Origin of the sequence: Chitinophaga niabensis (genome assembly GCF_900129465.1) — a bacterium.
In the GTDB taxonomy this organism is placed as follows: Bacteria; Bacteroidota; Bacteroidia; order Chitinophagales; family Chitinophagaceae; genus Chitinophaga; species Chitinophaga niabensis.
Genome location: NZ_FSRA01000001.1, coordinates 1,787,815 through 1,903,157 on the forward strand (window position 1 = coordinate 1,787,815; position 115,343 = coordinate 1,903,157).

At 46.2% G+C, this 115,343-nt stretch carries 112 protein-coding genes (2 of these 112 only partly in view); 59 read left to right on the plus strand and 53 right to left on the minus strand.

Annotated elements, in window-relative coordinates; genetic code table 11:
• Nucleotides 1-225 carry the end of a LytR/AlgR family response regulator transcription factor gene (locus BUR42_RS06810; protein WP_200798227.1) on the plus strand. 489 nt of this gene lie to the left of the window's left edge, so the window shows 225 of its 714 coding nt (coding positions 490-714); its start codon lies beyond the left edge, outside the window; the stop codon is at nt 223-225.
• 23 nt (nt 226-248) lie between these two features.
• Entirely contained in the window at nt 249-1,436 is a 1,188-nt protein-coding gene (locus BUR42_RS06815; RefSeq protein WP_084185441.1) for an erythromycin esterase family protein, read from the plus strand.
• Here the strand turns inward: BUR42_RS06815 and BUR42_RS06820 are convergent.
• The 6 genes from BUR42_RS06820 to BUR42_RS06845 all read right to left on the minus strand — a co-directional run bounded on the left by BUR42_RS06820 (nt 1,433) and on the right by BUR42_RS06845 (nt 6,919).
• A complete protein-coding gene (locus tag BUR42_RS06820) occupies nt 1,433-2,221 on the minus strand; it encodes a transglutaminase-like domain-containing protein (RefSeq protein WP_074238509.1) in 789 nt (262 codons plus the stop codon). The genes BUR42_RS06815 and BUR42_RS06820 overlap by 4 nt on opposite strands.
• A 41-nt stretch (nt 2,222-2,262) precedes the next feature.
• Nucleotides 2,263-2,889, minus strand: a complete 627-nt coding sequence (locus BUR42_RS06825) for a hypothetical protein (RefSeq protein WP_074238510.1) — start codon at nt 2,887-2,889, stop codon at nt 2,263-2,265.
• A gap of 19 nt (nt 2,890-2,908) precedes the next feature.
• Nucleotides 2,909-3,208 (minus strand): thioredoxin, encoded by a 300-nt coding sequence (gene trxA / locus BUR42_RS06830; protein WP_074240481.1) that lies wholly within the window; start codon nt 3,206-3,208, stop codon nt 2,909-2,911.
• A gap of 127 nt (nt 3,209-3,335) precedes the next feature.
• Nucleotides 3,336-4,265: a DUF6607 family protein gene (locus tag BUR42_RS06835; protein WP_074238511.1), complete on the minus strand. Its 930-nt coding sequence runs from the start codon at nt 4,263-4,265 to the stop codon at nt 3,336-3,338.
• Between the two features lie 8 nt (nt 4,266-4,273).
• Entirely contained in the window at nt 4,274-4,852 is a 579-nt protein-coding gene (locus tag BUR42_RS06840; RefSeq protein WP_074238512.1) for an HmuY family protein, read from the minus strand.
• A gap of 9 nt (nt 4,853-4,861) precedes the next feature.
• Nucleotides 4,862-6,919, minus strand: a complete 2,058-nt coding sequence (locus tag BUR42_RS06845) for a TonB-dependent receptor plug domain-containing protein (RefSeq protein WP_074238513.1) — start codon at nt 6,917-6,919, stop codon at nt 4,862-4,864.
• A 162-nt stretch (nt 6,920-7,081) separates the two neighbouring features.
• Between BUR42_RS06845 and BUR42_RS06850 the strand changes: the two genes are divergently transcribed.
• Nucleotides 7,082-8,689, plus strand: a complete 1,608-nt coding sequence (locus tag BUR42_RS06850; RefSeq protein ID WP_074238514.1) for a hypothetical protein — start codon at nt 7,082-7,084, stop codon at nt 8,687-8,689.
• A gap of 119 nt (nt 8,690-8,808) precedes the next feature.
• Here BUR42_RS06850 and pgi read toward each other — a convergent pair whose 3' ends face one another.
• The gene (pgi, locus tag BUR42_RS06855; protein ID WP_074238515.1) at nt 8,809-10,437 is read right to left on the minus strand and encodes a glucose-6-phosphate isomerase; all 1,629 of its coding nucleotides are present in this window, start codon (nt 10,435-10,437) and stop codon (nt 8,809-8,811) included.
• A gap of 33 nt (nt 10,438-10,470) precedes the next feature.
• On the minus strand, nt 10,471-11,271 hold the full coding sequence (locus BUR42_RS06860; RefSeq protein WP_084185442.1) for a tryptophan-rich sensory protein: 801 nt from the start codon (nt 11,269-11,271) through the stop codon (nt 10,471-10,473).
• A 96-nt stretch (nt 11,272-11,367) separates the two neighbouring features.
• On the opposite strand from BUR42_RS06860, the gene prfB reads away from it, so the two are divergent.
• Nucleotides 11,368-12,463, plus strand: a protein-coding gene (gene prfB / locus BUR42_RS06865) for a peptide chain release factor 2 (protein ID WP_143197363.1) whose coding sequence is annotated in 2 segments (ribosomal slippage) — nt 11,368-11,427 and nt 11,429-12,463 — 1,095 coding nt in all. Because the reading frame shifts where the segments join, the coding sequence is not laid out codon by codon here.
• 45 nt (nt 12,464-12,508) lie between these two features.
• Nucleotides 12,509-14,140, plus strand: coding sequence for an L-glutamate gamma-semialdehyde dehydrogenase (gene pruA, locus BUR42_RS06870; protein ID WP_074238516.1), 1,632 nt, complete (start codon nt 12,509-12,511; stop codon nt 14,138-14,140).
• Between the two features lie 56 nt (nt 14,141-14,196).
• Here pruA and BUR42_RS06875 read toward each other — a convergent pair whose 3' ends face one another.
• From BUR42_RS06875 to BUR42_RS06885, 3 genes are all read right to left on the minus strand, one after another.
• Nucleotides 14,197-15,801, minus strand: coding sequence for an arylsulfatase (locus tag BUR42_RS06875; RefSeq protein ID WP_074238517.1), 1,605 nt, complete (start codon nt 15,799-15,801; stop codon nt 14,197-14,199).
• Nucleotides 15,802-15,915: 114 nt separating this feature from the next.
• On the minus strand, nt 15,916-16,428 hold the full coding sequence (locus tag BUR42_RS06880) for a peroxiredoxin (RefSeq protein ID WP_234979619.1): 513 nt from the start codon (nt 16,426-16,428) through the stop codon (nt 15,916-15,918).
• A gap of 52 nt (nt 16,429-16,480) precedes the next feature.
• Nucleotides 16,481-17,158, minus strand: coding sequence for an outer membrane beta-barrel protein (locus tag BUR42_RS06885; RefSeq protein ID WP_074238518.1), 678 nt, complete (start codon nt 17,156-17,158; stop codon nt 16,481-16,483).
• A 146-nt stretch (nt 17,159-17,304) separates the two neighbouring features.
• Between BUR42_RS06885 and pyrR the strand changes: the two genes are divergently transcribed.
• Nucleotides 17,305-17,835 (plus strand): bifunctional pyr operon transcriptional regulator/uracil phosphoribosyltransferase PyrR, encoded by a 531-nt coding sequence (gene pyrR, locus BUR42_RS06890; RefSeq protein WP_074238519.1) that lies wholly within the window; start codon nt 17,305-17,307, stop codon nt 17,833-17,835.
• A 23-nt stretch (nt 17,836-17,858) separates the two neighbouring features.
• Nucleotides 17,859-18,794 (plus strand): aspartate carbamoyltransferase catalytic subunit, encoded by a 936-nt coding sequence (locus tag BUR42_RS06895; RefSeq protein ID WP_074238520.1) that lies wholly within the window; start codon nt 17,859-17,861, stop codon nt 18,792-18,794.
• Here the strand turns inward: BUR42_RS06895 and BUR42_RS06900 are convergent.
• On the minus strand, nt 18,791-21,112 hold the full coding sequence (locus BUR42_RS06900) for an ABC transporter permease (RefSeq protein ID WP_074238521.1): 2,322 nt from the start codon (nt 21,110-21,112) through the stop codon (nt 18,791-18,793). The genes BUR42_RS06895 and BUR42_RS06900 overlap by 4 nt on opposite strands.
• 141 nt (nt 21,113-21,253) lie before the next feature.
• On the opposite strand from BUR42_RS06900, the gene BUR42_RS06905 reads away from it, so the two are divergent.
• The 4 genes from BUR42_RS06905 to BUR42_RS06920 all read left to right on the plus strand — a co-directional run bounded on the left by BUR42_RS06905 (nt 21,254) and on the right by BUR42_RS06920 (nt 27,243).
• Nucleotides 21,254-21,583 (plus strand): DMT family protein, encoded by a 330-nt coding sequence (locus tag BUR42_RS06905; protein WP_074238522.1) that lies wholly within the window; start codon nt 21,254-21,256, stop codon nt 21,581-21,583.
• Nucleotides 21,584-21,587: 4 nt separating this feature from the next.
• The gene (locus BUR42_RS06910; protein ID WP_074238523.1) at nt 21,588-22,667 is read left to right on the plus strand and encodes a serine hydrolase domain-containing protein; all 1,080 of its coding nucleotides are present in this window, start codon (nt 21,588-21,590) and stop codon (nt 22,665-22,667) included.
• Nucleotides 22,668-22,773: 106 nt separating this feature from the next.
• Nucleotides 22,774-25,245 (plus strand): PIG-L family deacetylase, encoded by a 2,472-nt coding sequence (locus BUR42_RS06915; RefSeq protein ID WP_074238524.1) that lies wholly within the window; start codon nt 22,774-22,776, stop codon nt 25,243-25,245.
• A 285-nt stretch (nt 25,246-25,530) separates the two neighbouring features.
• The gene (locus BUR42_RS06920; RefSeq protein WP_074238525.1) at nt 25,531-27,243 is read left to right on the plus strand and encodes a sodium:solute symporter family protein; all 1,713 of its coding nucleotides are present in this window, start codon (nt 25,531-25,533) and stop codon (nt 27,241-27,243) included.
• Nucleotides 27,244-27,320: 77 nt separating this feature from the next.
• Here the strand turns inward: BUR42_RS06920 and BUR42_RS06925 are convergent, their stop codons facing one another.
• From BUR42_RS06925 to BUR42_RS06945, 5 genes are all read right to left on the minus strand, one after another.
• Nucleotides 27,321-28,157, minus strand: coding sequence for a DUF2911 domain-containing protein (locus BUR42_RS06925; protein ID WP_074238526.1), 837 nt, complete (start codon nt 28,155-28,157; stop codon nt 27,321-27,323).
• 61 nt (nt 28,158-28,218) lie between these two features.
• Entirely contained in the window at nt 28,219-28,878 is a 660-nt protein-coding gene (locus BUR42_RS06930; RefSeq protein WP_074238527.1) for a response regulator transcription factor, read from the minus strand.
• A 13-nt stretch (nt 28,879-28,891) separates the two neighbouring features.
• Complete coding sequence (locus tag BUR42_RS06935; RefSeq protein WP_074238528.1) at nt 28,892-29,692, minus strand: sensor histidine kinase; 801 nt, start codon at nt 29,690-29,692, stop codon at nt 28,892-28,894.
• On the minus strand, nt 29,689-30,336 hold the full coding sequence (locus tag BUR42_RS06940) for a hypothetical protein (RefSeq protein ID WP_074238529.1): 648 nt from the start codon (nt 30,334-30,336) through the stop codon (nt 29,689-29,691). Before BUR42_RS06940 ends, BUR42_RS06935 begins: the two co-directional genes overlap by 4 nt.
• A gap of 38 nt (nt 30,337-30,374) precedes the next feature.
• The gene (locus BUR42_RS06945) at nt 30,375-30,776 is read right to left on the minus strand and encodes a hypothetical protein (RefSeq protein ID WP_074238530.1); all 402 of its coding nucleotides are present in this window, start codon (nt 30,774-30,776) and stop codon (nt 30,375-30,377) included.
• A 449-nt stretch (nt 30,777-31,225) separates the two neighbouring features.
• Between BUR42_RS06945 and BUR42_RS06950 the strand changes: the two genes are divergently transcribed.
• Nucleotides 31,226-32,116: an SAM domain-containing protein gene (locus BUR42_RS06950; RefSeq protein WP_074238531.1), complete on the plus strand. Its 891-nt coding sequence runs from the start codon at nt 31,226-31,228 to the stop codon at nt 32,114-32,116.
• Nucleotides 32,117-32,219: 103 nt separating this feature from the next.
• Here BUR42_RS06950 and xerD read toward each other — a convergent pair whose 3' ends face one another.
• Nucleotides 32,220-33,116, minus strand: coding sequence for a site-specific tyrosine recombinase XerD (gene xerD / locus BUR42_RS06955; RefSeq protein ID WP_074238532.1), 897 nt, complete (start codon nt 33,114-33,116; stop codon nt 32,220-32,222).
• A gap of 208 nt (nt 33,117-33,324) precedes the next feature.
• Between xerD and BUR42_RS06960 the strand changes: the two genes are divergently transcribed.
• Nucleotides 33,325-36,780 carry a pyruvate carboxylase gene (locus BUR42_RS06960; RefSeq protein WP_074238533.1) on the plus strand — a complete coding sequence of 1,152 codons (3,456 nt, stop codon included), beginning with the start codon at nt 33,325-33,327 and terminating at the stop codon, nt 36,778-36,780.
• 124 nt (nt 36,781-36,904) lie between these two features.
• Here BUR42_RS06960 and BUR42_RS06965 read toward each other — a convergent pair whose 3' ends face one another.
• Nucleotides 36,905-37,321: a nucleoside-diphosphate kinase gene (locus BUR42_RS06965; RefSeq protein ID WP_074238534.1), complete on the minus strand. Its 417-nt coding sequence runs from the start codon at nt 37,319-37,321 to the stop codon at nt 36,905-36,907.
• Nucleotides 37,322-37,509: 188 nt separating this feature from the next.
• Here BUR42_RS06965 and BUR42_RS06970 point away from each other — a divergent pair, with 188 nt between their 5' ends.
• The 3 genes from BUR42_RS06970 to BUR42_RS06980 all read left to right on the plus strand — a co-directional run bounded on the left by BUR42_RS06970 (nt 37,510) and on the right by BUR42_RS06980 (nt 40,101).
• A complete protein-coding gene (locus tag BUR42_RS06970; protein WP_074238535.1) occupies nt 37,510-38,514 on the plus strand; it encodes a DHH family phosphoesterase in 1,005 nt (334 codons plus the stop codon).
• A 19-nt stretch (nt 38,515-38,533) separates the two neighbouring features.
• The gene (locus tag BUR42_RS06975) at nt 38,534-39,421 is read left to right on the plus strand and encodes an FKBP-type peptidyl-prolyl cis-trans isomerase (protein WP_074238536.1); all 888 of its coding nucleotides are present in this window, start codon (nt 38,534-38,536) and stop codon (nt 39,419-39,421) included.
• 68 nt (nt 39,422-39,489) lie between these two features.
• Entirely contained in the window at nt 39,490-40,101 is a 612-nt protein-coding gene (locus BUR42_RS06980) for a hypothetical protein (RefSeq protein ID WP_074238537.1), read from the plus strand.
• Between the two features lie 6 nt (nt 40,102-40,107).
• Here BUR42_RS06980 and BUR42_RS06985 read toward each other — a convergent pair whose 3' ends face one another.
• Entirely contained in the window at nt 40,108-40,803 is a 696-nt protein-coding gene (locus BUR42_RS06985; RefSeq protein ID WP_074238538.1) for a hypothetical protein, read from the minus strand.
• Between the two features lie 275 nt (nt 40,804-41,078).
• On the opposite strand from BUR42_RS06985, the gene BUR42_RS06990 reads away from it, so the two are divergent.
• From BUR42_RS06990 to BUR42_RS07000, 3 genes are all read left to right on the plus strand, one after another.
• Nucleotides 41,079-41,564 carry a hypothetical protein gene (locus BUR42_RS06990; RefSeq protein ID WP_074238539.1) on the plus strand — a complete coding sequence of 162 codons (486 nt, stop codon included), beginning with the start codon at nt 41,079-41,081 and terminating at the stop codon, nt 41,562-41,564.
• A 331-nt stretch (nt 41,565-41,895) separates the two neighbouring features.
• Complete coding sequence (locus BUR42_RS06995) at nt 41,896-42,741, plus strand: hypothetical protein (protein ID WP_074238540.1); 846 nt, start codon at nt 41,896-41,898, stop codon at nt 42,739-42,741.
• Nucleotides 42,729-44,555: a hypothetical protein gene (locus tag BUR42_RS07000; protein ID WP_074238541.1), complete on the plus strand. Its 1,827-nt coding sequence runs from the start codon at nt 42,729-42,731 to the stop codon at nt 44,553-44,555. The genes BUR42_RS06995 and BUR42_RS07000 overlap by 13 nt, the downstream gene beginning before the upstream one ends.
• A gap of 42 nt (nt 44,556-44,597) precedes the next feature.
• Here BUR42_RS07000 and BUR42_RS07005 read toward each other — a convergent pair whose 3' ends face one another.
• Together BUR42_RS07005 and purB are read right to left on the minus strand one after the other, a co-directional pair.
• Nucleotides 44,598-44,987, minus strand: a complete 390-nt coding sequence (locus tag BUR42_RS07005) for a thiol-disulfide oxidoreductase DCC family protein (RefSeq protein WP_074238542.1) — start codon at nt 44,985-44,987, stop codon at nt 44,598-44,600.
• The gene (gene purB / locus BUR42_RS07010) at nt 44,984-46,324 is read right to left on the minus strand and encodes an adenylosuccinate lyase (protein WP_234979621.1); all 1,341 of its coding nucleotides are present in this window, start codon (nt 46,322-46,324) and stop codon (nt 44,984-44,986) included. Before purB ends, BUR42_RS07005 begins: the two co-directional genes overlap by 4 nt.
• Nucleotides 46,325-46,405: 81 nt before the next feature.
• On the opposite strand from purB, the gene BUR42_RS07015 reads away from it, so the two are divergent.
• The gene (locus tag BUR42_RS07015; protein ID WP_074238543.1) at nt 46,406-47,143 is read left to right on the plus strand and encodes a menaquinone biosynthetic enzyme MqnA/MqnD family protein; all 738 of its coding nucleotides are present in this window, start codon (nt 46,406-46,408) and stop codon (nt 47,141-47,143) included.
• 32 nt (nt 47,144-47,175) lie between these two features.
• On the plus strand, nt 47,176-47,832 hold the full coding sequence (locus BUR42_RS07020; RefSeq protein ID WP_074238544.1) for an NADPH-dependent F420 reductase: 657 nt from the start codon (nt 47,176-47,178) through the stop codon (nt 47,830-47,832).
• Here the strand turns inward: BUR42_RS07020 and BUR42_RS07025 are convergent.
• The gene (locus BUR42_RS07025; RefSeq protein ID WP_074238545.1) at nt 47,818-49,092 is read right to left on the minus strand and encodes a TCR/Tet family MFS transporter; all 1,275 of its coding nucleotides are present in this window, start codon (nt 49,090-49,092) and stop codon (nt 47,818-47,820) included. The genes BUR42_RS07020 and BUR42_RS07025 overlap by 15 nt on opposite strands.
• A gap of 125 nt (nt 49,093-49,217) precedes the next feature.
• Between BUR42_RS07025 and BUR42_RS07030 the strand changes: the two genes are divergently transcribed.
• On the plus strand, nt 49,218-49,379 hold the full coding sequence (locus BUR42_RS07030) for a DUF1328 domain-containing protein (RefSeq protein WP_074238546.1): 162 nt from the start codon (nt 49,218-49,220) through the stop codon (nt 49,377-49,379).
• Here BUR42_RS07030 and recF read toward each other — a convergent pair.
• On the minus strand, nt 49,368-50,453 hold the full coding sequence (recF, locus tag BUR42_RS07035) for a DNA replication/repair protein RecF (RefSeq protein WP_074238547.1): 1,086 nt from the start codon (nt 50,451-50,453) through the stop codon (nt 49,368-49,370). The two genes, BUR42_RS07030 and recF, sit on opposite strands and share 12 nt — an antisense overlap.
• A 170-nt stretch (nt 50,454-50,623) precedes the next feature.
• On the opposite strand from recF, the gene pdhA reads away from it, so the two are divergent.
• The 6 genes from pdhA to BUR42_RS07065 are packed head-to-tail and all read left to right on the plus strand — an operon-like array spanning nt 50,624 to nt 54,758.
• On the plus strand, nt 50,624-51,616 hold the full coding sequence (pdhA, locus tag BUR42_RS07040) for a pyruvate dehydrogenase (acetyl-transferring) E1 component subunit alpha (protein WP_074240485.1): 993 nt from the start codon (nt 50,624-50,626) through the stop codon (nt 51,614-51,616).
• Between the two features lie 42 nt (nt 51,617-51,658).
• Entirely contained in the window at nt 51,659-52,360 is a 702-nt protein-coding gene (locus BUR42_RS07045; RefSeq protein WP_074238548.1) for a tetratricopeptide repeat protein, read from the plus strand.
• A gap of 9 nt (nt 52,361-52,369) precedes the next feature.
• Nucleotides 52,370-52,867, plus strand: coding sequence for a 6,7-dimethyl-8-ribityllumazine synthase (gene ribH / locus BUR42_RS07050; protein ID WP_074238549.1), 498 nt, complete (start codon nt 52,370-52,372; stop codon nt 52,865-52,867).
• Nucleotides 52,868-52,914: 47 nt separating this feature from the next.
• Nucleotides 52,915-53,634 carry a (Fe-S)-binding protein gene (locus BUR42_RS07055; protein WP_074238550.1) on the plus strand — a complete coding sequence of 240 codons (720 nt, stop codon included), beginning with the start codon at nt 52,915-52,917 and terminating at the stop codon, nt 53,632-53,634.
• Between the two features lie 30 nt (nt 53,635-53,664).
• On the plus strand, nt 53,665-54,072 hold the full coding sequence (locus BUR42_RS07060) for an EVE domain-containing protein (RefSeq protein WP_074238551.1): 408 nt from the start codon (nt 53,665-53,667) through the stop codon (nt 54,070-54,072).
• Nucleotides 54,069-54,758 (plus strand): SIR2 family NAD-dependent protein deacylase, encoded by a 690-nt coding sequence (locus BUR42_RS07065; protein WP_074238552.1) that lies wholly within the window; start codon nt 54,069-54,071, stop codon nt 54,756-54,758. The genes BUR42_RS07060 and BUR42_RS07065 overlap by 4 nt, the downstream gene beginning before the upstream one ends.
• A 102-nt stretch (nt 54,759-54,860) precedes the next feature.
• Here the strand turns inward: BUR42_RS07065 and BUR42_RS07070 are convergent, their stop codons facing one another.
• Entirely contained in the window at nt 54,861-56,186 is a 1,326-nt protein-coding gene (locus BUR42_RS07070; protein WP_074238553.1) for a saccharopine dehydrogenase C-terminal domain-containing protein, read from the minus strand.
• A gap of 384 nt (nt 56,187-56,570) precedes the next feature.
• Here BUR42_RS07070 and gyrA point away from each other — a divergent pair, with 384 nt between their 5' ends.
• The 4 genes from gyrA to BUR42_RS07090 all read left to right on the plus strand — a co-directional run bounded on the left by gyrA (nt 56,571) and on the right by BUR42_RS07090 (nt 62,108).
• A complete protein-coding gene (gene gyrA / locus BUR42_RS07075) occupies nt 56,571-59,168 on the plus strand; it encodes a DNA gyrase subunit A (RefSeq protein WP_074238554.1) in 2,598 nt (865 codons plus the stop codon).
• A gap of 46 nt (nt 59,169-59,214) precedes the next feature.
• Entirely contained in the window at nt 59,215-60,465 is a 1,251-nt protein-coding gene (locus BUR42_RS07080) for a tetratricopeptide repeat protein (protein WP_143197365.1), read from the plus strand.
• Nucleotides 60,466-60,750: 285 nt separating this feature from the next.
• Nucleotides 60,751-61,050 (plus strand): KGG domain-containing protein, encoded by a 300-nt coding sequence (locus tag BUR42_RS29865; RefSeq protein WP_074238556.1) that lies wholly within the window; start codon nt 60,751-60,753, stop codon nt 61,048-61,050.
• Between the two features lie 107 nt (nt 61,051-61,157).
• A complete protein-coding gene (locus tag BUR42_RS07090; RefSeq protein ID WP_074238557.1) occupies nt 61,158-62,108 on the plus strand; it encodes an NADP-dependent oxidoreductase in 951 nt (316 codons plus the stop codon).
• Here BUR42_RS07090 and BUR42_RS07095 read toward each other — a convergent pair.
• Nucleotides 62,105-62,461 carry an MmcQ/YjbR family DNA-binding protein gene (locus BUR42_RS07095; RefSeq protein ID WP_074238558.1) on the minus strand — a complete coding sequence of 119 codons (357 nt, stop codon included), beginning with the start codon at nt 62,459-62,461 and terminating at the stop codon, nt 62,105-62,107. The two genes, BUR42_RS07090 and BUR42_RS07095, sit on opposite strands and share 4 nt — an antisense overlap.
• Before the next feature lie 8 nt (nt 62,462-62,469).
• The gene (locus BUR42_RS07100) at nt 62,470-62,979 is read right to left on the minus strand and encodes a cupin domain-containing protein (RefSeq protein ID WP_200798228.1); all 510 of its coding nucleotides are present in this window, start codon (nt 62,977-62,979) and stop codon (nt 62,470-62,472) included.
• A gap of 123 nt (nt 62,980-63,102) precedes the next feature.
• Here BUR42_RS07100 and BUR42_RS07105 point away from each other — a divergent pair, with 123 nt between their 5' ends.
• The 6 genes from BUR42_RS07105 (at nt 63,103) to BUR42_RS07130 (ending at nt 66,754) form a co-directional block, all read left to right on the plus strand.
• On the plus strand, nt 63,103-63,366 hold the full coding sequence (locus BUR42_RS07105) for a hypothetical protein (RefSeq protein WP_074238560.1): 264 nt from the start codon (nt 63,103-63,105) through the stop codon (nt 63,364-63,366).
• Nucleotides 63,367-63,446: 80 nt separating this feature from the next.
• Nucleotides 63,447-64,388, plus strand: coding sequence for an SPFH domain-containing protein (locus BUR42_RS07110; protein ID WP_074238561.1), 942 nt, complete (start codon nt 63,447-63,449; stop codon nt 64,386-64,388).
• 11 nt (nt 64,389-64,399) lie between these two features.
• Nucleotides 64,400-64,654 carry a hypothetical protein gene (locus BUR42_RS07115; protein WP_074238562.1) on the plus strand — a complete coding sequence of 85 codons (255 nt, stop codon included), beginning with the start codon at nt 64,400-64,402 and terminating at the stop codon, nt 64,652-64,654.
• The gene (locus BUR42_RS07120) at nt 64,644-65,390 is read left to right on the plus strand and encodes a hypothetical protein (RefSeq protein WP_074238563.1); all 747 of its coding nucleotides are present in this window, start codon (nt 64,644-64,646) and stop codon (nt 65,388-65,390) included. The genes BUR42_RS07115 and BUR42_RS07120 overlap by 11 nt, the downstream gene beginning before the upstream one ends.
• Before the next feature lie 32 nt (nt 65,391-65,422).
• A complete protein-coding gene (locus BUR42_RS29950; RefSeq protein WP_074238564.1) occupies nt 65,423-66,370 on the plus strand; it encodes a DUF6620 family protein in 948 nt (315 codons plus the stop codon).
• Nucleotides 66,371-66,547: 177 nt separating this feature from the next.
• On the plus strand, nt 66,548-66,754 hold the full coding sequence (locus BUR42_RS07130) for a helix-turn-helix transcriptional regulator (protein ID WP_074238565.1): 207 nt from the start codon (nt 66,548-66,550) through the stop codon (nt 66,752-66,754).
• 366 nt (nt 66,755-67,120) lie between these two features.
• On the opposite strand, the gene BUR42_RS07135 is transcribed toward BUR42_RS07130, so the two are convergent.
• Nucleotides 67,121-67,888, minus strand: coding sequence for an acyl-CoA desaturase (locus tag BUR42_RS07135; RefSeq protein WP_074238566.1), 768 nt, complete (start codon nt 67,886-67,888; stop codon nt 67,121-67,123).
• Between the two features lie 253 nt (nt 67,889-68,141).
• Between BUR42_RS07135 and BUR42_RS07140 the strand changes: the two genes are divergently transcribed.
• Nucleotides 68,142-71,327 carry a TonB-dependent receptor gene (locus tag BUR42_RS07140; protein WP_074238567.1) on the plus strand — a complete coding sequence of 1,062 codons (3,186 nt, stop codon included), beginning with the start codon at nt 68,142-68,144 and terminating at the stop codon, nt 71,325-71,327.
• A gap of 61 nt (nt 71,328-71,388) precedes the next feature.
• On the opposite strand, the gene BUR42_RS07145 is transcribed toward BUR42_RS07140, so the two are convergent.
• Nucleotides 71,389-72,990, minus strand: coding sequence for an ABC transporter substrate-binding protein (locus BUR42_RS07145; RefSeq protein WP_074238568.1), 1,602 nt, complete (start codon nt 72,988-72,990; stop codon nt 71,389-71,391).
• Between the two features lie 119 nt (nt 72,991-73,109).
• Between BUR42_RS07145 and BUR42_RS07150 the strand changes: the two genes are divergently transcribed.
• Genes BUR42_RS07150 through BUR42_RS07160 form a run of 3 tightly spaced genes read left to right on the plus strand, consistent with a single transcriptional unit; the run spans nt 73,110 to nt 75,951 of the window.
• A complete protein-coding gene (locus tag BUR42_RS07150) occupies nt 73,110-74,750 on the plus strand; it encodes a M1 family metallopeptidase (RefSeq protein ID WP_074238569.1) in 1,641 nt (546 codons plus the stop codon).
• A gap of 43 nt (nt 74,751-74,793) precedes the next feature.
• Nucleotides 74,794-75,648: a bifunctional transcriptional activator/DNA repair enzyme AdaA gene (locus tag BUR42_RS07155; RefSeq protein WP_234979622.1), complete on the plus strand. Its 855-nt coding sequence runs from the start codon at nt 74,794-74,796 to the stop codon at nt 75,646-75,648.
• A gap of 15 nt (nt 75,649-75,663) precedes the next feature.
• Nucleotides 75,664-75,951, plus strand: coding sequence for a DciA family protein (locus tag BUR42_RS07160; RefSeq protein ID WP_074238571.1), 288 nt, complete (start codon nt 75,664-75,666; stop codon nt 75,949-75,951).
• A 9-nt stretch (nt 75,952-75,960) separates the two neighbouring features.
• Here BUR42_RS07160 and BUR42_RS07165 read toward each other — a convergent pair whose 3' ends face one another.
• From BUR42_RS07165 to BUR42_RS07195, 7 genes are all read right to left on the minus strand, one after another.
• Nucleotides 75,961-76,482: a DUF4252 domain-containing protein gene (locus BUR42_RS07165; RefSeq protein WP_074238572.1), complete on the minus strand. Its 522-nt coding sequence runs from the start codon at nt 76,480-76,482 to the stop codon at nt 75,961-75,963.
• 68 nt (nt 76,483-76,550) lie between these two features.
• Nucleotides 76,551-77,075 (minus strand): DUF4252 domain-containing protein, encoded by a 525-nt coding sequence (locus tag BUR42_RS07170; protein WP_074238573.1) that lies wholly within the window; start codon nt 77,073-77,075, stop codon nt 76,551-76,553.
• A gap of 52 nt (nt 77,076-77,127) precedes the next feature.
• The gene (locus tag BUR42_RS07175; protein WP_074238574.1) at nt 77,128-77,625 is read right to left on the minus strand and encodes a hypothetical protein; all 498 of its coding nucleotides are present in this window, start codon (nt 77,623-77,625) and stop codon (nt 77,128-77,130) included.
• Entirely contained in the window at nt 77,612-78,130 is a 519-nt protein-coding gene (locus BUR42_RS07180) for an RNA polymerase sigma factor (RefSeq protein WP_074238575.1), read from the minus strand. The genes BUR42_RS07175 and BUR42_RS07180 overlap by 14 nt, the downstream gene beginning before the upstream one ends.
• Nucleotides 78,131-78,248: 118 nt before the next feature.
• On the minus strand, nt 78,249-79,307 hold the full coding sequence (locus BUR42_RS07185; RefSeq protein WP_074238576.1) for an ABC transporter permease: 1,059 nt from the start codon (nt 79,305-79,307) through the stop codon (nt 78,249-78,251).
• A gap of 6 nt (nt 79,308-79,313) precedes the next feature.
• The gene (locus BUR42_RS07190; protein WP_074238577.1) at nt 79,314-80,402 is read right to left on the minus strand and encodes a BT_3928 family protein; all 1,089 of its coding nucleotides are present in this window, start codon (nt 80,400-80,402) and stop codon (nt 79,314-79,316) included.
• A gap of 3 nt (nt 80,403-80,405) precedes the next feature.
• Nucleotides 80,406-80,948 carry a DUF1599 domain-containing protein gene (locus BUR42_RS07195; RefSeq protein ID WP_074238578.1) on the minus strand — a complete coding sequence of 181 codons (543 nt, stop codon included), beginning with the start codon at nt 80,946-80,948 and terminating at the stop codon, nt 80,406-80,408.
• A 100-nt stretch (nt 80,949-81,048) separates the two neighbouring features.
• Between BUR42_RS07195 and folP the strand changes: the two genes are divergently transcribed.
• The gene (gene folP / locus BUR42_RS07200; RefSeq protein ID WP_074238579.1) at nt 81,049-81,909 is read left to right on the plus strand and encodes a dihydropteroate synthase; all 861 of its coding nucleotides are present in this window, start codon (nt 81,049-81,051) and stop codon (nt 81,907-81,909) included.
• A gap of 16 nt (nt 81,910-81,925) precedes the next feature.
• Nucleotides 81,926-82,735, plus strand: a complete 810-nt coding sequence (locus BUR42_RS07205; protein ID WP_074238580.1) for a diadenylate cyclase — start codon at nt 81,926-81,928, stop codon at nt 82,733-82,735.
• Nucleotides 82,736-82,872: 137 nt separating this feature from the next.
• Here BUR42_RS07205 and BUR42_RS07210 read toward each other — a convergent pair whose 3' ends face one another.
• Both BUR42_RS07210 and BUR42_RS07215 read right to left on the minus strand, forming a co-directional pair.
• The gene (locus BUR42_RS07210; RefSeq protein ID WP_143197366.1) at nt 82,873-83,106 is read right to left on the minus strand and encodes a hypothetical protein; all 234 of its coding nucleotides are present in this window, start codon (nt 83,104-83,106) and stop codon (nt 82,873-82,875) included.
• A 197-nt stretch (nt 83,107-83,303) separates the two neighbouring features.
• Nucleotides 83,304-83,648, minus strand: coding sequence for a YraN family protein (locus tag BUR42_RS07215; RefSeq protein ID WP_074238582.1), 345 nt, complete (start codon nt 83,646-83,648; stop codon nt 83,304-83,306).
• Between the two features lie 36 nt (nt 83,649-83,684).
• Here BUR42_RS07215 and manA point away from each other — a divergent pair, with 36 nt between their 5' ends.
• Nucleotides 83,685-84,893: a mannose-6-phosphate isomerase, class I gene (manA, locus tag BUR42_RS07220; protein WP_074238583.1), complete on the plus strand. Its 1,209-nt coding sequence runs from the start codon at nt 83,685-83,687 to the stop codon at nt 84,891-84,893.
• A 39-nt stretch (nt 84,894-84,932) separates the two neighbouring features.
• Nucleotides 84,933-85,523 (plus strand): DUF6580 family putative transport protein, encoded by a 591-nt coding sequence (locus BUR42_RS07225; RefSeq protein ID WP_074238584.1) that lies wholly within the window; start codon nt 84,933-84,935, stop codon nt 85,521-85,523.
• A 222-nt stretch (nt 85,524-85,745) separates the two neighbouring features.
• Here BUR42_RS07225 and BUR42_RS07230 read toward each other — a convergent pair whose 3' ends face one another.
• A complete protein-coding gene (locus BUR42_RS07230; RefSeq protein ID WP_074238585.1) occupies nt 85,746-86,390 on the minus strand; it encodes a Dph6-related ATP pyrophosphatase in 645 nt (214 codons plus the stop codon).
• 68 nt (nt 86,391-86,458) lie between these two features.
• Complete coding sequence (gene lepA / locus BUR42_RS07235; RefSeq protein WP_074238586.1) at nt 86,459-88,252, minus strand: translation elongation factor 4; 1,794 nt, start codon at nt 88,250-88,252, stop codon at nt 86,459-86,461.
• Nucleotides 88,253-88,421: 169 nt separating this feature from the next.
• On the opposite strand from lepA, the gene BUR42_RS07240 reads away from it, so the two are divergent.
• From BUR42_RS07240 to BUR42_RS07250, 3 genes are read left to right on the plus strand one after another with little or no spacing between them, the layout of a single operon-like run.
• Nucleotides 88,422-88,679 carry an acyl-CoA-binding protein gene (locus BUR42_RS07240; RefSeq protein WP_074238587.1) on the plus strand — a complete coding sequence of 86 codons (258 nt, stop codon included), beginning with the start codon at nt 88,422-88,424 and terminating at the stop codon, nt 88,677-88,679.
• Between the two features lie 25 nt (nt 88,680-88,704).
• Nucleotides 88,705-89,940, plus strand: a complete 1,236-nt coding sequence (rocD, locus tag BUR42_RS07245; RefSeq protein ID WP_074238588.1) for an ornithine--oxo-acid transaminase — start codon at nt 88,705-88,707, stop codon at nt 89,938-89,940.
• A gap of 7 nt (nt 89,941-89,947) precedes the next feature.
• Complete coding sequence (locus tag BUR42_RS07250; RefSeq protein ID WP_074238589.1) at nt 89,948-90,592, plus strand: VIT1/CCC1 transporter family protein; 645 nt, start codon at nt 89,948-89,950, stop codon at nt 90,590-90,592.
• Here the strand turns inward: BUR42_RS07250 and BUR42_RS07255 are convergent.
• The 3 genes from BUR42_RS07255 to BUR42_RS07265 all read right to left on the minus strand — a co-directional run bounded on the left by BUR42_RS07255 (nt 90,585) and on the right by BUR42_RS07265 (nt 94,614).
• On the minus strand, nt 90,585-90,977 hold the full coding sequence (locus tag BUR42_RS07255) for a hypothetical protein (protein ID WP_074238590.1): 393 nt from the start codon (nt 90,975-90,977) through the stop codon (nt 90,585-90,587). The two genes, BUR42_RS07250 and BUR42_RS07255, sit on opposite strands and share 8 nt — an antisense overlap.
• An 84-nt stretch (nt 90,978-91,061) precedes the next feature.
• Nucleotides 91,062-92,387: a vanadium-dependent haloperoxidase gene (locus BUR42_RS07260; protein WP_074238591.1), complete on the minus strand. Its 1,326-nt coding sequence runs from the start codon at nt 92,385-92,387 to the stop codon at nt 91,062-91,064.
• 76 nt (nt 92,388-92,463) lie between these two features.
• Entirely contained in the window at nt 92,464-94,614 is a 2,151-nt protein-coding gene (locus BUR42_RS07265) for a S9 family peptidase (RefSeq protein WP_143197367.1), read from the minus strand.
• Nucleotides 94,615-94,854: 240 nt separating this feature from the next.
• Here BUR42_RS07265 and BUR42_RS07270 point away from each other — a divergent pair, with 240 nt between their 5' ends.
• The gene (locus BUR42_RS07270; protein ID WP_143197368.1) at nt 94,855-95,145 is read left to right on the plus strand and encodes a hypothetical protein; all 291 of its coding nucleotides are present in this window, start codon (nt 94,855-94,857) and stop codon (nt 95,143-95,145) included.
• Between the two features lie 117 nt (nt 95,146-95,262).
• Nucleotides 95,263-95,805, plus strand: a complete 543-nt coding sequence (locus BUR42_RS07275; protein ID WP_074238593.1) for a hypothetical protein — start codon at nt 95,263-95,265, stop codon at nt 95,803-95,805.
• Nucleotides 95,806-95,890: 85 nt separating this feature from the next.
• Here the strand turns inward: BUR42_RS07275 and BUR42_RS07280 are convergent, their stop codons facing one another.
• The 3 genes from BUR42_RS07280 to BUR42_RS07290 are packed head-to-tail and all read right to left on the minus strand — an operon-like array spanning nt 95,891 to nt 98,160.
• Nucleotides 95,891-96,634: a Bax inhibitor-1/YccA family protein gene (locus BUR42_RS07280; protein ID WP_074238594.1), complete on the minus strand. Its 744-nt coding sequence runs from the start codon at nt 96,632-96,634 to the stop codon at nt 95,891-95,893.
• Nucleotides 96,635-96,675: 41 nt separating this feature from the next.
• Nucleotides 96,676-97,221, minus strand: a complete 546-nt coding sequence (locus BUR42_RS07285) for a hypothetical protein (protein ID WP_074238595.1) — start codon at nt 97,219-97,221, stop codon at nt 96,676-96,678.
• Between the two features lie 33 nt (nt 97,222-97,254).
• Nucleotides 97,255-98,160 (minus strand): mechanosensitive ion channel family protein, encoded by a 906-nt coding sequence (locus tag BUR42_RS07290; RefSeq protein WP_074238596.1) that lies wholly within the window; start codon nt 98,158-98,160, stop codon nt 97,255-97,257.
• 68 nt (nt 98,161-98,228) lie between these two features.
• Between BUR42_RS07290 and BUR42_RS07295 the strand changes: the two genes are divergently transcribed.
• The 3 genes from BUR42_RS07295 (at nt 98,229) to BUR42_RS07310 (ending at nt 103,036) form a co-directional block, all read left to right on the plus strand.
• The gene (locus tag BUR42_RS07295; protein WP_074238597.1) at nt 98,229-100,406 is read left to right on the plus strand and encodes a glycosyl hydrolase family 95 catalytic domain-containing protein; all 2,178 of its coding nucleotides are present in this window, start codon (nt 98,229-98,231) and stop codon (nt 100,404-100,406) included.
• Between the two features lie 374 nt (nt 100,407-100,780).
• On the plus strand, nt 100,781-101,911 hold the full coding sequence (locus BUR42_RS07305; RefSeq protein ID WP_074238599.1) for an acyltransferase family protein: 1,131 nt from the start codon (nt 100,781-100,783) through the stop codon (nt 101,909-101,911).
• Nucleotides 101,912-102,211: 300 nt separating this feature from the next.
• A complete protein-coding gene (locus BUR42_RS07310; RefSeq protein ID WP_074238600.1) occupies nt 102,212-103,036 on the plus strand; it encodes an alpha/beta hydrolase in 825 nt (274 codons plus the stop codon).
• A gap of 58 nt (nt 103,037-103,094) precedes the next feature.
• On the opposite strand, the gene BUR42_RS07315 is transcribed toward BUR42_RS07310, so the two are convergent.
• The gene (locus BUR42_RS07315; RefSeq protein ID WP_074238601.1) at nt 103,095-103,781 is read right to left on the minus strand and encodes a 2OG-Fe(II) oxygenase; all 687 of its coding nucleotides are present in this window, start codon (nt 103,779-103,781) and stop codon (nt 103,095-103,097) included.
• 84 nt (nt 103,782-103,865) lie between these two features.
• Between BUR42_RS07315 and BUR42_RS07320 the strand changes: the two genes are divergently transcribed.
• A complete protein-coding gene (locus BUR42_RS07320; RefSeq protein ID WP_074238602.1) occupies nt 103,866-106,166 on the plus strand; it encodes a mechanosensitive ion channel family protein in 2,301 nt (766 codons plus the stop codon).
• Here the strand turns inward: BUR42_RS07320 and BUR42_RS07325 are convergent, their stop codons facing one another.
• From BUR42_RS07325 to BUR42_RS07340, 4 genes are read right to left on the minus strand one after another with little or no spacing between them, the layout of a single operon-like run.
• Nucleotides 106,167-106,877 carry a polysaccharide deacetylase family protein gene (locus tag BUR42_RS07325; RefSeq protein ID WP_074238603.1) on the minus strand — a complete coding sequence of 237 codons (711 nt, stop codon included), beginning with the start codon at nt 106,875-106,877 and terminating at the stop codon, nt 106,167-106,169.
• A 13-nt stretch (nt 106,878-106,890) separates the two neighbouring features.
• Complete coding sequence (gene xseB, locus BUR42_RS07330) at nt 106,891-107,097, minus strand: exodeoxyribonuclease VII small subunit (protein ID WP_074238604.1); 207 nt, start codon at nt 107,095-107,097, stop codon at nt 106,891-106,893.
• Nucleotides 107,075-108,454, minus strand: coding sequence for an exodeoxyribonuclease VII large subunit (gene xseA, locus BUR42_RS07335; protein ID WP_074238605.1), 1,380 nt, complete (start codon nt 108,452-108,454; stop codon nt 107,075-107,077). Before xseA ends, xseB begins: the two co-directional genes overlap by 23 nt.
• 25 nt (nt 108,455-108,479) lie before the next feature.
• Nucleotides 108,480-109,523: an NAD(P)-dependent alcohol dehydrogenase gene (locus tag BUR42_RS07340; RefSeq protein WP_074238606.1), complete on the minus strand. Its 1,044-nt coding sequence runs from the start codon at nt 109,521-109,523 to the stop codon at nt 108,480-108,482.
• Nucleotides 109,524-109,652: 129 nt separating this feature from the next.
• On the opposite strand from BUR42_RS07340, the gene BUR42_RS07345 reads away from it, so the two are divergent.
• On the plus strand, nt 109,653-110,549 hold the full coding sequence (locus BUR42_RS07345; protein WP_074238607.1) for a class I SAM-dependent methyltransferase: 897 nt from the start codon (nt 109,653-109,655) through the stop codon (nt 110,547-110,549).
• A gap of 1 nt (nt 110,550) precedes the next feature.
• Here the strand turns inward: BUR42_RS07345 and BUR42_RS07350 are convergent, their stop codons facing one another.
• Complete coding sequence (locus BUR42_RS07350; RefSeq protein WP_074238608.1) at nt 110,551-111,354, minus strand: YybH family protein; 804 nt, start codon at nt 111,352-111,354, stop codon at nt 110,551-110,553.
• 210 nt (nt 111,355-111,564) lie between these two features.
• Between BUR42_RS07350 and BUR42_RS07355 the strand changes: the two genes are divergently transcribed.
• Both BUR42_RS07355 and BUR42_RS07360 read left to right on the plus strand, forming a co-directional pair.
• Nucleotides 111,565-112,620: a sensor histidine kinase gene (locus BUR42_RS07355; protein WP_074238609.1), complete on the plus strand. Its 1,056-nt coding sequence runs from the start codon at nt 111,565-111,567 to the stop codon at nt 112,618-112,620.
• Nucleotides 112,601-113,368 carry a LytR/AlgR family response regulator transcription factor gene (locus BUR42_RS07360; protein ID WP_074238610.1) on the plus strand — a complete coding sequence of 256 codons (768 nt, stop codon included), beginning with the start codon at nt 112,601-112,603 and terminating at the stop codon, nt 113,366-113,368. Before BUR42_RS07355 ends, BUR42_RS07360 begins: the two co-directional genes overlap by 20 nt.
• Nucleotides 113,369-113,493: 125 nt before the next feature.
• Here the strand turns inward: BUR42_RS07360 and BUR42_RS07365 are convergent, their stop codons facing one another.
• Nucleotides 113,494-114,270 carry a hypothetical protein gene (locus tag BUR42_RS07365; RefSeq protein WP_200798229.1) on the minus strand — a complete coding sequence of 259 codons (777 nt, stop codon included), beginning with the start codon at nt 114,268-114,270 and terminating at the stop codon, nt 113,494-113,496.
• Nucleotides 114,271-114,395: 125 nt separating this feature from the next.
• Here BUR42_RS07365 and BUR42_RS07370 point away from each other — a divergent pair, with 125 nt between their 5' ends.
• Nucleotides 114,396-115,343: the 5' portion of a serine hydrolase domain-containing protein gene (locus tag BUR42_RS07370; RefSeq protein ID WP_074238612.1), read on the plus strand. It continues 195 nt past the right edge of the window; the window shows 948 of its 1,143 coding nt (coding positions 1-948); it begins with the start codon at nt 114,396-114,398; its stop codon lies off the right edge, out of view.

Genomic DNA, 115,343 nt, shown 5'->3' on the forward strand with positions numbered 1-115,343 from the left:
GGGAAACATGCGCCGCTTTTGGCCCGCAGCCTGCAATCGCTGGAATCACGGCTGAATCCCCAGCACTTTTTCAGGGCCAGCCGTAAACATATCGTAAACCTTGAACACGTACTGCATATCACCGCACTGAACCAATACCTGCTGCAACTGGAGTTAACGGACGGCACTAAAATACCTGTGTCCAGGCGGCAATCCATCCTCTTCCGCGAGTTGCGCGGTATCTGATGATCATTTAAAATAGTTTATGTATGAAACGAATGTACCTATCGTTAATGGGCATGTTATGCCTGCTTTGTTCTGTTACCCTGGCACAATCTGTTCGCCGGGCAGCTTTTCCCTTAAACGGAAAAGCGGATCTCAAACCATTGAAAAAAGCACTGGCAGGCACGCAGATAGTTGGTATGGGAGAAGCTACACACGGCTCACATGAATGCTTTACCATGAAACAACAGGTGTTTGAATTCCTGGTAGAAGAAATGGGCTATACCGTGTTTGCAATTGAAGATGGCATTTATGGAGCCAACCTGATCAACAATTATATCCTTACCGGCCAGGGAGATCCCCGGCAAATATTGAAAGATGAATTTCATTCCGTATGGCAGGTAAAGGAACTGACGGACCTGATAGAATGGATGAAAGATTACAATACGCAGCATACCCGCAAACTCACTTTCGCTGGTTTTGATTCTCAGCAGATGGATAGTTATGTTCGTGCCCTGCGCACATTTGAAACACAATACAAAACAAATATCTTCACCCCGTTCACAGATTATGACGGAGAAGGAGTGGACAGCATCAACGATGCCATGCACATGGCCAGCCGTATCGTAGACAGCGTTTTACACAGCCTTCCTCCCAAACCTGCTATTGTTCCTGACACTGCCTGGGAACAAGCCACCTGGATGATCAATAACATTTCTGCCGCATTGCACCAGTTCAACAAAAAAGATTTCCTGCAGGCACTAAACACCCGGGATTCTATGATGGCATTGAATATTGATCATCTTATCAAACTGCATCCCGGGGAGAAGATGATGCTGTGGGCACATAATGGCCATATTGGCCGGCAGCATATCTTTACCGTGGAGTTCAATACAATGGGCGCAAACTTAAAGCGGCATTATGGCGAGTCTTATACCTGTATAGGTTTTGCTACCAGCACAGGCACTTACCGCGCAGCCATTGAAAAATCAGAGAATATGAAAACAGATAATGTGCTGATACCGGCAGGCCCCGGAACGGCAGAGTATATACTGCATCAAACGGGGATCCCTGTTTTCCTGCTGCCCTTGAAAAAAGTGCCGGTGGAAGGGAAGTTCAGGAGTATAGGCGTATTTGCTTCGGAATATCAGTTCCCTGAAAAACCGGGGAAGCTGGGAGATCTGTTTGACTGGTTGATCTATATCGATAAAACTACTGCGGCAGTTAGTCTTTAGGCTGGTACAAACTCGTTTACCTTCACGAGCATTTCGTTTAAGCGTACCGGCCCAAAGTGACTGGCAAAAGCAACATCTGAAGCGTCGCGGCCATAAGCTACCGTGATCCGCCTGCCTTTTGGTTCTGTTTGTGTGGCATCAAAGCAATACCAGCGTCCGGTAAGGTATACTTCAAACCAGGCATGCAGGTCCATGGGTTTTAAGCCAAAAAGATAACCCGTTACCATCCTGGCGGGGATATCCAATGCCCTGCAAAGGGAAATACCGAGGTGTGAGAAATCCCGGCATACCCCAACTTTAGCAGAGAGGATGTCCCAGGCAGAAGTAGAACTGTTGGTAGTGCCATATTGATAACGGATATTATTTTGTATCCATTGGCAGATAGCCGCTACCTGTTCATAACCTGTTCCTGCATGTTTTGTGATCGCTGCAGCCAGGTCCGCCATTTTATCAGATTCACAATACCTGCTGGGCAGGAGGTAGTGGAGCATGAAATCAGGGAGATATTCAATCGCCGTCCAGCCTGCGTTATGATCTACTTCTATGGTGTCCACGCAATCTGCCAGCACACTGCTTTCTATACGGAAATTGCCTACAGGTAATACTATGCGCTGGCAGAGGTTGCCGTAATTGTCCGTGAACTCCGTCATGGTACAGAAGGGGCTGGTGTGCATTTCTTCTTTGATCACAAACTGGCCAACGCCGCTTTTTGCACGAAGCATAAAAGTGGTAGGAACCGGGGTTTCGCAGGTAAGGTCCAGCAAACAGGAGGCTTGTATGAGCATGTATGTAAAGTAGTGAATTTTAGCGCGGAAGCTATGTGAAATTAATATCGCGCCAGGTCTTTGACCGCTTCTTCATATGATCTTAACAACACCGGCACCCTGTCTACCGCCCAGCCCCGGTAATTGTCCCTGATCAGGAGCAATGTTTCCCTGGTATTGGTGGGCTTCCGGGATTCCCGGTCAAATATCACCTGTGCTATTTCATCCTCTACCTTCATGATCCGGTCCTGCTCATCATATATCCTGGTGAGCAGGGCTGCTGTACTAAAATCTATTTTAGAGAGGATGTCGTGGCTCTTGGCTACTTCCCAGGCAGGTTTGTTGAGGTAACGATATAATACGCCCTGGTCTGCAATCAGGTTTAAATGAAATTCTCCGTTGGTAACGATCTGTTGCAGGAAGGCGGGTGTTTTCAAAGCGGAATCAATGTTGCGGAGTACCTGCAGGTGGTAGTGGTATTGTTCCTCCGCCGCTTTTTTATTGCGGGTTACTTCTTCCTGTATGTTTTTAATGATCTCATTCGTTTGTTGTCTTTCCTTCCGGTTGTTGATCTCTTCTGTAAGGAATAATGCCAATACTACGCTGAATACGATCAGTATCGCTTCGCCTAAATACTCTTTCCAGTTCCTGCCGGAATGCGGAGTTTGCTTTTTAGGTAGTTCTGTCATAAACTAAATATACCTGTTTTCAGGCATATTGGCGGATGATTGCCGCTAACTGTTTAGCGGGTATTACTCCGGATTGCCGCCACAGTACCTTTCCTTCCTTAAACAGGATCAGGGTGGGTACACCTTGCACCTGGTAAGCCTGCGCGGCAGCAGGGTTCCTGTCTACATCTATTTTGATGATACTGGCAGCATCTCCCAGTTCGCTTTTTACGTTCTTAAGGATAGGCTCCATTGTTTTACAGGGGCCGCACCAGGTGGCAAAGAAGTCTACCAGTACCGGTTTACTGCTGTTGATCATTTCTGAGAAGGTAGTTGCCATGGCTTTTTTATAGAAGGAACACAAATTCAGTGCCCAATAATAAGAAAAGCCCCCGGAATTCCGGAGGCCTGCCTTTACGTTTAAAAGAAAAATGGCTGCGGTTTGATATATGCATTTTGCCATAGTACTACTTCAATCCCATATCCTTATTCGCCGCAAACTGCTGCAGGGTAGCTGCAATCTCTTTCTCCAGCGCCGCACCGGTAAGCGCTTTATCAAAAGCTTTCTTTTCCAGCGCGTTCATGGCCTTATACAAAGGTTCGTTGTTCACCTTCTTTTGCAGGGTAACAAAAGTATTCGCTGCATAAAGTTGATCCCAGTACTTACGCACCAAAGCCCAGAACTGTTTATGCTGCTCCCACCAGGCCTTTGCAGCGGCACATTTGCTTTCATCAGTACGATCGTAGGTATTCACACCTTTCTCCTGTACGATCACCTTGTCTTTTCCATCTGCTCTTACTACTTTTTTATTGTCCTGCTCATGCACGGAACCGGTAGCAGTGATCTCATGGTGGTTGATGCGGTGCAGTACATTGTAATCATTCCTGGTAGTGTACTCACGGCGTGGCAGCGGAGCATCGCTGGCCGCTTCCCAGTAATGGCGGCCATCTGCATGGACCCAGGTAGCGGAACCCTCGTAACGGGGTTCATCGTCCACACCAAATACCTTCTGCGTCCACTGCCCTTTTACCTGTGCGGCCGGCAGTTGGACCTTTTTCCAGGTATTATCCTTATCAAAGGCCAGCAGGGTCTGGTTCTCATATTGCCAATCCTCCGTCCAGTGTTTGATCACATCGCCCTCAGCTATCAGCAGGTGCTGCAATACAATACGTTTATCACCTTCTGCTGCTACGGTGATATACTCTACCGCATCTGTGATCTTTTTGTATCCTTTTGGTTTATAAGTACTGTCCGCAGGGAATGTTTCAGTATACTCGAAAGTTACTTCGTGGCAGCCGCACATGTTCTTGATGGCTGCTTTATCCTGCGATAGTTTCTGCTGTGCCATGCTGTGCTGCGCAACAAAAGCCATGGCGAATAAGAAAAGTCTTTTCATAATTAAGCTTATTTAAAATTACGGGTGCCGTTAGCCTGCAATACAAACCTGAAATGATAGAACCTGCTCACGGAAGTAACAGACGGTGCCGCAGGCGCATCTTTATAATAGCTGGTGATCTCCAGTTTGGCATATTTGCCGGTGGCTGTTTTCAATACAATGAATTTGCCGGTAACAGGGGAGATCACATGTGTTTCCATATTATAGTTATACCAGCCGGTGATGGCCTTTGTAGTACCATCTGTTACATAACCTGCTTCCGGAGCTGTATTCAGGTCGTTGTACACACCGGCAAGAACCTGCGCAGCTCCGTTACCGGGGCCGCTGGTACCTCCGTTCACAATGATAGTAGTAGCCCTGAAACCGATATCCCATTTTGTAGTCGCAGAGTCCGAATTAGGGATCACCTTGTTTTCTGCCAGGCTGAACAGTGTGAATTTGTTAGTGCCTGCCACATCTGCATCTATATTAGCGGAGGTAGTGGATACGATCGTTGGTTTCGCAGGTGCATCGTCTTTACTGCAAGAGGCAAAGAATGTAACAGAGAGCGCCATTGCGCCGAATTGGAAGAATTGTGCTGCTTTCATATAAATTGATTAATGAGGAAATTTAAAATAAACACCCAGCGTATATAACCTGCCCGGCAGGGTAGGAATATGTACTGCGTCCGTATGTGCAAAAAGATTTTCGACAGTGGCCTGTATGCGTAATTTCTGCGCAAACAAAGTTTTAGCTGCAGCCAGGTTCACCGTAGCATATCCTTTCACGAATTCGCTGTTCAGATCAGGGGTTTGGTTCCCGTTCTCATCTGAAAATCCGTATTTACTCCGGTAGATTGCCCGTGCATTGGCATCCAGCCCTAAACGCGCATGGACCCAGCTGAGCTTAAGATTGGCGGAATGATGAGAGCGGTTGAACAGGCCGAAGTATTCACTGCGTTTCAGCGCCCTTGTTTCATTGGTGTTTTTATCTTTGGTGTATACTGTTCCTTCCTTTACCTGCTTAAACAATTCATTGTCTGCCGTACGCAGGTATTGATAACCTGCAGAAGCCTGAAAGTATTTACCGATGGGTTGATGATACTCCGCTTCAGCGCCATAAGTAGTAATGCTCCTTACATTCACATAGCTGAACACGCGCTGCCCGTTTGTTTTTTCGGCGATGGCCCTGGTATCTATCAGGTTCTTTACTTTATTATAAAAAGCATTGACCTTTACGCTTTTGCCCTGCACGCCCAGGTTGTAGGACCAGGAGCTTTCTGCATCCAGTTCCTTCAGATCATCCGGGTTTACATTCAGCTGGCTGATCTGCCCCTTCTCCTGCATGTCCAGCAGTATTTCTTTTGCCAGTTTGGTACCTGCAACTGTATAACCTACTGCCGCATTATTGAAATGCAGATAGAGCTGCCTGAAGTCCGGCGCACGGTATCCGCGGCCAACAGAACCTAATACTCTCCATTGCGGAAGGAATTCATAGGCCAGTGATAACTTGGGGCTGAACTGGGAAGGATATTGATTATGCATATCAAAACGCCCGCCCAGGAGGATGTTCCATTTATCGGTTGGTTTCCAGTTTTCCTGCAGGAAAATATAACCGGTGTTAAAAGCCATTTTATCATCGTAACGGGTAGCTTCCACAGACTCATGCACATACCCTGCGCCAGCTGTCAGCTGGTGTTTTGGATGCAGTTGCCAATCGAACTGGTATTCCGGTTTCAGGTATTGCTGTGTGAAGAAGGAAGCATCGTATACATCCTTATTCTGTTGGTAGACCATGTTCTCCTTTGTATCGTAGTAGGAGTAATACATCCTGAACACCTGCGTGAAAAGCTTATTGGGCGTGTTCTTCAGGTTCAGTGAAATGTTGGCGTCCTTTTCCTTGCCAATATCATCCACCATACCGTTTGCATCCTGGAAATAACTATCGTAGCGTTGCTGGTAATACCGCCCGTTCAGGATGGTCTGCCATTTGCTGGTCCATTGCTGCTGCCAGGACGATTGTAAAGTGAGGGCTTTGAAAGGAGCAATGGTAGGAGAGCTGTTCCCTGTTCCCAATGTGTACCCTCCGCTGTTCATATAACCGGCATTAGCAGTGAACATCCCTTTCTGATAAGGCACCCTCGTTTCGCCGTCTATATTATAAGTACTGTTGGAACCATACCTGCCGCCGATGCTGCTGAAAGCTTCTTTCTGCTGCCCGCGGGTAATGATATTGATCACACCCGCCAGGGCATCGCTGCCATATAAGGAAGAAACAGGGCCTTTGATGATCTCTATCCTTTCAATATTACTGATCATGATGCGCGAAAGGTCCAAAGTACCCGCAGTACGGCCTATCAGCGGTTCACCATCCAGCAGGATGAGCGTGTATTGAGATTCCAGGCCCTGCATCTGCACGCCGGTACCGTGATTGGAAGTAATGAACAATCCCGTTTGCTCTGCCAGCACCTGCTGCAGTAATACTGCACCCATGCGTTGCAACTGTTGTTTATTGATAACGGTAACAGGAGCAGGCACTTTATTTACCAGCTGCTCATTACGGGTAGCGGTCACCACCACTTCCTGCAATTCCCTGCTGCTGCTCACGGAATCCGTTTGGGCAAAGCAAAGCCCCGTCCGCATAATGCAGATGATAAGCCAGTAGATTTTACGCATGTTATGAATTGTCCGGCGAAGGTAGGCTGGACAAGTTTCCCGTTCTTACGTATTCGGGAAAAAGAGTTACGCAAAACGGAAAAGGTCATTTTCCTTTAACAGGCTAATAATTATTTAAATCGGATCAGGGCCATTATATTTGGGTATAAACGACCACTAAGTATGAGGGATTGGATAAAGAATATTTTCAATACGAACGAAGAACCTACTCTTGAGGAATGGCGTAATGAACAGTCTATTTATCAGTTCATTAGCAGCAATATTGATACTAGCGGAAAACTGAAAGAATCTGCCGAGGAACTGCCCGATGAGAAGAAAGGGGAGAACGATCTCCGCTTTGCTGCCGGACTAAGCGATACCTTATTTAATAACAGCGAATCAGAAGAAAGCACCGCTCAGATCAACGAGCTGGCGTCCATCATCAAACGGTTTGCCCAATACGGGGATAAAAAAAGCGATCTGAAGATCTATGAACTGATTGCCAATAATGACAATATCGTAAGCCTCATTGATCCGGTACTGGAAGAAATGGGCAAACTAAGCGTTCCCATCGAACCATATTTATTTCCATTTGCACAGGACCTTTCCTTTAAAGCTGCTAACCGGAATGCCGTAAAGTTCGGCATTGCCATCCTGGGCGTTTGCCAGCGGGAAAATGTATTGGATGAAATTAAAACCCTGGGGCTGCACGACGAATTTACCCTCTATACCACCATCGCCATCATCAACCTGTCTGATGATCCGGAAGGGGATCTCTGGGAGCTTTCTAAAAAAGTGAACGGATGGGGAAAGATCCAGTCGGTAGACAGGCTCGCCAATATGGTCACACAACCTGCTATAAAAGACTGGCTGCTGCTGGAAGGGTATAAGAACGACATCATGTACGAATACCTTGCCTATACCTGTGCCGTGCATGGAGAACTGGATGAAAAACTTTCCCTGGAGAAAATAGACAGGGCTATGTACATCTCCGCAGGTGAGATCATAGAAGCACTCATTGCAGGAGGCCCTGCCGAAGATATTTCCAACTATACATCTGCTTCCATCGTTATTGAACAATATGCAAGGCATTCCCAGGAACATGCTACGGAAGTAGGAAACTACATAGTATTAAGCAGCATCTTTAACCTCTTACAGGATATACAGGATGATATGACAGACCATGCTGAGAATGGATGGACGCAGGATATTATCTCCAACTGCCTGATAGATATTTCCGCCATCCTGCATCGCCAGGATTGGGAAGAAAAAACATGGGAAGCTTTGAACAGCACAGATAATACTACTTACTGGAGTGGAAAGCAGGCTGCCCGTTTATTGGGTTTGGATGTATGGGATGTTTACTGGAAAAGGCTTTTAGCCAGCCCGCACGAAGGTTCGCTGTGGTATGATGTGCTCAACGAATACATGGAACCTCATGTGGATGATATTATAGACCTTGCCGTTAAAACTATTCCTTTGGATGAACTGGCCACTGGTCCGGAAGATATACTTGGCCTTGGCCCCAATTATTCCAAATTCCAATCGCTGGATTTCATATTGCCTTTCTTAGAAAGGCATCCCGGAAAAGGAGAACCTATCCTTATAGCCACACTGAACAGCCGCGTAACCCGGCATCGTAATTTTTCCCTGCGTGTGTTGAATAAATGGGGTAAGGAAAATTGGTCGCCTGCTGTTACGGCTGCATTTGAAAAGCTCAAAGGCCTTGAGCCAAATGCGGATACGAAGGCGAATATTGAGAAGTTGGAAAGGGGAGAGGCACTCGAGTAACAATACCTGGTTGAAATAAAGAACCCCGCCGATTGGCGGGGTTTTCTAATTATATGAATAAACTTCAGGCCATTTGAATCCCCAACGCCCTCTGCGGCACGGCAGGGTGTCCGCAGGCATCACCCTCTCCATTTCTTATAAGCATTGATCAACCCGTTCGTTGAAGTATCATGCGAACTAACCGCTGCATCATCTTTCAACTCAGGCAGGATCTTATTCGCCAGCTGTTTCCCTAATTCCACACCCCACTGGTCAAAACTGTAGATATTCCAGATCACTCCCTGCACAAATATCTTATGTTCATACAACGCAATCAGCGAACCGAGGGAGCGTGGTGTAATTTTTTTCAGCAGGAAAGAATTCGTTGGCCTGTTACCGGTAAACACTTTAAAAGGCACCAGCTCTTCCGCAGTTCCTTCCGCCTTCACTTCCTCCGCTGTTTTCCCATTCATCAACGCCTCCGTTTGTGCGAAGAAGTTAGACAGCAATTTAGGATGATGGTCCCCCAGTGGATTATGACTGATCGCCGGCGCAATAAAGTCGCAGGGGATCACTTTGGTTCCCTGGTGGATCAGCTGATAGAAAGCATGCTGCCCATTCGTACCTGGCTCTCCCCAAACAACCGGCCCGGTTTGTACATCAACCGGCTTGCCATTCCTGTCTACATTTTTACCATTGCTCTCCATATTCCCCTGTTGGAAATAGGCCGCAAAACGGTGCATATATTGATCGTAAGGAAGGATCGCTTCAGATGCCGCATCAAAGAAGTTCCCATACCAGATGCCTATCAATGCCATGATCACGGGAATGTTCTTTTCAAAAGGCGTATTCCGGAAATGCTCATCAGTAGCATGTGCCCCTGCCAGCAGTTCGTGAAAGTTCCTGTACCCGATGGTCAGCGCAATAGAAAGGCCGATAGCGGACCAGAGGGAATAACGTCCTCCAACCCAGTCCCAGAACGCGAACATGTTCTTTGTATCTATACCAAACTCCTTCACCGCTTTTTCGTTGGTAGAAAGCGCCGCAAAGTGCAGGGCAATATCTTTTTCCGAACCACCATTCTCCAGGAACCAGGTACGCGCAGAATGTGCATTGGTCATAGTTTCCTGTGTGGTGAAAGTTTTGGAAGCAATGAGGAAGAGGGTTTCATCTGCTGTTACTTTCTTCAGCGTTTCAGCAATATGCGTACCATCCACATTGGACACAAAATAGGTTTGAATACCGGGAACCCAGTAGGGGCGAAGGGCTTCTGTTACCATTACAGGTCCCAGGTCTGAACCACCAATACCGATGTTCACGATATAACGGATACGTTTACCCGAAAATCCCTTCCATTCTCCTTTGTGGACCCTGTTACAGCAATCCTCCATCTGTTTCAGTACGGCATTCACTTCCGGCATCACATCCCTGCCATCCAGCAATACCGGCTGACCGGAAACATTCCGCAATGCGGTATGCAGTACAGCCCGCTGTTCCGTGGCATTGATCTTTTCTCCCCGGAACATCGCTTTGATGGCTTCTTCCAGTTTGCACTCCTTCGCCAGGTCCTGCAGGAGTTGCAGGCTTTGGGCATTGAGGAGGTTCTTGGAATAATCGAACAGGATCTCTTCAAACTGCAGCGAGAAAGATTGGAAGCGTTGCGGATCTGCCGCAAAGAGGGAACGCATCTGCGTTTTTTTCATATCTGCTGCGTGCTGCTGTAACTGTTGCCAGGCCTTGGTCGCAGTTGGGTGTACTGTTGGGAACATACTTTCTGATTAGATTAGTGCCTCAAAAATAAGCTATATAGTGATCTTTTTTCTAACTAACTGCATGAGAATGGATAAAGCTAACACGGCGATAACAATAGTACCCATAGCTACGATGGGTGCGCATTCCCGTCCGCCGATGGACTCCCTTTTAACGATAATGCCATAAAAAGCCCAGATACATACAAGCGCATAATACACATTGTTGTACCGGAAAACCATCAGCACTCCCAGCAGGGTACCCAATCCCATCATCACAATCGTCCAGGAGACCTGTGGAAAGGGGATGTTCCAGGCTACCAGTAAAGCCGTGAGATTAGCAATGGTGGCAATGCTGATCCATCCCAGGTAGATGCCGAACGGAAAATGAATGAACACCTTCTCCGGCGTAAATGCTCCCGGGTGGCCTATACGGAATTTACGGTGGATCATGATCAGGCTGGCCAGCAGCAACAGCATACAGCAGAAGGAAAGGAAGATCATATTGTAATGCCAGGCAAACAGCCAGCAGGCATTAGCCAGGCAGCTGAGCAGGAACCATCCTTTCATCCTTACCATAAAGGCCTGTAACTCTATGGTATGCCCTTTGAAGAATGCCAGCCGGTACTGGTAGGCCGCAAAACCCAGCAGGCCCAGGTAAATAATGCTCCAGATAGAAAAAGTAAATCCCGCCGGTACAAATAGGTTGGGATACTGACCGGAGACCTCACCGGTGGTCTTACCGTTCAATTGAGACAAATTGGCCATGGCATTCACACCTATCACAATGAGCAGGGCCAGGATATTGAAGATAGCTTGCTGACGGTAATGGCCAACGCTCTGACGGGTTTCCATAACATTTGGTTTGAAATTGAACCGCAAAAATCTAACCATAATTAGGCGATATTGCTGTTTCGTATTTACTGAATATTAATTTATCTTTGCGGACTTATGACAATAGAACAATTGAAGGCTATGAGGGACCGTCTGTACGTCCTGGGAGGTTTTCTTTAACGTACAGGACCGCATAGACAAAATAGAAAATGATAAGCAGATGACCCTCGCCCCGGGATTCTGGGATGATAACGAAAGGGCGACGGCTATCCTGAAAGAAATTAAGGTGAACAAATTCTGGGTGGACCTTTACAACCAGGTAAAGGACGCCATTGAAGACAGCGCCGTTCTGCTGGAATTCCAAAAAGAAGGTGAAGCAACTGAGGAAGAAGTGAAAGCAGCTTATGATAATGCCACCGCGGCATTGGATGAGCTGGAGTTCAAAAGCACCCTCAATCAGCCGGAAGATGAAATGCCGGGTGTTCTCACCATCAATTCCGGAGCCGGTGGTACGGAAAGCCAGGACTGGGCAGAGATCCTTCTCCGCATGTACCGTATGTACGGTGAAAAGCAGGGTTGGAAAGTCAGCGAGATCGATGTGCAATACGGAGACGGTGCAGGCATTAAATCTGCCACACTGGAGTTCGACGGGGAATTTGCTTACGGCCTGTTGAAAGCCGAAAGTGGTGTTCACCGTCTGGTGCGCATCTCTCCATTTGATTCCAACGCCCGCCGCCACACCTCTTTTGCCTCTGTATTCGTATACCCGCTCGTAGATGATACCATCGAAGTAGCTGTTAACCCTGCCGACCTGGAATGGGAATTCTACCGTTCAGGTGGTAAAGGTGGTCAGAACGTGAACAAGGTGGAAACCGCCGTTCGCCTGAAACACATTCCTTCCGGTATTATCATCGAATGCCAGCAGGCACGTACACAAGGGGAGAACCGTACCAAGGCACTGACCATGTTGAAGTCCAGGTTGTATGAAGAAGAGATCCGCAAGCGCGAAGAACTGAAGAATGCCTCGAATGCAAATAAACGCAAGATCGAATGGGGTTCGCAGATCCGCTCTTATGTTTTCCATCCATACAAAATGATCAAAGATCACCGCACCGAATACGAAGTAGGAAATATCGGCCCGGTAATGGATGGTGAGCTGGATGGATTCATCAAAGCGTACCTGATGATGCAGAAAGAAGAAGAGAAAGGTTGATCCGAACACCAACCATATTTATAACAAACAACAACAATCTAAGCCATGCATAACGCTTATTTTGACTTTGCAGCACCAAGCAATGAACCGGTTATGAGCTTCGCTCCGGGATCCCCGGAAAGAGCAGCACTTAAAAAACAACTGGCCGCATATAAGGCTGTTGAGCAGGACATTCCCATGTACATCGGTGGAAAAGAAGTACGTACCGGTAAAACGGTAGACATTCGTCCTCCACATGAGATCAAACATAAACTGGGTCATTTCCACTCCGGTAATGCCAGTCATGTTACAGATGCTATCAACGCCGCACTGGCTGCACGCCAGCAATGGGCAGATACTCCCTGGGAGCATCGCGCAGCCATCTTCCTCAAAGCAGCAGAACTGCTGGCCACCAAATACCGCGCGCATACCAATGCCGCTACCATGTTGGGCCAGAGCAAAAATGCCTACCAGGCTGAAATAGACAGCGCCTGCGAACTCATAGACTTCCTGCGCTTCAACGTACATTATCTTACTGAGATCTACCGCCAGCAACCCATCAGTTCACCTGGTGTGCACAACAGGCTGGAATACCGCCCCCTGGAAGGTTTCGTACTGGCTGTAACGCCATTCAACTTCTCCGCTATCGGTGGTAACCTGCCTACTTCTGCTGCCATGTGTGGTAACGTGGTGGTATGGAAACCAGCTAATACACAGGTATTTCACGCCAGCCTTTTCATGAAGGTACTCATTGAGGCCGGCTTGCCGGATGGGGTGATCAATCTCGTTTATGCAGATGGACCAACCATCGGTGATGTATGTTTCGCACATCCTGATTTTGCCGGGATCCACTTCACCGGCTCTACCGGTGTATTCCAAACCATGTGGAAAACCATTGGCAACAACATTCACAAATACAAAACATACCCACGCATAGTAGGAGAGACCGGTGGTAAGGATTTTGTGATCGCTCACAAGTCTGCTGATGTAGATGCTGTTGTTACCGCTCTCGCAAGAGGCGCCTTTGAGTACCAGGGCCAGAAATGCTCTGCTGCTTCCCGCGCTTACCTGCCCAGCAATATTGCAGAAGAGATCAAAACCAAACTGGCTGCAGCCCTCAAGACCATGAAAATGGGTACTACCGAGGACTTCTCCAACTTCATCAATGCCGTGATCGACGAACGTTCTTTTGATAAGATCGCTAAGTATATCGATAATGCGAAGAACGATGCAAAAGCTAAGATCATTGCTGGCGGTAACTACAATAAAACAGAAGGTTACTTCATCGAACCAACTGTGATCGAAACCACTGATCCTTTATACACTACCATGTGCGAAGAGATCTTTGGCCCCGTACTCACCGTATATGTATACGATGCAGAGAAATATGAAGAGGCTTTGACCCTGGTAGACAGCACCAGTACCTATGCGCTCACAGGAGCTGTATTGGCGCAGGACCGTTACGCACTGGAACTGGCTGCTAAAAAGCTGGTGAATGCGGCAGGGAACTTCTACCTCAACGATAAACCAACAGGAGCTGTAGTTGGTCAGCAACCCTTTGGAGGTGCCCGTGCATCCGGCACCAATGATAAAGCAGGTTCACAGCTGAACCTATATCGCTGGCTGAGTGCGAGAACAGTGAAAGAAACACTGGTTCCGCCAACAGACTACAGGTATCCTTTCCTGAACGAAGCATAAGTTTATTAAGCTACATAAAACAAAAAAGCAGTTCCATTCCCGGAACTGCTTTTTTATTAAAGATCTGATTTAGCATCTGTGTAGTTATAGAACCATTTAAACGTTCGTTTAAAGGGCTCTGCGTTTACTTTTTGATACCATTTTTCGTATGCACTTTTCAATCTGCCGGCAATCTCCGGCTGTGCCGAAGAAAGATCATGAAGTTCCGACCGGTCATTCTCAATATCATACAACTGCCATTGTTCTGTATGTTCTGCAACCAGTTTCCATTTGCCATCCAGTACGGCCTTGTTTCCTTCATGTTCCCAGAAGATCGGGTTTACCCTGTTTATTTTTTTTCCTGCAAAGGCAGGCACCATGCTGGTTCCCTCTAAAGGTTGAATGGAGTTGCCGCCAAATGTTGAAGGGTATTGCGTTTTACCTAAATCCACCAATGTAGCCATAATATCAGTGATATGTGCCGGCTGCCGTTCAAAAGCACCATTCCTGGAAACTGGTATCCCGGCGGGCCAGGAAATAATACAGGGAGAGGAAATTCCGCCTTCATGCGTCTGATGTTTATATCCCCAGAACGGTGTACAGGAAGCCTCTGCCCATCCCTGCCCAAGGAACACGCCGGACCGGGAAGAACCGGGTATAGCGCCATCGTATCTTGCTTCCGCTCCTGGTTCAGCATTACCACCATTGTCTGATACAAAGAGGAGTACAGTATTATCAAACACATTCCTCTTTTTTAAACCAGCTACCAGGTCCCCGATGCTCTTATCCATATGAGCTATAACCGCCGCGTATATCGCCATGATATGATCAAACTTTTCCTTCTCCTGCGGGCTGAGCTTATCCCAATCCGGAACATTTGGATTAAAAGGCGTTAGTTTAGCCGATGGCTCGAGCAATCCAAGAGTAAGCTGTTTTTTATATCGTTGCTCCCGTAGTTTTTCCCATCCCTCCAGGTATTTCTTTCTGAACTTTTCAATTTCATCCAGGGGTGCCTGCAGCGGAAAATGAGGTGCATTGTATGCCAGGTAGACCATAAAAGGCTTTTGTTCCTGTAACGCTTCATCTATGAACCGCAAACTGTAATCGGACCATAGATCTGTGCTATACCAGTTTTGAGGTAATACAGCAGCATCATTCGGCAAGCGGTCCCCGTTCAGGAAAAGTTTTGCATTGGGGTGATCACCATAATAAAAACCTCCTGCCGGCGCACTGAGCGATCTGTCAAATCCCCGCTTCCAGGGTACTACGCCCTGGGCTTGCCCTACGTGCCATTTACCCACCATGGCTGTAAAATACCCGGCATTTTTCATCACCTCACCTATAGTAACATTATTGTTATTCAACCGCCCACGGTAAGCAGGATGCTCCGGGCCTTTATCTTCCATCATATGTCCCACACCGGCCTGGTGCGGATAGATCCCTGTAAGCAGTGCGGCCCGCGAAGGACAACAGCGGGCCGTATTGTAAAAATTGGTCAGCCGCACACCATTTTTTGCAAGCGCATCCAGGTTAGGTGTGGGTATTTCACTACCGTAACATCCCAGGTCAGCAAAACCAAGATCATCTGCCATGATAACGATAATATTAGGGCGCTTCTGTGCTGTAGTAGTTCCCGTTGTGATCACACCACAGGCAAATAAAAGGAAGGTCAACCTGGTCATTCTTTTTAATTTAACGTTGGACGTGGTTTCTGCTTAATAGTTTAAATATACTCAAACCAGTTGCATAAAAAAAGGGCGCTCCGCAAAGAGCGCCCTTCTTATTTTCCTTGTTGATCATATCTTCTTAATAGCCGCAATAGCCTCTTCCACATGTTGCGTAGCCTGCGTCATAGAGTTGAACTGATGTACAACCGTACCATTCTTGTCCAGCACATAAGTAACACGCCCCGGCATCATCATGGTCTTAGGCACGCCAAACAACTTCCGCACTTCATTCTTCTCATCACTGAGCAAGGTAAAAGGCAGATGATATTTTTCCGCAAACTTCTTATGAGAAGCTACATTGTCTGAACTGATCCCGATCACCTGCACACCTTTATCTGTGAATTGCGCAAACGAATCCCGGAAAGAACAGGCTTCTTTTGTACATCCGGGCGTATCATCTTTCGGATAGAAGTAAATAACTGCCGGGCCTTTCGCCAATGCGGAAGACAATTTGAAATTATTCCCGTTCTGATCTTTCAATTCAAAGTCGGGTATCTTTTCGCCGTTCTTGACCTGGGATTTGGCAGCAGAACCAAATCCGAAGATTGCCAGGGTGAGGAGCATAATTTTTATGAGTTTCATGATGTTTGATATTGTAGTATCAAAGCTACAAAACAGGGATCATTCAGAAATGTTAAAACAGGAAGTTAACACCGATCCTGAAGGAATTGAAGGCAAAGAAATCATTGTTGATACCAACAAAGTGGCCGCTAGAGGTGGCTTTTTTGGTAGGGTCCAGCTCAGGCTTTACTTGTTTAGAGTGATACTCATAATTAAACAGGTTCCCCAATGTGGCTAACAGGTTAATGTTGTTCTTCAACCTGAATTGCAGCCCCGGCTCATAAAAAGCACCCAGGTTTAAAGTTTTGGCATCGGCAGGCTGGCCATCAGCTAAATGCTCGTTAGTTGCACTATAACCTACAGCCAGGCCCAGGTCGTTATACACCGAGAACCGGCTCTTTCCAATAGGAATATTGAAACGAACAAAAGGAGCAGCCACATAGCTATTGGAGCTCTGAAGATTTTTTCCGCCTGTGTGACTATAACCTAATTTAATACCGAGTGCAACATTCTCCTTTATGTAAAAGCCGAACTCAGGAGCAATGTTAAACGTATTAGTGCTGCTTCCTTCACTCACAACAAAATTAGGAGGAGTACCAGCCGGACTGGTGTTGTAAACAACTTCATTTTTGACACTGCTGAATCCCGCAGTTCCTCCGATGAAAAATTTCTTGGCAGGTGCATCCTGCGCAAATACAGTGGCGCTTGAAAATAAAGCTGTCACAAACATGGTTCCGTAAAGTTTTTTCATAAATGTAATTTTTGAAAGAATAGATTAACAGTACAAGTATAACAGGTTAACTCTTAATATAATGTTAAACTAACATACGTCTAAAGAAATCATAGTTTTTAATCTGGAGCATTAATCCTTATTTTTGGTGCTTAAACACTTTTGTTTTGAAATCTATTTTGACGGATCGGCAATTAGCTATCACTATCGACCGGCTCAGCCACCAGCTGATTGAGAACCACCTTGAATTCAAGGATACGGTACTCATTGGTTTACAACCACGGGGGATCTATTTGTCCGACAGGATCTACCATAACCTGAAAAAGCTGCTTCCCAATACCCATATTGCCTATGGCAAGCTGGATATTACCTTTTACCGGGATGACTTTAAAAGTGATAAAGGATTGCAGGCACCCAATGAAACGGATATTAATTTCTCCGTTGAAAATAAGCGGGTAGTGCTGATAGACGACGTGTTGTATACCGGCAGAACTATCCGTTCCGCCATGGACGCCATGCTTGATTTTGGCCGCCCGGCCGCCGTGGAGCTGCTTGTGCTGATAGACAGGAGGTTCAGCAGAGAGCTGCCCATCCAGTCTGATTACACCGGAAAAACCATCGATGCCATCATAACAGAACGCGTAAAGGTCCTCTGGAAAGAACGCGATGGAAAAGACGAAGTTGTGTTGATTGCCTAAACCTCTTATATTTGCACCTTAGAATGTCACTGTCTGTTAAACATCTACTAGGTATACGCGATCTGACGCGTCAGGATATAGAGCTTATTTTCCAAACGGCCGATCAGTTAAAGGAGGTTTTACAACGTCCGATCAAGAAGGTTCCCACACTTCGGGATACCACTATCGTTAATGTTTTCTTTGAGAATTCCACCCGTACCCGCATCTCTTTTGAGCTGGCGGAAAAACGGCTGGGCGCTGATGTGGTGAACTTCTCCGCATCCGGTTCTTCCGTATCCAAAGGAGAAACACTGATCGATACGGTCAACAACATCCTGTCCATGAAAGTGGATATGGTGGTAATGCGGCATTCCGCAACAGGGGCCCCTCACTTCCTGAGCAAACACATCAATGTACCCATCGTGAATGCCGGAGACGGTATCAACGAACATCCCACACAGGCATTGCTCGATGCTTTCTCTATCAGGGAAAAGCTGGGCAGCGTGGAAGGGAAAAAAGTAGCCATCTGTGGAGACATTATGCATTCCCGCGTAGCACTTTCCAATATCTACTGCCTCAAAAAACTGGGTGCAGAAGTAACCGTGGTAGGGCCTCCCACACTCATTCCAAAACACATTGCCCAGGCGCTGGACGTGAACGTGAGTTACGATATCCGCGAAGCCCTGGCCTGGTGTGATGTAGCAAACGTACTGCGCATTCAGCTGGAAAGGCAGAACATGCCTTTATTCTCTTCCTTACGCGAATACTCGCTGGCTTATGGTGTGAACCGTCAACTGCTGGACAGTCTCCAGAAAGAGATCGTGATCATGCACCCCGGCCCGATCAACAGGGGAGTAGAATTAAGCTCAGATGTGGCAGATTCCGGCCAGTCCATTATCCTGGACCAGGTGGAAAACGGCGTAGCTACAAGAATGGCGGTCTTATACCTCCTTGCCCGCAAAGAACCCGTTTTTAATTAATCATTCCGCAAACTCTCTACCGGGTTCACCCTGGCAGCACGCCAGGTTTGTGATATGATGGTGATCAATCCTACCAGCAAGAGAATACCCAGGCTGATCAGTAAGCTACCCATGCCAAAATGAATGCGTATCGCAAAGTTCTGCAGGAACAGCCGGCTCACCAGGTAACCAATAGGCAAAGCAATACATGCCGCAATCAGGATCAGCTTCAGGAAGCCCCTGGAGAGCATAACGATAATACTCCGGATACTGGCGCCCATTACCTTTCTTACACCAATTTCTTTCCTGCGTACCGCCGTGTTATAGATCACCAGCGCCAGTAATCCCATAGCAGCGATAACAATGGTCATAGCCGCCAGGAAACCCAGGAAGGATATATCATTCCAGTTTGAGCGGCCTTCATTCAGCGCTTCCTCCAGCCAGCTGATCTGCAAAGGCTGACCCGGATATAATTTATTCCATACTGCTGTGATCTGTTTATTCAGTGCCTCTTTGTTATCTGTATTCACTTTCAGGTCCAGCGTATTGTACGCAGAAGAAGGCAGGAAGGCCAGTGGAGCAATGGGCTTGCCCATATTCTCAAAATGAAAATCCTTTACGACCCCTGCTACTTCCACCTGCGTGGAATCATTCATCCAGATCTGCTGGCCAGCTTTCACTTTCAGCTTTTCCGCCGCATTTTGATTTAAAATGATCTGCTGCCCGGTGAAATTATGACCATCAATAAACTTGAGGTCCATGATGGATAAGAAAGCAGCATCTGCATGATAATAGCTCACCTGCAAAGGCTCCTGTGCCTTACTAACGGTAAGGGGCAAACGCCCGCCCTCATATCTTCCAAAATTGGCAGAAGTAACGGCTACTTTTTCTACACCGCTGATAGCACTCAATTCCTGTGTTAATAATTCCGGTTTATTACCCTGTAATTGCACCGCCACTACACGATGCGGATTAAACCCGGTATCCGCTTTCGCCATAAACGCAAACTGCTGATAGAAGGCCGAAAGGAAAACAGTGATCACCAGCGAAATGACGAATTGAAAAACCAGCAGGCTTTTCCGCAGGTTCATCCGTCCGAATACCCGGAAGGCCGGCATACTCTTCAATACCTGCACAGGGTTAAACGCAGAAAGCAGCCATGCAGGAAGGCCGCCCGCCATCAAACCCGTAAAGACCCCAAAAACCAGGAACACCAGGATCAAACGCCAGCTGGCATTCACGGCATGTACGTTCTCATACCCACTGTTGAAAAGGTTAAAACGTGCCATCAGCATCAGTAACAGGTAGGCAAACCCCAATGCGAAAAGAGAAATAGCAATCGCTTCAAAGATATACTGGCCAAAGATCTGTTTACGGGTAGCACCAGACACCTTACGGATCCCGATCTCCTTTGCCCTTGTTAAAGAGCGGGCAATAGACAGGTTGGTATAATTGAAGCAGGCAGATATCAGGATGATAAGCATAATACCCAGCGCGCCCATGTGTTTGGCCCAGGTACCGCCGTTGTGCATATTGTTATAGGTTTCTTCCCATGCAGGCGTAATGCTGCCCAGCGATTGCAGCTGGAAATGCATGCTGCCTTTTGCATCTTTATCATATAGCGAAGAGGCAATCCGTTCCAGCTCGCTCTTTATAGCACTTTTACTTACATGCTCTTTCAGCAGCACATAAGTATATGCCTTACCAGGGTCCCAGGTTTGACCTGCTTTATCAACGCTGCTGGCAGAACCATATGCATCAAAAGCAATGTGCGACTTTTCAGGTGTTGGTTTTAGTACACCCGTCACCTGGTAACTGCTGCCATCCTCTAAGGAAATGATCTTACCCATAGGGTCCACGGAACCAAAGAAACGGGTAGCCGTTTCATCACTTAATACGATACTGTTGGGCAACTGTAATGCCGTGGCAGTATTGCCTTTTGCCAGTTCAAATCCGAATACTTTAAAGAAAGAAGGCTCCGTATATGCACCGTTTAACCCCATTGTCTTGGAGCCATCCGTAACCTTACCATTCAGTGCAGGATACAAACGCACAGCATCTTCCGCCAGGTTGTTATTACCAAGCAGTGTTTCCCGCAACGGCAGGGGAGTACTGGCTAATTTCCAGCTGTTCCCTTCCGGGTTCCGCATTTCCGTTAAAATACGGTAAGTACGCTCCGGATGCGGATGGAAATTATCATAGTTCATTTCCTTACTGATACCGATGATAACGTTCATGCATATACTCATACTCAGCGCCAGGCCGAATATATTAATGAAGGTGAACAGTTTGTGCCGGATGATATTCCGGTAGGCAGTTAGCAGGTAGTTGCGGATCATGCACGTAAATTTACAAAGTGAATGCCAGAGAAGGGAGGTCCATTAACTGAAAGACATATAGATGTATATTATTTACCAAGTGTTCGATAATGATCATTTGATGTTCGGTGGAGAACAACAAAAAATGATTAGTTTAGCTGTATGCGTACGATTTTATTACTGCTCGTCTCCAATGTATTTATGACCTTTGCCTGGTACGGTCATTTAAAACATACAGGTGTGCCTTTATGGAAAGTGGTATTGATCAGTTGGGGTATCGCTTTTTTTGAATACTGCTTCATGGTGCCGGCTAACCGTTTAGGTTATATGGAAGGATTTAACGGCTTCCAGTTAAAGATGGTCCAGGAAGTGATCACCCTCACCGTCTTTTGCGTATTTGCCATCTTTTTCCTGAAAGAGCCCCTGCGCTGGAATTACCTGGTATCCTTTTCTCTTTTATTAGGGGCTGTATATTTTATGTTTAAGAAATAGACCTATGAAAAATATCCTTCTTACAGGGCTCTCTTCCCTGTTCACTTTATTATGCTTTGCCCAGGCAACAGATAATCCGCTTAAAAATCCACAGGATCAGTTAGTAGACACACTCGTGCGTGCTGCTTTTACAAGGGGTGAAGCTGTTGGAATGGTAGTAGGCCTCATAAAGAACGGCCAGGTATCCATATATAGTTATGGTGAAACGGTGAAAGGCAATAACATATTACCGAATGAAAAGACCGTGTATGAAATAGGTTCAGTATCTAAAACATTCACCGGTACATTATTGGCCCTGCAGGTGATCCGCGGAAAAATAAAACTGGATGATCCCATTGGTAAATACCTGCCGGATTCGGTTCCGCAGCCTGTCTTTGATGGCGTGCCGGTTACCATGGTGTCCCTGAGCAATCACTCCTCAGGATTCCCGCGTTTAGCCACCAATATGTTCAAAGACGCTGTTGACATACGCAACCCTTACGCACAGTTTACCAACGATAACCTCTTCCACTTTGTAAAGAACTTAAAGCTGCAAAGGAAAGCGGGAGATAAGTACGAGTATTCCAATGTGGGCACAGGCCTGCTGGGTGTACTGCTGGCCCGCAATGCAAAAACCACTTATGCTGCTTTACTGGAAAGGGAGATCACGCTGCCCTTGCAAATGAAAGATACCAAAGTGCAACTCACGGAATCCATGAAAAGCCGGTTTATCCAGGGATATACTAAAGAATTGCAGTTACAGGGCCCCTGGGATTTTCAGGACATTGCAGGAATGGGCGGTATCCGTTCTACGATGCACGATATGCTCATCTATGCGCGCGCAAATATGAGCAAACAGCCCACTGTACTGGAAAAAGCCATGGTGTTGACACATCAGCAGACCTTTTCCGGCGCAAATATCGTGGGCCTCAACTGGCTGCTCTTCAGCAAAGATGGTAAGAACTGGGTAACACATACCGGGCAGACCGGTGGATATCATTCCTTTATAGCAGTAGAGCCGGAATCAGGCACAGCGATCGTGGTACTCTCCAATATTTCCGCAGAGAACCGTGTAGGCACAGCCCTGATGTTACGGCCATGGTAACACCACCGGCTCTGCAAATTAACAGCCCGTTAAATCCACAAGCGGTACACCGTTCACCGGATTTATGATTATTTTTGACAACTTGACAAAATCAGGTAACTATTTCATGTTAAATATCCGCAACTTTATTTGGCTGACATGCGTACTGCTGTCAGGTTCATTCAGCACATTTGCACAAACAGCTCCGGCATGGAATGCCGCTGAGATAAAGCTACAGCTTAAGAAACTCTCCACGCTCGGAAGCGTATTATATATTGCCGCACACCCGGATGATGAGAATACCAAACTCCTGGGCTTCCTGTCCAAAGAAAGCCTCTACCGCACAGGGTATCTTTCCCTCACCAGGGGAGACGGTGGCCAGAACCTGATCGGCAACGAACAGGCTGAGCAATTAGGACTGATCCGCACCCAGGAATTACTCGCCGCCCGCCGTATAGATGGAGCAGAACAATTCTTCACCCGTGCCAACGACTTCGGCTTCTCCAAGAACCAGCAGGAAACCTTCACCATCTGGGACCGCAAAAAGGTCCTGGGAGATGTAGTATGGGTGATCCGCAATTTCCAGCCGGATGTGATCATCTGCCGTTTCCCTGCTGACAGCCGCGCCGGTCACGGACATCACACTGCTTCGGCAGTACTGGCAGCAGAAGCATTTGAAGCCGCCGCAGATCCAAAACAATACCCTGAGCAACTAACGAAAGTAAAAGTATGGCAGGCCAAACGCCTCTTCTGGAATACCTTCAACTTCGGTGGCAACAACACCACCTCGGAAGATCAGTTCAAAATGGACCTCGGCGCTTACAATCCATTGCTTGGAAAAGGCTTTGGTGAAATAGCCGCTGAAAGCCGCTCCCAGCACAAGAGCCAGGGATTCGGCGTACCTTCTTCCAGGGGTACTTCCTTAGAATATTTTGAAACCATCAAGGGCGACAAACCCAAAACCAGCCTGATGGAAGGTGTTAAAACTGACTGGCTGCGGTTAAACGAAACCGGCATCCAGGAACTGGTGGCAAACACTACCAAAAGCTACAACCCGGAAGACCCATCTGCTTCTATCCCGCAACTGATACAGATCCGTAAAAAGATCCAGGCATTACCGGATGGATATTGGAAAACATTAAAACTGAAAGAAACAGATAAACTGATCCTGGCCTGCGCAGGTTTCTGGGCAGAGGCTTTCAGTACCTCAGCAGAAGTAGTGCCCGGAGAAACAATGGGCAGCAACCTGCAACTGATCAACCGCAGTAATGCAGCCGTAACACTGGAAAAGATCAGGATCAATGGAAAGGATACCGTGCTGCAGCAAGCCCTGGCATTTAATAAGTTCACCACCTTCCAGAAAACGTTAACAGTCCCCGCAGCAACAAATATCTCACAACCATACTGGTTACAGGAACCGCATCCCATCGGCACTTACATGATCAAAGACCCGATGATGATAGGTTACCCTGAAAATATTCCTTCCCTCAGCGCCATTTTCTATTTAAAGATTGAAGGTGAAGTGATCGCCGTGGAAAGACCTTTCATCTATAAATACACCGATCCCGTAAAAGGAGAGATCTACCGCCCGCTGGTAATTGCGCCACCCGTGATCGCATCACTCAGCAACCAGGTATTTGTATTTACCAAAGCAGAACCACAGGCTGTTCCGGTGAAGGTCCATTCCATGAAGAACAATGTAAGCGGCAACGTGAGCCTGCAATTGCCCGCAGGGTTCAAAGCAGACAAAACGTCCATTCCCTACAACCTTTCAGGAAAAGGAGATGAAACAGAAGTAGTATTCCACGTGTCGCCTGTAAAAGTGAATGGCCAGAACATTGTAGATACCATGACGGTAGCAGTGTCCACTAACGGCCAGGAGTACACGTACAGCATGACCATCATCGAATACGATCATATCCCTTCCATCACCATCTTTCCCGCAGCCAGCGCAAGGCTTGTAACAGTGAACCTGAAATACAATGGCCGCAAGCTCGGTTACATTCCGGGAGCAGGAGATAAGGTGGCAGAATCACTGCGCCAGGTAGGATATGAAGTAAGCCTGCTCGGAGAGAAAGAGATCATGCAGGGAGACCTTGCTCAATTCGATGCCATCATCACCGGCGTACGAGCTTACAATACACAGGACCGCCTCCGTTACTGGCAACCCCGCTTGCTGGATTACGTAAAGAATGGCGGCACACTGCTCATCCAATACAACGTAAGCGGCAACCTGGCCACAGATCAACTGGGCCCTTTCCCGTTCAGCCTTTCGCGGGACAGAACAACCAACGAGGCAGCCCCCGTAAAGTTCCTCCTGCCACAGGATAAAGTATTCACCTATCCTAACGAGATCGGGCAACGTGATTTTGATGGATGGGTGCAGGAGCGTGGATTGTATTTCCCTGCTAATGTGAACAGTGAATACCTGAAACCATTTGAAATGAATGATCCCGGCGAACGCTCACTGGATGGATCAACTATTATAGCCAACTACGGTAAAGGCAAATACGTATATACCGGCTTAGCCTTCTTCCGTCAATTGCCTGCCGGCGTTCCCGGTGCATACCGTTTATTCGTGAACATGATATCGAAATAGTTATGAGTAGCAAACAGGATTTCACCCGCTTTAGACTGTCCGCCCTTTTTTGCATAGGCTTAGGACTGCTGTTAGGTTTTTTGATGAAACGCGTACACATCGGATTACTGATCGGCCTGGCATTAGGATTGCTCAGCGGGGCTTTTTTATCTAAAAGAAATTGATCATGACTGAACCAAACGAGAAACCACCTTTATTTCCACGCTGGTCCACCTGGTATTTGCTGGTGGCAGTCTGGCTTGTTTCACTGATCATTTTATTCTACGTGTTCACCAAAACATATTCATGAGTTTTCAGGACTGGATCGTACTAATTTTCACGTTAACTGCTATTATCCTGTACGGGGTTTGGAAAAGCCGCGGGCAAAGGGATATGGACAGCTACTTCCTGGGAAACCGCACCATGCCCTGGTATATTGTGCTGCTGTCCATCATCGGCACACAGGCCAGTGCTATCACTTTCCTTTCTGCACCCGGGCAGGCTTATGCTGACGGGATGCGCTTCGTGCAATATTACTTTGGGCTGCCGCTGGCCATGATCGTGATCTGTATTGTATTCGTTCCTATCTTTCACAGGCTGAAAGTATTTACCGCATACGAATTCCTGGAACAGCGTTTTGATCTGAAAACACGTACCCTCACTTCTTTCCTGTTCCTCGTACAACGCGGGCTATCTACCGGTATCAGCATTTATGCACCTTCTATTATCCTTTCCTCCTTACTCGGCTGGAATATCTATTATACCAATATCGTAATGGGCGGCATGCTCATTATCTATACAATGTACGGCGGTACCAAAGCAGTGTCCTACACCCAATCCCTGCAAATGGTGATCATCTTCACGGGCATGTTCCTGGCTGGCTGGATGGTGGTGAAACTATTACCGGAGAACATCGGTTTTTCCGAAGCATTACATGTATCCGGTAAGATGGGGAAGCTCAATGTAATTGTGACCGACTTCAACCTGAAAGACCGGTATAACATCTGGAGTGGTGTAATAGGAGGGTTCTTCCTGGCACTCTCTTATTTTGGAACAGACCAAAGCCAGGTGGGCCGTTACCTCACTGCCAAAACCTTAACAGAAAGCCGCGTGAGCCTGCTCATGAATGGCCTCGTGAAAGTACCCATGCAATTCCTCATCATGCTGATAGGTGCATTGGTCTTTGTTTTCTATCTCTATTTCAGAGCGCCTATCACTTTCAACAAAGGAGAGCTGGACAGGGTGCACAATACAAAATATGCCCCTTTAATGGCTGAGCAGGAAGCGAGATACGATTCCCTGTTCAATGTAAAACAGGCGCATGTTAAAGCCCTGGCGGCTGCGATGGAAAAGAAGGATGAACCGGAAATAAGGACCGTACAGGTGTTGTTGAAAGACGCAGATACCTTATCCATGAAAACAAGGGATTCCGCCCGGAAGATCATCCGTACGGCACTTCCCGGTGCAGAAGGGAACGATACCAATTACATCTTCCTGCATTTCGTGGTGAACAATCTCCCTAAAGGATTAGTGGGTTTACTGATCGCTATCATTTTCCTGGCTTCCTGGGGAAGTATTGCAGCAGCTATCAATTCACTGGCTTCCACTTCCATGGTGGATATCTATAAACGGATGATCAACCCGGCCTGCACAGATGAAGAGAACCTGCGCATGTCCAAATACGTAACGCTGGGCTGGGGAATATTCTGCATAGCCGTAGCACAGTTCGCTACCAACCTGGGCAGTTTAATAGAAGCTGTAAATATCCTGGGTTCCCTGTTCTATGGTACTATCCTGGGGATCTTTGTAGTGGCCTTTATGATGAAAAAGATCAGGGGGAACGCAGCTTTCTGGGGAGCCGTGATAGCGGAAATAGGCGTGGTGGCCATCTGGTTGATGGATGTGATCTCTTTCCTTTGGCTGAACGTGATAGGATGTGTGTTTGTAATGCTCTTTGCCTGGTTGTGGCAATTGATTGCACCACAAAAAAAGAGGCTGATCGCAGACCAGCCCCTGTAATAAATTGAAATTATAAAACCGCTTTCTCATTCCATGCAATATAATCAGCCCAGCTGCTTTTAATTGCAGGATGCAGATCACAAACCAGCGATCAGCTTCTCATTCAACGCAACATAATCAGCATTGTTAGCTGCTTTTGCCAGTTCAATAGACTGCTGTGCAGTAGCTTTTGCACCGGCTTTATCACCCAGTCTTGCCTGGATCTTTGCTTTCAGGTGAAATACCCAGAAAGCTTTTGCATCTTCCTTCGTAGCCATATCAGCCCAGGTCAGTGCCTGCTTCAGGTCTTTACCTGATTCATAATAATACATGGCAGCGCTGAAATAAGGTTTCTTCTCGGCGGTTTTCATGGCATTATCGATCTGTGCCATTACTTTGCCATCAATGTCTGCCGTGATCTCAATGGGTACCATGGTCTTTTCCCAAAGCAGCATCATCGTCATGGCAGTTGGACGAACATTCTCAAAAGAGATCATGAACGATTCTACATTAAAAGGCAGATCATGTGATTCCGTCTGGAAACGCAGCACATCCTCTTCTTTTTTGTAGCCATCAACGCCCCAGTTCTTCAGGCCTTTGTTAAGTACAATTTCCCAGCCATTCCTGGAAGGAACCGTATATAGTGCATACTCGCCTGCAGCTACCGGTTGTCCGTTCAGTTTAACATCTTCGCCAAAAGTGATCTTGGTAGCGTTGTTAGCGCCGGTACGCCATAATTTGTCGTACGGCACCAGGTCGCCCATTACGGTACGGCCTTTAGCCAGCGGGCGGGAATAAGTAACTTCCACAGCAGACAGCGCAAATTGTTGTTTGATGGTTTGAGTAGGACTTGGCGCCGGCATTTTTATACCCTGGGCCATAGAAGCAGACGCCGCTACCAGGCATACTGCTACAGCAGATAGAAATTGTTTCATAGTGTGTTATTTGGTGGTAAGAATTCTCCGCGAAAATAGGAAAGAAAACAACACAGCTGAACTATTCTATTAATCCATTACGGAATGCATACAATACCAGGCCTACTGTATTCTTTACGTTAAGTTTTTCCAGCAGTTTCTGGCGAAGGCCTTCCACCGTACGTGGGCTCAGGAAGATCTTCTCGGATATTTCCTGTGTGGTGAACTCATTGCAAATGAGCTTCAGTACTTCCAGCTCCCGGTCGCTGAGCTGTACCTCGTTCTTGAAAGTAGGTTTGAATTGCTGCTTGTTCTTGTGAAGTACTTTTTTAAGCAGCGCCAGGTTTACGTTCTCATTGAAGTAAAACCCTTTATCGAAAGTAGTGCAGATAGCTTCGTAGATCTCTTCCGGTTCACTGTTCTTGAGCAGATAGGCATTGGCGCCATTCTCTACCAGGTGTACGATAAAATTATCGTCCTCATACATGGTGAGGATGATCACCTTTACATGGGGATACTTTTCCCTTACTTTGATCGTGGCCTGGATGCCATCCATTTTAGGCATCTTCAGGTCCATCAGAATTACATCAGGCTGTTGCTGCTGCATGATCTCCAGCAGGTGTTCTCCGTCTTCCGCTTCAAATACCACGCTGATATTCTCATAGGGCGTGAGCGTATTGATCACACCACTACGAAATATTTTATGGTCGTCCGCAATAGCGACTTTGATAGGCGGTTGCATAAAGAGTATAAGTTTAACTGACTAAAACAGGCTGATAGTTATCCACCCTGATCTCGGCAATAGTGCCTTTGGGTGAATTATTTGCAAAATTGATATTTCCCCCGATAATATTCAAGCGACTTTCAATATTTTTCAGACCTAAATGTCCTGTTTTTTTGCTGAATTCCGCGAGGTCCGCTACTAATTTGCCGTTTCCGTCATCAACAACGCGAACGGTGAGCAGGTTGGGAGAGCTTTCGTAAGTGATCTGAACATGATGCGCCTCTGCATGTTTGAGGATATTATTGATCAGTTCCTGCACAACCCTGTACACATTCAGGGCTTTTTCCCGGTCTACGGGGTAAGTTGTACCGTCCGTACTGAAAGCGATCAGGATCTGTTTATTCTTGTTCATCAGGCTGGAGAAAGAATCCAGCGCATGACTAAGGCCAAAATTTTCGAGGGTAGTAGGGTGGAGGCTTTGGGAGATGAAGCGCAGTTGTTGTATGATGGTATCTGTAAATTCCTTGGTTTCCTTGATCCGTTCTACTTCTCCATTGCTGGCCAGCTGCTGAAGATGGTTCAGGTTGAGCTTCAGAACAGATAACTGCGCGCCCACTTCATCGTGAAGGTCTTCCGCTATCCGTTTACGCTCAATTTCCTGCCCCTGTAATACGGCAACAAGCCTTTCTTTCTGGAGTTGAAGGTCCTTATCCTTCAGCTTCAGTTTATACTGAACTACCTGCTTTTGCTGTAATACAACCATTACCACAACAAAAATACCAAGGCTCAGCATAACAATGGTGCCTATCAATATTAATTGCAGCGTGTTCATCTTCTGACTCCTTTAACTTTTAAGAGTCCAATATAGAAAAGAATTGCCTGAATTACACCTCCCGTCCATGTTAAAGACGCTGTGATCCTGAAAATAGAGAGCAGTTTATCGTCAGGCGTGCCGCCCCGCTGAAGAAAATTAAAACAGAGGTCGAGGGGGAAAGAACAGCATAAACTCACAAAAAGACCGGCATTGAACCAGAAAGCAGGAAGCGTATTAATATAGATGGATTGTTCTATCAGGCTTTCGTCCCTCATCAGCTGAAGGAAGAATATAACGCCGTAAATGATCAGCACAAAAGTTCTGAAAGAGATAAAAATGGAGTTGAAAAGCAGGGGGCCTTCCAGGAAAGTGAAGTCTACCGCAAAAAGAGCAACGGCAGCCGCCAGCATTACCTGTAATATCTTTTTGGCTTTGGGATGTTTTAGAACATGGATGTAGAACAGCGTTAAAATGAAGAACTGCACCAGGAACATCACCGCAGTAAAAGCCATGTTGTTATGGTAGATCCTCGCGATAATATCAGCAACCACACCTGTAAAGGCATTGGAGATAGCATAGGCAAAGATCACCCGCTGCTCCTTGTTGAGGAGCCGGTAATGTAAAAAGAAGGGGATCAGAAGTAGTACTTCGATCCCCACCATGAAATAAAAAATATAATGATGAAGATGCATCTAGTTATTTATCCGTTATCGTCTTCTTTATCTGAATTCAGGGGATTGGACTTGGGGCAATCAAAAGGACAATAAGTATCGGTAGCCAGGATGTCATCCGCAGGCTGATCCTTAGCGAATTGATTTTCGGCAGAAGGCAGGATGTCGTTACCGTCAGCATCTACTGCTACCAGCACAAATTTCTTATCGCGTTTGCCATCCCCATCAATGTCCAGTCCATAATAGATACGGAGACCGGTGGCTTTGTCCTTGTTTAATAATTCATTGATCTTGTTCAGACCAAAAAAACCTGCTAGAAGCGGATCTTTGTGTTTTTTACGATCTACCTGATCGATCCGGTAAGCTTGTGTTAGCTTGGCGCCTTTTATCAGGGAAATAAACTTCCCGGCGTCTTTGTTAAAATTAGACATGCGTGTCAATTTAAGCTGTGAAAAAAAGTTATCGGCATTAAAATTATTACAAATTCTCATTTATCATACTTCCCTGGTTACAACGGAACGCGCCCAAAAGGGCATTGAAAATCAATCGGAATCTTTACTGCTGCGGTTCTTCACTGCTGGTCAGCTACCCAATGGGTAGCCTGAATGCGTGGTTTCCCCCTCAAAATGCGTATTTCTACGCATTCCGTATTTATAGGGTCTTAACGCTTGACTGCAATACTATTCTTTTCAAACTTTGTAGCGTGAAAAGGGCAAAAAGGAGGGTTGTTGAAACCGTGTTAATTCCAAAAATTTTACACGCACTCGGGCCTTTCTACCAATGTTTGTTTCGTTAGTATGCAGAGGGTCGGCTGGTTACCCTGAAACCAGCAAACGAAAACTGGTTACCCCCAAAATTGAAGAACCAAAATGTCGTCGCTATGAGTTATCTATTAATTGGAAACATCTCTGCGTTGATCAGTGAAGAATGTATTGAACCCTTAGCAAACGCGCGGATCCGGATCTATTTACCGGTTGCTGAATACAACAGTGAAGACCTGGCGCGCGGCATTTTTAAAGATCTCCGGCAGCTGTCTGAAAGGGATGTGCAAGCCAAAGCAGAACGCCTGTTGGCCGAATCGAAACTGGATGAAAGAGGAAATTTCAGCCTTGGCTGGGAAGACCTTCACCTGTTCACCGAACCGCTGGAAATGGATATTTGTCTTAACAGCGTACCCGGCAAACAGAGCAGCGGCCAACAGGACTGGATCCAGTACCACCTGAGCACCTTTGTGCCGCACTGGAAAAGATCTAAAGAGAAGTACCTCGCAGCCTTCGCCTACGTGGTACCTTCTGACATGTGGAGCAGGATCCGCGAAGATTTTGGAGCCTGGGTGATCACTGGAATGGTGAAACACAACGAGACCTACGAAGGGCTCGGTACTTATAGAGTCGAAGCTTATAACGCACACAACGATAAATTGCTGGGCTGGTGCCTGAGCAATGAATGTGGCAGGTATAAACTGAACTTTTCAAGAAAGGACATTAGTGGCAGCAGGTTGCTGTATATTATAAAGGACGATAAAACAGGTTATAACCAGGGACCTGATGTTTATTTTAAGGTGTATGACCAGAACCAGCTGATCTGGAGTGAAAGTAAAGATATGGCCTTACAGCCTGAGCGGCGGCATATACCACCTTGTACAAAATTGAATCTTTTCATTAAACCTCCGGGAAGTGAAAAGAAAGCAGCAAGGCTTACCGGTTGGTTCAATGATTTTATCAGTAATACCAAAACAAAAAGTCATTATAAAGACCTCTACGTCATGTAGGTCTTCGCCCAATGTTGGAAGCCCCAATATCTACAAAACAGCTACCTACCCTCAGCCAAGCCTCCAACGGTAGCTGTTTTTTTCTTCCCTATAGCTTAAGACATTAAAAACCTGGATGGTAATGCTGGAGCGTGTCGCGGAGGTACTGCCTGTCTAAATGCGTGTAGATCTCGGTAGTAGTGATGCTTTCATGCCCCAGCATCGCCTGTACCGCCCTCAGATCAGCCCCGTTTTCTACAAGATGTGTGGCAAATGAATGGCGGAAGGTATGTGGCGAGATGGTTTTATGAATATCTGCCCGGGCGGCCAGTTCCTTTATAATAAGGAAGATCATCACCCGGCTGAGCGCACTGCCCCTCCGGTTCAGGAAAAGGATATCTTCCTGGCCCTTTTTAGGCAGCATCCCTTTTCTCGTTTCATTATAATATAACCGGATATACTTAATGGCAGATTCCCCGATCGGTATCAGCCGCTCTTTATCACCCTTTCCTATTACCCGGATATACTCCTCTTCAAAATGAAGTTGAGAGATCTTCAGAGACACCACCTCACTGACCCGTAATCCACAACTGTACATGATTTCCAGGATAGCCTTATTACGGTGGCCCTCAGGTTTGCTGAGGTCTATCTGGCTGATCATACTTTCTATCTCATTAAAACTTAAAAAGTCAGGAAGCTTGCGGCGTGTTTTGGGCGCTTCCAGTAACTGCGTAGGATCTTCCCTGATCATATCCTGGCTCAGCATGAACCTGAAAAAAGCTTTGATCCCCGAAATGATCCTCGCCTGGGAAGCAGGCGTCATCCCCAAAGAAGCAATCCATTGGGCACAGGCCTGAAGGTCATCCAGCGTAATGCTCCCGGGTGATACCGGCTTGTTCACTGCCACCAGGTATTCTGTCAACCGTTGTATATCCCGCACGTAAGCCTCGATCGTATTCTTCTCCAGGTACCGTTCCGTTTTCAAATAAATAGAAAAGCCCTTAATGTTGGATTCCCACATACCCTAAAAGTACAGAATAAATATAATATGATGAATGCCGCTTTTTTTTGTACAAAATGGCTCGCCAATCGAAATCGGTTAAAGAAAATTAATTAAAATCCTCTTAATTTTAGAAATAAACGAATAAAAAACCTGATTCTTTTACTACTTTTATGCCCGCTGAATTTTAGCAATAATGTTATATTGAAGCTTCATTTCAACCACAGTTATGTCGGATTCATCGCTAAAGAAAATACAAAAGCTGTTAGTAGCAAACCGCGGAGAGATCGCGGTACGGATCTTAAGAGCAGCATCGGAATTACGGATCAGGACCGTAGCCATCTTCACATATGAAGACCGCTACTCGCTACACCGCTATAAGGCGGACGAGGCCTATCAGATCGGAAAAGACGATGAACCACTCAAACCTTACCTGGACATTGAAGCCATCATCCACCTGGCCAAAACCCAGGAGGTAGATGCGATTCACCCCGGTTACGGTTTCCTCAGTGAAAACGTTCAGTTTGCCCGCAGATGTAAAGAAGAAGGGATCATTTTCGTAGGCCCCGATCCTTCTGTAATGGACCAGCTGGGCGACAAAGTTGCCGCTAAGACCCTTGCCAGAAGAGTAGGAGTACCCCTGATCGAAGACAGTGAAGCAGAACTGAACGACCTGGCTACCGTGAAAAAGGAAGCCGCCCGTATTGGTTTCCCCATCATCTTAAAAGCAGCTTTCGGCGGCGGCGGCCGTGGTATGCGTGTTGTACATGCAGCAGATCAGCTGGAAAAAGCTTTCTCAGAAGCCAGGAGCGAAGCCGGAAAAGCTTTCGGTAACGACACCATCTTCATTGAAAAGTTCATTGAAGAACCCAAACACATCGAGGTGCAGCTCATGGGAGACAACCATGGCAACATCGTTCACCTCTATGAAAGGGATTGCTCTGTACAACGCCGTTTCCAGAAGGTGGTAGAAATTGCTCCATCACCCAATCTGCCCCAGGAAACAAGAGAAGAGATCTACGGATACGCGTTAGCCCTGGCCCGCGCCGTAAATTATAATAACGTAGGTACGGTAGAGTTCCTGGTAGACCGCCAGAACAAAGTTTACTTCATCGAAGTGAACCCCCGCATCCAGGTGGAACATACCGTTACAGAAGAAGTAACAGGTATCGACATCGTACGTTCCCAGATCCTGATCGCTAAAGGACATCACTTATCCGATCCCGAGATCTTCCTGAAAAACCAGGAAGACGTGAAGCTGAATGGTTTCGCCATCCAGTGCCGCGTTACAACAGAGGACCCGGAAAACAACTTCACTCCAGACTATGGAACAGTGATCGCTTACCGCAACGCAGGTGGCTTCGGTATCCGTTTGGATGAAGGTAGTGCGTACTCCGGCGTAAAGATCTCCCCCTTCTTTGATTCCATGCTGGTGAAAGTAACCGCTTCAGGCCGTACCCTTTCAGGTGCCGCCGGCCGTTTACACCGTACATTGAAGGAATTCAGGATCCGCGGGGTAAAAACCAATATCCGCTTCCTGGAAAACGTGATCACACACGACACTTTCCGCAAAGGCAACTGTACCGTTAGCTTTATCGACAAACATCCCGAACTGTTTAAACTCTCGCCGATCAGGGACAGGGCTACCAAAACCCTCATGTACCTGGCAGACGTTACCGTGAACGGGCATGTTGATGTAAAAGGAAAGAACGACAATAAACGTTTCCGCGTACCCACCATTCCTTCTTTCGATCCGCTGGCGCCTGTTCCAAAAGGCTCCCGCAACAAACTGGAAGAACTGGGCCGCGAGCAGTTCTCACAATGGCTGCGCAACGAAAAACCTGTTTACTTTACAGATACTACTTACAGGGATGCCCACCAAAGCCTTCTCGCCACCCGCGTACGTTCTAAAGACATATTAGCTGTAGCAGAAGGATATGCCCGCAACAACCCGCAGATCTTTTCTATGGAAGTATGGGGCGGTGCAACCTTTGATGTAGCCATGCGTTTCCTGCACGAAGATCCATGGCGCAGACTACAGAACTTAAGGCAGGCCATGCCCAATGTACTGCTGCAAATGCTGTTCCGTGGCTCTAACGCAGTAGGTTATTCCGCCTATCCGGAAAACCTCATCGCTAAGTTCATCGAAAAAGCAGCAGAGAACGGTATCGATATCTTCCGCATATTCGATTCCCTCAATGATATTGATGCCATGACGCCGAGCATCGGCTTCGTGCGCAACAATACCAAATCCCTCGCACAGGCAGCTATCAGCTACACCGGCGATCTGCTGAATAAAGACAATAAGAAGTATACCCTGGATTATTACATCACCCTCGCTAAACGTTTGGAAGATGCAGGCGCACACATGCTCTGCATCAAAGACATGGCAGGATTGCTGAAACCCCAGGCCGCAACCGTACTGGTAGGTGCATTGAGAGATGCTGTAAAACTCCCTATCGTACTGCATACACATGATACCGCATCTGTTCAGGCTGCTTCCTACCTGAAAGCCATCGAAGCTGGTGTGAACGTGGTTGATTGCGCTATTGCCTCTCTCAGTGGTCTTACTTCCCAGCCCAATCTCAATTCCATGGCCGCTATCCTGGAAGGGCATGAGCGCAGCCAGTACATGAACCTGCATTCCCTCAATGAATACAGCAATTACTGGGAAGATGTACGCGAATATTATTATCCTTTTGAATCAGATATGAAAGCCGGAACGGCCCAGGTATATGAGAACGAGATCCCTGGTGGTCAGTACTCCAACCTCCGCCAGCAGGCTGAATCACTGGGTCTTGGAGATAAACTGGAAACCATCAAGCATAACTATGCCGTGGTGAACCAGCTCTTCGGCGACATCGTAAAAGTAACACCCAGCTCTAAAGTAGTAGGGGACATGGCCCTGTTCATGACCTCCAACAACCTCACAGCGGAAGAAGTATTGGACGAAACCCGCAACCTGGCATTCCCTGCCTCCGTACAGGGTTTCTTCAAAGGTGAAATAGGTTTCCCTTATGGCGGATTCCCCGAGAAACTTCAAAAGATCGTACTGAAAGGGCAGAAGGCCCTCACCGGAAAACCCAACGGCCATTTACCTCCCGTTGATTTCGACAGTGACTTCGCGGCTTTCCAGCTCAAATACCCGCTGGCTGAATTCCTCGATTACCTCAGCTACCACATGTTCCCGAAAGTATTCGAAGAATACTATGAACATGCACAGGTATATGGTAATGTGGAAGCCATCCCAACACCTGCATTCTTCTACGGACTGCGCCTCGGTGAAGAGATCCTCATCACCTTGGGAAAAGGCAAAACCATCATCGTAAAGCTCGTGTATGTATTGCCAGCAGACGAAAGCGGCATGCGCACCGTGGTATTTGAACTGAATGGTTACACCCGCCGTGTGCAGATCAGGGATAAAGCCGTAAAAAGCGAAGTACCCGTAAACAAAAAAGTAGCTAACCCGGAAATAGAAGTAGGCGCACCATTACAAGGTAAGCTCTCCAAACTGCTCGTAAAAGCAGGAGATAGCATCAGCGCCAACACACCACTCTTCATCATCGAAGCCATGAAGATGGAAACTACCGTAACGGCTACACGCGACTCAAAAGTAAAAACAATCCATCTCCGCGAAGGCACCATGGTCCAGCAGGACGATCTGGTGGTAGAGCTGGATGCATAAAATAAAAGAGGGTGTATCAATTGAACGGATACACCCTCTTTTTTTATCTTCTAATAAGCCCGCAGCATAAAAAAAGCCCCGATGGAATCCCACCGGAGCTTCTTCAACAAAGTTATCTTTCAAACTAGAATTTCTCCAACCCACTGAAGAAGAAGTTCCCTTCAATCTCAGCATTCTCGTCAGAATCAGACCCATGCACCGCATTTCTGCCAATAGACTCAGCATAGATCTTACGGATAGTACCTTCTTCAGCCTGAGCAGGATTTGTTGCCCCGATCAGTTTACGGAAATCCTCAACGGCATTGCTCTTCTCCAGGATAGCAGCAACAATATGCCCGCTACTCATGAATTCAACCAACTCACCATAAAAAGGTCTCTCTTTGTGTACTGCATAAAACTCACCCGCTTTCTCAGCAGAAAGTTTCGTTTGCTTCATTGCTACGATCCTGAAACCTGCCGCGCAGATCTTATCAAGGATACCGCCGATATGTCCGTTTTCAACGGCATCCGGCTTGATCATGGTAAATGTTCTGTTACTCATATTGTGAATTAGTCGTTTTTTCAGATTTAATGTAAAAGGGGGTTCGCGCGCAAAAGTAAACAGTTTTTGTTTAGCAGTAAAAAATTTTGAAATACTGGCTCAAATGAAGAACTTCGCACTTCATTTGCCTGAACGAAAACAGGCTATTTATAACAGCTTGTTAATTAAAATTCTAGCGTTTTTTTGGAATGAAGCCAATCGAGGAAATTAAACCGTTACTGGAAAGCCCCAAGAAAGTGGTGGTCACCATGCACCAGAAGCCCGACGCAGACGCAATGGGCTCGTCATTAGCGATGTGCCACTACCTCCGCCGCAAAGGCCACGACGTAACGGTGATATCGCCTACTAATTTCCCTGATTTCCTCAAATGGATGCCCGGTAGCGATACCGTCCTCGATTTTGAGTCAGCTCAGGAAAAATCCATCAAGGCCCTGGAAGGAGTGGAGCTCCTTTTCTGCCTGGATTTCAATACCATGAGCCGCACCAAAACCATGGAGCCCTACCTGGAAAAGCTCCAATGCGTAAAAGTCCTCATAGACCACCACCTGGAACCCCAGCCGGATTTCGACTACGGTATCAGCGATACCACCGCCGCTTCCACTGCTCAACTGGTCTACGAGATCATCTATCGCCTTGGAGATGAGCATTATATAGATAATGACATCGCCCAATGCATCTACGCAGGCACCATGACGGATACCGGCTCTTTCCGTTTTGCCAGTACCTCAGCCCGTGTTCACCGCATGGTGGCCGATCTGCTGGAAAGAGGCCTCGAACACGAACTCATCCACCAGGCCATATATGATAACTTCCTGGAAAACAGGCTCCGATTCATCGGCCACAGCCTGCTGAACCGCATGGAAGTCTATTACGAGGCCAATACAGCCATCATGGCCATCCCTTACAGCGATCTGAAAAGGTTCGATCTGCAAACCGGAGACACAGAAGGCCTGGTAAATTTCCTTTTGTCCATCCAAGGCATTAAATTAGCGGCTCTGATTATCGACCGGAATTCAGAAGTAAAGCTCTCTTTCCGTTCAAAAGGTAATTTTGACGTGAACACTTTCGCCCGTAAATATTTCGAAGGAGGTGGTCATTTTCATGCATCCGGTGGCAGAAGCACCGATTCGCTCGAAAGAACAGTGCAGCGCTTTCTGAAAGCCATGCATGAAAATGAAGATATATTGCAATAGACTCACTTAATACAATCAAATGAAAAAGAACAACCTGTTACTTTTTGCTTCACTGGGCTTGCTGCTGGCAAGTTGTGGTAAAAGCGGCCCGAGAAAAACACCGAGCGGTATCGAATATACCGTTGCGAAAGAAGGTAAAGGAGACAAACTGAAAGTAGGTGATACCATCCTGGTATACTTTGCCTCTTACCTGAATGATTCCCTTTTGATGAAATCAAGGGACCAATCTCCTAACGCTATCCCTATGATCGTTCAGAAATCTACTATTAAGTGGGATCTGATGGACGGTTTCGCTCAACTGTCTGAAGGAGACAGCGCAATCTTCGTTCTGCCGATCGATTCTATGCCAGCAGAACAAAGACCGCCATTCGCAAAACCAGGCGACAAAATGAATGTTCATTTCATCGTGGAAGGTATCTATTCTTCAGCTAAGCAAACTGCTAAAGACGAAGTAGCTATTAAGGAGTATATCGATAAGAATAAACTGAAAACCGTAAAATCCCCTAAAGGTGTTTATATCGCTGTAACCCAGGAAGGTACCGGCGAACAACCTAAGAACGGAGATGTGGTTTCTGTAAACTATACTGGCAAACTGCTGGATGGTACTGTGTTTGATTCTAACACTGATTCCACTATCCGCCCGGGTATGCCATTAGAACCATTGACCTTCCCTGTTGGTCAGGGCCGTGTTATTCCAGGATGGGACGATGCACTCGCTCAACTGAAAAAAGGTTCTAAAGCTACTATCGTAATCCCGTCTGCATTGGCTTACGGTTTACAAGGCCAGGGTCAAACCATCAAGAGCAACAGCGTTCTCGTTTTCAACGTAGAACTGGTGGATGTTAAACCTGCTGAAGCTCCGGCTCCCGCACCAGCTGTTGAACCTGCTGCTGCACCTAAAAAGTAATCTGTTAACAGATATAAAGCAAAAAGGGCTGATCTTGAAGATCAGTCCTTTTTGCTTTATATTAGACTATGGGCACAAATGGCGCAGGTGTTGCTTTCAAAGTCAACTCCGAAAAATTCCAATTGAAAAAAGTAGTGAAGGAGCTCTTTGGAGGATCCTTTGAAGATCACAATGGTGACTTCTTCGATATCAGACGCCCGGACAGTGTATTTGCCGTAAAGACCAAAGACCTGATCGTACTCTGTAATTCAGGCTTTGCCGGGGAATTTTTCAAAAGCCAGGAAACATCCACCATAAAAAAATACCTGGACTATTTTTCAAACCCTGACTTTGTCTTTGCCTTTGAAGAGTATGATGCCAGTGAGTCTTATTCCTACTCGCTTATCTATAACGGAGAAGTTAAAAGACAGCTGTTCAACAGAAACGGTAAAGCAATCATTAATTTTGGCTCGCCGGAACGAAAGGAACTGAAATGGGAATATGCAGTAACATATAGGCTGGATAAAGAGGAAGGAGGATGGCTGGTTTATATAGATCCGGAATACGGTTATACATGCCATGAACCTTTTTTATATCAACGAAAACTACAGGAACTAATGATTGAAAAGCTGGGATTCACCAACTTGGATCTGGGCTTTGGTGATGCTACCATAGAAAAAGGGTATTTTAAAAAGATGTGATATCACTTAGCTCAGCATATGCGCTAATATAGAAGAACATTTCTCCCGGCATGGCGCATAAAACTCCCCATGTTTCCAGTGATCAGACCGGGTGGGGGCTCCCCACCAAAACTCTGCCAATGCCAATGGCTCCATCTTATGTTGAAAAGCGTATTGCAAAAGCTTCGGCCCGGCGCATTCTCCGGCACCCGCAGGAGGGGTCTTATAACCAAACAGTTCAATCAGGCTTTTAGATTCTCCTAACTTATTTAAAAAATGATACTGTTCAAAGATCCTGTGCTGTAAAGAAACAGAATGGTCCTTCCGCTGTATTTTCAACAACCGCACCTGTTCCTCGTCCGTTCCGGGAGAATTGATCTCCTCGTTGATCTTTGTTAGCCTCGTCATTCCTTCATTTACAAACCCGCCTTCCACCAGCCCGTCAAACACAGGTGGTACAAATCCTGCATGGTGGTTCTCCCCCGCCAGTTTCCCGGAAAAAGCGGACAGGTAACCCAGTTCCCCCGTTTCCGTTCTTACCACCAACACCCCAAACATCTTCCCCGTCCATTCCTCCTGGTGCTGTAATTGCAACTGCAACTCGCTGACAGCGAGGAGGCTGAGAGGGTGGAGGGCATTATCCAGCGAAAACGCAAGCCCTTCCGCCAGCTGATGTACAGGAAGTGATGTTTGAAAAGGACGAAAAGCAGAACAGGTGGTCATATAAAAAAGCCTCCGGAATTCCCGAAGGTCCGCAAAGGTATGCCAGAAAGGCTTCTAAAACTCAAACCAGTACCTATTCACCCTTAAAAAATCAACCGGAAGCTGGTATTCCATAAAGCATCCCAATTCAAAAAAATCCAATTCCCCATCCCCGGCAGCACCCTCCATGCTCATTCAAAGCTCACTCAGATTACTTAAATAGGCTTGACATAGGCTTAAATCAGGTTAAAAATAAGTTTGTGATAGTAAAATATAATATCTACCTTAGTGTTGTTATGGCAATATCCAGAAGTGTAATACTCCGCGGGGCAAGCGGAACTTTCGCAAACGAATTCGTCCTGCGCCAGCGGAATGGAAAAACCGTTATGTGCAAGATGCCCAAGCCATATCCACCTAAAACCGCCAACCAACTGGCCAACCAGGAGCGTTTCAAAAAAGCCAACAACTTCGCAAAAGCAGCCATTAAAGACCCGGCGAAAAAAGCATACTACAAATCAATAGCCAAACCCGGCCAAAGTGCTTTCAACGCAGCTTTTCAGGATGCTTATCATAAACCGGAAGTGGAGGTCTCCAAACAAGACCAAAAGATCATCGTCAAAACAAAAGGGAAACACCGTATAGAGAAAGTAAAAGTGGGAGAGCACTTCGCCGTATTTAAAAATGAACAGTGGGAGTACGAAAACAAACAACCCGGCGGGTTATTGAAGGTCTTAGTGTATGACGTAGCAGGAAACATCTGCTCCATGGAGATACAAACGTGATTCAAAACTAACTATACATAGATCATATCCCTGTGAATTACTAATCCATTAATAAAGAGGGTGCCTAACTATTGGGTGCCCTCTTTATCTGTAAATCTAAGCCAATACAACACGCCAAAATTTGGAAATCTAAAAAGGTTCCTTTAGTTTAGTATTGCTTTGCGATGTTTGCGCAACTTTAACTCCAATCCTCTGAATTGACCATTATTAAGTTCTGATTTTTTCCTGGTGAACTTGTTTGTGCTGGAGATGCTCCATAGACTATCATGTGCTATAGATGAATGGACTGGATCACAATCGCCATGATATTTAATTATTTAAATTCGACAGCATGCCTGAAAATATACCTGAAAAAGTGCCCGAAAAAGCACCTGATAATCCCTATAGCCTTTTCAGTGATCTACTCAAATTGTTTCCAAAATGGCTTCAGAAAATACTGTTTTTACTGGCGTTGGCAGGGACAGGCTTCATACTGTTTAAAATATATTGGCCATCAGAAAAGCAGCAGGTCGAAAAGGGATCATTTTATACCATACAGGGAACTGCTATTTTGAAAAAAGATGGCAGGAAAACCGTACTTACCCAATATACCATTAGTCTTGGAAATGCAAGCCCATTACAGCGTTCTGAGACCGACATGAATGGTAATTTTTATATTGAAAATGTAGAGCTTCCGGCAGATAAAGCAGTGATCTATCTTAAGGCTACACTCGATGGTGTTCTAAAATATTCAACACATGAGGATATCAAGGCTTTGCTGCAGCCTGGAAAAAGCCACGACCTAATACTTGGCGATGTCGAATTTCGGGAAGATAATACTCCGCCACCACCAGCGAAAACATTTGGTATAAATATCCCGCATAAAGGACTGAGAAATCTTATACAATCACATACCGGCCTTTTATACGCGTACAATTCCACCTTGCGCATTGAAGTGAAGCAGACCAATGAAATAAAAAAGTTAGACAATGGTCTCTATTATTATCCAGGCGGCACATTGGAATTCAGGATTCCAGCCACAGGCTGTCATGCAAATCTGGGTTTTCCAATAGAAGGCACATTTCACGCTGGCAACGACTCAAGCTACGTATCTGATAGGATCCAGGAAAAGATCAATGAAATAGTAAAGAACAACACATCTGTTATTGCCCAAAAAATTGCCAAATGTTTCGAATAATAGGCTGTGTGCTGCTGATAGCCACATTAACTATACCATCTTTTGCTCAGGAAAACGGCAAAAGTATTTTGATCTACACCAATGATCAAAAATTCCTGGTACCACTTATAGAAAAATTCCTGCGGGAATTATCCATAGAAGGTACCCCTGTTTTTTCAACTGTTACCAATCTCAATGAAATTAATGCTTCCATTAAATCAGATGAAGTGTTAAGGGAAATCATTCAACGTCTTTCCAACAGAAGCTATCCTGTATCAAATAATGCAAAGATTTACCTTAAAAAAGTGGCGGATCAGTTAGAAGCCCACGATCTATTCCTTCGCATTTATATAAACAGGATCGATAATGTTTTGGAATATCAATTTTACCTCTATAATTCAAAAGCTTTTACGAAAGGTACTTCCGGTCAATTTCCCCAAAATGATATTGTTAAACCAGTTTATTTTACCAGTTTCATAGTGGACATCAATAATTCCAATTATAAGGATATCCTTAACCTGGAAGTCAAAAAGATGATCAGCGAAGAGTTTCCTGCTACTAATCAATCTCCCCTGGCATTTATAATGTATGGATCTGACAGACGTGCCAAATATTATGTTGCACTGAATGATACAATAACACTTAATGGAGGTTTCAGTCGGGACCTGGACCCTGTAGGAGGGAAATTAAAGTATTCCTGGATCGGGGAAGAACGCCTTGGCCCTGATGAAGATATCTATCAGGAAGTACTTACTGATATTAACGGAAGATGCAGCTTTGTTGCCAATAGAGTGGGTTCCTACCGGGTATTTCTTCAGGTATTTGATGGTATTGATTATTCAGCGGTAGATTCCGTAGATTTCATTATCCGTCAAAGACCAATTATACATATCCCATATAAAACAGTGAAAACAGCATACGTGAATTATTTATGGGAAAAAAAGAAAAACATTTCAGGAACCCTTGAAATTTTTTGTTCATCTCGCGTCATCAGCACGCCATATCTAATAAATGAACGATTAAGGAAGGACACGCTAGCACTGGTGGTTGAATACTTTTCGCCCCTTCCGTTTGGAAAAAGAAGATTGAAGCGTAACATTGACCAGATATTCCAGCGGGATGCTATGGACACAACAGTTGTGGCTCAAAGAATGCCCCTGGGGTTTAAGCTTTATTTTCAGACCCCCCGGAATAAAACCGTAGAGGAAGTATATTCTGTGGGAGTATCCGGAGAGGGGAATCTTAGTAGCAATTCAGAGAAAATTACTGTAAGGCATTTGGCTTATTCGTTTTTATCCCTGCATTTGAGTTACCAGACTAGTAGTTTTTCTTTTAGAGAAAATGGTCCTCCTGATATAGGCACCATTGATCATAGAGAAACAAGATTGGGCCTCGGATTTAATTTATTACCTCTGCAAGAAGAAGACGGAACGGGAGAAATGAGTCTTATGGATGGGGAATTTTCGATCGGAATTCCGATATCACGCAATTCAACTGTCAATAAGGTCAATATTCCTGCACAAATGGCCATACGTTTTAAATATATTTGGACAAGGGCCAGGATTGGGATTTCATTTGGGCTTTCTGCTATGTGGGCCAATGTGCATTTTGAAAATAAATATATTAATAAAGGTGAAGCTTGGTCAAAAGCAAGACTATTTACCGGATTCAATGAAGGGCTGGAAATAAGGCCTTTTAAGAGAATACCCTTGTATCTTAATGCCATTATTGATTTATCCATCCCGTATTACAGCTTTGAGGTACCCGACCGGGGAAAAGTAAAAATGGAATACCATTATTTCAATTTAGGGGCAAGGTTTAATCTATTTCAATAAAAAAGAAGGGCCGTACCAAAAGTAATTTGATGCACCCCTTCTCTACAAAAACTTCTTCCTCACCTTTTCATCCGGCACCATACATTGGTCCTTCTTCCCAAACCACCTATACCTGTTCTTCGCGAACCAGCTATATAATAAGTTCCGCAAACCAACCGGGATCACTATTCCTGCATATAACAGATAATAAGGAAAACCCAGGTGCCGAAGCACTCGCAACACCGCCGTACTCCGCGTATAGGCCTTATCGTTATCTATCAGCACAAAGGAATCCATGTTATTCTTCAGCCCATGTTGTTGCAGCAGGTCCTGCCCCGCAGCAGACTGCAAAGGAGCAAACTTAAACCGGTTGTGCTTATCATGCCTGATCACAAAGTTCACACTGCCGTTGCAGAATTTACAAACACCGTCAAACAGGATGATCAGGCTCAATGGATACCGGTATAATTATGAGGGGTGATCGCTTTCAGCTCTTTCTTCAGGGTAGCACTGATCTTCAGGCCATCAATGAATTTAAGCATTGTTTTCTGCGTGATCTGCTCACCGTTACGCGTTAATTCTTTCAACGCTTCGTAAGGCTGCGGATAATTTTCACGGCGCAAAACAGTTTGTATCGCCTCGGCAACAACTGCCCAGTTATTCTCCAGGTCAGCCTGCAATTTCGCCGCGTTGAGGATCAGTTTGCCCAAACCTTTTTCGAGGGATTTAACAGCCAGTATGGTATGCGCCATTGGCACACCAACATTGCGGAGTACAGTGGAATCCGTGAGGTCGCGCTGCAAGCGGGAGATAGGAAGTTTAGCACTTAAGTGTTCAAACAAAGCATTCGCCAGGCCAAGGTTTCCTTCCGCATTTTCAAAGTCGATGGGGTTCACTTTATGCGGCATCGCAGAAGAACCCACTTCGTTCTTTTTGATCTTCTGTTTGAAGTAATCCATGGAGATATACGTCCACACATCACGCGCAAAATCCACGAGGATATTGTTCACACGTTTTAAAGTATCAAATTGCGCAGAGAGGTTATCGTAATGTTCAATCTGCGTGGTGTATTGCATCCTTTGCAGGCCCAATACCCCATTTACAAACTTATTGCCGAACTTCTCCCAGTTGATGGAAGGGAAAGCCACATGGTGCGCATTGAAATTCCCCGTTGCACCACCAAATTTAGCTGCAAAAGGTATCTGGCCTAATAATTTGATCTGGCCTTCGAGCCTTTCCACAAACACGAGTATCTCTTTGCCCAAACGGGTAGGAGATGCGGGTTGACCATGTGTTCTGGCCAGCATCGGAACGGCTTTCCATTCCTTTGCCAGTTTCTTCAGGTGAATGATCAGGTTGGAGATGGCAGGCAGGTAAACATGCTCTACTGCTTCCTTCCAGAGCAGGGGAGTAGCGGTGTTATTCACATCCTGGGAAGTAAGCCCGAAGTGGATCCACTCCAGTTTATCTTCCAGGCCAAGGGCTTTCAGTTCGTTCTTCAGGAAATATTCCACCGCTTTAACGTCGTGGTTGGTGATCTTCTCTGTATCCTTTACCAGTTGAGCGTTTTCAATGGTAAAAGATTGATAGATGTTCCTTAAAGCAGGGATCTTGGCTTTTGGCAGTGTAAAAAGCTTCTGGTCCGCCAGGGCTATGAAATATTCTACCTCTACCTGTACACGGTAGCGTATCAACGCAAACTCGGAAAAATAGGGAGCCAGTTCTTCCAGTTGTCCTCTGTAACGCCCGTCTACCGGGGAAATAGCAGTTAAAGCTTGTAATTGCATCATATTTTAATTAACCAGTCAATATAGCCCCAGCATTTAGTTTGCAGGAATTACTTTATTTTTGCAGGCTCAAAATTACGGAAATTGGAACGGAAAGTAAAAGTAGCGGCAGTTAGTTATTTGAATACGAAACCTTTATTATATGGTTTCAGGGATCATAAAGTGTTACGCTCCATGGAGCTGACAATGGATTATCCGGCTAAGATAGCCCGCCAGCTGATTGATGGAGAAGTAGATCTGGCCCTGGTGCCGGTGGCAATTATTCCAAAATTGAAAGAATACCATATCATCGCAGATTTCTGCATTGGTGCGGAAGGCCCTGTTGCCTCTGTTTGCCTTTTCAGCGAAGTACCCCTGCAGGAGATCAAACGCATTTACCTCGACTATCAAAGCCGTACTTCTGTAGCCCTTCTGAAGGTTTTGGTACAGGAACACTGGAAACTGAACGTGGAATTTGTGGAAACCACCGGAGATTACCAGGACCTGATCAAAGGAACCGACGCCGGGCTCGTAATTGGAGACCGTGCCCTCAGACAACGCCTCGTTTCCCCTTATATATATGATCTCGGCGAAGCCTGGGTCCGCTTCACCAGCCTGCCTTTTGTGTTCGCAGCCTGGATCAGCAACCGCCCGCTGCCTGTGGAATTCATCCAGCAGTTCAACGATGCCAACCAGATCGGGCTCAACAATCTCCCGATGGTAGTATCAGAGAACGGCAGTCCGGATTACGACCTCACCACTTATTATACCCAGAACATCAGTTACCGTTTAACGCCTGCAAAGCGGCAGGGCATGCAAAAGTTCCTCAGTTACCTGCAATAAATGCTTAACTTTCAATACTAAATTCATGCAGTATGAAGGCAGGCATCATTGGTTCTGGCGTGGTAGGTACTACCATAGGCCAGGGGCTGGTACGTTTAGGCCACTCCGTTATGATCGGAACACGGCATCCCAAACAGGAAAAACTACAGCAATGGATGATGGAAAACAGCCCTGGTGGCAGTGTTGGTACCTTCGCTGAAACAGCCGCCTATGGAGATGTGATCTTTCTTTGTACAAATTGGAGTGGTACGCAGAACGTGATCGAGCAAGCCGGTGTATGGAATTTTAAAAAGAAGATAATTATTGATATCACCAATCCCCTGGATGGCAAAGGGCCTGATAAATCCGGGAGGCTTGGACTGGCCCCCGGCAATAGCAATTCCGGAGGAGAACAGGTACAGGCCTGGTTACCCGATGCCCATGTAGTAAAAGCCCTCAACACCGTAGGCAACCTCCTGATGATCAACCCTCAGTTCCAGGAAGGAGATCCCACCATGCTCATTGCAGGAAACGATAACCTGGCCAAAAAAGCAGTCAGCGAGATCCTCCGTCAATTAGGCTGGAAAGACATTGCAGACATCGGCAACATCGAAATGAGCCGTTACCTGGAAGGGCTAGCGGTGATCTGGTGTGCTATCGGATTCCGGGAAGGCAGCTGGGACCACGCTTTCAGGTTACTGCGGAAGTAGTTCCTCCCGAATGCTTTCCTCCTTAACAGCGGAAGTCTCAGCAACAGCAGTAGTTTTCCTGAATGCCCTGATAGCCAGCACAGCAGCAATAGAAGTCATAATAGAAGCCAGGAAGAATGGCGCTCCCGGGAAACGGAAAACCGTATCCTTCTTCGTAAAGAAGTGAAACACCCCTGTCATCACCAAAGGCCCGATAATATTACTCAAACTGATCAGGCTGGTCATAGCGCCCTGTAATTCCCCCTGTTCAGAAGAAGATACCTGGTTACTCATAATACCTTGCAGCGATGGCCCAAAGACCCCGCCCATACTATATAATACCAGGATAGCAAACATCATCCATCCGGCCGTGGCCAGGCCAAACAGCAAAAAGCTGGTGGTATAGATCAGTAAACCAATGTAAACTGCCCTATGGTAGCCGAGTTTCGGCAGAACGATCCTGATCAGCCCACCTTGCACAATGGCCAGCAGGATCCCTGAAAGGGAAAGCGAAAGCCCCACCATATCCTCTTCCCAGTTGAATTTATACATGTTATAGAACGTCCAGTTGCTTTGAATGGCATGAACAGCAGTATAGATCAGGAAAACTGCGCCCAGCAGGGAATAGATCTTCTGATAGTTCTTCAATTGCTTTAAAGTACCAACCGGGTTGGAACGTTTCCATTCAAAAGCCCGCCTGTTCTCTCTTTTAAGGGATTCCGGCAGAATGAAATAACCATACAGCGCATTTAATAAAGACATACCCGCCGTTATCAGGAAAGGTGCATGAACACCCCAGAGCTTACTGGCAAATCCTCCGATAGAGGGGCCCAGCGTAAATCCTATCCCCAAAGCCATCCCCAGCAGGCCAAAGTTCTGAGCCCGTTTTTCAGGGGTACTGATATCTGCAATATAGGCGGAAGCCGCTGTGATACTGGCTCCGGTGAATCCCAATATGATCCTTCCCACAAATAACCAGAAGATAGAAGGCGCAAAAGCCAGGAAAAGGTAATCCACGCCCATACCAAACATGGAAAGCAGGAGCACGGGCCTCCTTCCGTAACGGTCACTCAGCCCTCCGAGGATAGGCGCACACACAAATTGTATAATGGCATAGGAAAAAGTAAGCCAGCCACCGTATTGGGCAGCATCACTAATATCGCCACCGGTAAGGGTTTCAATTAGTTTGGGAACAACGGGGGAAATAATGCCAAACCCGGTAAAATCGATCAGTAAAGTGATGAAGATGAACGATAACGCCCACTTCTGCCTGTCAGCCATTGTATAAAAATTTGGGCAAAACTAGCAGGAATAAAACTCAGAAGGATTAAACAAATGACGTACACAATTTGTAATCGTTGAACGTGGAATGATAATTGTAAACTCTACTTATAAAACCATACATTATGTTACGCTGGGCAGTTATTTTCCTGATCATCGCCATTGTGGCTGCAGTATTTGGATTCGGCGGGATCGCCGCTGGCGCTGTTTCTATCGCGCGTATCCTCTTCTTTATCTTCGTGGTATTGTTCCTGATCTCGCTGATCGGCGGTCTGCTAAGGAAGTGATTCCTGCATATTGATCAGCTGGATCATTTCCGGATTGCCGGAGAATGCCTGTAATAGCCGTTCTCCGTGTGTATCTGTAATGAACACCTGTCCGTAACCAGGCCCCTGCACCAGTTGGATGAGCCTGGAAACCCTTTCCTGGTCCAGCTTTTCGAACACATCATCCAGCAAAAGGATAGGAGGGAACTGTTTATGCTCCCGGATGGCTTCGTACTGTGCCAGTTTCAGGGCAAAGAGGAAACTCTTGCGCTGGCCCTGGGAAGCACTGGTTTTCATGGGATGTTCATCCAGCAGGAACAACAGATCGTCCCGGTGGATGCCCTGTGTGGTCCTTTGCATTTGTTTGTCCCGCAGGCGGTTAATGGCCAGCAATTCAAACAGGTCCCGCTCCAGGAGCTGGCTTTGATACCGGAAAGCCACTACTTCATGACGCCCTGCCAGGTAATCATATTTCTGCTGTACCTGTCCGATGAAGGTCTGGAGGAAAAACTTCCGGGCTTCGAAGATCGGCACCCCATGTTGTACCAGTTGTTCATCAAACACATCCAGCAAAGCGTCAGGGGAGGGGGCCAGTGATTTAAGGAGGCTGTTCCGTTGTTGCAGTACCTTATGATAAGCGATCAGGTGGTCCAGGTAGCCAGGTTGTAACTGGGAAAGCAAACTATCCAGCCAGCGGCGGCGGTCTTCACTTCCCCCGAGAATGATCTCTGCATCGTCCGGTGCAATCATCACAGCCGGGAACTGACCAATATGGCGGGAGAACTTCTCATAACTTTCCTCATTCAGTGCAATCTCCTTTTTCCCTTCCTTTACCGTACAAACAATCTTCTCGTCCCGCGAATGCCTTACAAAATGAGCTTCCAGCCGGAAACCATTGGTGGTATACTGCACATTCTGGTTTTCAGCCGTACTGAAATAGCTTTTGGTGAAACAGAGATAATATATGGCATCCAGCAGATTGGTCTTGCCGGAACCATTATGCCCGGTGATGCCCACAATCCTCCTGGAAAAGTGGAATACCCGGTGGGAGTAATTCTTAAATTGGGTAAGTGCTATTTTAGAAACAGATAACAAGCTTGTGGTATATAATTAATATAATCAAGTAATATTTTTAACAGGTAGAAGTACAATATATTGCGCGTCTCCGCCTGCCTTCCTACTTCGTTCCGCAAAATTGCTTGAATTTGCAGATTTTCCTGTTATATTTGCGAACAAATTTAGAAATAGTGCAAACTTTAACAGACGTGAAAACGAAATTCTCCAAAGAGACCTATCTATACTGGTACGAATTGATGCTGTTACTGCGCCGCTTTGAAGAAAAAGCCGGGCAACTTTACGGTATGCAAAAGATCCGTGGATTCTGTCACCTTTACATTGGCCAGGAAGCGATCGCTGCCGGAGCCATGACAGCTACCAAACCCGGTGATAAATTCATTACGGCTTATCGTGATCACGCCCTGGCAATCGCTAAAGGTATTTCTCCTGAGGCCTGCATGGCGGAACTGTATGGTAAAGCAACAGGTTGTTCCAAAGGTAAAGGTGGCTCTATGCACTTTTTCGATAAAGAACTCGGTTTCTTTGGCGGTCACGGGATCGTAGGTGCGCAGATAGGTACAGGTGCTGGTTTGGCTTTTGCTGAGCAATACCTGGGTACGGATAACGCTGTACTTTGCTTCTTTGGTGATGGTGCTGCCCGCCAGGGTATGCTGCATGAAACCTTTAACATGGCCATGCTGTGGAAACTTCCCGTAGTGTTCATCTGCGAGAACAACCACTATGCAATGGGTACTTCTGTAGAACGTACTTCCAATGTACTGGATATCTATAAACTGGCAGACGCTTATGAAATGCCTGCTGATTCCATCGACGGAATGAGCTGCGAAGCGGTACACGAAGGAGTGGACAGGGCTATTAAACGTGCCCGTGAAGGTGGCGGACCAACCCTGCTGGAGATCAAAACTTACCGTTACCGCGGCCACTCTATGAGTGACCCCGCTAAATACCGCACCAAAGAAGAGGTAGAAGAGTATAAGGACAGGGATCCCCTGACTGTTGTGCTCAAAACACTGCAGGACAATAAATGGATCACTGATGCTGAACTCGAAGCCATCACTGAGCGCGTAAAGAATAAAGTGGAAGATTCCGTTAACTTCGCTGAAGAAAGCCCATGGCCTTCTGACGACGAATTGCTGAAGGATGTATATATCCAGCAGGATTATCCATTCATCGTAGACTAATACGGAACCCTATTACCACTATCTAATATATTAGAGCAACACATGTCAGATAATAAAACAAACACCAAACAACCGGCACCAGCCGCTAAGAACCAGGACTTTGATCTGCAGCACACGGCAGACAGGGCACAGGACTTCTACACCAGGAACAAAAATGTGATCAACATCGGCTTACTCGCCGTAGTGGTGATCATCGGAGGTTTCTTTGGTTACAATCGTTTTGTAAAAGCGCCCAACGAAAAGAAAGCACAGGAAGCCATCTTCGGTGCACAGAACTTCTTTGCCGGGGATTCTTTCAAGCTGGCACTCAACGGAGACGGTAACACCTACGGTTTCCTGCAGGTGATAGACAAATATGGCGGAACAAAAGCAGGCAACCTCGCTAAATACAGCGCAGGCGTTTGTTATGTGAAACTGGGCGATTACCAGAAAGGTATCGATCAGCTGAAAGCCTTTTCCAGCAGTGATCTCGTGATCCAATCCCTTGCAAACGGGCTGATCGGGGATGCTTACATGGAACTGAATAAAACAGACGATGCCGTTTCTTATTATAAGAAAGCAGGCGCTGCTGACAACATGCTCACTTCCCCCATCTACCTGCTGCGTGCAGGCCTGGCGCTGGAAAAAGCAAACAAACCGCAGGACGCTATTGCGGTATACGAACAGATCAAACAAAAATACCCACAGACGAACGAAGGCCGTGAGATTGAGAAATACCTGGCCAGACTGGGAGTGGTGAAATAACTTCGGGAAATGTCTATATATAATCAGACCTTACTCAACGACGCTGGCATTCTTCACCTGGAGGGTGCCAGTGTTGTTATTGCATATACGGAATGGAACGACTTTATTGTAAATGAGCTGGTAGCGGGCTGCGAACGCTCACTGGACCAATACAAGACAAAGTTCACCAAAGCCGTGGTACCTGGCGCCTTTGAATTACCCTTTGCCTGCAGGCAGATCTGGGAACAAACAAAGGGTACCGGTTCACAACCCTCCGCTATCATAGCCTTTGGCTGTGTGATAAGAGGAGAGACCCCTCACTTTGATTACGTTTGTAAAGCCGTAACAGACGGTATCCTGCAACTCAACCTTGAACTCCCCGTACCTGTTATATTTGGTATACTCACTGTGGATAACATCGAACAGGCCAAAGACCGTCTCGGTGGTGCCCATGGTCATAAGGGAGAGGAAGCTGCGCTTACCGCCCTGAAAATGATCAGCTTCCAGAGGCAGCTGGCCAGGATTTAAGCGCAAAAGAGTACTTTTAAGGAATTACACGCAATCTGATACTGACAATGAACGTACAGCTATTCATACCATGCTTCGTAGACCAGCTATTTCCTGAAACGGCTTTTAATATGGTGAAAGTGCTGGAAAAACTGGGATGTAATGTAAGTTACAATACAGACCAGACCTGCTGTGGCCAACCCGCTTTCAATGCAGGTTACCAGAACGAATGCCGCTCCGTTGCCACTAAATTCCTGAAAGATTTCCATACATACGATTACATAGTTGCACCCAGCGGGTCCTGCACAGGTTTCGTCCGTAACTATTATGGCCAGCTGTTCGACAACTCTGCCGCGCACAACGATGTAAAACTGCTCAGAAAGAACCTCTTCGAATTCACCGAGTTCCTCACAAACGTGCTGAACGTAAAGAACGTTGGCGCTACCCTGGAAGGCATCGGCACTTATCACGATGCCTGTGGCGCATTGCGCGAATGTGGCATCAAAGCAGGTCCCCGCCAGTTACTCGAAAACGTGAAAGGCCTCGAACTGAAAGAAATGAACGATTGTGAAGTATGTTGTGGTTTCGGTGGTACTTTTGCCGTGAAATACAAACCCATCTCCATGGGAATGGGAGAGCAGAAAGTGCTCAATGCTATAGACAGCGGAGCAGATTACCTGATCTCAACAGACCTCAGCTGCCTCATGCACCTGGATGGTTACATCCGCAAACATGGGCATAATATCAAAGTCATGCATATCGCTGATGTACTGGCCAGTGGCTGGTGATCAGTTATTATCAATATAACACTCGTCCGAATGCAATACTGGTTAGTGAAATCCGAACCATCTAAGTACTCCTGGGATCAATTTGTAAAAGACGGCAAAACATTGTGGGACGGCGTACGCAATTATGCTGCACGCAACAACCTGCGCGCCATGAAAAAAGGAGACCAGGTGTTATGGTACCATAGCAACGAAGGCCTTGAAATTGTAGGCATCGCCAAAGTAGTGAAAGAACATTACCAGGACCCTACAACCCCTGATCCCGCCTGGCTTTCAGTAGACCTGGCCCCTGTAAAGAAATTAAAAAAGCCCGTCTCCCTCGCGCAGATGAAAGAGGAAGAAAGCTTGCAGAATATGGACCTGATACGCCTCAGCAGGTTATCTGTGGGTGCAGTGAAAGAAGAGGAATTTAAGAAAGTACTCGAAATGGCAGGCATGTGAGCAAACCTAAACTCATAGTACTCACAGGCGCTGGTATCAGCGCAGAAAGCGGTCTCCGTACTTTCAGGGACAGTGATGGCCTGTGGGAAGGATATGATATTTACGAAGTAGCTTCTCCTATGGGATGGCAGAAAAATCCTGCGCTCGTACAGGATTTCTATAACATGCGCCGCAAAGATGTGATGAATGCACAACCCAACGCAGCACACATCGGTTTAGCCAAACTGGAAGAACATTACGACGTACACATCATCACACAGAACATAGACGATCTGCACGAACGCGCAGGTTCCACAAGGGTTTTACACCTGCATGGAGAGATCACCAAAATGCGCAGCGAGCTCAACGAAACGGAACTTTTTCCCATCACCGGCGATATCAAAATGGGAGACCTCGCAGCAGACGGAAGTCAGTTCCGCCCGCATGTAGTTTGGTTCGGAGAAGCTGTGACGATGATAGAACCTGCTATCCTTGAAATAGTACAGGCAGATGTGTTTGTATTGATCGGCACCTCACTGAATGTATATCCTGCAGCGGGTTTGGTGGATTATCTGAGACCCGGCATTCCCAAATACATTATCGATAAAAAGATCCCGCCCGTAAAAGGTTCCGGTTATCACCTCATAGAAAAACCAGCCACAGAAGGAGTGGAGGAGTTGCTGAAACTCCTGTCGGAAGCGCAATAGAACTTAAACGCTTAGCAAACTGCCAATAAAAAAAGCCGCCCGGATGTCAGGCGGCTCCATACTTTGATCATCAAACGGAGTTTATCACAGGAAAAATCTCTTCTATTCAAAACTCTCTTCGAATCTGATATCATGTTCTTCCAGTTCCCTGAGCACGGGATTATAGATCTCCGGCATCACGGGTATATGTAATCCTTTTAATTCTACTTGTCCGGAGAGCACCAGCTTAGCCATAATGCCCAATGGCAGCCCAACCGTTTTAGCCATGGCGGTACGGAGATTATCTTCTCCCTGAACGATCATGTAACTGTGCAGTTTGGTACCCATATGCCTGCGCTCGAACTCTATCTCATGCAGCATTACGATCATGTCTTTATCTGAAGGCTCCATTTTTAAACGAACATCCAATACATGCTGCAATACGCCTGCATTTGTTTGCTCTCCTAAGTTAATCAATTCCCCGTTCAGAATGCCCAGGTATTTCAACTGGCGGATGAGCTTGCTTTTGCTGCTTACGCCCAGGAACTGGGCTATATTTTCTTCATTCGTCAGTTCCTTATTTACTTTGATATGTTGGGATGCCCATTTGAAATAGGGCATGTTATTGGTCTGTTGTTTTTTTGTATCATCCGTTAAACCCAGCTTTACCAGTGCATTCCAGCCTTCGGTAAATTCTGTGTACCGCAAAGTGGCCCGCATAAAAGTAGGGATATTGCTCAGTGCATAGATATCCACATAGTTCAGGGAATCCCGGTTAGGGTAATAGGCCAGTTTTCCCAACCCTGGTACCTGTACAGTTTTGGATTGATCAAATAACTGCTGGTACTCTATTTCCTTGACTTTCCCTTTTTCCCGGTAAGTAGCTCCTGAAGTACCTGCCAGTACTATGTTACGGGAGTTCCAGGAGATCTTGTAACACCAGGGGTTATCATTACTTTCCGGGGAAATGAGGCCGCCACAATAAGATTTAAAAGAATAGATCTGCCCGCCTTTCTTTTCAATGGAATGGATGAGCTTCATGGCAGACATGTGGTCGATCCCAGGGTCCAGGCCCATTTCATACATGAACAAAAGACCGGCCTTTTCGATCTCCTTTTCTAGCTTGCGGATCTCAGGGTCAATATAAGAGGCGGTCAGCAGGTTTCGGGAGAATTTGAGGCAATCCCGCGCAATCACAATGTGAAGGGCAGGGGGTAAAAGGGAAATAACGAGGTCTGCTTCCTGGATGAGGGACTGCCTTACGGGTTCATCGTTAATGTCGATGGCAGCAGGTGTAGCATAATAGGATTTGCCGATCTTTGATTTAATGAGCATCAGATCATTGTCCACAACAGTGATATGCCACTTCTGTCGCGGAGCGTTGGCCAGCAAATAGTCTATCAGACAGGTAGCAGATTTTCCGGCACCAAACAATAGAATACTCTTCATAATGTTTTATAGAAATGGTTAAAAACTACAGGGAGTAAACAATAAAGTCCCGGTAATGTTCAGATAAGCGGTTGAATAAAGCTCAGTATCTGAATTATTCCCTCCCTTTAATTATGCTTTGATTTTCACAGGGTTATAAACAAATAGCCTGCCAACTTGCGAATAACAGTTATATATCTCAAAATAGATATATAGAACATTTGCCGGAGATGACGCGAAAGTAAGGCAAATTGTTTGATGGTCAAACAGGGGTAAAAAGCAGGCCTGCAAAACACCCTTCATTTTTTATTAACATTAAGCCCCCAAACCCTTTAAATACGGGCTGAATGCGTTATATTTGCTCTTCATTTAAAAGGGCTGAAAAACCTGTAAACCAATAACATAATGATAGAGAACACGGACAATCAAGACAATCAAAAGGAGGACGGTAGAATTGTTCAGGTCAACATTGAAGAGCAGATGAAAACCGCGTATATCGACTACTCCATGTCGGTGATCGTAGGTCGTGCACTGCCGGATGTGCGAGACGGTTTTAAACCCGTTCACCGCAGAGTGTTGTTCGGGATGAATGAATTGGGAAATACGCATAACAAACCCTACAAAAAATCTGCCCGTGTTGTTGGGGACGTAATGGGTAAGTACCATCCCCACGGTGATGCTTCCGTATATGATACCATGGTACGGATGGCGCAACCCTGGTCTTTACGCTATATGCTGATAGACGGACAGGGTAACTTTGGTTCCATTGATGGCGACTTTCCGGCAGCGATGCGTTATACGGAGGTCAGGCTGCAAAAGATTGCCGAAGCCATGCTGGAAGACCTGGATAAAGACACGGTAGACTTCACACTCAACTTCGATGATACCCTCGAGGAACCGGTAGTATTACCTACCCGGATCCCCAACCTGCTGGCAAACGGAGCTTCCGGTATCGCTGTAGGGATGGCCACCAACATCATGCCGCACAACCTGTCCGAACTCGTGGATGGCCTCACTGCCATGATCGAAGACCGGGACATCACCATAGACGAACTCATTAAACATGTAAAAGCACCCGATTTCCCCACAGGTGGTACCATCTATGGATTTGAAGGGGTGAAAGCAGGTTTTGAAACAGGCCGCGGAAGGGTAGTGGTACGTGGTAAGATCATGTCTGAAACCTCCAAACAAGGTAAAGAAAAACTGGTCATATACGAACTGCCTTACCAGGTGAACAAGGCTGTACTGCATCAGAAGATCGCACAGCTGGTGAATGATAAAGTAATTGAAGGAATTTCTGACGTAAGGGATGAAAGCGACAGGGAAGGGATGCGCCTGGTGATAGACCTCAAGCGCGAAGCCATTCCAAACGTGATCATCAATCAACTCTACAAATACTCCGAACTGCAAACCTCTTACGGTATCAATAACGTGGTACTGGTAAAAGGACGGCCCAAGATCCTGAACCTGAAAGAATTACTGTCAGAGTTCCTGGAATTCCGCCACGAAGTAGTGACCCGCCGTACGCAATACCTCCTGCGCGAAGCAGAGAAGAAAGCACATATCTTACAAGGTTACCTGATTGCACTCGATCACCTCGATGAAGTGATCGCCCTCATCAGGAACTCTACCACACCGGAAATTGCACGCGAAGGATTGATGACCAACTTCGAGTTGTCTGAGATCCAGGCCAAAGCCATCCTGGAATTACGTTTACAACGTTTAACAGGCATGGAGCGCGATAAGATCCGTGAAGAATATGACGAGATCATGAAAACGATCGCTCACCTGAAAGAAGTACTCGCAGACGAAGGATTGAGGATGCAGATCATTAAGGACGAACTGGAAGAAGTGAAGAAGAAATTCGGAGACGAACGTAAAACAGAGATCCAGTACCTCGCAGCTGAAATGCGGATCGAAGATATCATCGCAGAAGAAGACGTGGTGATCACCATTTCACACCTCGGTTATATCAAACGTACTTCCGCTTACGATTTCCGTCAGCAGAAACGCGGAGGCCGTGGGGCAATTGGTGGTAAAACACGTGATGAAGATTTTATCGAACACCTCTTCGTAGCATCCACACACCATACCATGCTGTTCTTCACAGAAAAAGGACGCCTGTACTGGATGAAGGTCTACGAGATCCCTGAAGGTGAAAAATCCGGTAAAGGCCGTGCCATCCAGAACCTGATCACCCTTCCGTCTGACGATAAGATCCGCGCGATCATTGATATCAAAGACCTCAACGATACCGAATTCATCAATAACCATTATATTGTATTGTGCACCCGCAATGGTATCATTAAGAAAACATTGCTGGAAGAATTCAGCCGTCCGCGCCAGAATGGTGTGAACGCTATCACCATCAACGAGGGCGACCAATTGCTGGAAGCCAAGCTCACCAATGGCAGAAGCGAAATTATGATGGCCATCAGAAGCGGCCGCGCCATCAGGTTCCCTGAAGAAACCGTACGGGACACCGGTCGCGGTGCCATCGGTGTAAGAGGAATTGAGGTGGATAATGAGAAAGATGAGGTGGTTGGTATGATTTGTGTAGACAAGGAAGATAAAACCCGTACCGTTCTTGTTGTTTCCGAAAAAGGATATGGTAAAAGAACAGACATTGAGGAATATCGCATCACTAACCGTGGGGGTAAAGGGGTGAAAACCATCAGCGTTACCGACAAAACCGGCCCATTGATCGCAATCCTGGATGTTACGGAGCAAAACGACCTGATGATCACCTGTAAATCAGGTATCACGATCAGGATGGCAGTAGGAGATATCCGTGAAGCAGGCCGCGCCACACAAGGGGTACGCCTCATCCGGATGGACGATTCAGATGAAATAGCAGCAGTAGCACGTTTGGATGAAGAGGAAGAAGTGGTAGCCGCTATTGAAGAAGCAATTGAGGGAAGTGAAGGAGCAGTAGAAGGAGAAGGAAACGCAACTGAAGCCAACGATACTACCGAAGCGGTAGAACCTGAACCCGAAGCATAACTAAAACCCATAAACAATTAACGCTAATTTCAAAAATTTGAGCCACATGAAAAAACTATTTGTATCTCTTCTCTTTTGCAGCGCAGCCATCACCGTTATGGCGCAGAAGGCAAAAGTGAACAGTGCGGATGAGTATTTGAAAAGCGACAAGATCGATCAGGCTAAAGCAGATATCGATGCAGCACTTCAAAACGAAAAGACCAAGGACGACGCGAAAGCCTGGTATGTGAAAGGTAAGATCCACGAAGCACTGGCTACCAAAAACAAAAGTGCAGCAGATGCAATAGTAGCTTATGATGCCTTCAAGAAAGCGCTTGAGATCAATCCGAAACTGCCTGAGGCCCTCCTGGAGCTGAACAACCGCATGTTTAACGTGTATGCCACTATCGGGAACGCCGGTTACGGTAACCTGAATGAGCAGAAATGGGATTCCTCCTACATTTATTTCAAAAAAGCATTCGAAGTAGCAGATTTTTATAACGGTAAAAATCTCGGTGGTTCCATTCCCCGCGATACAGCCATGGTGTTCTATTCTGGTTACGCAGCACAACAGGCTGGTAAAAAGGATGAGGCATTCGAAGGCCTGAAAGCCGCCGCTGCACTGAAATTCAAAGGTGAACCCGCTTTGTATGTTGTATTAGCGCAACAATACGAAGAACGTGGTGACAACGCCAACTGGATCGCTACCATCGACTCCGCGAAAAGATATTTCCCTGCAGACAAACGTTTTGCCGATATGGAAATGCTGTACTATTCTAAAACTGGCAAAACCAGCGATCTCATCAACATGATGGAAAAGAAAGTACAGGAAAATCCTTCCGACTTCCCGCTGCAGCTGGATTACGCTATCCGCCTGGACAACCTGGCGAATCCCCGCGATGAGAAAGGTTCCGACCTGCCCAAACCAGCTAACTACGACGACCTGATGACCAAAGCAGAAGGTGCCTACAAAAAAGCACTGGAGCTGAAAGCAGAAGATGCTACCGCTAACTTCCAGTTAGGTGCATTATACTTCAACCGCGCGGTTGCGTTCAACAAAGAACTGAACGCCATGGAAAGCAAACAACAAAGCTCTCCTAAAGCAAAAGAACTGCAAGGTAAAGTGGAAGCACTGATGAACCAATCCCTGCCTTTCTTTGAAAAAGCAGATGCTGGTTTCACCGCACAAGGCAAACTGGAGCCAAGCGATAAACGTACTTACGAAAGCTGCCTCTATGCACTGCAAAAGATCTACGCGATCAAGAGCATGAATGATAAAGTAGAAGCAGTGAAGAAAAAACTCGAAGGCCTGAACTAAAAAACAGGTTCTTTTATAAGAAAGGGCAAGGGGAATTTCTCCTTGCCCTTTTTGTTTCCCGCAGCCCCTCATTAGGGAATTAAATTCTACAGCTTTCCACACTGCTGTTAGCCGAAAAATACGATCACAGAACGTTAACGTTAAGTCCTAACTCCCTATATACCAACTGCTTGCAAAGCTGTTTTTTTTCGCCCCGCCAAAAGTATAACAGCCTTGGCATGGTAATTAGCCATATTTACCTGTAAAACAGTCAATTAACTCTTAACCATATCAAACATTTCAATTATGGTCACACATGCAAAAACTTCCGATGCCGAGACACTGAGAGACAATCGTACTGCCCGGCAGGGAAAGGAATTTAATGACGATAAGAATCGTAACCTTGAAGGTTATGATGAAAATGAATTTGATGCGGAAGATCGCCGCAAACGCAATGACGGCGAAATTGCCGAAGAACGTCCACCGGTGAAAACACCCAGCAGAAGAGGATTTGCAGCGATGGACAAAGAGAAACAAAAAATGATTGCAAGTAAAGGTGGTAAAGCCTCCCATGGTGGTGGCCGTAAGCCTAGTAAAAATCGTTAAAGGGAAACTTAACAGAAAGAATGGCTGGATGATACTGGTTATCATCCAGCCATTCTTCTTTTTATTCAACTCAAAATGCCTTATTTTGTTATCTCATAAAACAACTGATGAAAGCTGTAGCCGTTAACGAATTCAAGACACTTCCGCAAGTGATGGACCTCCCGGAACCCGCTGTGAAAGAGGGTACCATCAAAATAAAACTAACCGCCGCCGGCCTCAATCCCTTCGATTGGAAAACGATCGATGGTATTATGCAGGATCATATGCCACATGTTTTTCCTTTGATCATCGGCGCAGATGGTGCAGGTGTTGTTACAGAAGTGGGCGCTGGTATTACACGTTTTAAAATTGGTGATAAGGTCTACGGCCAGGTGCTGCATGCCCCTGTTGGCGAAGGTTCTTATGCAGAATATGTGGTGGTTCCCGAAACTGCTGCCATAAGCCTGGCTCCTGAAACTATTCCACTGGAAGATGCTGCCGCAGCCCCCACAGCAGGAATGACGGCATTACAGCTGCTGGAAAAAGCAGGATTACAAAGCGGCCAAAGTGTATTATTAATAGGCGCAACAGGAGGGGTGGGGACCTTCACTACACAATTGGCCAATGCCAAAGGCATCCGTGTAATAGCAACGGCTTCTTCACCAGCACAGGCAGAAAGGTTAACAGCCCTGGGTGCTGCTGCTACCATAAACTACAAAGAAACTTCTCTCGATGAAGAAGTCCGCAAACTATACCCCGATGGCGTGGATGCACTGATAGACCTGGTAAGCAATAAAGTAGATTTTCATAAGATGACCACGCTCGTGAAACCCGAGGGTTATGCATTCACCACACAATTCGTGGCTGATAAAGAAAGCCTAAAAGCACAACATCTGCATGGCGGAAATTTTGAAACGAAATCATCACCGGCAGCCCTGGATGCATTACGTCAAGTGATAGATGCCGGAGAAGTGAATATTCCCATAGAACGCAAAATATCCCTGGAACAGGCACCGGCAGCTATTGCAGAAAGCCGCCAGCTAAAAAGCAAAGGCAAAACTATTATCCTGATCAGCTAAGACCTGCCCGTTAATTCCTCTCTTACTTTCTTCGGCAGTTTGGCTACCACGAGATCGTAGGAATCCTTTGTCCATTGCAGGAGCAATTTATCAGGAATAGAACCGTCAAATAACACCGTATTCCAGTGTTTCTTGTTCATATGATAACCAGGTAAAACACCTTCATATCTTTCCCTTAATTCAATCGCCTGATCAGGATCGCATTTGAGATTGGCGCTCTCAAATTCTTCAATGTCCGTTAATGCAAACATTTTCCCCATCACATAGAACACCAGCGTATTTTCACCAAAAGGGAGCCCCTCCGATGTACCGGGTAAAGACAGGCAGTATTGTTGGAATTTCTCGAGGTTCATAACATCAATCAATTTAAATATTTCTCATAAGTGGCCCTGTATCCCAACAGATAAGCGAACGGCGTCAGGATCCCGAAAAGGAGCTTTTGAACAATGTAAGGCGGCTTCATCATCCTGAAAACAGGCGCAAATTTATTGACCGTAAGCGCTGCCTGCAGGATATTCGGAACACCATTGGCATTTGTTTTACCATCCGCCGCCAACCCCATCGTAGTTTCAAAAAAATGCTCCATATTCAAGGCAGGGCGTACCTGCCAGTTGGTTACTGCAATAGCCGGACCATTATTCCACATGGCATGTGGTGTTTTAGCCGGAATATGCAAACGATCTCCCACTTTAAGAACGCGTGTTCCTCCATTCATACGCAGCATCATTTCACCTTCCAGGACCTCAAAATCCTCTGCCTGGCCGGGATGGAAATGCAGGGGAGGTTCGGTAGAGAGCGGCTGGTAAGTAGCCTCCATTTCAAGCAGCGCACCATTTGTTCCTTTGGCTGTTTGGATGAACCGGAGTTGCATGCCATTTCGGGGATTTGCTATAACTTTATTGGGATAGGCCATGTAACAAAGATAAATTTTTGGCTTAAGTTTTGTGCATATGGCTGTTCTGAAAAACCGACCCGATCACTTTAATCATATCTAATGAAAACAGAAGCACTATATGCCAGGATAAAGGCATTGATACTATCTGACAAGATCCGCTTCCCGGATATTTTCGAGATAATTCCTGCAAAGACCATCAGCGAGGATTGCGGCTTTGATTGGGTGATCTTTAAACATAAACTTGATAACCTGCATTTGTTTACCCTCAACGAAATGATGACTATCGCCAATATTCTCAAAATACCGTTCAGATATATGTTACAACTCGTCAGGCAGGCGAGGGGCGATGAGGATAACATATAATTGTTATTCCATTGATAATAAATATCTTACTTTAGCATCACCATGCATTTGACCCGTTTAACCAATTAACCCGATATGCCATGACGTTACCTTTTATTGAGATCATTGAATGGGTGGAACATGACCCGAACCTGCTCATGCATAAATTTGCAGATGGTGATAAAGAGATTAAAAATGGCGCTCAGTTAACCGTACGTGAAAACCAGGCAGCCATGCTGTTGAATGAAGGACAACTGGCCGATGTATTCACCCCCGGAATGCATAAACTGAGTACTGCCAATATTCCCATTATTAGTCGTTTGAAAGGATGGAAATACGGCTTTGAATCACCATTTAAAGCAGATGTTTATTTCTTCACCACCCGGCAGTTCCTTCACCTGAAATGGGGAACACCTGCTCCGATACTTTTGCGCGATCCCCAGTTTGGACAGGTAAGACTTCGTGCATTTGGCACCTTCTCCGTTCGGATTGCAGACGTGGCTACATTCTTCAGGCAATATGCAGGTACTTATCCAAGGCTCACCATCTTTGAGCTGGAAGTACAAATGCGTGATCTTATAGCCCCTAAGTTCGGAGAAGTACTTGCACAGGCCAATATTTCAGTATTGGATGTAGCAGGAAATATCAGTGATCTCAGCAGGAAAATAGAACCATTACTCCAACCTTATTTCGAAAATATCGGCATAGAATTAACCCAGTTCATTATTACCAGCGCAACCCTGCCACCTGAAGTAACCGAGTACTACGACAAGGTTACCAGCATGAACATGATCCCGGACATGAATAAATACCAGCAGTTCAACCAGGCCAATGCAATAGGCCAGGCGGGAACTGTTGCCAATGAAGGCATGCAACAGGGCATGATGGCCGGCATTATGTTAAATACCCTTCAGCAACAGCAACAACAGCCACAGGAAGATATCACGGCAAAACTCCAGAAACTCAAAGTGCTGTTTGAACAGGGATTGATAGACGAAGCCGAATACAAGGCCAAAAAGGCGGAACTCATTGAAAAATTATAGTCACCCATTACATGTCTGACCAGGATAAAAAGCCCCTTAGTTTTATTGAAAAAATGAAACTGAAAGCGCAGCAGCAGGTTTCCTATGGGGGAGAAGCCAAACAGGAAAATGCTAAAGTGGATGTTGCTGATTGCCCTAACTGTGGTGCCGGCAGGGCCAAACAGGACGGCATTACCCATTGTGCCTATTGTGGTTTTGAATTTATCCGTGTAAAACTGGATGATGGTATCAACATCAAAAAGGAAGATAATTCTCATGATAAATGAACTGGAAACCCGCTGGAATACTTTCCTTGGTAAACTGGAAGAAAAAGCAAACGAACTCATAGAAGGTATCCGCACAGAAGGAAAAACACTCTGGCAGGATAAAGCAGATGTATACCATCAGACCTATTACCGCTTCAGAAGTGGTATGCAGGGCCAGTTAAGGTCCATCTATTCAAAAGCGCGTGATACTTATGAAGCCCAGATCCAACAGCAAGGTCACTATCAGCTGGCTGCTGCCTATCATGAATGGGAGGAGCGGATCAGGCAAAAAGAAGACGAGGCGGTCGATGAAGCAGAAGCGGAAGACCTTGAATTAAAGTACCAGGAAATACTGGCGGAACATGCAGCCATAAAAGATAGATTTTCCTGTATTCAATGTGGCGGGAAGCTGGTGTTGGATAAGATCTATTTTATCACCACCTATATCAAATGTGATCAGTGCCAAACGCAAAACACCTTTGAACCATCCACCATGGCAAAGAGCCTGGAAGGCTTGTCGAAACCGCTGGCAGAGCAGCGCTGCAAACATTTATACGATGAATACCGGCAGCATGTTCTTCATCCGCGGTATGATGATCCGCAGAAACGTGCAAAGAAAGAAGCTGAGGTAGCTTATTACCAGAAATACCTTCGTGGCGTATTTGATGAAGTACACAAAATAGTGCCTGATCTGAAAACACAAAATGAAAAGTTCTACGAACGCCTCATGGAAGAATACAGGAGAGATAATTTGTAACCCGTTTCACTTATATAAAAACGCAGACCACCATGTTTAAAAAGTTGTTAAATGACCTCCTCGGGAATGAGGACGAAAAGAAACCTCAGCCATCCGAACCTCCCCAACAGGAAGCGCAGCAGGCAGTTCCTGCAACAGCAGGCTTTGACCCGGAAACCTTTCATGGCCTTCATTATACAGAAGCGCAGTTTGAAGCAGAAGTAGAAAAACGCGTACAGGCCTTTGTTGCAGACAGTGATGAGGATCTGCTGGAAAATGATATCATGAACCTGCGTACCAATTTTGGGCGTGATGTATTCACGGACTGGAATGGATGGGACCGCTACGAGCAGTTTTCACTGGTTTGGGGCAGCAAAGTACGGGGCATTCATGCATTCGGTATCCAGAAAGCAGATGAAAGCGATCCTTTACTGCAACCCATTCACGGCGTATCCTTATATGATTACGCTGCAGCAGCCAGCAAAATGGGATCAGGTGTTTCAACGGAACAGGTCTGTAAAGCGCTGGGCATTGAATTACCCGTTTGGGAGGAAATAAACGTACTGTGGCCCAAACGGATGCAGGAAGACACGAGTTTCCAGGTGATCAATGTTTTTAGCCAGTATTTCGGCCAGGCTGATCAGCATCCGGTGCTGGGGAAATTAACTGCTGCCGGTTCCGGCTCAGGCGGAAACGCAGAAGGCGCCGCAAACCTCCAACGCCTGGAAGAAGACCTTTATTTTTATCATGAACTCTGCGGAGCACGCCAGGCAGCTTATGAATATGGACTGGATGGCGCACAGTGGATCCTCGACAATTATGGTATCACATTAGGGGAATTCCAGGGCGTTGCCGTAAAACACATGGAAAAGCAAAACCAGCAGTTCAACAGCCAGGATATCATGCATTATATGAATTACCAGGATGAGAAGCAGAAAGAATATGCGGAGAGATTCGCAGCTGAACAGGGTGGTAATGTGGCAGATGATATAACGTTTTAATTATAAATCCCTTCCTGGAGAAAGTCCAGGAAGGGATTTATAAGAACAGGCACTCGATGCCGGTTTTGTATAAATCAATGCCAGGTAATCACCATTTAAACGCATTAAATTGGCAATTGCTGCCTTAAATGAAGTCATAAACTGTTGATATATTCGCCATTATAAAATTTAGACATTATGGCAACAATGTATTACAACAGAATTAAAGTAGTTCTAATGGAAAAAAAACGCACAGCAAAACAACTAGCACAGCACTTGGAAGTAGATGCCGGAACAGTAAGTAGGTGGTGTCAGAATAAAAATCAACCGAGTATTTCAATGCTGTATAGGATAGCAACTTATCTGGATGTTCAATCCGCAGCGTTGCTCAATAAGATCATTTAGAATAAATAGGCTTTCTTTGGATGAGGGGATAGATTCCCCTAATAAAAGGAAAGTCTATTTAACATAATGTAAATATGGTTCGTTATAGACTATTTGTGTAAAAGAGGCCGAAATGGCAAGGAACTGCCTACAGATAAGGCTTTCAGGGTCATTCAGGGATTCATGCGGGTTCACCAAAGTTCGGCAATAGATCCCAATTTCCGGCAGGTATTTGTGTCAAAAAAGCTCAAACCCGTACTACAGGAATCAGTCCAAAAACATCTCCGTATCGGCCCAAAAGGGAAAATTATCCAGCTCCCAAAACCTCCCGGAAACAAAAAAGCAGCAGAACCAAAGGTCCTGCTGCTTCAAAAATATCCGGGAAAATTAAGCTGCTTTTTTTGCCTCATTGATCACCGCAACCCGTGGACGAAGTCTGATGATCCTCATCCAATGCATTACTTTCATCACTGGATAAGTGGGATCAAATTCATACCATTTCTGTGCGAAATTTGCACTGTCTTTATGCATATGGTGATTATTCTGGAATAATTCACCCAGCAAAAAGATGCCCCAGGGCTCAGAGTTCCTGGAATGATCGCCGTTATTGAAATTGCTGTAACCGTATTTGTGACCGCACCAGTTAACCACAGCACCCTGTACAGGCCCCATCAGAAAATGGATCGGCAGCAACAGGTACATCCACCATTGTGTAGCAAAAACTACGTAAAAAGCAACGTAGATCGCCATCCAAACAATACGTGTTGCACGATGATCACCAAAACGATCCATCGCATCCCATGTTGGTAACGGATCTTTCGTGAATTTAGCATCAGGGATCCTGGTATTGGTTTGAAAACCCGCATAGATCTGACGTGTATGCATCATCATCTGCCAAACATCTTTGAAGAAATGTGGCGAGTGAGGATCTTGTTCTGTATCGCTATACTCGTGGTGCATGCGGTGCATAACGCCATAAGCTCTTGGAACCAAATATGATGAACCCTGGAAAAACCAGGTCATAAAGTAAAAAACCCTTTCCCAACCTTTGCTGGTATCGTACATCTGGTGAGATGCGTATCTGTGAAGGAAAAATGTATGAAAGAACAATGATAAGAACCAATGGGCAAAAAAGAATATCAGTATCGCTACCATAAACCACTCAGTTAAAAGTTGAAAAAATAGAACCGCAAAGGTAACTTAAAAACAGGGCAAAACAACATATTTTAACTTCATGTTAATGAATATTTTAATATCCCATATGTGATAATTTACTCAAGTCTCCCCTCCCGTTTCGATCACTTTCGAAATGTTACAATTCATAACAAAGATTTCATATTAAGGAAATACCATATTAACATAGTCCCCTCACCTTCGCCTCATCCAAATCTAATCTAAGCTACCTAATATGGAAAAGAATGCCCTTAAGTTTCTCGTACTGCTTCTACTTTGCTGCCTTTCCCAATCACACCTGTTCGCTCAAACCACTCAGGCGTCTATTTCTGGGAAAGTATTTAACGAAGAAAAGAAACCCCAGGCTGGTGCCTCTGTATCCGTCCGTAATGAATCCACCGGCTTCGTTACAAGAACAGTTACCAATGCCCAGGGAGATTTCACATTTAAAGAATTACCTCTAGGCGGTCCGTACACTGTTAATATCACTTTTTCCGGATTCGGTGAACAAAAACGAAGTGGTTATTTCCTCAACCAGGGCGATGCTGTACGCATAGATATTACTATGCAACAGCAGGAAACCACCCTGCAGGTAGTGCAGGTGGTAGGCTCGGGATTAAAGAATAAGATCGAGAATATTGGTGCTGCTACTGCTATTTCCGCCAAAACCATGAACCAGCTGCCTGTAAACGGCAGGAATTTCTCTACGCTGATGGACCTTTCTCCACTCAGCCGTGGCGGTAACATCTCCGGCCAGCTCGGCTCTTCTACCAATTATACCATCGATGGTATGAACTCCAAGAACCCCACATCCGCAGGTTCTACTACCAGCCGTAGCGGCGCTCCGTATTCTATTTCTATTGAAGCGGTACGTGAGTTTAAAGTAGTAACCAACCAGTACGATGTTACTTATGGCCGCAGTGGCGGCGGTACGGTAAGTGCTGTAACCAAATCTGGTACTAATACCCTCCATGGTAGCGCTTTCACTTATGTAAGAGCAAATGAACTGGCCAGCCGTTATGATATCCGCGGTAACAGGCGTAATAACGATTACTCTACTTATCAGTACGGTTTTTCACTCGGTGGCCCCATTATTAAAGACAAATTGCACTTTTTTGTTGCCTGGGACCATCAGCTGGACACCCGTTCACTCGTGATCGCAGATATTCAATCACCTGCTGATGAAGCGCGTTTGAATATCACCAAAGCCACATTGGATAATTTTGTGAACATCGCCCGTACAGAATACGGCGTTTCCAATCATGCACAATATGGTTCTTTTGATAAGAAACGTGGCTCTGATGCTGTTTTCCTTCGTCTCGACTGGCAGATCAACAGCAAAAACCTCCTCACCATTCGCGATAACTATACAAACGATCGTAACAAGCTGGGCCTGGTAGATAATTCGGCTATCAACCTGTATGAATCTACCGGCAACGATTTCAACCGCGACAACAGTCTGCTCGCCACCCTGCGTACATCCATCAACCCGCGTTTTACCAACGAGCTGAAGGTACAACACCTGTATACGTATCAATCCAGCGAGCCCGGCGATGAATTACCTAAAGCAAATATTCCCCGCGCCATTGTAGAAAATGTTACTTCTTCGATAGAGGGTAATACAAGGTCTACCACCATCCAGATCGGCGGGCACCGTTTTGCCCAGGAAAATTTTGATAACCATGTTGTGCAACTGGTAGATAACCTGTACTATAACACCAATACTATCAAATTCACTTTTGGTGTGGATGCCATGTACACCCGGGCACACTCCCGTTATGGCAGTGAAGTGAACGGGCGTTTCCATTACAACGGCCTCACTGCTTTTGATAATAACCAGCCTTACCGTTACTACCGCGAAGTTCCCCTGCTGGCTGACCCAAGCGTTGTGGGCAAGATCTTCAATGCCGGGGTTTACGCACAAATGCAAACAACACTCGCTAAAGGCCTGGATATGACGGCTGGTTTGCGTTATGATTATGCACATTATCCTAAGTCTCCACTCAATCAGCTGGTATATGATGAACTGAAATTACGTACAGACAATAAGCTGAAATCTTCTGTAATCCAGCCCCGCCTTCAGCTCACCTGGGATGTGAAAGAAGAACATACGGATTACATCCGCTTTGGTGCAGGTGTATTTGCATCAGATATTAATAACTACATTACTATCAATAACCTGGTGTTCGATGGTAAACACTCCGCTACTGTGGATGTAAGGGCCCCGAACATTCCTGTTCCTGATTTTGCCGGCTATCGTGCCAATCCCTCAACCATTCCAACATTAGACGCTTTCCAGCTGCCGACTATCAATACCAATGGTCCAGATGCAAAAGTGCCCGTAATTTATAAAGCAAATCTTTCCTACAGCCACTATTTTACAGCTAAACTGAAGGCTGGTATTACCGGCTATGCAACATTAGGCCGCAACAACTACTTTTATGTTGACAGGAATATGGCCACCACACCATTTTTCACACTGCCACAGGAAGGTAACCGCGGCGTATATGTTCCCCTCAATACAATGCCTGCAAATGGTGCGGGCGACTGGGTACAGGGACGTATCAGCAACAAGCTGGGCCGTGTACTGGAACTGAATAGTGCAGGTAAAGTAAACCAGTTTGCCGTGGTGGTGGATGCTACCTGGCAGTATTATAAAGATGGTGAAGTATCTGTAAGTTATACCTGGAACGATACAAAGGATAATACTTCTTTCAATGGTAACGTGGCCAACTCGGCTACACTGTCACTGCCGGTGAAAGATGATCCGCGCAACCTGGACAATGTAACTTATTCTGATAACCAGTTCCGTCATAAAGTGGTGGTATTTGGTACACTGCCTACTTTCTATGGTTTCACAGTAGGTATACGTTACTCCGGCATTGGTGGTACACGTTACAGCCTGCTTTCCGGTGTAAACAGCAATGCTGATTTTGTGGCCGGCACTAACGATCTCGCCTATATTTTCGACAGGAACAATACTGCTGTTCCCCAGAACGTACGCGACGGGCTCAACGCCATCCTCAACAACCCTGCTGCAAGCGAAAGTATCAAAGATTATATCAGGAAATATTCCGGTCAGCTTGCTGAAAGGAACGGTGGTATCAATGGTTTCTACGGTATTTACGACGCCAGGATCACCTGGAAAACCAAATTCAGCGGCAAAACCACACACGGCATAGAAATATCCTGCGATATCTTCAACGTAGCCAATATGTTCAGGAAAACATGGGGTGTAAACAAATCGCTGGGTACCCAGGCATTGTATGGTGCAGGTATTCCTGCAAGTGGTACAACTCCTGCTGTTCCTGCATTTGATCCCACAGTGCCGCGTTACAATTATCGCGTGAACACTGCCGGTGTGGTAAATCCTTCCGGCGAACCTTTCCAGGTACAGATTGGTTTACGTTACGGCTTTTAACACACACAAATATTATATCTGTACGTTAGATCCCGGTCCCATCAAACAGGCCGGGATCTTTTTATAAACATTTCACCCTCCTCAATTCCAGCAGATTGAGGCCATTGCTGCTTAACCCGGTAACATTCATTTGCCGGAAACGCACAGAAATATCATAGAACAAAGGCACCACACAGGCATCTTTGATCACTATCTGGTCCATTTCCTGGTATAATTTATAACGAAGGGAATCATTTGTTTCCAGCATGGCTTTCTCATACAGCTGATCAAAAGCCGGATTATTATAACGGGTATAGTTAGGTGGTGCAGGATTTTTACTGTAGAACATTGCCAGGTAACTCTCTGCATCAGGATAATCGGCAATCCAGCTGGCACGGAAGAACGGTACGGCTGATTTTGCCACCTGGTCTATTAAAGTACTTTTCTGGATCACTTCCACCTGTATCTTCACACCCACTTCCTGTAATTGATTGGCCACATAATTGGCAAGGTCTGCATAAACAGGCTGGGTTACCAGTTTGATCGTTGCCAGCCCTTTTCCTTCAGGATAACCTGCTTCCTTCAGTAATTGCCTGCATTTGGCAAGATCGTACGTATATCCCTTTACGTGAGTGGTATCGAACGAAGGTAAACCTGCCGGTACCAAACCGGATGTAGCGGGAATGCCAATGCTGTTGCGGAGATAGGTCATCATTTTCACCCTGTCAAAACCATAATTGATCGCCTGGCGGACCCGTATGTCCCGCAACGAAGGATCTTGTTTATCGGGGTCCATCACAATACCAAAGTATTCTGTGTTCAGATATGGGGCTTTGATCAGGGCAATCTTTCCTTCCCATTCTTTTTTCAAATTCCCTTGTTTGGTGAGCACTTCATCTTTGAAAGATGTTTCAATATCATTGATAAAATCCAGCTCGCCCTGGCGGAATAACAGGAATTCTGTTGCCTTGCTGTCTACAAACAATACTTTCACGGCATCCAGGTATGGCAGCTGCGTTCCATGCTCGTCCTTTTCAAAATAGTTTTCATATTTATGCAGGATCAATGCCTGCCCTTCATCCCAGTAATGAAACTTAAAAGGCCCTGTACCGCATGGATGTTTGCGAAAATCCTTGCCATATTTTTCCACTGCCTCATGCGGTATAACGGAACAATACTGCATGCTGAGGATGCCCATGATGGGATGGAACGGTTGTAATAAAGTAAGCTGAAAGGTAGTGTCGTCAATTGCCTGGAAACCAGTGGCTGGATCTACGGTGCCGTTGAAGATCCAGGCGCCGGGAGATGCAGTGCCGGGGTCCATGATCCTTCGGAGGCTGTAAGCCACATCCGCAGCCGTCATTTTCCGCCCTTTGCCACCCGGGAAGATCTCGTTATCATGAAAGTAAACGTCGTTACGAAGATAGAAACGATAGGTACGCCGGTCTTCTGAAACCTCCCAGCGTGTAGCGAGGGATGGCCTGATATTCAGCATACTATCCGGTTCAACTAAAGTATTATAGATCTGGCGCACCGCCCACATAATAGCCTGATTCTTGGCAAATGCAGGGTCCAGCGTAGGAATGCCTTCCGGCTGGTTGTACCGGAAAACCATTTTATGCTCCTTGCTGCGTTGGCCACAGGAAAACAGGAAGAGGGTAAAAAGTAAGCAATAATATTTCATATCTGCGGATAAATGCCGGAAGTAAAATAGTAATTCTGCATAGATAAACGACCAATAATCATAAAATCGATCTCCAATTCACCCATTTAAAATATCTTTCCATCCAAATCTAAACTGTAATGAGATCTGTTCTCCTTGTTCTGATAAGCATTTGTTTCCTGCAGCCCGATATACATGCCCAACAGCATAAGTTCAGCCATGCGGATACCCTGCGTGGTACCCTTTCGCCGGAAAGAAGCTGGTGGGATGTTACTTATTATAACCTGGATGTAAAGCTGGATCCCCGGGAGAAAAGCATCCGGGGGCAGAACACTATTTCCTACAGGGTGCTGGAACCGGCACAACGGTTACAGATAGATCTGCAGGAACCGCTGATCATAGATAAGGTATCGCAGAACGGCGAGTCCCTCTCTTTCACAAAAGACGGGAATGCCTGGTTTGTAGATCTCAAAGCCACACAGCCTAAAGGTAAGGTCCTCAGCCTGGTGGTAGACTATCACGGTAAACCCAAAGAAGCCATCCGCGCTCCCTGGGATGGTGGCGTGGTTTGGGGAAAAGATTCCCTTGGCCGCCCCTGGATAGCTACTGCCTGCCAGGGTTTAGGAGCCAGCATCTGGTGGCCGAACAAAGATCACCAGACGGAAGAACCGGATAGCATGCGCATTACGGTAACGGTGCCAAAAGGGCTCACCAATGTTTCCAACGGCCGCCTCCGCAGCAAAACAGATAACAAGAACGGCACCTCTACCTTCACCTGGTTCGTGGGCAATCCCATCAATAACTACGACGTTGCCCTGAACATCGGCAACTATAAACATTTCAGTGATACATACAATGGTGAGGATGGTAAGCTCAATCTCGATTACTGGGTGCTGGATTACAATCTTGCCAAAGCAACATCTCATTTCCAGGTAGTGAAGCCAATGATGAAATGTTTTGAACACTGGTTCGGGCCTTATCCTTTCTATAAAGACAGCTACAAACTGATTGAAACCCCTCACCTGGGTATGGAACACCAAAGCGCCGTAGCCTACGGCAACCAATACAAGATGGGCTACCGTGGTTCAGACCTTTCCGGTACTGGCTGGGGCCTGAAATGGGATTTCATCATCATCCATGAAAGCGGTCACGAATGGTTCGGCAATAACATCACCACAAAGGATATTGCAGACATGTGGGTGCATGAAAGCTTCACGAATTACTCGGAAACCATTTTCACTGAATGCCAATATGGAAAAGATGCAGCCAATGCATACGTACAGGGCATCCGCAGTAAGATCGCCAATGATATTCCCATTATCGGCCCTTATGGCGTAAATACGGAAGGCTCCGGCGGAGATATGTATTATAAAGGTTCCAACATGCTGCACACCATCCGCCAGGTGATCAATAACGATGAAACCTTCCGGAAAATATTGCGTGGATTGAACAAGACCTTCTATCATAAAACAGTAACCACGGCAGAAGTAGAAAACTATATCAGCAAAAACGGTGGCCGCGATCTGAGCAAGGTCTTTGACCAGTATCTCCGTCACACAAAAGTGCCTGTGCTGGAATATTCGATCAATAATAATGAACTAAAATACCGTTGGGTGGCTGATGTACAGGGATTCGACCTGCCGCTGAAAGTAACCCTGGCAGATGGGAAGTATTCCTTCATCTATCCCACCACAGAATGGCAAACAACAGCCATACAATTAACTGATCCAAAGAAATTTGCAGCAGACAAGAATTTCTACATCATAACCAAAGCTTTATAAAGCGCAAGAACCGGGTTGTTCACGCATCAAAACGGGTGTTACTTTGAATAAAAAAACAATGCATCACTACGAAACAATTGCGGAAGCCATTAAGTACATCAATGATCATTACACGGAACAACCTTCCCTGGACGACATTGCGGCTGCAGTACATTTAAGTCCTTTCCATTTTCAGCGCTTATTTAAAGAATGGGCTGGTGTAAGCCCTAAGAAATTCCTGCAATACATCAGTTTGCAGCATGCCAAAACTTTGCTGGAAAAGAATTACACCCTGGAAGACGCCACTTTTGAAACCGGCCTTTCCGGTACCAGCCGCCTGCACGATATGTTCGTGAACATGGAAGCCATGACACCCGGCGAATACAAGAACGGCGGTGAAAACCTGCATATCAAATGCACTTTTACGATCACCCAGTTCGGCATGGTATTCCTGGCGGCAACAGACAAAGGGGTTTGCAATATCCAGTTCACGGAGAGTTTCGAAAACTCGCTTGCCGAACTACGGGCACAATGGCCTAAAGCGCAGATCACGGTGGGGGAATCTCCTATCCTCAAAACCGTAAAGCAATTCTTTACAGAAAGGAATGAAACGGTAAAGGACCTGCGTTTACATGTTAAAGCCACGCCGTTCCAGTTAAAGGTATGGGAAGCGCTGCTGAAGATCCCTTGTGGCCAGGTTTCCACTTACGGAAAAATAGCAGAAAGTATTCAACATCCTAAAGCATCCAGGGCAGTAGGTACTGCTGTGGGCGATAACCCGATCGCGTATCTGATTCCCTGCCACCGTGTTATAAGATCTACCGGAATATTGGGTGGATATCATTGGGGCAAAGAAAGAAAAACGGCGATCTTAGGATGGGAAGCAGCAAAGGTTATTGGCGAAAAAGCAGCAATTTAATCATACCTTTGGCGCATGCGATACAAAGTTGTAAGTATGGGCGATGCGCTAAGAGAGTATCTTAACAACAGCAGGTTTAAACCAAGGCTGCTGGAAGTTCGCATCCAGGAAAACTGGGAACAGGTGGTGGGTAAAACCATTGCCCGTTATACAGAAAGCGTACAACTCTTTGATGGCAAACTGGTGATCACTACTACCGTTGCACCATTAAAACAGGAACTGAACTACTCTAAAGACCGGATCCTCCGGTTAGTGAATGATATGCTGGGAGAAGAAGCCGTGAAGGAAGTAATGATCCGCTAGTGCTGATAACTATATTTCATGCTTAAACTTGTCCATCACTCTTTGCAGATCACTTATCGTTAAGCGGGTACGCAGATGCACCATCACCATTTCCCCTTCTTCCTGTACTAACAGCACCAGGTTATCCAGCCTGTCGCCATCCTTTCCGTCGCTGAGGAATTGTACATGGCTGCCATCAGCTGTTCTCACTTCCATGAGGGGTTCAAACTTATTTTTGGCGTAGAGGTCTTCTTTCAATTTGAGGATGGATTCGTTGGAAACACTTGCGCCGTTATCCATTTCAATGGTATACAATTTCACGCTCCTTACTTTCTTCAGTGCCCATTTAACATCCCTGGCTTCACCGTCAAAAGCATGGCCGGGGATAAACCAGCTCACGATCCGCAATGGCAGGAAGCTGAGTCCTATACGGTGCGTTTCAGCAACATCATAATGCTGCCTTTGAAAATTACGTAATTGTTTACGTTGTGCGTTAGCATCAATGGAGGCAAAGGCCAGGAAACAAACGAAGAGAAGGATGGAACGTATCATATAGTATAGTTTAAGGGTTCAGATGATAAGGAAGACGCCGTGGATGGAGGACGGCGTTTTCTTTTTCTTTAAGGTTTCTTTTTGGGAAGGCTTCTGAGATTATCAAAGCCGTCAATTTTAATATCTCCCGCAATTTCAGACAGCTCGCTGAGGTTGATGTCTCCAAAGATAGAGAGCGCAACAAATTCATCCGGGCTACCCACCAGCATGATGAGTTCTGCGATATTACCTTTTGCATTCTCTTTGACCATGAATTTTACATCCGCTTCTTTATTCCGGATGGTCATCAGCTCTTCAAATTCAGATGTAAGGAATGCGGCGGCTTCTTTGAAAAGTTTAGCGCCATCTTTGGTATCTTCTTTAACGAGGATGCGCAGGCCCTTGAGTTTGCTGACCACGGTACTCACCTTTTTGAAGTCGGGATCATTGGAAGACACGGTAGAGAACATGGAGAACATCTTAGGTGTTACATTGATCACGGTAAAGGAAGGGTCGTTCTGGTATTTCAGGAAGAACTTCTCAACAGTACTCTGCGCCAATGCCAGCTGTGTGCTGCAAAGCGAGATGAATATGAGAAAGGATATTCGTTTCATGATGAATGATTTGTGTTACTGTAAATTGTTGATATGCAGTTCTAGAATAGCCTTAGTTGTTATTTCCCCGGATCAGGTCTGTAGCATTGTTGAAGTAACTGAGCTTCTCCATTTGCGTTTTGCCTTTATTCAGGTTCTTTGAAATGATCGCCAGTGCTTTTTGTGTTTCTTCATAAGCCACTTTTGGATCGTCGAACGTATCCCGGAAAACCATTTCGGTTTCTTCAGGTCTGTTCTTTTGCTCGAAGTTGTATACGGAATGCCCTACACCCAATGCCACCAGTAAAATGGCAGCGTATTTCATCCAGCTTTGCCAGAATGGGCGGATGATCCTGGCTTCACGTTCTTCCCAGGGGCCACTAATTTCTATTTCCGGCAACTCCGCTGCTGATGTATGAAAGTATTGGAACAGGGGTGCTGCTTCCTGGAGGTCTGCCGGTAAGGCATCCTCGTGGGTGGCATAAAAGATGCGCAATGCTGCTTCATCTTCTTCTGTAGTTTCACAAGCCCAGTATTTTTCCAACAGGGCCCTGATGTTACTGTATTCCATATACATGTATATTTTGTAGTTGTTCCCGCACCTGTTTCCTGGCCCGGTGCAGGTTTACTTTTACTTCGCTCATTTCAATGTCCAGTACATCTGCAATCTCCTGGTAACTCAACCCGTCTATATCTCTCAGTTGCAGGATGGTCCTGTATTTCTCCGGTAAGGCGTGGATCAGGCCGTGCACCCTGCGCATCAGGTCACTTTGTTCAGATCGCTGATGCGGCGTTTGTTGATGACTGGCCGGCACTTCCTGTGCCCGGTCGATATTGTCCGTGATCCTGTACTTCTTACTCTTCAGCTTGTCCAGTGCCAGATTGCGGGTGATGCGCATACACCACGCTTCCAGGTTCTGTAACTCTCCCATCTTTTCTTTGTTGTGCCACACTTTCATAAAAGCATCCTGAATAATGTCCTTAGCATCTTCCTCATTGCCCAGCAGCCTGAGCGCGAAGCGGAACAGCTTCTGCTTGATAGGCATTATTTGAGCAAGGAATACTTCGGACGACATTTTCAGTTTTTAGTTTTTGGCGGAAGGAGATGCTCCTGTCAGCGTGCTACAATAAGAAGACGACCATGGACCGCCTTTGTTACAAAATAATAGAAAATAAATATAAATTAGTTGAAGATCAATTACTTAGGCTTATCCGGGGATCTACGATACTATATAATACATCGGCCAGCAGGTTGATCAGTACAAAGATACCTGCCGTGAACAATACAGCTCCCATTACTACGGGGAAGTCGAATTTTTCCAGGGCGTCCACGGTTACTTTCCCGATACCCTTCCAGCCAAAGATGTACTCTACGAAGAAAGCCCCTGCCAGTAATTCCGCGAACCATCCGGTGATAGCAGTGATCACGGGGTTCAGGGCATTCCTTAAAGCATGTTTGTAAAGGATCACCGGGCGGCTCAATCCTTTTGCGTAAGCAGTGCGGATATAATCCTGCCCCAGCACATCCAGCATGGCGCTGCGTGTTAATTGTACAATAATGGCCAGGGGCCTGATGCCTAAAGTAATGGCAGGTAATATAAGGTGGCGCAGGTTGAGGATCCTGCCTTCAAAGGGGTCGATATCAAATAAACTCCCGGTCATATGTAAACCGGTGTAATCACTCAGTACAAAACCAAACAGGTAAGCCAGCACGATCCCTGTAAAAAAGGAAGGGGCGGAAATACCGATCACACTGGCAAACACCGCGCTGGTATCCATCCAGGTGTTTTGCTTTACCGCAGAAAGGATGCCCAGTGCAATCCCCGCTATAGTGGCAAAGATCATAGCTGCCAAAGCCAGTACCAGTGTACCCGGCAATGCTTCTGTAAGGATCTCCCAAACGTCTTTTTTACCCTGGTAGCTTCTCCGGAGATAAGGGGTTTTGAGTACAAGGGCCTTCTCCCCTCCTACGCCAAACAAAGCAAACCCGTTCAGCGATGTCTTTAATTCCTCCCGGGAATGGATGCCAATGGGGGAAAGATCGTTGAGGTAATAAAAGAACTGCACTGCTTTGGGTTTATCCAGGTGTAGTTCTTTCCGCACATTTTCCAGGGAAGTAACATCGGCCCGCTGCCCCAATGTAAGCCTGGCAGGATCTGCCGGGAGTACATTGAAGAGCAGGAATACCACGATCACCACGCCCAGGAGAACGAGGATACCGTAGCCGATCTTACGCAGGAAATATCGCAGCATAATGAATTATGGAATATCGTTGTAATGCCATTTACCCTTAATGGTGGCCTTGTCCAGCAGTATCAGACCCGGGTTGGCCCTCACAGCGGTTTTGATAGCCACGCCATCCATTTGCAGGAACTGGAAATCCAGGCCGTGTTTTGCCTTGAATGCTTCTACCGCCGCTTTGTTGGAACTGGTGATACCAAAGATCACCAGCTTGCCTTCTTTGAACTGTTGCTGCAGGGCCTGGATCTTTTTATCCCATCCTTCGCCGGCTTTATTTACATCCAGCACCATGAAAAGGTATACGGGAAGGTTTTCTTTCAACACGGCATTGTTCTGGTTATTATTATCATAGTCCGTAAGGATGAAATCCTTTATTTCAGGCATGGCATTGCCCTTTACGATCAACTTGTCCTTACGGTCCACATACTTCCAGGTGGAATCCTGCCAGGGGTAATTCTCCTCGGAGAACTCCTGCTGTTTACCATCTTTTTCGTAGATCAGCACTGTTTTGTAAACATCCGGCCTGGAACCCGGAGGCGGTTTCATTTTCTCCACAATGTTATTACCTGTTTTATAAGGAAGGCAATCCACGATGGGTAAATGCGATAAGGTATACCATTGAAGGATGACAGGGAATAATACGGCCAGGATCATCACGGCAGCCATCGGCTTTTTGGCCAGCAGCGGTTGTATCCGGTTGCGGTAAATAAAGATCACCACGATCATCACCAGCAGGATGATGTCCTTCCAGAAAGATTGCTCTGCCGTTAGTTTGATACAGTCCCCGAAACAGCCGCATTCCCTGATCAGGCCGCTGAATAAAGCAAAACCTGTGAGGAAGGTGAAGAATATGATCAGTAATAATAAAAGGAAAGAGAAGATGCGCATGCGGTATCCCAGTAATACCGCAATACCTGCGATGATCTCAAAAGCGTTCATCATCAGGGAAAAAGCCAGGGAAAAAGGTACAAGGAAGTGCAGGTTGAGTACTTCGAAGAACTCATCCATCTTATAGCTGAGACCCAGCGGGTCGTTCGCTTTAATAAGTCCGGAAAAGATGAACAGTACGCCTACCAGGATGCGAAATAGGATCAGGATTGGTTTCATAAATTATAATTGCTCTTTTTCTTTCAACAGTATCAGTGCAAATACGGCATAGTTCACAATATCTACATAGTTGGCATCCATCCCCTCAGAGATCAGTGTTTTACCTTCGTTCCGGAGGATCTGTTTGATACGCAGTAATTTTGTGAGGATAAGGTCTACGAAAGATTCCTGGCTCATATCCCGCCAGGCTTCCCCGTAATCGTGATTTTTGTTTTCCATCACCCCCTGTATGAAAGCGATCTTTTCATCATAGAGGCGGGAAACAGTTTCAACCGGCAGGTCCGTATAAGGGTCATCCGGTAACTCCATCTGGATCAGGGCTATCACGCCATAATTGATAATGCCCGCAAATTCTCCTTTGATATCGTCCGCCACTTTCTGCTGGCCGATCTCCTGGATGTTACGGATGCGTTGTGCCTTGATAAAGATCTGATCTACAATAGAGATAGGCCGCAATACCCGCCAGGATGTACCATAATCCTTCGTTTTCTTGATAAATACATCCTTACAGCGCGCTATAACTTCCGCATATTGTACCTGGGTCATAATCTATTTCTATTGTCATTACGAAATAAGCCTTTTTTTACGATAAATTTGTTGTTAATCGTTCGTAATTCGTAATCGCTTAATTCGTAATTAATTTTCAATGAGTTTCAAAAATACATTATTACGTAAAGATTTTACGATCCGATGCAAAGGAAAGTTAATAGACCTCTCCCGCCCTGCCGTGATGGGGATCATTAATGTAACGGATGATTCTTTTTATGCAGACAGCCGTACCCGGGAGCTTCATCATATCATTGACCGGGCAGGCGACATGCTGGAAGAAGGCGCATTGATGCTGGACCTTGGTGCACAAAGTACCCGCCCCGGCGCTCCTGAAGTTGGCGCAGCAACAGAACTGGAACGTTTACTGCCTGCTATCCACGGCATCCTGCATCATTTCCCGGAAGCTATCCTCTCCATCGATACCTATCATGCCGCTGTGGCAGAAAAATGTATCCATGCCGGGGCTGCCCTTGTGAATGATGTGAGCGCCGGAGATATGGATCCGCTGATGCTGCCAACCGTAGCTAAACTACAGGTTCCCTTTATTGCCATGCATATGCAGGGCACGCCGGCAGACATGCAGCAGAACCCTGAATACAATAATGTTTCCCAGGAAGTACTGGATTACTTTATCCGCAAAGTAGTCCAATGCCGGGAAGCAGGCATTACAGATGTGATCATCGATCCGGGGTTTGGTTTTGGTAAAACGCTGGAACACAACTACCAGCTGCTGAAAAACCTGGAAGTGTTTGATATACTGGAAGTACCTGTATTGGTGGGCGTATCCAGGAAGTCCATGATCTATCGTTTGCTGGGCAATTCTGCTTCTGAAGCATTGAACGGTACCACTGTGGTACAAACACTGGCCTTGCAGAAAGGTGCGGCCATCCTCAGGGTGCATGATGTAAAAGAAGCGACAGAAGCAACACGTATCGTTGCTTTTATGCAATCAATTTAATGCTATTTTTGTCGATATGAAGGATGTATATCAATTTTATGGATTTGAGTTTCGTTGGCTGAATGTTGTAGACCTGCTCGTAGTAATTTTCCTGGTGATCCAGCTTTACCGCCTGCTGAAAGGCAGCCTTGCTTTTAATATTTTCATTGGACTGCTGATGGTGTATGCTGCGTACTTTTTGGTACGTTCCCTGCAAATGCCCATCCTCACCAATATCCTGCAGAATTTTATCAATGTGGGATTGATCGCGATCATTATCATCTTCCAGCCGGAGATCAGGAAGTTCCTCCTGGTACTGGGCAAAAAAACGCCGCTCAGTAAGGATAGCTTTTTTACCAAACTCTTCCTCCCCGACCGTTTTAAAAGTTATAAAGAAGAGGAACTCATGATCAATGAGATCATCACCGCGGTGGGTCATATGATGGCAACGCAAACAGGTGCGCTGATCGTGATCGCTACTACTTATCGTGTGAAGTTTGATACCGCCTCCAGTATTGCCATAGATGGCAACATCAGCGCTAAGCTGATAGAAAGCATCTTCGAGAAGAACAGTCCTTTGCACGATGGCGCACTGATCATTGTTGGCAACAAGATCCTCGCCGCAAAAGTGATCCTGCCTGTATCAGAAAATCCTAACCTGCCCACACGCATAGGGATGCGTCACCGTTCAGCAGTGGGGATCACAGAACACAGCGATAACCTGGCGCTGATCGTTTCTGAAGAAAGAGGTACCGTATCTTATGCCAAAGATGGCCAGCTGGTGCAGAACGTTTCGCTGGAAGAACTGAAGGTGAAGATGTATGAAGTGCTGGTAGACGGATATTAAAAAGATACATTAAAATAAAAGAGCCGCTGCTATGCAGCGGCTCTTTTATTTTAAGATCAGCCCTATAAATACAAAGTCCCCCGATTATCTCGGGGGATCTATGTTTGGGGGGATGACTCTAATATAAAATGCCTTCACTATTTCAATTTAACCGGCAGGTTCAGCTGCTGCACATTCACCGTATAATTTCCTGCCTCCAGCGTGTGTAATTGTAAAGTATACACACCCTTTTTATGCCCGCCCTCTAAAGGGATCATTCTAACCGGTATCTGTTGCTCATTATAAATGGTGCATTGCACTGTACCTTTCTGTTGTTCCATAACAGGAACCTGGATACAAACAGTACCTTCCCCTGAAGGAAGCTGTTGCATAACAACATTGTTTGTGAGCATGGTTAATACTAAACTCCAGATATACATAAAGAACCTTTTTTGGATTGATAACTACCGGTTCTTTACAGGAGACGATTATTTGATTGGATACACAAATATACAACTAATTATATCCGTATGGAATCGTATTTGTTAAAACGATGTTAAGCAGTCGGGGCGCGGGTTATAACCTATTCCTAGAAAGCATCTTCAAAATGCATGATCTCCTGATTAACAGTAACAGCAATAATATCAAAACGTATTTCATTCGGTTGCAGGTTATATTGCTGCATATATTTATCTGCCGCTCTCCTGATCAACTGCGCTTTGTTCGCATGCACTGCTTCTTCCGGCATACCAAAATATTGCGTACTGCGTGTTTTCACTTCTACAAACACTAATACATCCTGGTAACGGGCAACAATATCCAGTTCGAGCTTCCCGTACGTCCAGTTGGTATGGAGCACTTCGTATTTTTTATCACGAAGATGGCTGGCAGCCAGCAATTCACCCTTTTTCCCTACTTCGTGATGATAAGCCATTCGATTTTTCTATTTTTACAACTTAACAATGGAATCATGAGCAACCGGAAATTATTTTACCTGAATGGCAAGGTACAACATTATGCCTGGGGAGGTTTCACCTACATCCCGCAACTACTGGGATTGCCCGTATCTGAGCAACCCAGCGCGGAATACTGGATGGGAGCACATCAGAGTGCGCCCTCTACCTTACAGGCCACATCCGGCCCTTTGTTACTGAACCAGTATATTGCTGACCAGCCTGCTGAAGTATTGGGCACAAAAGCAGCAGAACGTTTCGGCGAACTGCCTTACCTGTTCAAGATCCTGGATGTGAAAGACATGCTCTCTATCCAGGTGCATCCCACCAAAGCAGAAGCAGAAAAAGGATTTGCGGCGGAAAATGAAGCGGGTATTCCACTTACTGCTTCCAACCGCAATTATAAAGACGCCAATCACAAACCGGAGATCATGGTAGCCCTGAGCGATTTCTGGCTGCTGCATGGCTTTTTACCGGAACCTCAGCTCAGAAAGGTACTCCAGGCTGTGCCTGAACTACAGTCGTTCGCTCCTGTTTTTGAAAAAGAAGGATACAAAGGTTTATATAAAGCAGTAATGGAACTGCCGCAGGAAGAGATCAACACCCTCCTCCGCCCGCTGGCAGACAGGGTACTCCCCTCCTATGCTGCAGGCACCCTGGAAAAAAGCGATCCCGCTTTCTGGACGGCCCGGGCCATTTCAAATGATCCGGAAGGCCTGAACCGCCTGGACCGTGGCATCTTTTCCATCTACTTCTTCAACATCGTGAACGCCAAACCCGGAGACGCCGTATTCCAGGATGCAGGCATCCCGCATGCTTACCTTGAAGGTCAGAATGCTGAACTGATGGCCAATTCAGACAATGTGTTACGTGGCGGGCTGACCCCCAAACATATTGATGTGGAGGAACTGCTGAAACATACCCGTTTTGAAGCGGTATATCCCAATATCCTCAAAGGGGAATCCATCCACAATGGCCAGGAACGGATCTATCCCACCCCTGCGCCGGATTTTGTGATCAGCCGGATCGGCCTTAAACCCGGTGAAGTATATGAACATACCGCCGCTGCTCCTGAAACATGGATCGTATTGAACGGGGAAGGTGTGGTAAAAGGCTCCGCAGAACTGCCCCTGAAAAAAGGCGTTTCTGTATTTGCCGCCATCGGGGAAAGCTATACCCTCACGGCCACGACTGAATTAACCGTGTTTAAAGCATCTATTCCTTAATTGATTATATTTGTGTTGTCAACAAAAGCAGCATCTTGCATGAAGAAAGAAACTACATCTAAAGTACTCCTGATCGCAGCACTTATTTTTCTGACCATCCTCGGACGGTTGTTTACCAATTACATGCAGATCTACAACTTCACCGCCGTAGGCGCAGGTGCGCTGTTTGCAGGCGTTGTGTTCAAAGATAAGCGTTACGCTTACCTGGTTCCACTGGTCGCCCTCCTGCTGAGTGATGTGTTCTTTGAACTGTTCACCAACATCCAGGGTTTCTATGGCGGCGGAGAGCAGCTCTTTGTTTATGGTGCTTTCGTCTTAACCACCTTCATTGGTACCCGCATCAAAAAAGCGAACCCCGGTAATATCTTCCTGGCATCTATTGGTGTAGGGGTACTGTTCTTCCTCTTATCCAACCTGGGCACTTTTATTTTCAGGGACATGTATCCGCATACCTTCAGCGGCCTCATGACCTGCTACCTTTCTGCCGTTCCTTTTTATAAGAATAGCCTGTTCGGTAGTTTTGCCCTGAATACCATCATGGGGAATGTGTTTTACAGCGGCATCCTCTTCGGAGCCTATGCTTTACTGAAACCGGTGTTTGTAAGGCAGCAGCAACAACAATTAGCGTAAACGAAGAGCCAATCTAAGATATCAAGCCGTTTCAGTTATGCTGGAACGGCTTTTTAATGCCTGACATAGGGTCCGTGTTCGTTACTCCTTTGTTGGAGGCTCATGAGGTATGTCATTATTACCGGATTGAAGGAGCAAAATGTCAGTGGGTGGGGGTAACTACGCTTTTGATACGCTTTTGATATGCTTTTGATACGCTTTTGGTCTACTTTTGATACGCTTTTACTCCCATTGCAGGAACCAGTATTCCTCATGCCTCACCTTCTTACACGCAGGTAATTGCACCGGTACGGTAAACAAAGGGCAATCCACCACTACGGTATGGAATTCCCCATTCTCCCCGCATACATCCACGCCTTTTTCCTCCAGTTCAGCTATCAGCACATCATCCAGTATCCGGCCCAGGAAACTTTCTCCCAGGTGGGTATTACAGGATACGATCATACACCTGATCCCTTCCTGCAACATGCGGTATACCAGCAGCTTACGTTCCAGTTGCCATAAAGGCAAAAGGGCTTCCAGCCCGGCAGCAGCACATGCTTTTTCCTCCCAGTCCCGGTGCGGTTCCAGGTCAATATCTCCAAATACAGCACCGGAAGCAGCATATTCCTGCTTTAAGCCTTTTAACTGTGTAACAAAATTGGTTTCGTAATCCTGCCAGCTGCTGGCAATGGTGGTAAGGGGTAAACCGGCTGCGGCAGCCTGTTGCTGAAGGATGGAGGGAGGAAGACCATGGGACCGGGAGATCTGGCCGTTTTCGTTCATCACATTCAGGAGTGCAACCGGACGATAACCCTGTTGCACAGCCTGCATGAGTGCGAAGCAGCTATCTTTACCGCCGCTCCAGGAGCAAATAATATTAGTCATGTGGTTTGAGAAGAAATGGGAATTTCCTGCAGCCAGGGTCTGATTTCAGAAGGAACGAATGCAGCCTCTTAATCATCCAGTTTCAACACGGCCAGGAACGCTTCCTGCGGTACCTCTACGTTACCGATCTGGCGCATCCGTTTCTTACCCTCTTTCTGCTTTTCCAGCAGTTTACGCTTACGGGAAATATCACCACCATAACATTTGGCAGTAACGTCTTTCCGCATAGCGCTGATGGTTTCACGGGCTACGATCTTAGCACCGATGGCTGCCTGGATGGCAATCATGAATTGCTGACGCGGCAACAGTTCTTTCAGCTTTTCGCAGAGTTTGCGGCCAAAATCATGTGCCCGGCTGCGATGGATCAATGCACTGAGGGCATCCACTTTCTCACCGTTCAGCAGGATATCCATTTTAACGATATCACTGTCGCGGAAGCCGATAGGGTTATAATCGAAAGAAGCATACCCACGGGTCTGGCTCTTCAGCTTATCGTAGAAGTCGAACACGATCTCTGTTAACGGTAATTCAAAGATCAGCTCTACACGGGTGGTAGTGAGATAGCTCTGGTTAACCAGGATCCCTCTTTTGCCCAGGCAAAGCGTCATGATATTACCGATGTAATCCGGTTTGGTGATGATCTGTGCCCGGATGAACGGTTCCTCAATGCGTTCCAGCTTAGTGGGGTCCGGCATTTCGGCAGGGTTGTTCACAATGATCACTTTCTCCTTTGTATCGTAGGCAATGAAACCCACGTTCGGAACCGTTGTGATAACGGTTTGATTGAATTCACGTTCTAAACGTTCCTGGATGATCTCCATGTGCAGCATGCCCAGGAATCCGCAACGGAAACCAAAACCAAGTGCCTGTGAAGTTTCCAGTTCGTAAGTCAGGGAAGCATCGTTCAGCTGGAGTTTGTCCATACAGTCCCTCAGCTCTTCGAAATCTTCCGTTACCACGGGGAAGATCCCCGCAAATACCATCGGCTTTACCTCTTCGAAACCATCAATAGCAGTTTCGGAGGGATTATTGGCCAGGGTAATGGTATCCCCTACTTTTACTTCTTTAGCGTTTTTGATACCGGTAATAATGTATCCTACATCCCCGCAGGTCACTTTATCCCTGGGGAGCAAACCCAGGCCAAGGATGCCTACTTCAGCTGCTTCATATTCCATGCCCGTGTTCACGAACCGGATCTTATCCCCTTTACTGATGGTACCGTTGAAGATGCGGAAATATGCAATGATCCCGCGGAAGGAATTGAATACACTGTCAAAGATCAGGGCTTGCAGCGGCGCTTCCACCTCTCCTTTTGGAGCGGGGATACGATGCACAATAGCCTCCAGGATCTCTTCAATACCAATGCCGGACTTACCGGAAGCCAGCAGGATATCTTCGGGTTTCACCCCGATCAGTTCAATGATCTGGTCTTTTACTTCTTCGATCATGGCACCTTCCATATCGATCTTGTTGATCACGGGAATGATCTCCAGGTCGTTTTCGAGGGCCAGGTAGAGGTTGGAAATTGTTTGTGCCTGGATACCCTGTGCAGCATCTACGAGCAGCAGCGCACCTTCGCAGGCAGCGAGCGCGCGGGATACCTCATAGGAGAAATCCACGTGGCCGGGGGTATCGATCAGGTTAAAGATGATCTGTTCGCCATTTTTGGCGGTATATTTCATTTGAATGGCGTGGCTCTTGATGGTGATACCTTTCTCCCTTTCGAGGTCCATATCATCCAACACCTGCGCCTGCATGTCGCGATCGGAAATGGTATTGGTAAATTGTAATAAACGGTCCGCCAGCGTGCTCTTACCGTGGTCAATATGTGCAATAATGCAAAAATTCCGGATATTCTTCATATAATACAAGATCAATCACGAATTAGCCTCAAATTGTATCAATCTTTAATTCGTAATTGACAATTCGCAACTGTGATAAGCTGCAAAGGTATTAAATTTTAGACTTCTTTCATGTGTGCCTACCCTCTTATTGCGTCTATTTCTTTACATTTAATACAAAAAATACACCATGGCACTGCAACAATTATTTGAGGAGGCGGTAGCAACCAGCAAAACACTGGACACTAAACCGGATAACGACATCCTGCTGCAATTGTATTCTTTGTACAAACAATCCACAGAAGGAGATATCAACATTGAGCCGCCTGCCAATATGTTCGATTTTGTTGGAAAAGCCAAGTTCGACGCATGGACCAATCTGAAAGGAAAAAGCAAGGAAGAAGCCATGCAGGACTACATCAACCTCGTGAATAAGTTGAAAGGATAAAGTAATTGAGTAACTTTGAGGGATTATGGTACCCAATTATACGATCAGCGAAAAGACGCAACATTTCCTCGGACTTGAAGAACAATACGGCGCGCACAATTACCATCCCTTACCGGTAGTGCTTAGCCGTGGCGAAGGAGTATTTGTTTGGGATGTGGACGGTAAACGTTATTACGATTTCTTATCAGGATATTCTGCCGTGAACCAGGGGCATTGCCACCCTAAGATCGTAGCGGCGCTGGTGGAACAAGCCAGTAAGCTCACCCTCACTTCCCGCGCTTTTTACAGTGATCTGCTGGGAGAATACACCCGGTACATCACCCGTTATTTTGGGTACGATAAGGTATTACCCATGAATACCGGCGTGGAAGCCGTTGAAACCGCCCTGAAGCTTTGCCGCAGATGGGGTTACATGGTAAAAGGCATCCCGGAGAACAAAGCTAAGATCATCGTTTGCGCAGATAATTTCCATGGCCGCACATTGAACGTAGTGTCTTTCAGCACCGATCCTGTAGCCCGCAAGAACTTCGGCCCCTACATGCCCGGTTATGAAGTGATCCCCTACAACAACCTGCCCGCTTTGGAAAAAGCCCTGCAAGACCCTGATGTAGCTGGTTTTATGGTAGAACCCATCCAGGGCGAAGCCGGTGTAAAAGTACCTGACCAGGGATATTTATCCAACGCACGGCAATATTGCAGCGATGCCGGCGTATTATTTATAGCAGATGAAATTCAGACAGGATTGGCCCGTACCGGAAAAATGCTGGCCTGCGATCACGAAAATGTCCGTCCTGATATCCTGATCCTCGGTAAAGCCCTTTCCGGAGGCATGTTACCTGTATCTGCGGTACTGGCAGATGATGAGATCATGCTCACCATCAAACCCGGCGAACATGGTTCCACTTATGGCGGGAATCCATTAGCCTGCAAAGTGGCCATGACGGCACTGGAAGTATTACGCACAGAACAGATGGCAGAGAATGCCGTAAAGATGGGTGAATTATTAAGGAAAGGAATTACAGATATTCAATCTCCGCATATCAGTATTGTCAGGGGAAAAGGTCTCCTGAATGCCATCATCATCAATCATCCGCATGAGGATGCAGCCTGGGAACTTTGCCTGGCGCTGAAAGAGAACGGGCTGCTGGCCAAGCCCACACATGGGGATAAGATCCGTTTCGCTCCTCCCCTTGTGATCACTGCCGCACAGATCAGCGATTGTGTGAGCATTATAAAAAAGAGCCTGGAAACATTAGACTAATTGCATTATGGACATACGCAATAAAGCAGCGATACGTAGCTCCGGCTGGAGGACTGATCTGTTGATCGGCTTTCCTGACGGCTTGCTGCTGTTATTATTCACCACACAGATCCTGCATGGTAAAAGCCTTACCGTACAGGCTTTTTACTCCCTGCACATCCTTATCCTGGGCATCGCCACTTTGCTGATGATGATTGCCGTTTTCCGTGCTAACCGCGGGGATGAACATGATGACGAAGGCAGGATGTCCAAAGAAGAAAAACAGCGGCTTCTGAAGCTGGATATCTCACAGGGCACCATTGAGCATATTGCAGATGAAATGAAGAAGGACCAGGAGCAGTGGGAAAACACCTTACAGGAAGAACATGTACAATTGCAGCAATTTGGCCTGGGCCATGCCATAAGGAGCACACTGGCTACCGGTGCATTCTTTTTACTGGGAGGCCTGATCGCTTTTGTGCCTTACCTGGCACAGGAGAATTTCACGAAAGCATCTGAACTTAGCCTCACACTCTGCATCTTTGCCCTCCTTTTCTTTGCATACCTGAAATCACGCATCACAGGGCAACACGTTACCCGCATGGCTTTGCGTTATGTGCTTACCGGCGGATTAGTGATCTTAGCCTCTTACCTGATAGCCATCGCTATTTAACATGCTTCCGGCGATGTAACAACACACATACGAATGCAATAATTGCTGCTCCCAGGGAGAGGAACAAACCTATTTTCTGTTCCGGGCAGATGCCCATTTCACAACGGGAAAAGATGAGCATGTTCCGGAAATACCAGGCAGCGAGGAAAGCACTGGTGAATAAATTAACCCGGGGAGACCATTCCTTATTGATCAGGAATAATATCAATACCATCACTGCTACCGCAATCCCCAGTTTTCCCGGTTCTCCAAAGCTGGAACCCTTGGTATTCATACCGGTGAACAAGAGCGTCTGCCCATCTACATGAATACTGATCCAGGGAAGGAATGCACTGATAATAACGATGATGGTGGCGATAACGCCAATAATACTGCTTTTGGTCATTACTCGGAATTAAAGCAGCAAAGTAAAAGTTTATAAACGAAAAAGAAAAACCGGGGTTGATGAATTCACCCAACCCCGGTTTGTTTAATACTGCAGATCCAGTACCCGCCTGGCTATATCAGCGCCGGTCTGTTTGCCGGACTCACTGTCAAACTCGTAATGGATGCCTCCATAGACCCGGGAAATGGCCGCTTCATTGATCATGCTTTGAAAGTTATTAAAGCTGCGGGGAGCAAAACCTTCCGGTACTTTCTGCTGATCTGTGAAGGAGGTATTACCCCCGAACCGCGCAATTAAAATACCTCCCGCTGCGGCTGTAAAGGTTGCATGGCCTGAAGTGTAAGCCGGGAAAGGCGGCGTAGCGATCGTTGGCATCCAGCTGCTATCTATATAAGTACGGATGTAAGTAACAGGACGCAGTACGTTATACTTGTATTTGTACTTCCAGCTAAGGATCCCTGCATCATTCAAACTGATCCCTACCTGCGCAAAGAGCCTGGCTGCCGAAGCAAGACTTACATTCCTTTCAACCGCCAGCTGTGTTGCAATGGCTATCAGGTGACCCGGCGGTGTAAAAGTACCTCCCCCATCTGCCCAATATCTCGCAATAAGGTTTTCTTCCGGTGTTTGTGCAGTGCCTTTCAGATAAACTGCCAACGCACTCTGATAAAATGAAGAAGAGGTAGTTGTTGAAAATGCAGGCGGCGGAATATTCACCGTAAAAGGTTTCACCATTGTACGGTTACTTCCCCAGTAAGGTAACAACGCCCGCTGAAATGCAGGAGGTGCAGGCACCCACAGACCAGGCCCTACGGGCGGAACATAATCAGCAGGGAAGTTATTTAAATAACCATCCTTTCCACCATCCGTAGCAGACCATTGATGGATAGCTGTAGCCACCTGCCGGCCAAATGAAACAGAGCGGCTCACTACATCAGGATGACAGGTATCCGCATATAATTGCAGGTTATCATTTTCCAGTTGCGTGATCAATTGCTGATTAGCTGCGCTGGCATTGGGGAACAAACTCCTGATGATCTGCGCCATCGCACTGTTGGCAGCGATCGCGTAGTTATAACGTTTCCAGCTGTCTGGTTTCGGAACATAACGCAGCGCATTTAACTGGCCACTTAAGGAACGGCCCGCAGCTACTGCTTCATATAAAGTGATACCTGTATAGGCAATAGCACGTGCAGCCACAGGAGGTGAAAAACCACCGGTTTCCCTGATCAGCTTCAATTCCAGCTGATACCAGGAAACAGGGACAATAATTTCTCCTGTTGAGGATGATACTACGGCTTTCTTTTCAATAATAACAGGAGCAGGTGGCACATCCTGTTTCCTGCAGGTTGCCATGCCTGCCACAATCAATAGCAGGCACCCGATCAGGGGCAAACGAATAGATCTCATTGTTTTATTTTTTGAGTTAACAATACTCCGCTAAGGTATCAGCCGAGTACGCAATCTATCCGCGTTGCCCAAAAAACTATTTTGCCCCCGGTTTACAATGTTCCTGCAGGAACTGCGTGTACAACGCAGACAAATGTTCATAAGTTCCCGCACCTTCAGAAATACCATGCGTTCTGTTAGGATAAGGCATGAACTGGAAGAGCTTTTTATATTTGATCAATTCATTCACCAGCATTTCAGCATTCTGATAATGAACATTATCATCACCCGTACCGTGAATATAGAGTAATTGTCCTTTTAAGTTCTTTGCATACGTGATCGGTGAACCTTTCACAAAGTCTTCCAGGTTCTCAGAAGGTAAACCCATGAACCGCTCCTGGTAAATGTTATCATAGGTGAGTTGATTGGCAACAGCAGCCACGGCAATCCCTGTTTTATAGATCTCAGGATATTGGAAGAGCAGGTTCAGCGTCATGGAACCACCACCACTCCAACCCCATACTGCTATGCGGTCTGCATCCACAAAAGGCCATTTCAATATTTCTTTGGCGCCCATTGCCTGGTCCCTTGCATTCAGCACACCTACTTTGCGGTAAATGCTTTTACGCCATGTACGCCCTTTCGGGGCCGGCGTTCCACGGTTATCCAGTGAAATATAGATGTAGCCATCTTCATTCATATTACCTGCATACAGGAAATTCTGTGCGTTGCCAAAACCATCCTGCACAGTGCAGGAAGCTGGTTCTCCGTATACATAAAATACTACCGGGTATTTTTTAGCAGGATCAAAGTTGGAAGGTTTAGTGATCCAGCCATCCATCGTTACACCATCTTCAGTAGTTACTTTAAAGAACTCCACGTTGCCCTTTCTTGCAGCAGCGGCCCCAAAGTCTTTGCCACTGAGGCTTTTATGGTCCGGCAAACTGATACGTTCACTTTGTGGTGTGAATTGATGGTTCTCAAAACTATGAATAGCAAATAAAGCATTGGAAGAGATCTTGTACTTGTGAATGCCCGCCTGGTTGGCAGGTGTAACACGTTCAGCTTTGCCACCGCTTAATGGAATGCGGTAGAGATATTGCTGGGTGGCATTTTCAGGAGAAGCAATGAAATACACCAGGTTGTTCTTTTCATCGATCTTATTGATATTGATCACATCATAATCGCCGGGTGTAAGTAACTGTTCCTGTTTACCATCTGCTGAAATACGATAGAGATGACGCCAGCCATCCTTTTCACTCACCCACACAAAAGCTTTCCCATCCTGGATCCAATCCCATCCCGTGATATCACCATCATCCCAGGCAGATTTCACATCTAACCATGCATCGTCTGTTTCAGTATATACGGTTTGTGCTTTACCACTTACGGGGTCCAGCACCATCAGTTTGGAAGTATTCTGTTTGCGGTTCAGCTGCTGGATCATGAGGCTGTTCTTACCGGGCAGCCATTCCATACGGGGAATATAATGTTGCTGTGCATCGCCGGGCACCTGCATCCAGGTGGTTTTCTTTGTAGCCAGGTCCACCACGCCCACTTTACAGGCAGAGGGGCTCACACCGGCTTTGGGATATTCTACCGGAATGGTATAAGAATAGATCGAATCTGTATTCCGGATCATCAGGAAGTCCCTGATCCTGGTGGCATCTATCTGCCAGTAGGCAATACTGCGGCTGTCCGGGCTCCATCTGAAACCATCGCGGCAGCCAAATTCTTCCTCATAAGCCCAGTCGAAAGTACCATTGATCAACCGGCGGGTACCATCTTTGGTAAGCTGCACTATTTTGCCGGAGGCCAGGTCTTCCATATAAAGGTTATGGTCACTCACGTAGGCGGCCTTTTTACCGTCAGGAGAAAGTTTGGTGAACATGAGGGTTGCTTCCGGCAGGGATTTACCCATTTTTTTTAACTGGCTGGTTTTCAGGTCGTACAACCAGTAATCCCCACGGGTATTGTAACGCCATACACGGCGGGTATTGCTGAAGATCAATATTTTCTGTTCATCCGGGCTGAAAGTAAAGCTTTGAATTGCTCCTGCTGCACTCAGTGCTTTGGCGGGCACTTTTTCACTCCTTTGATTGTCCTTTACCTGGTAGGCTATAATGGCCCCGTTTTCTTCAGTATAAAAGGCATTTCCATCGGCGGACCATGTGATGTCCTGAGATAGAACCGGGAGGGCAATGCATACGCAAAGGCAAAGCAGTAGCAGATTTCGGATTAGTTGCATAATGTCAGGCTGAGTTTATAGCGCATAAAAATAAGGGAATAATGCCCAATCCCCGGCAGGGAAAATGTTGAATGGTAACCAGGGGGTAACAAAATGGCCCAAAGTTTGATTTGTTAATAGGAAATAAGCCACAATAGCGCATTTCCACGAATCAGCAGAAAATATTGATAGTATAGCCATTTGTTAACTAAAAGATTTATCCATAATAATTTTTGACAATTTAAAATATTTGTTATTTTTATGGCATCGATCCTAATGAAAACCAAAGAAACCTGTATGGTACAAGTATCCTATTCTTACAAAAACCGGGAATTCGTTCAATTAGAAGATTCTATCATGAATCAAATTGCAGAAAGTGGTAAGCGTATGCTTTTCGCCCTTCTGGAACCTATTCACGACCATTTAATGAACGAAAATGGTAAAATCCGTATTTGCTTAGACGAACACCCGAACATTGAGCTGGAAGGCTTCAGTGCTCCTGTGAAACACAAAATTGAATGCACCCTTCGTGGTGAGGAAGATTTTAATTAAGCCTTTTTAACCGATTACACTTCGTTAATACACTACCTACTGAATATGCGGTGCATCCCCATGGTGTGCACCGCTTTTTTATTATGCCATAGCTTAAGGCAACAACCGGAAACAGACATGGTGAAGACGACCAGGACGATCAAAATCTCAGGCAGTAAAACGCTTATTGGCAAAGTGCTGCGTATTATCTATCTCCTTTTAGCAATTTTATTCCTTATCGTTGGCCTCTCAGAAGGCTTTATCATGATCACCATTATTGGTTTAGCAGGGGTTTTGGGGATTACAGGTGTATGGCTGATCAGGAAAATGACGGTCGTTACACTGGATGATGCGGGCATTCATTACAAAAGCCCTTTCTGGAACCTCAGTTTTGCCTGGGAAGATGTAAAGACCACCGGGGTGTATTACATTAAAAACGGGGAGGTATACAGGGAATACCCGGAAGATGCAGATCTGCTCAACCTGAACGGCTGGCCACGCAATATCTTCGTTTCCACCCGTTCCACTTATTACCCACGCCGGCACGACAGGCTTACTTCCCGCGCCGGTATCCATTTTCGCTGGAACAGGGAGGCCTGGGATGTGATCACCCGGCATGTGAGTAAACAGGCACTGAACGCTTATTATCTGCACTGGGAACCGCAATATGATCATCATTAGGAGAGCTGATCAAGCCTAGATTAAAACATAAAAAAAGCCATCCCGATACGCCGGGATGGCTTTTTAACTTCTGTACAGAAAGTAATTACTTATTACTGCTCAGCTTAGACAGCAAACGGAGTATTTCCAGGTACAGCCAAACCAGCGTAACCAGCAGGGCAAAAGATGCATACCATTCAAAATACTTCGGCGCACCCTGTGCAACACCATTTTCGATCATATCAAAATCGATGATCAGCATCAGCGCAGCTACTGCGGTTACCACAATAGAGAAACCAATACCCAGCATACTGCCTTCGTGCAGGAATGGAATATCAATATTAAACATGCGCAGTACAAATGCGATCAGGTAGAATATTGCAATACCGGCTACTGCCGTGAACATAATTGATTTGAAACGCTCCGTAGCACGGATGATCCTGGCACGGTATAAAATGAGCATCGCAATGAAAACGCCGATCGTTAAACCTACGGCTTGTAAAACAATGCCATCATACAGGCTGCCGTAAACAGCAGATATTGCACCAAGGAATAAACCTTCTGCAATAGCATATGCAGGAGCCAGGTAACCGGCCCACTCCTTTTTAAAAGAAATGATCAATGCAATCACTAAACCGCCAATTGCACCGCCCCAAACGAAGGGCATAATGTTAAACCCGCTGGCGAATTTGCCCCAGGAAAAAACAGCTGCAGCTAATACCAAAGCCAGCAAAAATCCCATCTTAGCAATCGTGCCGTTAAGGGTCATCGCTTCACCATATGCTGTCTGTGAAGCTTCCTGGAAAGTCTTTTCTTTCAGTACAGGGTTGTTTGATTCAAGTAGTGCCATAGTTCACACAATTTAATTCATGTAAATATACAAAATTTTTCTCAGTCGTCTTTACCGCCTTTCTCTCCTGCAAACCAATGCTCTTTTTCCCGAAATAAAACGTTAAAAGTTGTGAGTGAGCCATAGCAGCGGGTAATATATTGTTGCAGGTTTACTTTATCCTCATCGCCAAGCAGTTTATGCCCATTGATCTGTTGCTCCAATACCCGCAGCCGGTCCCGGATCATCACAATTTTATGAAAGAATACTTCCACCGGAACTTCTTTCGGTTTCAGGGAACTGTCCTTCGGTTGAAGTACCATAGTACCGCCCGTCCACCTGTCTCCCAAAGGAACTATTTCGGAAAAGCCACCCCAGAGGCGGAGGATCTTTAAAAGAGAGGTTTCCACCTCTGAAACTGTTTCCACTTCTACCGTCTTGTTCTCTGTATACAATACTTCAAACAGGGGATCTGTTTTATCTACTTCCAGGATGCCTTTGTTGATAAAGGTGATCACATACTGTGCGTATTTCACGCCAATGATCACACCCGGTCCGTGATGCGCATGCTGCACACGGGAGCCGATACCTGCTGTGAGTTCTTCCATGCTTTTTTATTTATTATAGCAACAATATACAGATCAATCTGCATTTTCCTGCTCGTTTATTTCACGGCCGGAGAATGAAAGGATGGTATTGATCAGCATCCTGCGCATCTTACGCTCCGTTTCCTTATCAGGGCGCGGGATGAGGAACTGCACCTTGTAATGCACCAGGTCTTTTTTGATCTCCAGGATCTTCAGTGAAAAACTGTTCTCCGTTATATTACTGGCGTATGGGCGTAAAGAGGCCTTCAGCTCTCTTTCCAGCATATCCGGAGACGACTGGTATTTAAGGTCCAGCTCAAATTCTATGGTTAGCTTCTTGATGTTCTGCTTGCTCTGGTTCAGTACCATAGAGGAAAAGATCACGGAATTCGGGATCAGTACAATATCATCATCATCGTTCTGCAATACCACATTGATCAATGTGATGTCCAGCACTTTTCCTTTGTACTCCCCCACCCTGATCTGATCTCCCAGGGAAAGCTGATCGGAGAACATGATAATTAAACCATTGATCATATTTGCCACATACTCTTTGGTTAAAAGAGCAAAGGCGGCCGCGGCGATGCTAAGACTAAAGAAAGTTTCTTTCAGGTTCAGCCCCGTGAAATTCATCAGGGCCACAAGGAAAACAACGGTATTGAGCACAGAGGAAATGCGGTTCAGCCCCAATACAAAGTTATCCCTTGTAAGGCGCTGCAGGCGGTTCTTCCGGAGATACCAGGAGATCAGCACGATCCATCCGATGGAGATAAGGATATTTGCACCCAGGAACAGGGACAGCGCATTAGCCATCCTGCCCAGCCAGTTGTATTTTTCGAAATAGGTATGCTGGGTCAGATTAACATACAGCACTCCGAAATACACTACCAGTTTGACTATAAAAATAAGGATCTCATTCCTGAACTTCTTCTTGTTATAAGTAGCCTGATCTGTTACCATGATATTTGCAAATTTAAGGAATATAAGATTGTATATTGTAAGTGCTACTCTTAAAAATTGTATAACGAATGATGAAGTACCTGTTTACTTTTCTCGTAGCGGCAGCTTATACCCTGCCGCTGACGGCACAGCTAAAGCCCTCTCATAATTTATCTTTCCCCATGCTGGCCAAACGCTGGGACGAAGCCATACCACTGGGTAACGGCATAGTAGGCGCATTGGTTTGGGAAAAGAACGGCCGCCTCCGTTTTTCACTGGACCGGGTAGATCTCTGGGACGAAAGAGAAGCCCTCCACCTGAACAAATACTCCTTCAAATGGGTAGAACAACAGGTATTAAAGAAACAGTACGACACGGTACAACGTGCCATGGACGTGCCTTACGAAGCATCTGCCTACCCTACTAAATTACCGGGAGCTGCCATTGAATTTGATATCAGTTCATTTGGCGGCGTACAATCCAATGTACTGGACCTTGCCACGGCAATCAATACTGTGAAATTCAGGAACGGCACAACGCTGACCACGCAGGTATATGCAACAGCACCCATCGGAGGGTTTATATTCAGCAACATCACTGATAAGCAATGGGAGCCGCAACTACTGATACCCAATTACAATACCGGCGCAAGTGGCACTACCGCCAATAGTGTGGATGGGTTTGGCCTGGAGAAGCTGGGCTATGAAAAAGGAACGGTCACCAAAACGCCCGGCCGGATCATCTATCATCAACCCATCAGTGAAGGGAAATATTATGAAGTAATGGTATGGTGGGAACATCTCCCCGGCAACAAAGTAACCGGTAACTGGGCCATCTCCAACAATAAACCGGCCATTGATATGCTAAAGAACAAAACTGCCACATGGGGTTCACATACTGCCTGGTGGGCCCGTTACTGGGAAAGTTCTGCTATCAGTATTCCGGATACCCTGCTTGAAAAACAATACTACCGCGAAATGTATAAACTGGGGTCAGTAGCACAAACAGGCGCACCCGCTATTTCACTCCAGGCAGTATGGACGGCAGACAATGGCAACCTCCCTCCCTGGAAAGGCGATTTTCACAACGACCTCAACACCCAGTTAAGTTACTGGCCTGCCTACACGGGTAATCACCTGAAAGAAGCTGCCACCTTTACTGACTGGCTATGGAAAACCCGTACTGCCAATCGTAAAATGACGCAACAATACTTTGCAGTGGAAGGATTAAATGTTCCCGGTGTGGAAACCATCAGTGGTTATCCCATGGGTGGCTGGATCCAATATTCCCTGTCTCCCACTGTAGGGGCCTGGGTTTCGCAGCATTTTTACTGGCAATGGAAATATTCTATGGATGCGCAGTTGCTGAAAGAGAAAGTATATCCCTATCTCCATGAAACGGCTACCTTCTTAGAAAATATCACCCGCCTGGAAAACGGGAAACGTAAGCTCCCCATCAGTTCCAGCCCGGAGTATCACGATAACAGCATCAAAGCATGGTATCTCAACTGGACGAATTATGATCTCTCCCTGGCGCATTTCCTTTTCACAGCAGCAGCGGAAGTAAGTGCTGCAGCGGGTAAAACGGAAGAAGCCAAACACTGGAAAAGTATAGGCGTACAACTGCCGGCACTGGATGCCAATGAAACCGGTTTAACGGTAGCGCCTGGTGAAAACCTTGGTTCTTCCCATCGCCATTTCTCTCCTTATATGTCCATATATCCATTAGCGTTATTAGAGGATAAAACAGTGATCAAAAACAGCTTACGCCATATTGAAAAACTGGGCTCCCGCGCCTGGGTAGGTTATTCCTTCACATGGCTGGCCTGTATCTATGCAAGGGCTAATGAAGCAGACAGTGCTGTAAAACAATTACAGATCTTCGCATCCAACTTCTGTTCCCCGAATAGTTTCCACCTGAATGGCGATCAGAAAGGTGGCCAGTATTCCGGTTTCACCTACCGCCCCTTTACACTGGAAGGCAATTTTGCTTTTGCACAGGGCATACATGAATTGCTGCTGCGCACCAGGAATGGCGTAATAGAAATATTCCCTGCTGTACCTGATAGCTGGAAGAACGTCAGCTTTACTTCCCTTAGGGCTGAAGGCGCTTTCCTCGTAGATGCAGAAAAGAAGAATGGCGAAATAGTCAAAGTAAAGATCCGTTCAGAAAAGAAAAACACCCTGAAGCTCAGGCTCCCCGGTGGTGCTGTTTCTGAATATAAAATGGCGGCAGGCCAGGTGAAAGAGTTTGATTTTAAGAAATAGATCAGTTAGCCAGCTTTTATATCAATATGCAGCCGCCGTTGTGTCACTCACTTCGGCGGTTTGTTCTTTATGGGCCTTTGTTTCAGCGGTTGAATGCAATTATTCCCAGCGGGGTGTTTGATAACCAGCTTTATTATAGGCGGTCTATAAATATCAATTGCCTTATTTAGCAAACCATTTGTGCCTGTTGTACCTGTAGCCACATGCAACCATTCCCCCCAAGCGGCGTCTTTAATATAAAATACCAGCAGCTTATGCCTTATCCCTGCTGTAGTATCAGGGCTTGCCATGAGTATCTGTTATAAATGCCTATGCCATGCGTTCACTTCGCAGTAAGGCCATGGCCTTGTAAAAATCTTTTTTAAATCCCGGACATGACAAGAAACTGGTGGATAGACCATTTGCGCGCCTTCATTACAGTTCTGGTGGTAGCCCATCACGCCACCCTTTCCTATACTACTTTCGCATGGTTCAATAAAGACGCATATATTACCTCTACCCACCCGGTAGTAGATACCACCAGGTGGAAAGGCCTGGATCTCTTCGTCAACTTTAACGATATTTTCTTCATGTCCCTGATGTTCCTGATCAGCGGCATATTTGTAATGAGCAGCCTGCAGCGCAGATCTGTCGGCACTTTTATCCGGGACAGGTTTTACCGTTTATTTATCCCTTTTATTACCGGTGTTACCGTTCTCATGCTCTTAGCATACTATCCTGCTTATTTCCTTGCCCACGGGCAGCATGATATCAAAGGCTATATCGTTGATTACTTTACAGTGGAAGCATGGCCTGTTGGCCCGCCATGGTTTATCTGGGTATTATTCCTGTTCAACCTGGTCTTTGCATTATGTTATCCTTTCATCAAAAATGGATTACATGTACCAAAGCTGTTCTTAAGCTGGTATATCATCACCTGGCTCCTCTATGTACCGTTGGCCGTAGCCGTAAATCCAGAGGCATGGACAGGCATCGGGCCATTTGATTTTCAGATCAGCAGAATGCCCCTGTATTTCGGGTATTTTATGTTAGGTGTATTGATCGGCGCAAAGGGCTTGAACAATGGTCCTTTTGCAAGTGGTGCTGCCTTTGTAAGAAAATGGCCGTTCTGGCTATTCTGCAGCCTCGCTGTGTTTGTATTTTTGAAACTAAGCGAAGCACCCTTGCTGGGTATGGTAGACCGCCTTGAATTGAGCCTGTTACAGGCTACGATCATCTACAGGTCTATATGGGTACTCTCTTGTATGATGAGCTGCATTGCATGCCTTACCACCTTCAAAAGCCTGTTCCACCAGGCAAATAGTTGGTGGAAGTCGCTTTCTGCAAACGCTTACGGCATTTACCTGGTGCATTATATTTTTGTGGTCTGGTGCCAGTACCTGCTGCTGGAATTTCATCTGCCTGCATTGGTGAAAGCCCTGATCACATTTGTAGTAGCGGTTGTTGTAAGCTGGTGGGTAACAGCACTGGCCAGGAAAAATAACCTCATCAAAAAGTATTTATAAAAGCACTCATTTGCAATTCGAATAATAAAAACTGCTAGAGAAAATGAAAATCCCCGGACATCTGCCCGGGGATCGTTGTTATTTTTCAGATCTATCTACAACAATCTGCCGGGGAGTGTTGCTAATTCAGATCTATCTACAACAACCTATCCCCGGGGATGATCGTTGTTACTTCAGATAATGTTTTATAGTCGGATATTTTTGCGGTAACGAAGCCTGCATTTTTTCTCCAAATAAGCCTTGTATGTCCACAACAAAACGTAGTTTTAACTGTTTACTCAGAAACAAAAGCAAGGTCCTATGGTAACCGATTTCTCCTGGCAATTTTCCGGCTCACACTTCCATGGCATCACCTGGGAACCCGAACGGTTCAGCCATGTAATGATCATGATCCACGGCATTGGCGAACATGTTGGCCGTTACGGCCATGTAGCTGATTTTTTCCAGCAGGAAGGCTACCTCGTTACCGGTATCGACCATTTTGGTCATGGAGGAAGTGATGGCAAACGTGGGGCCGCAAAAAAACTGGAAGAGATCTTCGATTACCTGGAAGGTTTCATTCAGTACGTACAGGAAGCGTATCAGCTGCCCATTGTACTATATGGGCATAGTATGGGAGGCGGCATCCTTACCGGATTACTACTACACCGTCAACCGGATGTGCTGGCTGCTATTATATCCGGCCCGGCATACATCGTGGGCAGTAAACCAAATGCATTCCTGAGAGGCGTATTGAAAGTGGGTGCTACCTTATTTCCGCAGGTACGTGTAACCCCGGGGCTGGATATCCACCAGATCTCCCATGATCAGAAAGAGGTGGAAAAATTCCAGCAGGACCCGCTCCGGCACGATAAAGCCAGCCTCCGCCTGATGGACATACTCGTATCCAATGGCGCCTGGTGCCTGGAACATGCAGATCGTTTAACCGTGCCTTCCCTTTTGATCCATGGAAATGCAGATACTTTCACCAGCGTGGAAGGCTCCCGGCTGTTTGCAGAACGGGCTCCCAAAAAGCTGCTGACCTATAAGGAATGGGATGGCTATTATCATGAATTACATAATGAGCCGGGGAAAATAGAAGTACTGCAGTTTATTGCAGGCTGGCTGAGCCATTTTGCATCATGAGCAGCGGTTACCGTGATCATTTGCACCATGCATTGAAGTGCTTCAGCGGCTGCCACCATCATTTTGCATCATGAAAAATGATCCCTAAAGCATAACGGCTGCCATTCCTCACTTCGCTCACTCCGTGTTTCATATTCGCCCTGTAATAACCCGTCGTGCTTTTCACCGGCCTGAAGTTAGTGGTGAAGATCACCACATCCCCCTTCCCGGGCCTTAAAACAATCGCTTTAGATTGCGCCCGGGGCCTTTGCTCTATCAGCACAAATTCACCGCCTGTATAGTCTTCAGACAAACAGACCACCAGCTGAAAAGGAAAGAAGAACTCACCATACAGGTCCTGGTGCAAGGTATTATGCCCTCCCCTGCCATACTGCAGGATCAGTACCGTTGGCTGCGTTTGCTGATGTTCCCTGCAAACAGCCTGTAATGCTTTGAATTCTGCAGGATAGGCAGTGGGGATCTTCAACACCCGCATCCAGTCGTTCGCAATCGGCGCAAGCTGAGGATACACCTGTTCACGGAGCTGTTGGATCAGCGGCGGTAACGGATAAGCGAAGTACTTATATTCTCCCTGCCCAAAACGGTAACGTTCCATGGAGATCGTTTTCCTGTAGTATTCAGGTTCATTGTATGCTTTTACAAGGCCATCGCATTCTTTAGCAGTAAGCACATCCTTCACTACAGCATACCCCTGTGCATGCATGGCTTCTGTTACAGCCTGCCAGTTGATGTTTTCCAGTTTCATACCTGCAAATTAGAACAGGCGGCAGCCATGCCCTACCCGAAACTTGCTATTAATTCCTTAAATTGTAGTTAAAACCTGGAAAGAATGCTCCGGATCATCCTGTTACTCCTGTTATACACCTCGCCTGCAATAGCGCAGCAGAAGGCTGATTCAAGCATCATCAATACGCCATCTTCCTGGATCCAGCGGGATATCAGTTTCATGAACAAACTGGAACTCTCCAGTGAATATGAAGTGGACACTATTGCATTGCAGAAAGAGATCTCCCGGCTGGCTATCACCCTTACCCTCATGGAGCGCGATTTCTACACCCAGGTACATGCATTGAACCTTCGCACCATCTATGATATAAAAATGGAAGTAGGTGCCATCACCCGCAAAGTGAGGAAATGGCAGCAACGCATGCGCAGGTGGAACGATGAAATGGCAGGAAAAACATTACAAATAGAAAAGATCACCAGCGAAATAAAATACTTTACAGAACATGGCGACTCCCTCTTAAAAGAAACCTATGCAAGAGAAATAGCCTACCTCCAATGGCGGCACAACAGGGCTATCGGTAATGCATCGCGCATCCTCAAACTTTATACAACCGTAGAAGACAGCCTGAATATCTTCAGCGGCAGAGCTTATGATCTCTATGACGATGCAGATGAAATACTCACCCGCAGGGAAATGTACCTTCTGCACCGCGACCTTCCTCCCATCTGGAAAGCCACGCAGGAAGATTATGCCGCCTCCTTCACCACCACCGTTAAAACCACCTTCCTGCAAACACTGGAAAATCTCCGGTTCTATGCAGAAAGTTCCCTGAGCCGTATTGTACTGTTCAGGATCCTGATCTTCCTGCTTTGCCTTGTTCCGCTGCGGATGTTTAAAAAGAAAAAGGAGAAAGACGATCGTTTAATGTTCCTCAGCAAATACCCCTCTCTTTCTTCTACCATCATGGGTATGGTGCTGGCCCCCTTTATTTTCATTGATGCACCATATGCTTTCCTGGAACTGATCTTCATCAGCTTAACCGCACTCGTAGGATACCTTACCTGGAAGGAACATCCTTATCTCAATAAAAAAGCTTTCTTTATACTGATCGTCTCCTTCCTGCTGCTGATGTTGCTGAACTTCTTTGTAACCGCCACCCTGGTAGGAAGGATCATTTTCAGTTTATCAGTTTTGCTGCTGCTGCCGCTATGGGTGTTCTACAAAGAGATCCCGGGGTATCCCATCAAACGAAAAAAAGCCATGCAGGCCTTTATCGTTATCATAGGCTTACACATTGCCCTTGGCGCCGGTTTAACCATCACCGGAAATTACACCCTGGGCAAATCCCTGATCCTCGTAGCATTCGATACTGTGATCCTTAGTATGATGTTCTACATCGCAGTGCATTCTTTACTGGATTATATCCTTATCCTCGTTGATCTCTTTAACGACCGGAGTGAACATATCCGCATCAATGGTCAGCTGGTATACGATCACCTTCGCCCGCTGTTCATTTTTATTTCTGTAGTGCTGATCCTGATCGGCTACCTCATCAATACCAATCTCTATGAAATAGTGATGACGGAGTTCAGGGACTTCTTCACAGAACCCCGCTTTATCGGGGACGGGCAATTCACTTTCGGCAGTATTGCCATCTTCCTGGGCAGTGTGTTCCTCGCTTTCTATATTGCCGGTATCCTGCGGAACATGGTGGGTGCGCGGGAAGACAGCAAGGAGCATCGTAAAAGTAATATCGGGAGTTACCTGCTGCTGGGGCGTTTTCTGCTTATCTGTGGCGGTTTCTTTGTAGGCGTTGTAGCATCGGGGGTTTCTCTCTCCAACTTCACCATTGTACTTGGTGCTGTGGGCGTAGGCATTGGCTTTGGCTTGCAGAACATTGCCAGCAACCTTTTGTCCGGGATCATTATCGTATTTGAAAAACCTTTTGTGGTGGGAGACAGACTGGAGATATCCAATGAACTGGGCAGGGTGAAGGAAATAGGTTTACGTGCCACGCGCCTCGCTATCATAGACGGGTCAGAGGTATTGATCCCTAATGGTAAATTGCTCGCCAACGATCTCAAGAACTGGACGCTTACCAACAACCTCCGCAGGCTGGAATTACAGATACCTACAGACCAGGATGTGAATCATGCACAGGTGATAGGATTGATACAACAGGCTTTTTCCGAAATACCCGAGATCATTAAAACCTCTCCTAACTATGCGGTTGTATCCGGTGTGGTGGAAGATATGCTGGTGTTCACACTGCATTTCTGGGTGGAAGATTCTGAGAACAGGATTATTGTGAAAGGGAAAGTACTGGGCAGGATCCATGAGTTGTTTAAGGAGCATCATATCTCTTATCCAAGGAGGGACGTATGGATCAATCCGGAGCAGTGATCATTTGCGCGGATAAAACCGCACATGCTCAAAAACATAATTCTCATGCTTCCGCAAATTATCAATCAGCTGATGTAATTCACTTTCTTCCCATTTCTTCTGGAACATTTCATCGTGCAACAAAACCACCAGGTGATCGCCTGTAGCCAGGCGGGTTTCAATCTCCCTGGTCATCTGGTCTACAGTCTGGATAGGGGTAGCATCTGCATCTTTATGCTGCCATTCCAGGTCCCAGCCTATCAGGGAGAAGCCATTAGCGGCCAATAGATCCGCGGCGGCTTTACCACTGGGGCCATCGTCCTTAACACGGGAACCTATGCGCCAGATATTCCTGCCCGGCAGCCTTACGATCTTAAAGTGGAGATGCAGGGCCTGTTCATTCTTTTGGATATCTGCCAATACGTTCTGTGCATTGCTGTAGAATTCCTTGTATTTATTATGCGCGTGCGTGAAGCTATGGTTATAGGATTCTATAAAAGGGTTCTGTTCATACATGTTGTAATACCCCATGAACTTCCTGCTTTCTTCCACATGTTCACCCACCAGGAATACACTGATCTTTAAGCGTTCCGCAAGCACCACACTGTCGATGTTCTCACTTCCTTTTAAAGGGCCGTCATCAAAAGTGAGGTAGATATATTTGATGGGGAGCTTGCTGTTGAAAGAAGAGAAAAGCAGCAGGCAGGTAATGGCAAAGAGGGTTATTTTCATGATAGTATAGATTTTATTTTTGCCCGTTCTCCATATTCGCGATGATCTTATTCACCTCCTTTTCCGTAGCCCGCAGTTTCGCCTGGCAATACGTGATCAGTTCTGATGCCCGTTTCACCTTTTCCGCCAGTACATCCACCGTTACGGATTCTGTTTCTATCTCCCTTGAGATCTGCGCCAGTTCATTATAGGCATCCTCATATGTTAAAGTCTTTTCCATTGTACTTTGTTTTTTGTTTTACGGTAGAAGTGATCTGCGTATCCATCAGGATGATCTCTACATCCTGCCCCACTTTCAGATCATCCGGATCACTGGTGATCTTTTTGTTTGTTTTTAAGATAGCGAATCCTTTCTTCAGGATATTATCCGGTGCCATCATCTTTATCAGGGAGGTATAATGCCCCAGGTACCCTAACTGGTTCTTCAGGTAAAGTGTTTTGAATGTTTTGATATTGCTCACAATATGCTGAATATCGCTCAGCCTGTTATATAAAATAATCCTGGGCGAAGAGATCACCTGCGCCGAAATATTGTTAAGTGTATTCTGGTGATTGAACAGGATGGTTTTAGCCGCTACAATAGTATTCTGCTGAATGGCAGAGAGGTTCTGGAAATGGAATGAAAAGATCTGCTGGGACCGGATGATAATATTCTGTTGAAAAGACAACAGCCCATCCTCAAACTCCCTGTTATGCGCCAGGATAAACTCCGCAGCCTTGGTAGGTGTTTTGGTTGGCGTATGCGCCATCAGGTCGGCAATGGTTTCATTCTTCTGATGCCCGATCCCGGTAATAACGGGAATGGGGAACCTGGCAATTGCACGGCCGATGTCGTAATTATCAAAGATCAGGAAATCCGTTTGCGCTCCTCCGCCCCTGATGATCACTACTGCATCGTAAGCGATCTTAGTGTTGAACACTTCCAGCAGCTTATCAAAGAACTGGCGGGCATTATTTTCTCCCTGTACCACGGTAAAATAATAATCCAGCGAGAACTGGTAGCGATAAGGATTGTTCAGCAGTGTATGGGCAAAATCCTCGTTCCCCGCAGAGGTGCGGGAAGAGATCACGGCTATCTTCTGAATAACCACAGGCAGCGGCAGCTGGTTGTTCCGGGTGATGTAACGATCGCCTGAACGCTGAATGAAAGGCTGGTTTTCCAGTACCAGTTTTTCCAATGTAGCCTGGCGCTGCTGCTCCAGCATGCCCAGTGTAAAATTGGGGTCTACATCCAGTACATTCACCTGTAAGCCATACACCGGGTGATATTGTACCGCCACATGCAGCAATACATTGATGTTATTGGTGAAGCGCTGCCCGGTGATCCGTTCAAAATGAGTAATACTATCAGAACCGGTGCCCCAAGCTTTCCCTGAGATCCGGGCGATGATATTGCTGGAGTTCGGATCTTTCTCCACGAGCTCAAAATTGTGGTAGTTCTTTTGTGCCCGGTAGGTATGATTCGTGATATCCGCAATCACCCAGAAGGTGGCTGCACTAAAGGCATCATTAATGACCGTGTTGATCCTGCCATTCAGTTCTGATAGTCTGATATGATTTGTTAAGGGCGATTGCATTCCCTTCAAAAATACCGGTTTTTTACTAGAGCGTAGCCATATCTATCACAAACCTGTACCGCACATCTCCTTTCATCATCCTGTCGTATGCGCCATTGATATCCCTGATATCGATCACCTCCACGTCAGACACAATGTTATGTGTTGCGCAATAATCCAGCATTTCCTGTGTTTCCGGGATCCCTCCGATCATGGAACCGGCCACACTGCGTCTTTTACCGATCAGGCTGAAACCGATGATCTCCATTGGCGTGGGGGGCACCCCTACACAGATCTGCACACCATTGGTCTTAAGCAGGGATTGCACCATGTTGTAATCGTGCGGGGCAGATACGGTATCGATGATAAAGTCGAAATAATTCCTCACACCTTTCACCTGCTCTTTATCTTTTGTGAGTACGAATTTATGCGCACCAAGTGCTTTGGCATCCGCTTCCTTATCTGCAGAAGTACTTAACATGGTTACTTCAGCACCAAAAGAGGCTGCAAACTTCACGGCCATATGCCCGAGGCCACCCAGCCCCATTACGCCTACTTTATGCCCCTTGCCTACTTTCCAGTGGCGCAGCGGGGAGTAAGTGGTAATGCCTGCACACAGCAGGGGCGCTACATTTGCCAGGGGCAGTTTTTCAGAGATGCGGAGTACAAAGTCTTCATCCGTAACGATCAGGTTGGAATAACCGCCGTAAGTAGGCGCCTTCGTTTCCCTTTCGCGGGAATTGTAAGTACCTGTATTGCCGTTTTCGCAATACTGCTCTTCTCCCTTTTTACAACTCTCGCATTCCCTGCAGCTGTCTACCATACAACCAACACCAGCCAGGTCTCCCACTTTAAATTTCTTAACAGCGCTACCCACTTTGGTGACCCTGCCTACGATCTCATGCCCCGGTACCATGGGAAAAATAGAACCACCCCATTCGTCGCGGACCTGGTGAATGTCGCTGTGGCAAACGCCACAGTACAAAATATCGAACTGTACATCATGCGGTCCCACTTCACGGCGCTGGAAATTCCAGGGTGCCAGTGGAGTGGTCGCGTTTTGAGCTGCGTATCCTTTTACGTCTGACATAAGAATTGGTTTAGGTGCTAAAGTTACGGAACAGTTGAGTATTCAAACCATTGCATTTCAACCATTAATATTAACATTTCAGCACCTGGGGTCTATTAGCCCCCCTGATCTGTTTCTACTTTTGATGGTATGAACATGCTCGAAAGGAAAACAGCAGACCTCACCAGTACCTTTTCCAACCTGGATGCCAACAGGCTGGACCAGTTCCTGCTTACCTTCACCCATGAAGTGCAACAGCTGGAAAAATACTATCCCCGGGAGATGATCACCCATGCTATCCACCCCATCAGGCACCTGGCGGCAGCCTCTCCTTTCCTCGAAAGAGCGCAACGCTGGCCCCGGGGTTACCAGGGAGATTTTCAGACCATAGAACACATCCTGAATGCGGAGAATAAAGCCAGTCCGGGTACCATGGCTTATGCCATAGAGGATTTCTTTCTCCACTCCCCTATTTGCCAGCAACACCGCAACAAGGTAACCGCCCAGGCTGCCTTGATCTCTTCCGTAATAGCAGGGAATGGGGCGGCCAGGATCCTGTCCATCGGCTGTGGCACTTCGGCAGACCTCTATGCATGCAGCGAAGCCCTTGCTGCTTCAGCATGTGAAGTAGTACTGGTAGATACAGATGTCAGCGCCCTGGAATATTCCCGCGGCAGATTGCCGGAGCTGGAAGGCAGGCTTAGTGTAATAGAAGGAAATGTATACCGCATCGCAAAAAAGATCCCCGCTCATTTTGACCTGATCATTATCGGCGGTGTGTTTGACTACCTGGAAGATAAAGCCATTGTTGCCATCACCAAAGAACTAAGAGCTAAACTAAACCCGGACGGCATCCTCTTCTTCACCAATATTGCCACAGGAAACCCTTACAGGGTGAGTATGGAATACCTGGCAGACTGGTGCCTGATAGAAAGGAGCAGCAACGATATTTTCAATCTGCTGAAAAGCAGCGGCGCACATGAACGTTATGAAATTGAAAAAGAAGATACAGGGCTCACGTACCTTGTAAAAGTTTATAAAAAGTAACTCACCAGGGCAATACCTGCACCAGCACTTTCCAGCCTTCCGCCGTATGTGCCCAGATCCTCAGGTAATTCGTTTTCTTTCCGTTATACTTCATAATACCATATGCATAAGCCAGGTCCCTGCTTTGCGAAATGCCGGTGGCAACCGGAATAAATTCATACTTAACCGGCAATCCCTGTAATCCCTGCATAATAGCCTGCACACCCTTTTTAGGCACCTGTCCCCGGATATTGAACAGGGATGCCGCAGTGATCACATCACGGAATGCTGCCACAGAAAGGGAATCGTACCGGAGGATCAACTGCCGCTCCAGTTCCTGAACACTTATATCTGCAGCACCTGCGGGTGTAAAAAAGGTAAGCGGGGTCTGATCATCATAAAGTGAAGGCTGAAGGTCCACACCCAGATCTACCAGGAGCTTCCATTCTCCCTTTTCTGTTTTCCGCCACACCGTGGTATATTGCCCGGCGCCAAGTAAAGGCCCCGTAAGGGTTTGACGAAATTCGAAAGGGCCGGTAGTGAATCCCAGGTCGCCGGCAGCAGCAATCCCTGCAAAAGTGGGATACCATTGCAGTTTGGCTTCCGTTTCCTGCGCCTTCTCCCAGAATTTAATACCATTCTGTTCGCCTCCTTCTGTAAACACCACGCCATTACTATCCAGGTATTGCAGGAAAGCCTGTTTGATACTATGGCTGAGGGCATGTTGTGCAAAGGACCTTTCTGCATTTACCACTTGCTGAACGGGTTGGGCGGATACTATAGTATACAGGAAACAACAGGGCAGGATCATCCGGCGCTTCTTCATTTTTGCTCGTTTTGATGAATGTATATAATCCCGCTATCCTGAGATCACGCAGGTCGCTAAATTGGCCGTTTTAATCGCTGAAATGATGAAATATCCCACCCATTTGAAGGCATTGTCCACATCATTTCAACTACCAAATCCGGCAGTTCGGTATTTTTTGCTTAAAAGCTGGAAGACAATTCGGACTTTTGCACAAATCAAACAGCGCACATGCTTCACCTGGAGAGAAAGCTCCATAGATACGGCTACCTGGCCATTACGGTATTCTTCGTTATTTTCTACATGCTGGAAATGTTCTTCGGCTCATGGAAAATAGACTACCTGGTACCTAAGATCATCTGTGTGACCATTCCTTTCACACTGGCTATCTGGATTCCCACACATTGGGTGGTAATGTGGCTGCGGAAAAGGATGCCGGGAATGAAACTGGCCTGGAAGCGGCTCACCACCGCTTTCCTCATTCTACTCCCCTATAGCATGATCCTGGGCTTCACCAGGGTTTTCCTGGAGAACTATACCCTTATCTGGCAAAAGGCCATTCCCTTTGTATGGTATTACACCTGGACCAGCGGCATGGTGGTATTGATCGTGTTCCTGCAGATTGCTGTATATGAAAGCATCTATTATTTAATAGAATGGAAAAAAGTGTCTTCTGAAGCAGAGGAATTAAAACAACTTCATTTAAAGATGCAGTTTGATTCCCTGAAAGTACAGATCCAGCCTCACTTCCTTTTCAACACCCTGAATACTTTGATAGGCCTGATAGAAATGGACCCCAAAAAGGCCCGCACCTTCACGGAAGAGCTGGCCTATGTTTACAGGTACCTGCTGGAAGCAAACGACCGTGCCATGATCAGCCTGGAAGAAGAGCTGGCTTTCAGCAAAGCCTATTTCTTCCTGTTAAAGAACAGGTATGAAGAAGGCCTTTACCTGGAGATCGCCGGAGAAAATGATCTGAATCATTATAAGATACCACCACTCAGCTTACAGATCCTGCTGGAAAATGCCGTCAAACATAATGTTATTACCCGTGCCCGGCCATTGCATATTCAGATCCATGTGGACCATCCGGGAAAACAGGTAATAGTGGTAAATAACCTGCAACGGAAACCGGCGGTGGACTGTACCGGCAAAGGCCTGTTGCATATGGAAAAGAAGTTCCGCCTGATGGACCTTCCAAACATAAAGATCGAAGAAGCCCCCGATACTTTTTCTGTGACAGTTCCCCTTATCAAAGCACACGAATATGAAAGTATTAATTATTGAAGACGAGTCCGTAGCCGGGCAATTACTGAAGAGTACGATCGCTTCCGTTGATCCGGACATAGAGGTGGTGGAGATCCTGGACAGCGTGGAATCCAGCGTACAGTACCTCAGTACCAAACCTTTGCTGGACCTCATATTCCTCGACATTGAACTGGGAGACGGGCAAACATTTGATATCTTCAAAAAAGTGCAGATAGATGCCCCTGTAATATTTGTAACCGCTTACCAGGAGCATGCACTGAAAGCGTTTAAGTTAAACAGTGTGGACTATCTCCTGAAACCCGTGAGCAAAGATGAACTCACCGCCGCACTCCTCAAATACAGGCGCCTGCATGTAGATCAGAAGCAGGCATTGCAGCATAATATCCTATCCCTCCTGGGCAATTACAGGAACGAAACAGGCGCGCATAAAAGCCGGTACCTTGCAAGGAATGGTACCCGTCTTATTTCCATCCCGGCAGAAGAGATCGCGTACTTCTATACGAAAGATAAACTGCAATACATCAAAACACAGCAGAACGGGGATTACATCATTGATAAAAGATTGGATGATATAGAAGCTGAAGTAAGCCCCAAAACCTTCTTCCGGCTCAACCGGCAGTTCATTGTGAATTACGGATGCATTGAAAAGGTACATACCTGGTTCAGCGGTAAAATGAAAGTACAGGTAAAACCGGCAGCTTATGAAGAGATTATTATCAGCAGACTGAAAGCCGCAGAGTTCAAGAAATGGCTCGGCGGGGAATAAAATAACACTCTGGTATAAAAAACCCACATCTCAGGCAAAAAGCCTTCTCCGGCTGATGCAAATGCATTTACTTGCCATAGAATTAATAAACATAGATTTAGTTTTCTAACGAAATGCCGGGGATCTCAATTTCCGGCTTTTTCCGTCACCGCTTTTACCTGCGTTGATAAATTATCTATCTTTTTATTCAGCTCAATGATGTATAACATTTGTTCCTCTATCTTCTGTAACAGCAGCTTATTCATTTCTCCTACATCAATGCCATTTTCTGTCACTTCCTTTTCAGATGGAATACCCGGTAAATGTTTATACTGCTTCACAAATTTTTCTACTTCATAGATGGAAGGAAATCTATACGCCGGTTCAAATACAAAATCTGCCCAGCCAGCTTGCTGCGTAACTTTAACCTTCCTGGCACCAATGGTTCCTTCCACTGCTAATGCATAGGATCCTGTATTAGCGGTGCCGATACCTACACTTTGACTAACGAGCAGGCTATTGGACACCCGTACATGATTATCGCCGTCGCCGATACTGAAGGCAAGTCCTGTAGGTACGCCACCGGTACCAACACCTGTATAGAATTTTATACCGCCGTAACCATAATATCCCACCATTTTAATCCCTGTATGGTAATTAATGACCAGTTTAGGGAAAGGGAACGCCCAAGCTCCCGGTTCCTGGTAAATTCCGTAATCATAATGGTTAACGCCATTATTGCCTCCTACCCCTCCAAAAAGGAACATATTCGATTGCGCAGTACCGTTCACTTCAAGTGTAGCCTGTGGATTGGTCGTTCCAATTCCTACATTTCCGGTTGTAGGGAAAGTGTTTGTTTGAGCATGGGCAACAATTGTGCAGAGAATGGCAACAAACAGGGTAACGGAGATCTTCTTAATCATGTACATAGGTATTTTGTATCCTAAAATACATTTTTATTTCATTAACTCATATCCCTTATTCATTAATCCACCCTGTTTTCATTTCGCCGGCCAGCTCATCTTTGTATTCCCTAAAAAAGAAAACAATGAAAACGTTATTTAAAAAACTACTGTTCGTGCTCATCGTAGCCATCCCAGCGAGTTCCTGCATTAAGGACAAAGCTCCTAAGCCGGTTAAAGTATTCAACGCAGCGAAGTTTAAAGAAGAACTGAAAAAGAACATCGCGAAAACCAGGCCTACACATCCCAGGGGATACTCCTTTGTGGTCAACCAAAATGGCAGATGGATAGATACCTGTTCCACAGGCATTGCATACATGCTGCCGGGCGGCGGCACCAGTCCTATGCATCCTGATCAGGAGGTCAATGTGGCCAGTGTAACCAAGATCTTCACAACCGTTGCAGTGCTGCAATTGATGAAGAAGAATAATATAAAACTGGATGATCCGATAGGCCAATGGCTCCCGGTCTATTTTGGCACCGTACAGGCCGTTAAAGATATCACATTCAAACAACTGCTTACACACCGCTCAGGTATCTCAGAAGGTACCGGCTGGATCGATTCCCTGAAAGTGATCGCCAAAAGAGGCCTGGACAATCCGGCCAAACCGAAGGATTATGCGAACATGAACTTTGCCATCTTCCGCATCATGATCCCTTATATGATGAACAAAACAGCCACGCTGCAAATAGAAGCCAGCCTGGTACCATCACAAACAAAGCTGTTCGAAGAATGGCTGAGTATACAGTACATCAACTACATGCAGAATAATGTATTTTCCCCTATTGGTATCGGCAGCGCTTTATGTTCACCAGGTGTTAACACAGCCATGGCTTTCAACGAAGGCCCAAAGATCACAAGCAGGGTAATGGAAGACTGGACGCAGGAATCCGGTGGTGGCGGATACTATCTCTCCACCATGGAAATGGCCCGCGTAATGGCTTACATCAGCCATACCGATATATTGTTGAACAAAGAACAACGTGATATGATGGATGATAATTTTCTCGGCTGGGATACTGAAGATTCCTGG

Bases quoted from the DNA above. Each gene is read 5' to 3' on its own strand.
- BUR42_RS07185 (WP_074238576.1), bottom strand. From the start codon at position 79,307: ATGCTGCGATATTTCCTGCGTAAGATCGGCTACGGTATCCTCGTTCTC.
- gyrA (WP_074238554.1), top strand. From the start codon at position 56,571: ATGATAGAGAACACGGACAATCAAGACAATCAAAAGGAGGACGGTAGA.
- BUR42_RS07150 (WP_074238569.1), top strand. From the start codon at position 73,110: ATGAGATCTGTTCTCCTTGTTCTGATAAGCATTTGTTTCCTGCAGCCC.
- BUR42_RS07025 (WP_074238545.1), bottom strand. From the start codon at position 49,092: ATGGCTGACAGGCAGAAGTGGGCGTTATCGTTCATCTTCATCACTTTA.
- BUR42_RS06945 (WP_074238530.1), bottom strand. From the start codon at position 30,776: ATGTCTAATTTTAACAAAGACGCCGGGAAGTTTATTTCCCTGATAAAA.
- BUR42_RS07120 (WP_074238563.1), top strand. From the start codon at position 64,644: ATGATAAATGAACTGGAAACCCGCTGGAATACTTTCCTTGGTAAACTG.
- BUR42_RS06845 (WP_074238513.1), bottom strand. From the start codon at position 6,919: ATGCGTAAAATCTACTGGCTTATCATCTGCATTATGCGGACGGGGCTT.
- ribH (WP_074238549.1), top strand. From the start codon at position 52,370: ATGTCTATATATAATCAGACCTTACTCAACGACGCTGGCATTCTTCAC.
- BUR42_RS06960 (WP_074238533.1), top strand. From the start codon at position 33,325: ATGTCGGATTCATCGCTAAAGAAAATACAAAAGCTGTTAGTAGCAAAC.
- BUR42_RS06935 (WP_074238528.1), bottom strand. From the start codon at position 29,692: ATGAACACGCTGCAATTAATATTGATAGGCACCATTGTTATGCTGAGC.
- BUR42_RS06850 (WP_074238514.1), top strand. From the start codon at position 7,082: ATGAGGGATTGGATAAAGAATATTTTCAATACGAACGAAGAACCTACT.
- BUR42_RS06905 (WP_074238522.1), top strand. From the start codon at position 21,254: ATGCGTACGATTTTATTACTGCTCGTCTCCAATGTATTTATGACCTTT.
- BUR42_RS07115 (WP_074238562.1), top strand. From the start codon at position 64,400: ATGTCTGACCAGGATAAAAAGCCCCTTAGTTTTATTGAAAAAATGAAA.
- BUR42_RS06900 (WP_074238521.1), bottom strand. From the start codon at position 21,112: ATGATCCGCAACTACCTGCTAACTGCCTACCGGAATATCATCCGGCAC.
- BUR42_RS06910 (WP_074238523.1), top strand. From the start codon at position 21,588: ATGAAAAATATCCTTCTTACAGGGCTCTCTTCCCTGTTCACTTTATTA.
- BUR42_RS07290 (WP_074238596.1), bottom strand. From the start codon at position 98,160: ATGGTAACAGATCAGGCTACTTATAACAAGAAGAAGTTCAGGAATGAG.
- BUR42_RS07350 (WP_074238608.1), bottom strand. From the start codon at position 111,354: ATGAAGAAGCGCCGGATGATCCTGCCCTGTTGTTTCCTGTATACTATA.
- BUR42_RS06835 (WP_074238511.1), bottom strand. From the start codon at position 4,265: ATGAAAAGACTTTTCTTATTCGCCATGGCTTTTGTTGCGCAGCACAGC.
- BUR42_RS07230 (WP_074238585.1), bottom strand. From the start codon at position 86,390: ATGACTAATATTATTTGCTCCTGGAGCGGCGGTAAAGATAGCTGCTTC.
- BUR42_RS07095 (WP_074238558.1), bottom strand. From the start codon at position 62,461: ATGAACCTCGAGAAATTCCAACAATACTGCCTGTCTTTACCCGGTACA.
- BUR42_RS07100 (WP_200798228.1), bottom strand. From the start codon at position 62,979: ATGCAACTCCGGTTCATCCAAACAGCCAAAGGAACAAATGGTGCGCTG.
- BUR42_RS07310 (WP_074238600.1), top strand. From the start codon at position 102,212: ATGGTAACCGATTTCTCCTGGCAATTTTCCGGCTCACACTTCCATGGC.
- BUR42_RS06985 (WP_074238538.1), bottom strand. From the start codon at position 40,803: ATGACCACCTGTTCTGCTTTTCGTCCTTTTCAAACATCACTTCCTGTA.
- trxA (WP_074240481.1), bottom strand. From the start codon at position 3,208: ATGGCAACTACCTTCTCAGAAATGATCAACAGCAGTAAACCGGTACTG.
- BUR42_RS07265 (WP_143197367.1), bottom strand. From the start codon at position 94,614: ATGCAACTAATCCGAAATCTGCTACTGCTTTGCCTTTGCGTATGCATT.
- BUR42_RS07250 (WP_074238589.1), top strand. From the start codon at position 89,948: ATGGACATACGCAATAAAGCAGCGATACGTAGCTCCGGCTGGAGGACT.
- BUR42_RS07210 (WP_143197366.1), bottom strand. From the start codon at position 83,106: ATGCAACAGCTTCCTTCAGGGGAAGGTACTGTTTGTATCCAGGTTCCT.
- BUR42_RS07270 (WP_143197368.1), top strand. From the start codon at position 94,855: ATGGCATCGATCCTAATGAAAACCAAAGAAACCTGTATGGTACAAGTA.
- BUR42_RS07060 (WP_074238551.1), top strand. From the start codon at position 53,665: ATGCAATACTGGTTAGTGAAATCCGAACCATCTAAGTACTCCTGGGAT.
- lepA (WP_074238586.1), bottom strand. From the start codon at position 88,252: ATGAAGAATATCCGGAATTTTTGCATTATTGCACATATTGACCACGGT.
- xerD (WP_074238532.1), bottom strand. From the start codon at position 33,116: ATGTGGGAATCCAACATTAAGGGCTTTTCTATTTATTTGAAAACGGAA.
- BUR42_RS07320 (WP_074238602.1), top strand. From the start codon at position 103,866: ATGCTCCGGATCATCCTGTTACTCCTGTTATACACCTCGCCTGCAATA.
- BUR42_RS07045 (WP_074238548.1), top strand. From the start codon at position 51,659: ATGTCAGATAATAAAACAAACACCAAACAACCGGCACCAGCCGCTAAG.
- BUR42_RS07305 (WP_074238599.1), top strand. From the start codon at position 100,781: ATGACAAGAAACTGGTGGATAGACCATTTGCGCGCCTTCATTACAGTT.
- BUR42_RS07295 (WP_074238597.1), top strand. From the start codon at position 98,229: ATGATGAAGTACCTGTTTACTTTTCTCGTAGCGGCAGCTTATACCCTG.
- BUR42_RS06925 (WP_074238526.1), bottom strand. From the start codon at position 28,157: ATGAAACAATTTCTATCTGCTGTAGCAGTATGCCTGGTAGCGGCGTCT.
- BUR42_RS07180 (WP_074238575.1), bottom strand. From the start codon at position 78,130: ATGTCGTCCGAAGTATTCCTTGCTCAAATAATGCCTATCAAGCAGAAG.
- BUR42_RS07170 (WP_074238573.1), bottom strand. From the start codon at position 77,075: ATGAAACGAATATCCTTTCTCATATTCATCTCGCTTTGCAGCACACAG.
- BUR42_RS06915 (WP_074238524.1), top strand. From the start codon at position 22,774: ATGTTAAATATCCGCAACTTTATTTGGCTGACATGCGTACTGCTGTCA.
- BUR42_RS07215 (WP_074238582.1), bottom strand. From the start codon at position 83,648: ATGGCTTATCATCACGAAGTAGGGAAAAAGGGTGAATTGCTGGCTGCC.
- BUR42_RS07140 (WP_074238567.1), top strand. From the start codon at position 68,142: ATGGAAAAGAATGCCCTTAAGTTTCTCGTACTGCTTCTACTTTGCTGC.
- BUR42_RS07340 (WP_074238606.1), bottom strand. From the start codon at position 109,523: ATGTCAGACGTAAAAGGATACGCAGCTCAAAACGCGACCACTCCACTG.
- BUR42_RS07080 (WP_143197365.1), top strand. From the start codon at position 59,215: ATGAAAAAACTATTTGTATCTCTTCTCTTTTGCAGCGCAGCCATCACC.
- manA (WP_074238583.1), top strand. From the start codon at position 83,685: ATGAGCAACCGGAAATTATTTTACCTGAATGGCAAGGTACAACATTAT.
- BUR42_RS07345 (WP_074238607.1), top strand. From the start codon at position 109,653: ATGAACATGCTCGAAAGGAAAACAGCAGACCTCACCAGTACCTTTTCC.
- BUR42_RS07175 (WP_074238574.1), bottom strand. From the start codon at position 77,625: ATGGAATACAGTAACATCAGGGCCCTGTTGGAAAAATACTGGGCTTGT.
- BUR42_RS07070 (WP_074238553.1), bottom strand. From the start codon at position 56,186: ATGAAGAGTATTCTATTGTTTGGTGCCGGAAAATCTGCTACCTGTCTG.
- BUR42_RS07135 (WP_074238566.1), bottom strand. From the start codon at position 67,888: ATGGTAGCGATACTGATATTCTTTTTTGCCCATTGGTTCTTATCATTG.
- rocD (WP_074238588.1), top strand. From the start codon at position 88,705: ATGGTACCCAATTATACGATCAGCGAAAAGACGCAACATTTCCTCGGA.
- BUR42_RS06820 (WP_074238509.1), bottom strand. From the start codon at position 2,221: ATGCTCATACAAGCCTCCTGTTTGCTGGACCTTACCTGCGAAACCCCG.
- BUR42_RS07195 (WP_074238578.1), bottom strand. From the start codon at position 80,948: ATGACCCAGGTACAATATGCGGAAGTTATAGCGCGCTGTAAGGATGTA.
- BUR42_RS07260 (WP_074238591.1), bottom strand. From the start codon at position 92,387: ATGAGATCTATTCGTTTGCCCCTGATCGGGTGCCTGCTATTGATTGTG.
- BUR42_RS06940 (WP_074238529.1), bottom strand. From the start codon at position 30,336: ATGGTGGGGATCGAAGTACTACTTCTGATCCCCTTCTTTTTACATTAC.
- BUR42_RS07165 (WP_074238572.1), bottom strand. From the start codon at position 76,482: ATGATACGTTCCATCCTTCTCTTCGTTTGTTTCCTGGCCTTTGCCTCC.
- BUR42_RS06815 (WP_084185441.1), top strand. From the start codon at position 249: ATGAAACGAATGTACCTATCGTTAATGGGCATGTTATGCCTGCTTTGT.
- BUR42_RS07000 (WP_074238541.1), top strand. From the start codon at position 42,729: ATGTTTCGAATAATAGGCTGTGTGCTGCTGATAGCCACATTAACTATA.
- BUR42_RS06885 (WP_074238518.1), bottom strand. From the start codon at position 17,158: ATGAAAAAACTTTACGGAACCATGTTTGTGACAGCTTTATTTTCAAGC.
- BUR42_RS06965 (WP_074238534.1), bottom strand. From the start codon at position 37,321: ATGAGTAACAGAACATTTACCATGATCAAGCCGGATGCCGTTGAAAAC.
- BUR42_RS07190 (WP_074238577.1), bottom strand. From the start codon at position 80,402: ATGAAACCAATCCTGATCCTATTTCGCATCCTGGTAGGCGTACTGTTC.
- BUR42_RS07225 (WP_074238584.1), top strand. From the start codon at position 84,933: ATGAAGAAAGAAACTACATCTAAAGTACTCCTGATCGCAGCACTTATT.
- BUR42_RS07325 (WP_074238603.1), bottom strand. From the start codon at position 106,877: ATGAAAATAACCCTCTTTGCCATTACCTGCCTGCTGCTTTTCTCTTCT.
- BUR42_RS07255 (WP_074238590.1), bottom strand. From the start codon at position 90,977: ATGACCAAAAGCAGTATTATTGGCGTTATCGCCACCATCATCGTTATT.
- BUR42_RS07160 (WP_074238571.1), top strand. From the start codon at position 75,664: ATGCGATACAAAGTTGTAAGTATGGGCGATGCGCTAAGAGAGTATCTT.
- xseB (WP_074238604.1), bottom strand. From the start codon at position 107,097: ATGGAAAAGACTTTAACATATGAGGATGCCTATAATGAACTGGCGCAG.
- BUR42_RS06950 (WP_074238531.1), top strand. From the start codon at position 31,226: ATGAGTTATCTATTAATTGGAAACATCTCTGCGTTGATCAGTGAAGAA.
- BUR42_RS07360 (WP_074238610.1), top strand. From the start codon at position 112,601: ATGAAAGTATTAATTATTGAAGACGAGTCCGTAGCCGGGCAATTACTG.
- BUR42_RS06920 (WP_074238525.1), top strand. From the start codon at position 25,531: ATGAGTTTTCAGGACTGGATCGTACTAATTTTCACGTTAACTGCTATT.
- BUR42_RS06840 (WP_074238512.1), bottom strand. From the start codon at position 4,852: ATGAAAGCAGCACAATTCTTCCAATTCGGCGCAATGGCGCTCTCTGTT.
- BUR42_RS07055 (WP_074238550.1), top strand. From the start codon at position 52,915: ATGAACGTACAGCTATTCATACCATGCTTCGTAGACCAGCTATTTCCT.
- BUR42_RS29865 (WP_074238556.1), top strand. From the start codon at position 60,751: ATGGTCACACATGCAAAAACTTCCGATGCCGAGACACTGAGAGACAAT.
- BUR42_RS07365 (WP_200798229.1), bottom strand. From the start codon at position 114,270: ATGATTAAGAAGATCTCCGTTACCCTGTTTGTTGCCATTCTCTGCACA.
- BUR42_RS07240 (WP_074238587.1), top strand. From the start codon at position 88,422: ATGGCACTGCAACAATTATTTGAGGAGGCGGTAGCAACCAGCAAAACA.
- BUR42_RS06860 (WP_084185442.1), bottom strand. From the start codon at position 11,271: ATGGAAACCCGTCAGAGCGTTGGCCATTACCGTCAGCAAGCTATCTTC.
- BUR42_RS07285 (WP_074238595.1), bottom strand. From the start codon at position 97,221: ATGGAAGAACTCACAGCAGGTATCGGCTCCCGTGTGCAGCATGCGCAT.
- BUR42_RS06930 (WP_074238527.1), bottom strand. From the start codon at position 28,878: ATGCAACCGCCTATCAAAGTCGCTATTGCGGACGACCATAAAATATTT.
- BUR42_RS29950 (WP_074238564.1), top strand. From the start codon at position 65,423: ATGTTTAAAAAGTTGTTAAATGACCTCCTCGGGAATGAGGACGAAAAG.
- BUR42_RS06990 (WP_074238539.1), top strand. From the start codon at position 41,079: ATGGCAATATCCAGAAGTGTAATACTCCGCGGGGCAAGCGGAACTTTC.
- BUR42_RS07280 (WP_074238594.1), bottom strand. From the start codon at position 96,634: ATGGCACTACTTGAATCAAACAACCCTGTACTGAAAGAAAAGACTTTC.
- BUR42_RS07105 (WP_074238560.1), top strand. From the start codon at position 63,103: ATGAAAACAGAAGCACTATATGCCAGGATAAAGGCATTGATACTATCT.
- BUR42_RS06995 (WP_074238540.1), top strand. From the start codon at position 41,896: ATGCCTGAAAATATACCTGAAAAAGTGCCCGAAAAAGCACCTGATAAT.
- BUR42_RS07020 (WP_074238544.1), top strand. From the start codon at position 47,176: ATGAAGGCAGGCATCATTGGTTCTGGCGTGGTAGGTACTACCATAGGC.
- BUR42_RS07315 (WP_074238601.1), bottom strand. From the start codon at position 103,781: ATGAAACTGGAAAACATCAACTGGCAGGCTGTAACAGAAGCCATGCAT.
- purB (WP_234979621.1), bottom strand. From the start codon at position 46,324: ATGATGCAATTACAAGCTTTAACTGCTATTTCCCCGGTAGACGGGCGT.
- BUR42_RS07205 (WP_074238580.1), top strand. From the start codon at position 81,926: ATGAAGGATGTATATCAATTTTATGGATTTGAGTTTCGTTGGCTGAAT.
- pgi (WP_074238515.1), bottom strand. From the start codon at position 10,437: ATGTTCCCAACAGTACACCCAACTGCGACCAAGGCCTGGCAACAGTTA.
- BUR42_RS06975 (WP_074238536.1), top strand. From the start codon at position 38,534: ATGAAAAAGAACAACCTGTTACTTTTTGCTTCACTGGGCTTGCTGCTG.
- BUR42_RS07355 (WP_074238609.1), top strand. From the start codon at position 111,565: ATGCTTCACCTGGAGAGAAAGCTCCATAGATACGGCTACCTGGCCATT.
- BUR42_RS07110 (WP_074238561.1), top strand. From the start codon at position 63,447: ATGACGTTACCTTTTATTGAGATCATTGAATGGGTGGAACATGACCCG.
- BUR42_RS06895 (WP_074238520.1), top strand. From the start codon at position 17,859: ATGTCACTGTCTGTTAAACATCTACTAGGTATACGCGATCTGACGCGT.
- xseA (WP_074238605.1), bottom strand. From the start codon at position 108,454: ATGCAATCGCCCTTAACAAATCATATCAGACTATCAGAACTGAATGGC.
- BUR42_RS06825 (WP_074238510.1), bottom strand. From the start codon at position 2,889: ATGACAGAACTACCTAAAAAGCAAACTCCGCATTCCGGCAGGAACTGG.
- BUR42_RS07145 (WP_074238568.1), bottom strand. From the start codon at position 72,990: ATGAAATATTATTGCTTACTTTTTACCCTCTTCCTGTTTTCCTGTGGC.
- folP (WP_074238579.1), top strand. From the start codon at position 81,049: ATGAGTTTCAAAAATACATTATTACGTAAAGATTTTACGATCCGATGC.
- BUR42_RS07090 (WP_074238557.1), top strand. From the start codon at position 61,158: ATGAAAGCTGTAGCCGTTAACGAATTCAAGACACTTCCGCAAGTGATG.
- pruA (WP_074238516.1), top strand. From the start codon at position 12,509: ATGCATAACGCTTATTTTGACTTTGCAGCACCAAGCAATGAACCGGTT.
- BUR42_RS06970 (WP_074238535.1), top strand. From the start codon at position 37,510: ATGAAGCCAATCGAGGAAATTAAACCGTTACTGGAAAGCCCCAAGAAA.
- BUR42_RS06980 (WP_074238537.1), top strand. From the start codon at position 39,490: ATGGGCACAAATGGCGCAGGTGTTGCTTTCAAAGTCAACTCCGAAAAA.
- BUR42_RS06880 (WP_234979619.1), bottom strand. From the start codon at position 16,428: ATGAAACTCATAAAAATTATGCTCCTCACCCTGGCAATCTTCGGATTT.
- BUR42_RS07030 (WP_074238546.1), top strand. From the start codon at position 49,218: ATGTTACGCTGGGCAGTTATTTTCCTGATCATCGCCATTGTGGCTGCA.
- BUR42_RS07275 (WP_074238593.1), top strand. From the start codon at position 95,263: ATGGTGAAGACGACCAGGACGATCAAAATCTCAGGCAGTAAAACGCTT.
- BUR42_RS07130 (WP_074238565.1), top strand. From the start codon at position 66,548: ATGGCAACAATGTATTACAACAGAATTAAAGTAGTTCTAATGGAAAAA.
- BUR42_RS06875 (WP_074238517.1), bottom strand. From the start codon at position 15,801: ATGACCAGGTTGACCTTCCTTTTATTTGCCTGTGGTGTGATCACAACG.